71 protein-coding genes, 1 tRNA gene and 1 pseudogene are annotated in these 93,818 nt (G+C 42.9%); 37 read left to right on the top strand and 36 right to left on the bottom strand.

The window, feature by feature from the left end:
• Positions 1 to 219 precede the first annotated feature (219 nt).
• Positions 220 to 1,848: a YadA-like family protein gene (locus Q0895_RS12320; RefSeq protein ID WP_299189373.1), complete on the top strand. Its 1,629-nt coding sequence runs from the start codon at positions 220 to 222 to the stop codon at positions 1,846 to 1,848.
• 226 nt (positions 1,849 to 2,074) lie between these two features.
• Here the strand turns inward: Q0895_RS12320 and Q0895_RS12315 are convergent, their stop codons facing one another.
• Both Q0895_RS12315 and Q0895_RS12310 read right to left on the bottom strand, forming a co-directional pair.
• Entirely contained in the window at positions 2,075 to 3,022 is a 948-nt protein-coding gene (locus Q0895_RS12315) for an AEC family transporter (RefSeq protein ID WP_299189371.1), read from the bottom strand.
• A gap of 102 nt (positions 3,023 to 3,124) precedes the next feature.
• Positions 3,125 to 3,943, bottom strand: a complete 819-nt coding sequence (locus Q0895_RS12310) for a crotonase/enoyl-CoA hydratase family protein (RefSeq protein ID WP_299189368.1) — start codon at positions 3,941 to 3,943, stop codon at positions 3,125 to 3,127.
• Between the two features lie 164 nt (positions 3,944 to 4,107).
• On the opposite strand from Q0895_RS12310, the gene Q0895_RS12305 reads away from it, so the two are divergent.
• A complete protein-coding gene (locus tag Q0895_RS12305) occupies positions 4,108 to 4,764 on the top strand; it encodes a LysE family transporter (RefSeq protein ID WP_299189365.1) in 657 nt (218 codons plus the stop codon).
• Positions 4,765 to 4,829: 65 nt separating this feature from the next.
• On the top strand, positions 4,830 to 5,852 hold the full coding sequence (gene rlmF / locus Q0895_RS12300) for a 23S rRNA (adenine(1618)-N(6))-methyltransferase RlmF (protein ID WP_299189363.1): 1,023 nt from the start codon (positions 4,830 to 4,832) through the stop codon (positions 5,850 to 5,852).
• Between the two features lie 100 nt (positions 5,853 to 5,952).
• Here the strand turns inward: rlmF and Q0895_RS12295 are convergent, their stop codons facing one another.
• From Q0895_RS12295 to dnaA, 5 genes are all read right to left on the bottom strand, one after another.
• A complete protein-coding gene (locus Q0895_RS12295) occupies positions 5,953 to 6,582 on the bottom strand; it encodes a manganese efflux pump MntP family protein (RefSeq protein WP_299189361.1) in 630 nt (209 codons plus the stop codon).
• 152 nt (positions 6,583 to 6,734) lie between these two features.
• Positions 6,735 to 9,314, bottom strand: coding sequence for a DNA topoisomerase (ATP-hydrolyzing) subunit B (gene gyrB, locus Q0895_RS12290; protein WP_299189384.1), 2,580 nt, complete (start codon positions 9,312 to 9,314; stop codon positions 6,735 to 6,737).
• A gap of 527 nt (positions 9,315 to 9,841) precedes the next feature.
• Positions 9,842 to 11,053, bottom strand: a complete 1,212-nt coding sequence (gene recF, locus Q0895_RS12285) for a DNA replication and repair protein RecF (protein WP_299189359.1) — start codon at positions 11,051 to 11,053, stop codon at positions 9,842 to 9,844.
• 197 nt (positions 11,054 to 11,250) lie between these two features.
• Complete coding sequence (gene dnaN, locus Q0895_RS12280) at positions 11,251 to 12,426, bottom strand: DNA polymerase III subunit beta (RefSeq protein WP_299189356.1); 1,176 nt, start codon at positions 12,424 to 12,426, stop codon at positions 11,251 to 11,253.
• A gap of 316 nt (positions 12,427 to 12,742) precedes the next feature.
• Positions 12,743 to 14,188, bottom strand: coding sequence for a chromosomal replication initiator protein DnaA (gene dnaA / locus Q0895_RS12275; protein ID WP_299189354.1), 1,446 nt, complete (start codon positions 14,186 to 14,188; stop codon positions 12,743 to 12,745).
• Positions 14,189 to 14,771: 583 nt separating this feature from the next.
• Between dnaA and rpmH the strand changes: the two genes are divergently transcribed.
• The 8 genes from rpmH (at position 14,772) to Q0895_RS12235 (ending at position 22,152) form a co-directional block, all read left to right on the top strand.
• Positions 14,772 to 14,906, top strand: a complete 135-nt coding sequence (gene rpmH, locus Q0895_RS12270; RefSeq protein ID WP_007394757.1) for a 50S ribosomal protein L34 — start codon at positions 14,772 to 14,774, stop codon at positions 14,904 to 14,906.
• A 186-nt stretch (positions 14,907 to 15,092) separates the two neighbouring features.
• Entirely contained in the window at positions 15,093 to 15,470 is a 378-nt protein-coding gene (gene rnpA / locus Q0895_RS12265; RefSeq protein WP_299189351.1) for a ribonuclease P protein component, read from the top strand.
• Positions 15,467 to 15,841, top strand: coding sequence for a membrane protein insertion efficiency factor YidD (yidD, locus tag Q0895_RS12260; RefSeq protein WP_299189349.1), 375 nt, complete (start codon positions 15,467 to 15,469; stop codon positions 15,839 to 15,841). The genes rnpA and yidD overlap by 4 nt, the downstream gene beginning before the upstream one ends.
• Positions 15,842 to 16,050: 209 nt before the next feature.
• Positions 16,051 to 17,730 (top strand): membrane protein insertase YidC, encoded by a 1,680-nt coding sequence (gene yidC, locus Q0895_RS12255; protein WP_299189347.1) that lies wholly within the window; start codon positions 16,051 to 16,053, stop codon positions 17,728 to 17,730.
• A gap of 197 nt (positions 17,731 to 17,927) precedes the next feature.
• Positions 17,928 to 19,391: a tRNA uridine-5-carboxymethylaminomethyl(34) synthesis GTPase MnmE gene (gene mnmE / locus Q0895_RS12250; protein ID WP_299189345.1), complete on the top strand. Its 1,464-nt coding sequence runs from the start codon at positions 17,928 to 17,930 to the stop codon at positions 19,389 to 19,391.
• A gap of 113 nt (positions 19,392 to 19,504) precedes the next feature.
• Positions 19,505 to 19,963 (top strand): transcriptional regulator NrdR, encoded by a 459-nt coding sequence (gene nrdR / locus Q0895_RS12245; protein WP_058369796.1) that lies wholly within the window; start codon positions 19,505 to 19,507, stop codon positions 19,961 to 19,963.
• 39 nt (positions 19,964 to 20,002) lie between these two features.
• Positions 20,003 to 21,058, top strand: coding sequence for a bifunctional diaminohydroxyphosphoribosylaminopyrimidine deaminase/5-amino-6-(5-phosphoribosylamino)uracil reductase RibD (ribD, locus tag Q0895_RS12240; protein WP_299189336.1), 1,056 nt, complete (start codon positions 20,003 to 20,005; stop codon positions 21,056 to 21,058).
• A gap of 419 nt (positions 21,059 to 21,477) precedes the next feature.
• Entirely contained in the window at positions 21,478 to 22,152 is a 675-nt protein-coding gene (locus Q0895_RS12235) for a riboflavin synthase (protein ID WP_299189334.1), read from the top strand.
• Between the two features lie 75 nt (positions 22,153 to 22,227).
• Here Q0895_RS12235 and Q0895_RS12230 read toward each other — a convergent pair whose 3' ends face one another.
• Positions 22,228 to 25,074 (bottom strand): response regulator, encoded by a 2,847-nt coding sequence (locus tag Q0895_RS12230; RefSeq protein WP_299189332.1) that lies wholly within the window; start codon positions 25,072 to 25,074, stop codon positions 22,228 to 22,230.
• A gap of 476 nt (positions 25,075 to 25,550) precedes the next feature.
• Here Q0895_RS12230 and fmt point away from each other — a divergent pair, with 476 nt between their 5' ends.
• The 9 genes from fmt to Q0895_RS12185 all read left to right on the top strand — a co-directional run bounded on the left by fmt (position 25,551) and on the right by Q0895_RS12185 (position 37,120).
• On the top strand, positions 25,551 to 26,606 hold the full coding sequence (gene fmt / locus Q0895_RS12225; protein WP_299189330.1) for a methionyl-tRNA formyltransferase: 1,056 nt from the start codon (positions 25,551 to 25,553) through the stop codon (positions 26,604 to 26,606).
• Between the two features lie 40 nt (positions 26,607 to 26,646).
• Complete coding sequence (locus tag Q0895_RS12220) at positions 26,647 to 28,248, top strand: transcription antitermination factor NusB (protein WP_299189327.1); 1,602 nt, start codon at positions 26,647 to 26,649, stop codon at positions 28,246 to 28,248.
• 184 nt (positions 28,249 to 28,432) lie between these two features.
• Entirely contained in the window at positions 28,433 to 29,854 is a 1,422-nt protein-coding gene (gene thrC / locus Q0895_RS12215) for a threonine synthase (RefSeq protein WP_299189325.1), read from the top strand.
• A 353-nt stretch (positions 29,855 to 30,207) separates the two neighbouring features.
• Positions 30,208 to 31,305, top strand: a complete 1,098-nt coding sequence (locus Q0895_RS12210; protein WP_299189323.1) for a LysM peptidoglycan-binding domain-containing protein — start codon at positions 30,208 to 30,210, stop codon at positions 31,303 to 31,305.
• A gap of 32 nt (positions 31,306 to 31,337) precedes the next feature.
• A complete protein-coding gene (dprA, locus tag Q0895_RS12205; RefSeq protein WP_299189321.1) occupies positions 31,338 to 32,573 on the top strand; it encodes a DNA-processing protein DprA in 1,236 nt (411 codons plus the stop codon).
• A 158-nt stretch (positions 32,574 to 32,731) separates the two neighbouring features.
• Positions 32,732 to 33,379, top strand: a complete 648-nt coding sequence (locus Q0895_RS12200) for a Sua5/YciO/YrdC/YwlC family protein (protein ID WP_299189319.1) — start codon at positions 32,732 to 32,734, stop codon at positions 33,377 to 33,379.
• A gap of 229 nt (positions 33,380 to 33,608) precedes the next feature.
• Complete coding sequence (locus Q0895_RS12195; protein WP_299189317.1) at positions 33,609 to 34,571, top strand: TIGR01777 family oxidoreductase; 963 nt, start codon at positions 33,609 to 33,611, stop codon at positions 34,569 to 34,571.
• Positions 34,572 to 34,768: 197 nt separating this feature from the next.
• The gene (locus Q0895_RS12190) at positions 34,769 to 35,845 is read left to right on the top strand and encodes a metallophosphoesterase (protein ID WP_299189311.1); all 1,077 of its coding nucleotides are present in this window, start codon (positions 34,769 to 34,771) and stop codon (positions 35,843 to 35,845) included.
• 147 nt (positions 35,846 to 35,992) lie between these two features.
• Positions 35,993 to 37,120, top strand: a complete 1,128-nt coding sequence (locus Q0895_RS12185; protein ID WP_299189308.1) for a metallophosphoesterase — start codon at positions 35,993 to 35,995, stop codon at positions 37,118 to 37,120.
• Here Q0895_RS12185 and Q0895_RS12180 read toward each other — a convergent pair.
• A complete protein-coding gene (locus tag Q0895_RS12180) occupies positions 37,097 to 38,479 on the bottom strand; it encodes an alpha/beta hydrolase (protein ID WP_299189306.1) in 1,383 nt (460 codons plus the stop codon). The two genes, Q0895_RS12185 and Q0895_RS12180, sit on opposite strands and share 24 nt — an antisense overlap.
• A gap of 325 nt (positions 38,480 to 38,804) precedes the next feature.
• Between Q0895_RS12180 and grpE the strand changes: the two genes are divergently transcribed.
• Positions 38,805 to 39,410 (top strand): nucleotide exchange factor GrpE, encoded by a 606-nt coding sequence (gene grpE / locus Q0895_RS12175; RefSeq protein WP_299189304.1) that lies wholly within the window; start codon positions 38,805 to 38,807, stop codon positions 39,408 to 39,410.
• Positions 39,411 to 39,693: 283 nt separating this feature from the next.
• Positions 39,694 to 41,634: a molecular chaperone DnaK gene (dnaK, locus tag Q0895_RS12170; RefSeq protein WP_299189303.1), complete on the top strand. Its 1,941-nt coding sequence runs from the start codon at positions 39,694 to 39,696 to the stop codon at positions 41,632 to 41,634.
• A 202-nt stretch (positions 41,635 to 41,836) separates the two neighbouring features.
• Here dnaK and Q0895_RS12165 read toward each other — a convergent pair whose 3' ends face one another.
• The gene (locus Q0895_RS12165) at positions 41,837 to 42,646 is read right to left on the bottom strand and encodes a methyltransferase domain-containing protein (RefSeq protein ID WP_299189301.1); all 810 of its coding nucleotides are present in this window, start codon (positions 42,644 to 42,646) and stop codon (positions 41,837 to 41,839) included.
• Positions 42,647 to 42,811: 165 nt separating this feature from the next.
• Entirely contained in the window at positions 42,812 to 44,044 is a 1,233-nt protein-coding gene (locus Q0895_RS12160) for an 8-amino-7-oxononanoate synthase (RefSeq protein WP_299189300.1), read from the bottom strand.
• A 292-nt stretch (positions 44,045 to 44,336) separates the two neighbouring features.
• Between Q0895_RS12160 and Q0895_RS12155 the strand changes: the two genes are divergently transcribed.
• From Q0895_RS12155 to Q0895_RS12145, 3 genes and pseudogenes are all read left to right on the top strand, one after another.
• On the top strand, positions 44,337 to 44,876 hold the full coding sequence (locus Q0895_RS12155) for a porin family protein (protein ID WP_299189299.1): 540 nt from the start codon (positions 44,337 to 44,339) through the stop codon (positions 44,874 to 44,876).
• 224 nt (positions 44,877 to 45,100) lie between these two features.
• Positions 45,101 to 45,556 (top strand): annotated as a pseudogene (locus Q0895_RS12150) (NfeD family protein); the annotation flags it as partial.
• 341 nt (positions 45,557 to 45,897) lie between these two features.
• Entirely contained in the window at positions 45,898 to 46,758 is an 861-nt protein-coding gene (locus Q0895_RS12145; protein ID WP_299189382.1) for an SPFH domain-containing protein, read from the top strand.
• A 101-nt stretch (positions 46,759 to 46,859) separates the two neighbouring features.
• Here Q0895_RS12145 and hemN read toward each other — a convergent pair whose 3' ends face one another.
• Positions 46,860 to 48,401 carry an oxygen-independent coproporphyrinogen III oxidase gene (gene hemN / locus Q0895_RS12140; protein ID WP_299189298.1) on the bottom strand — a complete coding sequence of 514 codons (1,542 nt, stop codon included), beginning with the start codon at positions 48,399 to 48,401 and terminating at the stop codon, positions 46,860 to 46,862.
• Between the two features lie 288 nt (positions 48,402 to 48,689).
• Entirely contained in the window at positions 48,690 to 51,140 is a 2,451-nt protein-coding gene (locus Q0895_RS12135; protein WP_299189296.1) for a penicillin acylase family protein, read from the bottom strand.
• A gap of 322 nt (positions 51,141 to 51,462) precedes the next feature.
• Between Q0895_RS12135 and Q0895_RS12130 the strand changes: the two genes are divergently transcribed.
• Positions 51,463 to 53,031, top strand: coding sequence for a YifB family Mg chelatase-like AAA ATPase (locus Q0895_RS12130; RefSeq protein WP_299189294.1), 1,569 nt, complete (start codon positions 51,463 to 51,465; stop codon positions 53,029 to 53,031).
• Positions 53,032 to 53,043: 12 nt separating this feature from the next.
• Here the strand turns inward: Q0895_RS12130 and Q0895_RS12125 are convergent, their stop codons facing one another.
• The 3 genes from Q0895_RS12125 to Q0895_RS12115 form a co-directional block, all read right to left on the bottom strand.
• Positions 53,044 to 54,753 carry a formate--tetrahydrofolate ligase gene (locus Q0895_RS12125; RefSeq protein ID WP_299189292.1) on the bottom strand — a complete coding sequence of 570 codons (1,710 nt, stop codon included), beginning with the start codon at positions 54,751 to 54,753 and terminating at the stop codon, positions 53,044 to 53,046.
• 52 nt (positions 54,754 to 54,805) lie between these two features.
• Entirely contained in the window at positions 54,806 to 55,489 is a 684-nt protein-coding gene (locus Q0895_RS12120; protein ID WP_299189289.1) for a phosphoglycolate phosphatase, read from the bottom strand.
• Between the two features lie 110 nt (positions 55,490 to 55,599).
• A complete protein-coding gene (locus tag Q0895_RS12115) occupies positions 55,600 to 56,100 on the bottom strand; it encodes a DUF4385 domain-containing protein (protein WP_299189287.1) in 501 nt (166 codons plus the stop codon).
• A 194-nt stretch (positions 56,101 to 56,294) separates the two neighbouring features.
• Here Q0895_RS12115 and Q0895_RS12110 point away from each other — a divergent pair, with 194 nt between their 5' ends.
• The gene (locus tag Q0895_RS12110; protein ID WP_299189283.1) at positions 56,295 to 56,669 is read left to right on the top strand and encodes a hypothetical protein; all 375 of its coding nucleotides are present in this window, start codon (positions 56,295 to 56,297) and stop codon (positions 56,667 to 56,669) included.
• 74 nt (positions 56,670 to 56,743) lie between these two features.
• On the opposite strand, the gene Q0895_RS12105 is transcribed toward Q0895_RS12110, so the two are convergent.
• Positions 56,744 to 56,819: transfer RNA gene (locus Q0895_RS12105), tRNA-Phe, on the bottom strand.
• Positions 56,820 to 56,944: 125 nt separating this feature from the next.
• The gene (locus Q0895_RS12100) at positions 56,945 to 57,367 is read right to left on the bottom strand and encodes a hypothetical protein (RefSeq protein ID WP_299189281.1); all 423 of its coding nucleotides are present in this window, start codon (positions 57,365 to 57,367) and stop codon (positions 56,945 to 56,947) included.
• A 294-nt stretch (positions 57,368 to 57,661) separates the two neighbouring features.
• Here Q0895_RS12100 and hisB point away from each other — a divergent pair, with 294 nt between their 5' ends.
• The 4 genes from hisB to Q0895_RS12080 all read left to right on the top strand — a co-directional run bounded on the left by hisB (position 57,662) and on the right by Q0895_RS12080 (position 60,800).
• Positions 57,662 to 58,288, top strand: coding sequence for an imidazoleglycerol-phosphate dehydratase HisB (gene hisB, locus Q0895_RS12095; RefSeq protein ID WP_058369767.1), 627 nt, complete (start codon positions 57,662 to 57,664; stop codon positions 58,286 to 58,288).
• A gap of 79 nt (positions 58,289 to 58,367) precedes the next feature.
• Positions 58,368 to 59,003: an imidazole glycerol phosphate synthase subunit HisH gene (gene hisH / locus Q0895_RS12090; RefSeq protein ID WP_299189279.1), complete on the top strand. Its 636-nt coding sequence runs from the start codon at positions 58,368 to 58,370 to the stop codon at positions 59,001 to 59,003.
• 104 nt (positions 59,004 to 59,107) lie between these two features.
• On the top strand, positions 59,108 to 59,485 hold the full coding sequence (locus tag Q0895_RS12085; RefSeq protein WP_299189276.1) for a hypothetical protein: 378 nt from the start codon (positions 59,108 to 59,110) through the stop codon (positions 59,483 to 59,485).
• 388 nt (positions 59,486 to 59,873) lie between these two features.
• Positions 59,874 to 60,800: a DJ-1/PfpI family protein gene (locus Q0895_RS12080; RefSeq protein ID WP_299189274.1), complete on the top strand. Its 927-nt coding sequence runs from the start codon at positions 59,874 to 59,876 to the stop codon at positions 60,798 to 60,800.
• Between the two features lie 76 nt (positions 60,801 to 60,876).
• Here the strand turns inward: Q0895_RS12080 and Q0895_RS12075 are convergent, their stop codons facing one another.
• Positions 60,877 to 62,244: a valine--pyruvate transaminase gene (locus Q0895_RS12075; protein WP_299189273.1), complete on the bottom strand. Its 1,368-nt coding sequence runs from the start codon at positions 62,242 to 62,244 to the stop codon at positions 60,877 to 60,879.
• A gap of 386 nt (positions 62,245 to 62,630) precedes the next feature.
• On the opposite strand from Q0895_RS12075, the gene Q0895_RS12070 reads away from it, so the two are divergent.
• From Q0895_RS12070 to Q0895_RS12055, 4 genes are all read left to right on the top strand, one after another.
• Entirely contained in the window at positions 62,631 to 63,578 is a 948-nt protein-coding gene (locus Q0895_RS12070) for an NAD(P)-dependent oxidoreductase (protein ID WP_299189271.1), read from the top strand.
• A 640-nt stretch (positions 63,579 to 64,218) separates the two neighbouring features.
• The gene (drt3a, locus tag Q0895_RS12065) at positions 64,219 to 65,454 is read left to right on the top strand and encodes an antiviral reverse transcriptase Drt3a (protein WP_299189270.1); all 1,236 of its coding nucleotides are present in this window, start codon (positions 64,219 to 64,221) and stop codon (positions 65,452 to 65,454) included.
• Complete coding sequence (gene drt3b, locus Q0895_RS12060) at positions 65,455 to 67,473, top strand: antiviral reverse transcriptase Drt3b (protein WP_299189268.1); 2,019 nt, start codon at positions 65,455 to 65,457, stop codon at positions 67,471 to 67,473.
• 314 nt (positions 67,474 to 67,787) lie between these two features.
• On the top strand, positions 67,788 to 67,979 hold the full coding sequence (locus tag Q0895_RS12055; protein WP_299189265.1) for a hypothetical protein: 192 nt from the start codon (positions 67,788 to 67,790) through the stop codon (positions 67,977 to 67,979).
• A gap of 21 nt (positions 67,980 to 68,000) precedes the next feature.
• Here Q0895_RS12055 and Q0895_RS12050 read toward each other — a convergent pair whose 3' ends face one another.
• The 13 genes from Q0895_RS12050 to Q0895_RS11990 all read right to left on the bottom strand — a co-directional run bounded on the left by Q0895_RS12050 (position 68,001) and on the right by Q0895_RS11990 (position 82,907).
• The gene (locus Q0895_RS12050) at positions 68,001 to 70,619 is read right to left on the bottom strand and encodes an FtsX-like permease family protein (RefSeq protein WP_299189262.1); all 2,619 of its coding nucleotides are present in this window, start codon (positions 70,617 to 70,619) and stop codon (positions 68,001 to 68,003) included.
• On the bottom strand, positions 70,597 to 71,343 hold the full coding sequence (locus Q0895_RS12045) for an ABC transporter ATP-binding protein (RefSeq protein WP_299189259.1): 747 nt from the start codon (positions 71,341 to 71,343) through the stop codon (positions 70,597 to 70,599). Before Q0895_RS12045 ends, Q0895_RS12050 begins: the two co-directional genes overlap by 23 nt.
• Before the next feature lie 68 nt (positions 71,344 to 71,411).
• Positions 71,412 to 72,233 carry an arylesterase gene (locus Q0895_RS12040; RefSeq protein ID WP_299189257.1) on the bottom strand — a complete coding sequence of 274 codons (822 nt, stop codon included), beginning with the start codon at positions 72,231 to 72,233 and terminating at the stop codon, positions 71,412 to 71,414.
• 86 nt (positions 72,234 to 72,319) lie between these two features.
• Positions 72,320 to 73,381, bottom strand: coding sequence for an alpha/beta hydrolase (locus Q0895_RS12035; protein ID WP_299189255.1), 1,062 nt, complete (start codon positions 73,379 to 73,381; stop codon positions 72,320 to 72,322).
• A gap of 107 nt (positions 73,382 to 73,488) precedes the next feature.
• Positions 73,489 to 74,745: an MFS transporter gene (locus Q0895_RS12030; protein WP_299189254.1), complete on the bottom strand. Its 1,257-nt coding sequence runs from the start codon at positions 74,743 to 74,745 to the stop codon at positions 73,489 to 73,491.
• Positions 74,746 to 75,108: 363 nt separating this feature from the next.
• Positions 75,109 to 75,354, bottom strand: a complete 246-nt coding sequence (gene nqrM / locus Q0895_RS12025) for a (Na+)-NQR maturation NqrM (RefSeq protein WP_075103267.1) — start codon at positions 75,352 to 75,354, stop codon at positions 75,109 to 75,111.
• 119 nt (positions 75,355 to 75,473) lie between these two features.
• Positions 75,474 to 76,568 carry an FAD:protein FMN transferase gene (locus tag Q0895_RS12020; RefSeq protein WP_299189251.1) on the bottom strand — a complete coding sequence of 365 codons (1,095 nt, stop codon included), beginning with the start codon at positions 76,566 to 76,568 and terminating at the stop codon, positions 75,474 to 75,476.
• A 209-nt stretch (positions 76,569 to 76,777) separates the two neighbouring features.
• Positions 76,778 to 78,013 (bottom strand): NADH:ubiquinone reductase (Na(+)-transporting) subunit F, encoded by a 1,236-nt coding sequence (gene nqrF / locus Q0895_RS12015; RefSeq protein ID WP_075103265.1) that lies wholly within the window; start codon positions 78,011 to 78,013, stop codon positions 76,778 to 76,780.
• A gap of 124 nt (positions 78,014 to 78,137) precedes the next feature.
• A complete protein-coding gene (gene nqrE, locus Q0895_RS12010) occupies positions 78,138 to 78,746 on the bottom strand; it encodes an NADH:ubiquinone reductase (Na(+)-transporting) subunit E (RefSeq protein WP_058369755.1) in 609 nt (202 codons plus the stop codon).
• On the bottom strand, positions 78,746 to 79,417 hold the full coding sequence (locus Q0895_RS12005; RefSeq protein WP_075103264.1) for an NADH:ubiquinone reductase (Na(+)-transporting) subunit D: 672 nt from the start codon (positions 79,415 to 79,417) through the stop codon (positions 78,746 to 78,748). Before Q0895_RS12005 ends, nqrE begins: the two co-directional genes overlap by 1 nt.
• A gap of 1 nt (position 79,418) precedes the next feature.
• Positions 79,419 to 80,333, bottom strand: a complete 915-nt coding sequence (locus tag Q0895_RS12000; protein WP_299189242.1) for a Na(+)-translocating NADH-quinone reductase subunit C — start codon at positions 80,331 to 80,333, stop codon at positions 79,419 to 79,421.
• Positions 80,314 to 81,549, bottom strand: a complete 1,236-nt coding sequence (locus tag Q0895_RS11995; protein ID WP_075103262.1) for an NADH:ubiquinone reductase (Na(+)-transporting) subunit B — start codon at positions 81,547 to 81,549, stop codon at positions 80,314 to 80,316. Before Q0895_RS11995 ends, Q0895_RS12000 begins: the two co-directional genes overlap by 20 nt.
• Before the next feature lie 5 nt (positions 81,550 to 81,554).
• On the bottom strand, positions 81,555 to 82,907 hold the full coding sequence (locus Q0895_RS11990) for a Na(+)-translocating NADH-quinone reductase subunit A (RefSeq protein WP_075103261.1): 1,353 nt from the start codon (positions 82,905 to 82,907) through the stop codon (positions 81,555 to 81,557).
• Between the two features lie 927 nt (positions 82,908 to 83,834).
• On the opposite strand from Q0895_RS11990, the gene hisA reads away from it, so the two are divergent.
• Both hisA and Q0895_RS11980 read left to right on the top strand, forming a co-directional pair.
• Positions 83,835 to 84,572, top strand: coding sequence for a 1-(5-phosphoribosyl)-5-[(5-phosphoribosylamino)methylideneamino]imidazole-4-carboxamide isomerase (gene hisA / locus Q0895_RS11985; RefSeq protein ID WP_299189236.1), 738 nt, complete (start codon positions 83,835 to 83,837; stop codon positions 84,570 to 84,572).
• Positions 84,573 to 84,644: 72 nt separating this feature from the next.
• On the top strand, positions 84,645 to 86,270 hold the full coding sequence (locus Q0895_RS11980; RefSeq protein ID WP_299189235.1) for a mechanosensitive ion channel domain-containing protein: 1,626 nt from the start codon (positions 84,645 to 84,647) through the stop codon (positions 86,268 to 86,270).
• 106 nt (positions 86,271 to 86,376) lie between these two features.
• Here the strand turns inward: Q0895_RS11980 and rnr are convergent, their stop codons facing one another.
• From rnr to thrS, 4 genes are all read right to left on the bottom strand, one after another.
• A complete protein-coding gene (gene rnr, locus Q0895_RS11975; protein WP_299189232.1) occupies positions 86,377 to 88,644 on the bottom strand; it encodes a ribonuclease R in 2,268 nt (755 codons plus the stop codon).
• A gap of 124 nt (positions 88,645 to 88,768) precedes the next feature.
• Positions 88,769 to 90,013 carry a toxic anion resistance protein gene (locus Q0895_RS11970; protein ID WP_299189230.1) on the bottom strand — a complete coding sequence of 415 codons (1,245 nt, stop codon included), beginning with the start codon at positions 90,011 to 90,013 and terminating at the stop codon, positions 88,769 to 88,771.
• A gap of 335 nt (positions 90,014 to 90,348) precedes the next feature.
• Positions 90,349 to 90,876 (bottom strand): translation initiation factor IF-3, encoded by a 528-nt coding sequence (gene infC, locus Q0895_RS11965; RefSeq protein WP_299189377.1) that lies wholly within the window; start codon positions 90,874 to 90,876, stop codon positions 90,349 to 90,351.
• Positions 90,876 to 92,810: a threonine--tRNA ligase gene (thrS, locus tag Q0895_RS11960; RefSeq protein WP_299189375.1), complete on the bottom strand. Its 1,935-nt coding sequence runs from the start codon at positions 92,808 to 92,810 to the stop codon at positions 90,876 to 90,878. Before thrS ends, infC begins: the two co-directional genes overlap by 1 nt.
• Between the last annotated feature and the right edge of the window lie 1,008 nt (positions 92,811 to 93,818).

The following is a 93,818-nucleotide window of genomic DNA, read 5'->3' as shown; positions in this document are numbered from 1 at the left end:
TGTACTTTTTTACTTAGTTTACAACGGGTTATCTTCATAAAAGTAGTCTAGCATAGTGCTTATCTACTACAGCCCCTATATTTATATGGAAAAATATGAATATATTATTCTTATCTTTATTATCGGAGTGATTCAGTACCGCGAGCAGTACAACTTTTGTTACTACCTAACCAAACCACCTAATAAGCCAAGATGGCTTTTTTAAAAGGATATAGCATTATGAAAACGGATTTTCTACCATGCTCAGCACTTAAAATCAGCACCCTCACCCTAGCTATTGCCGCGGCAACACTGATATCAGTTTCTGCCTCAGCTGATGCAACTGCAGATTGTAATCAAAATGCTGGTGACCCAACTGCTCTAGAGTGCGGTGTTAATGCTACTGCAACGGGCGTAGATGCTCTCGCTGTCGGTACAGACTCGACTGCAACTGGCAATTCCACTACTGCTGTGGGCGGTGAATCAGCTGCTACCGGTCCTGGTGCAACTGCCGTCGGTTGGCAGGCTATCACTCAAGGAAATCGCTCAACAGCGCTAGGACACCAGACCTCCGCAATCGGTGTTCAATCAGTCGCTGTCGGTGAAGATGCAACTGCTACAGGTAATGGTGCAATCGCTATTGGCGGTAACAACGACGTAAATGATGACGGAACCTTGGACGAAGACGGTGTCGGCTCAAATGCCAATGGTAATGACGCTGTAGCAATTGGTGCTGGCGCCAGTGCTCAGGGTAACTCAACCACAGCAGTTGGTGGCGAATCAGTGGCTACCGGTCCTGGTGCAACTGCTATTGGTTGGCAGTCGGGAGCAAACGCTGAGCGCGCTCAAGCATTCGGTCATTTGGCTCAGGCAAACGGCGTACGCTCTACGGCAGTTGGTGAAGCGGCAACCGCTGGTGGTGATAACGATACGGTCGCCGTCGGTAACCAAGCCAACGCAGGTAATAACTCCGCTACTGCTGTCGGTGGTCAAGCAAACTCAGCAGGATTAGGTTCTACCTCAGTAGGTTGGCAATCTGAAGCGACTGGTGAACGTGCCCAAGCATTCGGTCATTTAGCATCTGCGACTGGTCTACGTTCAACTGCGGTTGGTGAAGCGGCTAGCGCTGAGTCAGACAACGCTATCGCTATCGGTAATAACTCAGTAGCTTCAGGTCTTGACGGGGTTGCAATTGGCGGAGACAGAAGTGGTGTACGTCAGACGACTGCTTCTGGCACATCTTCAACTGCCCTCGGTGCTCAAGCTCAGGCAACTCAAGCAGGTGCTACCGCGGTAGGTTGGCAGTCAACTGCAAGCGCTGAACGCGCTCAAGCATTTGGTCACTTAGCTTCAGCAACGGGTGTTCGCTCTACAGCAGTTGGTGAAGCGGCAACCGCAGGCGGCTTAAACAGTATCGCTATCGGTAACCAAGCCTCCGCGGTAAACGACAATCAGATCACGCTGGGCGGCGCAGGTCAGCTGCAAGCAAGTACAGCCTCACAAACAGGCAATACCAACATCGTCACCACCGATGCCAACGGCACTTTAGGCACTAGTAGTGTCAGCGTAGATTCACTAGCAACGTCTAGACAACTTAACGATTTGCGCAGCGAGTACAATCGTCATGAAGATCGCTTAGATGAAGCGGAAGACGGTATCGCTATGGCACTGTCGTTTGAGACGCCAGTCATTCCTTCGGATAAGCGCTACGCGATGACAATTGGCACGGGTTATTATAGCGGTGGCTCAGCACTAAGTACGTCTTTTGCAGGCAGACTCAATGACAGCACGACCATCTCAGCTGGTGCTGGTGTTGGTCTTGATACAGGCAAAGTCGGTGCACGTGGCGGGGTCACTTTTGCTTGGTAGGATATGATTAACCTTAATTAAATTAACTAAAATTAAGAAAGCCTCGCGATTGCGAGGTTTTTGTATAGCTAAAAAGGCTCAATTAGTACCCAATTTCATTTAGGATTGGCTCTATACCTTATAGCTTTAAACTTTTTAAATAATACTTAGTTACTGCTGTAAGTATAAAGATTCAACACCTTAAATTCAGTTTCCTTCTCTCATTACCGCTATCAAGTCCTAGACTCTAAAACCCAACCGTCATCTTCCAATAAATAAGCACCGCGCTCATACTAAAGAACGAGCCAATCGTAGAGACGATGACGATAGCCGACATGCGATTGACCAAGCCATAATATTGCCCGATGATAGCAATGGTAGAGAACACTGGCGCTGAGGCGAACAGCATAGCCACATATTTATCTTCTAGCGTCCCGCCCGGGATTAGGGTTATGGCGAGTAGTATCATAAGCGGATGTACTATGAGCTTACCCAAGCCGACAGTGGTGATTTTGAGTAGATCGCCCTTTAGCTCCAGTCCGTACAGGCTCATACCGATGACGAACAGGGCCACGGGTGCTGCCGCGCCAGTAAGCATCTGCGCGGTGCCAGCGATCATTTGCGGTATAGGAATACTAAAGATAGAGAAAATCACACTGACCACGATGGCGATGATAAGCGGATTACGGGTGAAGTTTTTGCCAATATCAAATAGGATACTGGTCAAAGACTTACCTGAAGCGGGGTTCATATCGGCCATGATAAACAGCATCGGCAGGATTATCAGGTTTTCGATGAGGACGCCCATAGACAAGTAGCTGGCAGCTTTGTCAGATCCGACCACCATGACGACGACTGCATAGCCGATAAAGGCGCTGTTAGAGAACGATAGCGCCGTAGAGTTGAGCGCCGCAGAGACATTATCTTGTCGCCAGATCATTTTGGTCAGCACGATACCGATCACAAAAGCCATGACCGAGCCCAAAGCGTAGGTAAATAGATAATACGGCCGTATAACTTGTTGAAAAGGCATGTCTGCGATGGCATTAAACATCAGTGCAGGTAGCGCGACATTCATTACCAGACTACCCATGCCCTTAGCATGCTTAGGATTAACGACCTTGAGGCGGACACTCAAGTAGCCAAGAGCAATGAGAATAAAAATAGGGGCAGTAATGTTAATGATGTCTAACATAGTAATGATTGCCCCTTATAGGCATTGATACAGGTAAGCATTGATATTGATATAGTCGATTATTTTTAGGATGAAAATAAACTTAAACTCTAACCTTTTTCTTTAGCGCCCTTTAAACTCAGCATCCCTTCTCTCGACCATCGCCATTGCACCCTCGCGAGCATCTTCTGAATGGAACAAATCCGGCAGATAACTATGAATATTGGCTAGTGCCGCAGCGGCGCCACTTCGACTGGCATCTTGCGCTGAGGACAACAGACCTTGTACACCAAGTGGTGCGGCTTTGCATATCTCTTGGGCGATAGTGAACGCCCGCTGGTATTCTTCACCATTTGTCACCACTTCGCTAACTAAATTTAGTCTATCGGCAGTTTGCGCGTCAAAGTTTTTACCCGTCAGTAGATACGGCATAGCCTTCTGCCAGCCTGCCGCTGCGACAAATCTTACGGTTGCCCCGCCAAACGGCATGATACCGCGCTGCACTTCCATTTGTGCAAAGTTGCAGTTATCACTTGCGATAACCACATCACTGTTTAGCATTAGCTCAATGCCAGCGGTAAAGCAAGTACCTTGTACTGCGACGACGACGGGCTTGCTGCGCAGTTTACCACCGATACCCCACGGGTCGATCTCATCGTCATTAAACTCAAACGCGCCTTTGTCCCATTTATCTTGCAATTCCATCAAATCAAGGCCTGCGGTAAAGTGCTCACCATGCGCGAATATCAACGCACAGCGTAGATTATCGTCATTTTCGTAATGAGTGAGCGCTTGGGAGAGCTGTTTGATCATATGACTGTCAAAGGCATTGCGCTTATCCGCACGATTGAGTCCGATAAGACAGATAGTGTCGTCGATTTTGTAAGTAATGCGATTGCTTGTGTGGTGATTGTTTGTACGGTGATTATGTTCCGTCGTCATAGTCTTATCCTTTTTTATTAATCCGGCACGTGTGCTTTTAATATAGACATCTCTGCACTCTTACACAAGTGACAACGCGTAGCGTCCTACGTATTGATAATGGTTGACCTGATTTACGATTAATGCAACCATTATCCAAACTAGGACGTTAATCAGAGCATTTTATGGAATTTTGGCATGGATTTTTGCTTATCACTAGCGTACATCTGCTGGCAGCCGCCTCACCAGGGCCTGACTTTGTCTTAGTTTCACGTGAAACCTTAACCAAAGGACGGCGTACTGGACTGTTTTGCAGTTTAGGCATTACAATCGGTCTTGCGGTGCACATCATCTATTCGGTGCTAGGACTGGCGGCAGTGATAGCGCACTCGCAGCCGTTATTGACCGCTATCAAATGGTTGGGCGGTGGTTATCTGATTTATCTTGGTTGGCAAGGAATTGGCGCTAAACCCAAACAACAAGTAGAAACGACCACTTTTACTAATAATGATAATAGCAATAGCAATGTTACAGATAAAACTGAATCTAGCTTTGCTACTCTGCGCCGTGGCTTTTTTTGTAATGTGTTTAACCCCAAAGCGCCGGTGTATTTCGTCGCAATATTTACCTTGGTATTGTCGCCTGATATCCCGCTATGGCAACTATCGATTTATGGCGTTTGGATGATGGTGCTGCAGATGGCGTGGTTTAGCACCGTAGTGATGCTACTCTCTATTCCTGCAATTCTGCAACGTTTTGGGCGTATTGAGCATTGGATAGATCGTATCTTAGGTAGCGCGATGATCGTCTTAGGACTTAACCTGATTTTCCGCAGCCGATAAACCATTCGTCACCCGCGAAATCTGCTAAACTGATCGGTTATACTCAAACATCAAAGCCCCATACTATGACCAGTACCCGTCCAAACCCTAAACACCGAAACCGCTCACCTGAGACTACCAAAAAACTGGGTAAGCTGCATCCGCGCAACCCGCACCAAGGTCGCTACGACTTTGCGCTATTGACCCGCGCCTTACCTGAGCTTGCCGAGCATACCATTACCAATCCCAAGGGCGAGCCGACGATTAATTTCTCGGACCATCAAGCGGTACGAGTGCTCAATCAAGCGCTATTAGCCCATTATTATGGCGTGAAGTTTTGGGACATTCCGGAGGGTTATTTATGTCCACCTATTCCTGGGCGCGCCGATTATATTCACTATATCGCAGACCTACTAGCGCAAACCAGTCATATCAATGCAGATAATACGCCGCCAATAGGTAAAGAGGTTCATGCGCTCGATATCGGCACCGGGGCCAGCGCCATCTACCCTATCATCGGCAGTCAAAGCTATGGCTGGCGCTTTACCGCAAGCGATATTGACCCAGTTTCTGTCAACACCGCCAGCGTGATTTGTCAGGCGAACCCAAAGCTAAAAGGCGCGATCAAGGTCAAACTACAACCCGAGCCTAAGTATATTTTTAAAAACATTATTGGTCGTCGAGACTACTTTGATGTGGTGGTTTGTAACCCACCGTTTCATGCTTCAATGGACGAGGCTATGCAAGCCAATAGCCGCAAGCAGCACAACCTACAAAGACACCGCGGCAAAAACGAAAGCGCGCAAATCAGTCGTCACTCTACAAAGTCAGGCAATGCAGCGCAAAACCTCAACTTCGGCGGTCAGCATAAAGAGTTATGGTCTGAAGGCGGTGAGATTGCTTTTTTGAGTAATATGATTAAAGAGAGCCAAAACTACGCTGCACATGTGGGCTGGTTTACCAGCTTGGTTTCAAAGTCCGAAAACGTAAAGCCACTGCAGATGCTATTGAAACAATTAAATGTCGCGCAAATGCGCATTATTGAGATGAGTCAGGGTCAAAAAAACACCCGTGTCTTAGCATGGCGTTTTGATACTGACGAAGCGTAATTATTGCTAAAGCGTACCTTTAGCGTTTCACGTGAAACAATGAAAGCCGCTATAATTCTTTATAGCGGCTTTTTATTTGAGCATCAAATAACATACTTATTTAGCTAAAAAACATGACTTTGAGCCCAATCAAAAACAATACGATGCCGCCGAGCGCTTCTGCTTTATCTTCAAGATACGTACCTGATTTTTTGCCCAAGTAGATGCCAATAGCGCTAAAAACAGCTGTGACAATCGCGATGATCACACAAGCAAGCCATGCATTAAGAGCGAGTAAGTTTAAGGTAAAACCAGCGGCCATCGCATCGATACTGGTGGCAATGGCGAGGGTAAACATAGTGCGGTGATTGATTTTTTTATGGCCATTATTACTCATCGCTATAGTAGCATCGTCAGTATTCATCTCGTTAACTTCGATGTTGAGTGTACCATCTACCTCCTCTTCTTCATCGGCAATAAACACCTCATAAAGCATCTTGCCGCCCAGCCCGATAAGAATAAAGCCACCGATCCAAGGAGCAGTAGCGGCAAGCCAGCCTAACAACGAGGCACCCAGCAAATAACCAATAAGCGGCATCACTCCCTGCGCCACGCCAAAATATAAGGCAGCGTAGACAGCCAATCGCCTTATATATCGGTAGCTTTGTTTTTGCGATTTAGCACCCAGTCCTATAGAGACCGCGAACGCATCCATCGCCAACGCAATAGCCAGTAGTACCACTTCAATCATTTTATTATCCAGTTACCTGTTAGCTCAAAATATAGCAAAGCATTAAAAAACGTTAGATAAAGTTTCACGTGAAACAAGCTTATTATTAAAAAAATACCGCCTTGGAAACCAAAACGGTATTTTATAGTTAACGTAAAAGCTAAACCTCAACTTTAGATATCAAGGTTAGAGACCGTTAATGCGTTTTCTTCGATAAACACACGGCGCGGCTCGACATGATCGCCCATCAAGCAGGTAAACATGTGATCCGCTGCGATGGCATCTTCGATAGTGACGCGTAGCATACGGCGGTTTTCAGGATCCATCGTCGTATCCCACAACTGGTCGGCGTTCATCTCGCCCAGTCCTTTATAGCGCTGAATTGCCAAACCACGGCGAGCATCTAGCATCATCTGTTGCCAGAGATAGTCAAAGTCGCGCACTGGAATATCTTTAGCTGTACCCGAGCTTGCTTCGCGGCGGATAAAGGCATCGTCTTCAAGCAACGTATTCCACTCGCTTGATAAGCGGAGCAGCTTGCTATACTCGCTCGAATTGATAAAGCTAGCATCAAGCAAGTAATGATGCGCCAGCTGATGCACATACACCGTAATACGTGGTAACCACTGTGCTTTGGTAGATAAGGCATCGCTATCAGCCGCCTCACTCTCATCAGCAGTCAATGCGGGGGTCATACCCAGCAGATCAGCTGCAGCAGCGTCCGTATTTTCTGGCTGCGGCTCATGGATATTGACCAGCTCAATCTCAGGGCTTAACTCACTACCGAACTGCTCAAGCTGTACCTGCATGGCATCTTTCCATGCCTGCATAGCTGACTTATCATACGTCATATCCGTGCTTAGCTTGGGCGTGTGTGTCAAAGCATCCAAAATCACTGCAGGGAAGCGTATCTGCAAACGTGCTTTGATCAGCTGCGTTTGGTTATAGTCATTTAGCAATGTCTCAAGCGCTTGACCAGTAATCGCAGGCGCATCGGCACTGATATGCAGCTTGGTGTTATCGATCGTCGATGACAATAGATAAGCTTTGAGCGCTTCATCGTCTTTTAGATACAGCTCTTGGCGACCTTTTTTGACTTTATACAGTGGTGGCTGCGCGATATAAATATAACCACGTTCGATCAGCTCCGGCGTTTGACGGAAAAAGAACGTCAGCAGTAGGGTGCGTATGTGTGAGCCATCGACGTCGGCATCGGTCATGATGATGATTTTATGATAGCGCACCTTGTCAGGATTGTATTCATCAGGGCCAATTCCGCAGCCAAGCGCGGTAATTAGGTTGCCTACTTCTGCAGACGATAGCATTTTATCAAAACGCGCACGCTCGACGTTTAGAATCTTACCTTTTAGTGGCAAAATCGCTTGCGTTTTACGGCTACGCCCTTGTTTTGCTGAGCCGCCAGCAGAGTCACCCTCCACGATGTATAGTTCTGATAAGGATGGATCTTTTTCTTGGCAATCAGCCAATTTACCCGGCAAACCTGCGATATCCAAAGTAGTCTTGCGTCGCGTCATCTCACGCGCTTTACGGGCCGCGTCACGAGCTCTTGCCGCATCAATAATCTTACTGGCAATACCTTTAGCAGCACTCGGATTTTCAAGCAAATAATCATTAAACTTATCATGCATTGCTGACTCAACAGCAGACTTGACTTCGCTTGATACCAGCTTATCTTTGGTCTGACTAGAGAACTTTGGATCAGGTACTTTCACTGAGACAATCGCACTCAAGCCTTCTCGGGCATCATCACCGCTGACCGCGACTTTTTCTTTTTTAAACAGGTTTTCGCGATCCATATAGCTGTTTAGACCGCGAGTGAGCGCTGAGCGAAACCCTGATAAGTGCGTACCGCCGTCGCGCTGCGGGATGTTATTGGTGAAACAAAGCACCTTTTCGTTATAGGTATCCGTCCATTGCAAAGCAACTTCGACCGCGATGCCATCATCTTGCTCACTGGTAAAATGAAAAACATCGTTGATGCCCTCTTTACCCGCATTGATATAGCTGACAAACTCAGACAAGCCGCCTTTGTGCTCAAACTCATGACGATTATCAATACGCTCGTCAGTTAAGACAATGCGCACCCCTGAGTTCAAAAATGACAGCTCGCGCAGACGCTTGGCTAAGACATCGTACTCAAAGATAGTACCGGTAAATACATCACTGCTAGGATAAAAACGGATTTGCGTACCCGTTTTATCGGTGGCTTCTAGTTGCTCGATATCGGCATCAGGCACACCATCGGTATATGTCTGATGGTAATGATAGCCTTCACGCCAGATATTCATCTCAAGCTTTTTCGATAACGCATTTACAACTGAGACACCAACGCCATGTAGGCCGCCTGAGACTTTATAACTGTTGTCATCGAACTTACCACCAGCGTGCAATACAGTCATAATGACCTGCGCAGCAGATACCCCTTCCTCTGGATGAATATCAACAGGGACACCGCGGCCATTGTCCATGACACTAACCGACTCATCTTCATGGATAATAATATCGATCTGATCACAATGCCCAGCCAGCGCCTCATCGATAGAGTTATCCACTACCTCAAAGACCATATGATGCAAACCTGTGCCATCATCAGTATCACCGATATACATACCGGGACGCACGCGTACTGCTTCTAAGCCGCGCAATACACGAATATCTTTGGAGCTGTATTCAGATGGAAGTCCTTCAGAAATAGTCGCTGAAGCAGTAGTCTCAACGATAGTATCTGACATCATATTGTCTGATGTCAGTTGCTCGTAATCGGTAGGTAATGAATCACTCATGTGCATTCCTTAATCTAGCCATAATCAGCCATATATCATCAGCTCACCTCTTTGGTAAGACTGTACAATATTATCTTAGTGTTAACGTGTTACTGTGAGAACCGTGGATATGTACCACTAGCTAAAGCCACATAAAACATGATATTGACTATAAGCTGATACTTTATGTCTACCTCTAGTTTTTACTTTGCATCAAAACCATTGGTAACCAAATAAAAGCTCAAACTTATCAACTACTTAAATGCTTATATATAATAATAAACACTTAAATAAAGTCATAAGATAACTTGCTGAGAATAGGGCAAAAATAAAGCCTCATTTTAGCATTTTTTTAGCTGTAAGTCACTGTTTACTGGCTGTTTTGTGCCTTTTAAACGGGTATCTAAGAACAGTGGACAATGTACAAAAAATAGATGGCGAACGGTCACAAATGTGAAAATAGCGAGGTGGTAAAGAGACACAAAATATAGATTTTATTAGATAAGTTGTATTTGACCTTGTTTCACATGAAACATATTAGGTTTTGACCACAACTCTTGAACTAATGGCACAATATCATCCGTTAAGCTGGTCATAAATACCTGACAAGGCAATTGCGCTAAAGTAGACAATAAAATCTTTATTGCCCTATCATCTAACTCAGCAGTAATATCGTCAAGTAAGACCACGGGAGTGGCATTTAACGTCTTTTCACTAGCGGCTGTCTCTGCGTTTGAGGTAGTATTAAGGAGCAAGGGTAATTGCGATAAACGCAGCGCTGTAATTAAGAGTTTTTTCTCACCGCGAGACAATACATTAGCTGCTTGTTCTTTTAAAATCGGTAACTTATAGTTGGTCTCATTTTCTGATATGTCACCTACCTTTTTATCGGTATTTTTAGACCCTGTAGAATCACTAGAGCGCCAATGTACATGAATATCTGCACGGTGATTGCCGATACGAGTATATCCTAACTGTAGATCCTGCTCTAGACGCTCATTAAGCTGCATCTCTAATGCCACATCGGTGTCATAACCAGCATTGTAGCTTAGACTTAGTTGCTCAGCATAGGCAGGTAGTAGTTGCGCGATAGTTTTGGCAAAGTAAGGCTGCCATTCGGTAAATACTTGTTCACGGTAATGATGAATGAGCGCTGCATGGTTGCCAAGTCCTTTGTCCCATGATTTTAACTCAGCGAGCTGAACATGTGACAGATGGGTTGTCTGTTTTAGCAAACTATTGCGCTGTTTTAATAGTCTTTGATAAGCAACCCACTGCGGATGAAAGCCCTGTTTCATGTGAAACACTAACCAGTCTAGTAATTGCCGACGACTGGCACTACCCTGCTCTAACATATCCATACTCGAGGGATCGATTAGGAGTGTCGGTAACTGCTCAGTGAGGATACTTTGATTATAAACAGTGGTTTGATTAAGCCGCAGTAGTGTTGTGGCATCGGCTTTCTTTTGGATAGCTAAGGTGCTGCCATCATTAAGCTTGGCATGTACAGTCGCTGTACTTTGATGATGCTGGATATAGCGCTTAGGCTGGTGATGACGAAAGCTTTTGCCTCTTGATAACAAGAATATCGCTTCAAGTAACGAGGTTTTGCCACTACCATTTGCGCCGATAATGACATTACAGGCAGCAGAAGAAAAATCGACTTGAGCTAAGTTACGCAGATACGAGACTTGTAGACGTTCAATCATAATAGCGACAGCCGCCTATTAAAGCTGCTTATAAAAGCAGATAGAAGTTTGTAAAAGTAAAACTTTAAGAGTCAATATAAGTCAAAAGTTTAGAGTTTACTAAGGCATGTTTTTGATCCATATTGTCAAAAAACAGCCTTAGTAACACCGTCAAAAACCACGTGCACGTCGTTTTCAATATTGGCAAACCACGAACACTATATGCGCATTGGCATAATTACATATTGATGGAAGTCATCATTCAGCTGATTGACCAGTACAGAAGCGTTTGATTGGCTCATATGCATTTGCAAATCACCTTGGATAACACCTAATACATCTTGTAGATAAGCGGCGTTAAATGACAACTCCATAGGCTCACCTTGATACTTAGCTTGTATCATCTCAACAGCTTCATCTTGCTCAGCGTTGTTGGCGCGGACTTCTACCATACCGTCACTGGCAAAGTTGAACACCACACCGCGAGATTTTTCATTACTTAAGATTGCAACACGGCGCAGTACTTCAGTCATTTTTTCTTGATTAAACAAGGCCAGTTTGTCAGTGTTACTTGGCATAACGCGGCGATAGTCAGGAAACTTACCATCAATCAAACGCGCGGTAAAAGTCACCATCAAATCTTGACTGACCTGCCCTGTACTATCCACCTCACCAAAAGGCAAACTGACTTGCAAAAATTCACGACCAAAACTTAAGGTCACCGGATTGTCTTTATCACCCAGCATTTTACCAAGCTCAGAAGCCAAGCGCTCAAGCTCAATGACCGCTTTACGCGGCAAAATGGCTTGCATATTTAAGTCGCTACTCACATCAATCACACTACGAGCTAAAGCCAATCTATGCCCATCTGTCGCAACCGTCGTCAACTGCTGCTGTGAAACATCAAATAACATGCCAGTTAGATAATAGCGTACGTCTTGGATTGCCATCGCAAACTGAGTCTTATGGATCAAATCAGTCAGACGGCTGCGACTGATCGTTAACGGTGTGATGTTCTCTGGATTACCTAGGCTGGGATAATCTTCACTAGGCAGGGTCCCTAAAGTAAAACGACTCTTGCCACTAGTCAGTAAGCAGCGCTCATTTTCTTGGGTAGTAAGGTTCACTTGGGCTTGAGTAGGCAAAGACTTGCAGATCTCTTTTAATTTGGTTGCAGGTAAGGTCGTTGATCCTGCTTCAATACAAGCACCAGTAGGCAATCTCAATGTCGATGTCAGCTCTACTTCTAAATCGGACGCGGTCAAAACAAGCTCAGACTCAGACAACTGCAGTTTTATATTACCTAAGATCACCATGTTATGACGCTTGTCAGCAGCCTTGGCGATTAAATTAATAGCTTTTAGTAACGACTCTCGATTAATCGATAATTGCATGCTTAGTTACTCTTATTTAAGTTACTATAGTCGATTCTAAATAAAACAGATACATTATATGTCAACGCGTAACTGGTATAAGTTTTTTGGCATGATGTGCCTGCGCAGACAAAGGCTGCATAAAATTCATCCCAGTCTCACTGTATCGTTTTTATACTGAACTCACTATATTTAAATGACTCTATTTTTATAAAATTCAAACGATGGCTTAATGATACATTGTCTACTGTCTATAATCCATCAACTATCTGTGCGCGTATACGCTCAATATTATAAACCATATCATCCCACTAAAATATAGCGTCCCGAGGCTGGTTTATGCCGCCTGTAACATTAGTGCAAGCGTTTTATAGTCCTTATCAAAAGCAGGATCAGCCGCTCGCAATTGATTGACCTTATCACAAGCATGCATGACTGTTGTATGGTCACGTCCGCCAAACGACTGTCCAATCTCAGGAAAGCTATCACCCGTCAGCTCACGAGCTAGCGCCATAGCTATTTGACGTGGCCTTGCGATACTACGCGTACGTTTGCGTCCCATGATATCTTTCACTGTTACGTCATAATACTCCGCGACAACTTTACGAATATTGTCCATATTGACAGATTGCACTCGCATTGCAACGATATCTTTTAGTGCATATTGCACCATCTCAAGAGTAATCGGTGCACCGGTTAGGTTGGCATTAGCGAACACTTGATTTAATGCTCCTTCTAGGCGCCTAACATTAGAAACCACATTTTGAGCGATAAACAATGCACACTCTTTAGGCAGCGTCATTCCATAAGATGCTGCTTTTTTTTGTAAAATTTGCATACGAGTATCAATCTCGGGCGGATCAACAGCCACAGTTAATCCCCAAGAAAAACGTGATCTAAAACGTTCATCAAATTCTGTCATTTGTGATGGATGCCGATCAGAAGCCAAAATCAACTGTTTATCACCACTGGTAAAATCAGCAAATAACGTTAAAAACTCATTACTACTTTTTGTTTTTCCAGCCAATACATGAATATCATCTACAATTAATAAATCAACCTTTTTTATTTTCTTTTTAAAATCTTCTATTTTACTATTTCTTAATGAATAAACTAATTGATTAATAAATTTTTCAGAAGTGAAATAATAAAAACTTCGATTATTTTTTAAATAGCGATGAGCAACAGAATGCATTAAATGAGTTTTTCCTAATCCCGAAGGGCCATAAATAAATAAGGGGTTATGACGATTTTTCGATTGACGTTTGCTAAGCTCATAACATGCTTTGTAGGCTAAATTATTAGATTTACCAGTCACAAAAGTCTCAAAGGTAAAATCTGGGTTAAGGTAACTTAGCGACTTGGCGTCAGCAGAATGAACCAATTCAGTATGACGCATATTGGCGTCAATATCTGCTTTAGCAATACGATGATGTGTGGTTTCAGAATCATAACTTGGTAGGGTAGGGGAGGGACTGTCTGCTACCAACAAGGAGTCTGCTTGCGCTTGATTACTCTCAGCCGACTCACGACCAGCATTATCCACACGTACAATAACTTCTTCGATACTACCTTGGCTATGTTTGGCCACTAGCTGCTGAATATCGTGCAAATGGTTTTTTTTGATGTATGTGACAAAATAATCATTCGGCGCGAGAATAATAAGGGTTTGTGCTTCTTGATGCGCTGATAATGGTCTCAACCACATAGTAAAAACGTTATCTTTGACATGATAACGTAAGTCGTTTAGACACTTATCCCAAATAGCTGCTGTATCTATCATGAAAAGTAAAAGCCCCATATTCTAAATATAACAAGTATTCTGCAACATATTGACTTGTTGATAATAAAAACAACCTGTAGTTATTGCCTAAAAATTGATGATAAAAAATCACTCATCGAACTGGGGCATAATCTAACATAAATAGCCTGTGGATAACATCATGTTTTTTGTGGATAAGACTGTGGATAGTATTGGGGATAAGTTTATAATTGAAGTTATCCATAATTCACCCACAGGTTATCCACAGGCTTACCCATAAGCTACTGCCTTGATAAAAAACAACAAATACTAGTTAACCACAGAAAATTGTGGTCCCAATAACAACAATACTAATATATATTAATAGTTAATTATTATAGAGTTCGCCAAAAACTGTGGATAACTCAAGAGATAATCAATCTTTTCTAGACAACTAAAGCTAGATTTAACAGTGCTAACATATAAAATTAACTGAAAAAACAGCTACTACAGCATGATCACAAATAACTTTGAGAAGCTAAATTAGTTCATTGACCAAAATAATTGAGAATGGTATAATCCTCCGCTATTACGAATTTAGTCCCATTATTTTGATAGGTGAGTTATGAAACGTACATTCCAACCAAGCGTGATCAAACGTAAACGTACTCACGGTTTCCGTGCACGTATGGCAACTAAAAAAGGCCGTCAGGTCTTAGCCCGTCGCCGCGCTAAAGGACGTCATCGTCTTACTGTATAGTCAGTAGATAGCGATAAGCATGGCTAATTGTGCTTGTTGTGTTTCTATTAATTATAGATTGCGATAGTCAATCATCACAACTGACACTTAGCCATATATTAAAAGCGCCCATATCGGCGCTTTTTTTGTCTCTATACTTTGTTGTTATTTCTGTTAACGTTATTAGCTCTTATACTGGGTTGTACTATGTCCAATACTGTTTCAACGACACCTAACGCTTGCTTCACTAAAGACCAGCGTCTCCTTGCGCCTGCAGCCTTTCGTGAGGTGTTTGATGCACCAGAGCGTAAGCTTCATCAAAGCCATCTGATGGCGTTTGTACGTACTAATACACATGGACGTGCACGCGTAGGTATGGCGATTACCAAGCGCAAAGTACCCACTGCAGTGATGCGCAATCTAATCAAACGTCACATTCGTGAGCAATTTCGATTAAAATCTTCAAAATTAGAGGATAAGGACATTGTATTTATTGTTAAAAAATCTATTAAAGGTCTAGATAATAAAGATTTGAAAATAGAAATAAATAATATTTTTAAAAAAATAGAAAAAAAAATAAAATGAATTTTTTATTAAAAAAAATAAGTAATGTTTTTTATAATTTTATTTATTACTTTATTATATTTTACCAGAAAATAATAAGTCCTATATTGCCAGCGCGTTGTCGTTATTATCCAACATGCTCAAATTATGGCAAACATGCTTTAGCATGGCATGGGGTTCGATCAGGTAGTTGGTTACTATTTAAAAGACTCAGTCGCTGTCATCCATTAGGAGGGCATGGTATTGATTTTGTGCCGCTACCTTTAGCTTCTTATCACTATCAATATGTGTCTCCTATCACCTTAGCTACTATTAGATCTCAAGGTACTTATGTTTATAAAGATAGTAAGAGTTACGTTTCTCGTTTAAACCATATGATGAAGTTGATGTAGTTTTTATTGCTAAGCTGGATAACTTGTGGATATCTATTTAGTTACCCACAAGTTATCCACACTCTTGGTATCATTTAGAATGGTTTTTTAGTAAAATGATGAACATTTTATGTGATTGACTGCTGCTTAAGGTATGAGTTAATACTATGTAGCGGTCATGACACATGCCTGATTTTTCATTCCCTAATTTTTTAATCTAGGAAAGGTTTATGCAAAAGATATTTCGGGTGATGATCATCATTGCGATGTTAATCACCGCTTATCTGCTGATTTTGGCATGGCGAGATGATTATGCCGATGCGCCAGCTGTAGACACTGCGCCAGAAACGGCAACTTCAGTAGGTGCGGATATTCCATCTACGAGTGGGGCAGCAGGTGACATACCAGTACAGACATTACCTGTTGGTGCTGATGCTGCGACTACGGCACCTGCCAAAAATGCAGGATTAATCACAGTTACGACTGATCGCTATGACATCAAAATCAATCCAGAAGGTGGCGATATTGTCTATGCTGCTTTAAAGCAGTATGATGCCACGCTTGATAGTGATGAGCCTTTTGTATTATTAGAGAATAACGGCAATCGTGTGTATGTCGCGCAGTCTGGTCTGATTGGTCAAGATGGTATTGATACAGCTGAAGGACGTGCAACTTACAGCCACGCTGCCAATAATTATGTGATGGAAGCAGGGCAACAAACCTTGTCAGTACCGCTTACGTATAAAAAAGATGGCGTGACAATCACTAAGACCTTTACTTTCACGCAAGACAAATATCCGATCGATATCAGCTACCAGATTCAAAACGCTTCTACTAATGCATGGCAAGGGCAAATGTTTGCGCAGCTAAAGCGTGATGACAGTAAAGATCCTGGTATGTCAGATAAGGGTGCGCTAAGTATGGCAACTTATCTAGGCGGAGCTTGGGGCACACCGGATGACCCTTATAACAAACTAAAATTCAAAAACTTCAGCGATGAGTTGTCAGTAACGAGTGATGATGGCTGGGTCGCTATCGTACAGCATTACTTTGTCTCTGCGTGGACGCCTGAAAACTTCACTGGTAAGTTCTTTAGCCGTGAAAGTGGCAACGATTACTTTATCGGTTTTAACAGTCAGCCGGTTAATGTAGGACCAAACAAGCAAGCTACATTAAATGCAACCCTTTATGCAGGACCAAAAGTCCAATCTGAGCTAAAAGAAGTTGCCGTAGGTCTCAATCAAACTGTCGACTATGGTCTGTTATGGCCAATATCGAAGATATTATTTGCAATTCTTGACGGTATTCACAAAATTATTGGCAACTGGGGTTGGTCAATTATTGTCCTAACTATTTTGGTTAAGTTTGCTCTGATGTGGTTCTCAAATAAGAGCTACTACTCAATGGCGAAGATGCGAGCTATTGCACCAAGACTTGCGACGCTTAAAGAAGAACATGGCGACGATCGCATGAAGATGTCGCAAGAAATGATGGCGATCTATAAAGAAGAAAAAGTCAATCCAATGGCAGGTTGTTTGCCGATCCTTATGCAAATGCCGATTTTCTTAGCTTTATATTGGGTGTTGGTCGAAAGCGTTGAGTTACGTCATGCGCCATGGATCTTGTGGATTCAAGATCTTTCAGCGATGGATCCTTGGTTTATCTTACCGCTGCTAATGGGTGCTTCTATGTTTATACAGCAGCAGCTAAATCCACAACCAGCTGACCCAATGCAAGCGAAGGTAATGAAATTCTTACCAATTATTTTTACGGCTTTCATGTTGTTCTTCCCAGCAGGTCTAGTATTATATTGGACAGTGAATAACTTATTTAGTATGACGCATCAATATATTGTGAATAAAAAAGTAGAAGAAGAACAAAAACACCGTACTGTTAGAGTGCTAGATTAACACTAGTGATCTTTTGAACAAAAAACCATCGCCTAAGCGGTGGTTTTTTTATAGGTAATACTCTCATATTATCTATCTTGAATGGTCAAAACCATGCTGACAGTGAGTCATATAAGATGAAAACTATGCCTTACATCAAGGTATAAAGTTTGCTTTGTCAGTCTGTGTCTAGGCGTCTATAATGGAGCTTTTATTCAATGAGAATGATTGTGGATTCTTTAGAGCTGGCGCAAGCCGTACCTGCTACATCTAATACGTCTAATTCATTAGGATTGGCTACGATTGCCGCCATTGCGACACCACTTGGGCGCGGCGGCGTCGGCGTGATACGGCTATCAGGTGCGCGTGCCTACGATATTGCTTGTCAGCTAACGGGCAAGACAGCGTTTACTCCGCGCATGGCCAGTTTTTGCCGGTTTTATCAAGCAGATGGTACTATCATTGATGAAGGCTTGGTGCTGTACTTTAAAGGCCCGCAATCGTTTACAGGCGAAGATGTGATTGAGCTGCAAGGGCATGGCGGCATGATTTTACAAAACCAGCTGCTCGCTCGCGTGTTTGAGCTGGGTGCCAAGCAAGCGAGTGCAGGCGAGTTCTCCTACCGTGCTTTTGATAATGATAAATTAGATCTGGTGCAAGCAGAAGCAATCGCCGATGCCATTGATGCCACAAGCGCGGCAGCGGCCAGTAGTGCTATTCGCTCCCTAAGCGGGGAGTTTTCGCAAAAGATCAATCAGCTATTAGAGCAGCTTATTCATCTGCGCTTACACGTTGAGGCTGCCATCGATTTCCCTGATGAAGAGGATGTTGATTTTTTATCAGATGGCGTAATTCAAGACAAGCTTGAGCAAACCCAAAATAAAATACAGCAAGTGCTGACAACGGCAAAACAAGGTCAGCTGTTACGCGATGGGATTCATGTGGTGTTGGCAGGGCGGCCTAATGCGGGCAAATCAAGCTTGCTTAATCGTCTGGCCGGACAAGAGCGCGCTATCGTGACCAATGTGGCAGGCACTACGCGAGATACGCTACAAGAGACCGTCGTACTCAATGGCCTGACATTGCATCTCACCGATACTGCTGGGCTACGCGATACCGAAGATACCGTGGAGCGCATCGGAATTGAGCGTGCACGTACTGCTATCATGCAAGCTGATATGCTGCTGATGGTCTACGATGTTACCCGTGATCTTGAAGAAGACACCACACCGCTACAGCTTGCTGAGCAGCTATTTGGCGAATTGCCAGAGGCTAAACGCTTATTAATTATTGCCAATAAAAGCGACTTATTAAACGATGATGGCGATGAGAAAATAACTTCTGTATCACAAGTCGAAATAAAAGATCGAGGTTACGAACAAGTCCACGTTTCATGTGAAACAGGCGCTGGTATCGAAACATTGATCGAAACATTATGTGCTAAAGTTGGTTTTCATCCACCAGAGAATAGCCTCATCGCCCGTACGCGTCATATAGATGCGCTTAGACGGACAGCTGGATACTTAACAGAAGCACATGAGCAGCTAACGGTCTTTCAGGCAGGTGAGCTGGTGGCTGAGAGCCTGCGTCAAGCGCAATTAAGCCTAGGTGAGATTACCGGTGAGTTTAGTGCTGATGACTTGCTAGGTAAGATATTTGGCAGTTTTTGTATTGGCAAATAATGCTACTGATGGGCTGTTTAAGGTCACGTGTCAACTTCTAAAAGTACGTCAGCTATCAAACTTAGTCTTATAAATGACGCCATTTATTCTTAATAGCAAAATAAGGAAACGCTATGCATTGCCCGTATTGTAATGCGTCAGATACCAAGGTGATTGACTCACGTCTGGCAGCAGAAGGCGCACAAGTGCGTCGCCGCCGCTCGTGCAATAGCTGCCAAGAGCGATTTACCACCTTTGAGATGGTCGAGGTAGTGATGCCGCGTATCATCAAATCGAGTGGCAAGATTGAGCCTTATGATAATGAAAAGCTGCGCCGCTCTATTTTGTTGCCGCTACAAAAGCGCCCCATCACCATTGACGAGCAAGAGGCGATGATCAGCCGAATCGAAAAGCGCGTCAGACAGATGGGAGAGCGCGAGATTAGCAGTAAGGTGCTGGGCGAGATCATCATGAGTGAGCTTAAAACGTTAGACGATGTCGCTTATGTACGCTTTGCCAGTGTGTATCGCGATTTTCAGGATATCGATGCGTTTCATCAAGAGATTGCTAACATCCGCCCCAATGAAAAATAGTTTTATCGCCACATATTCTTTATAAATTAAGCCAATTTTATGTTTACTTCTAACCACGCACAAGATGCACAAGACCGCTACTTTATGATGCTTGCAATTGAGCAAGCCAAGCAAGGACTATATACCGCAAGACCCAATCCTGCTGTAGGCTGCGTGATTGTTCAGGCAGGGATGGTGGTCGGGCAAGGGTTTCATCCCAAGGCAGGTGAGCCTCATGCAGAGGTGTTTGCACTTAAAGACGCGGGTGCGCAAGCGGTCGGTGCCACTGCTTATGTGACTTTGGAGCCTTGTAGTCATACAGGGCGTACACCGCCTTGTGCTTTAGGTTTGATAAAAGCAGGCGTACAGCGGGTGGTGATTGCTGGCCTTGACCCAAACCCGCAAGTAGCGGGACGCGGTGTACAGCTGTTAGAGCAGGCCGGTATCGCCGTGACAGTGGGCGTCCTGACAGAGCAAGCAGAAGCATTAAATCGCGGATTTTTAAAGGCGATGCGCACTCAAATGCCTTACGTTCGGCTTAAGATTGCCACCAGTCTCGATGGCCGTACTGCGATGGCGACAGGCGAGTCAAAATGGATCACCTCTACCGCGGCTCGTGAGGATGTACAAAAGCTTCGCGCCCTAAGTGGGGCAATTATCACTGGCAGTGAGACCATCGTTACTGATGATCCACAGCTCAACGTGCGCTCTACTCAGTTGGGCGTGCCAGCTGAGCAAGTCCCCACGCCTAAAGTGGTCGTACTCGATAGGCGTCAGCGCTTAGCGCACAGTATGCAATCAGAATACCAACTATGCCGCCGCGTAGATACGCTTTATTGGCACAAGGACGATTTAACCGAGCTGCTAGGGCATCTGGTCAGTGAGCATCAATGCTACGATGTATTGGTAGAGGCGGGCGCTAGCGTCGCGGGTAGTTTTTTACGTCAACAACTGGTAGACGAGCTGATTGTCTATCAAGCGCCTTGTCTATTGGGTGCAGCGGCGCGGCCGATGGTGAGTTTTCATCCGCTGTCTTTGTCTGAACAATTACGTTTTAAGGTAAGCGGCCACGAGCAACTTGGCCCTGATCTTAAACTGACGTTATATCCTTTATAGACCATAAGTTGTAAACATCTTATCCACAGCGATTAGTCATTGTGATTAAAGACATATCACCTGTAAATAACTGTTTGGATGATGGGTTGTTTCACATGAAACTGTGTATAACTCTGTTTCATGTGAAACAAGGAAGTAGAATCCTTTACTGTGCTATTATAAATAACCTATAAAAATCAGTAGTTTATATTTAAGAAACCAAATAATGTATAAGGTTAAGGGAAAAGGACGTCTTTGTGGATAACTTAGTCTAAAGAAGGTTTTTATTGACACGTGACTTGATTTATCTTTACTTATCCACAACTTATCCCCTTATAAGCTTAAAAATCATTACTCTTAAGGTTAGTGTAGAGCAGTCTACCATCGTTGAGTGAGTGCCACGTTAGATAACAGCGAAACAATTCAGATATGAGGGTCATATGTTTACCGGAATTATAGAAAGTGTTGGAAAGGTCACGTCCATGCAGCCTACAGGCGGTGACATACGCCTGACCATAGCGTCGGATGACTTGGATTTTAGTGATGTGAAGTTGGGCGACTCTATTGCCTCAAATGGTATCTGCCTAACTGTGGTAGAGATTGGCGATAAGTCTTACTCTGTCGATGTTTCACGTGAAACAATAGCTCGAACTGCTTTAGAAGAGCTAAAAGCGGGTCACATTGTCAATTTAGAAAAAGCGATGTTACCGACCACGCGCTTTGGTGGTCATATCGTCGCAGGTCATGTCGATGGGGTCGGGCGCGTCAGCAAATTACAACAAGATGCGCGCTCTATCTATATCGAGATTGAGATACCCAAGGAGCTCGCCCATTATACCGCGACCAAAGGCTCTATCACCGTCGATGGCATCAGTCTGACCACCAACTTGGTGCGTGACAATATCGTTTGTCTCAATATTATTCCGCATACGGCAAAGGTGACCAATATTGCCAAGCATTGGCTGGTTGGCAGTAAGGTCAATATCGAGGTGGATATTGTGGCTCGCTATTTGGAACGCTTGCTAAATAAGTCGCAAACAGGCAGCATGAACGCACCAAGCCCGCAAAGCCAAATTACTGAGGATTTTTTAGCCGATAATGGCTTTATGAAATGACCAGTGTCGGTGTATCTGATAGAACGATATAAAACAATAAAACTTAATGACAGCTTCTCACGGAACCTGAGTGATTTATTCAGTTGTCATTAAGCTTTGCAAAACGGTTTGCAATTTATCTTTATTGATAGGTTTTGCTAAAAAATCATCCATTCCCGCTAGGCGGCAAGCTTCGCGATCTTCCTCTGTATTATTTGCAGTTAATGCCACAATAGGAATACTACTCCCTTGCGAGCGTATGGCTTGAGTGGCTTGCAAACCATCCATGACTGGCATTCGGCAATCCATAAGAATTAAAGAGATTTGTTGTCGCTGCGCATCAAGTCGTTCTAAAGCTTGTCGGCCATTGTCTGCCACTAGGCTAGGATAGCCCAACTTATCTAACATCTTACAAGTAATTTTTTGGTTGGTGAGATTGTCATCGACAACTAATATTGTAGGAGCGATCGAACCCTCTGTTGTATTACTATCTATCGTTGGTTTTTCTACACTTTTAGAATTACTACTGGTATCTTCGTGTTTGGAAGTAACTCTCGTAGTCTGTGATAGGCGTATTAGCTCAGATAGCAACAAGGCCACATCTAACGGTTTATTCAAAAATCCATTAAACTTACCTAACAATGAGGATGTAATACTGCGTTCTGGTTTCATGCTTAATAACAATTTTGGCAAAGAGGTATCTTTCAATAATTTATGAATAACCTGACTTTGTTCATTGTTAGTAATTCTTTGCTGGCTATCTATGCGTGAGCCATTAGTAGCGACTGTAGAAGGAACTAGGCGAGTATGGGTTTCATAGTACTCATAATCTAACAACAATATTGGCTGTAGGGTCTTTGCTTCAAGCTCTAGCTGCTTATATAGCTTTTGGGCAGCCGTATTGTCCAAGTTTGTATAGATATTAACTGGCAGGGACAAATGTGAGCATAATTGCTGCAAAAAGGTCGCGCAGATGTCTTGCTCTACAACAACGATAAAACGGATATGTGTCAGGCTACTATGAAAGTGATAGATGGGCTGGTAAGTTGCCTGATGACAAGGTAAATAAAGAGTAAAATTGCTACCTACCCCAAGCTCGCTATCTAATTGGATAAACCCGCCTAATAACTGCGCAAAGCTATTAGAGATCGCAAGCCCCAGTCCTGTTCCACCAAAATTTTGGCTGATTTGTCTGTTTGCTTGATTAAAGTAAGAAAACAGTTTGTCTTGTTCCGAATCTGCAATACCAATGCCAGTATCTTTAACACTAAAGCGCATCCATTGATGATCGGCGACAGTATGGGGTAAGCGATTGTCAGGGGCTAAACTTTGATTACGTGCAATAGTGGTTAGGGTGCGCTTACTATCAAGGCTAGTGATAGACTGCATCTGCTCATAAGTAATAGGCTCGATAACCAATGCCACATAACCTGATGGGGTAAATTTGATGGCGTTATCTAGTAAATTGAGAAGGATTTGACGTAAGCGGTTGCCATCAGTGCTGATATAACGCGGGCTATTGGGCGTAAAAAAATACAATAGATTGATACCTTGCCGACGCGCACTACCAACCATTAAATCACTAACATGCTGCCCAAGCTTAAAGATATCAGTAGGCTCATTCACAATATCAGCCTTCCCTGCTTTTATTTTTGCCATATCGAGCATATCGTTTAGCATCGCCAACATTGACTGGCTAGACTGGGTCAACATAGACAGCACCTCTTGCTGCCTTGGCGTTAGTCGATGCGCCTCTATCAGCTCTAAGGTCCCGATAATAGCGTTCAAAGGTGTGCGTAACTCATGGCCAATAATAGATCTAAGCTTGGTAAACTCTTTTATCTGCAGCTGTAATTGTTGGTTTTGTAGGTGCAAGTCATCAACTTGCGTGATGAGATTATCGATATTATTAAGTATCACCGTAAACCCATGAACTTGTCCATGAGTCCCAAACCACGGAGTGATGTGTAGCTGATAGGCCTGCTTATCTTCTAGTCCATAAACCAATAGGTTACGAGTAACGCGTAGAGTAGAGAGCTTTTGTAACAGCTGCTGAGTCGCTTTGTCACTGCCGGTCAAAAAGTCCGTTAAGCTGTAATTGTTATCACGCTGAAATGCTGTGGTAAAAACTTGCTCAAAGCGCTGATTAAAAAAACTTATATGTCCTTGGCGCATGACCATTAGCATGGGTAATGGAGCCTGATTGACCAAATGCTCTAAACGCTGATTGAGGGTTTTAATGCGGCGATGATGGTCATGTAGCTGATAGCTAACACGGCTAAGGGCATGACCTATGCGTAAAAACTCAGGGGTAGTTTTTTCTGTCACAAATGGGGGCGGTATATAAGCCTCTTTGGAGTCTATCGTTAAATTGTCCGTATACTGTACTAATTGCTCCCAATTAGTACGGCGTTTAAGCGCATAAAGTAACGCCAAACTAAATAACATAATCGCTGTCATCAACGGCAGCCAGAAGCGATAAGATATCCAGTTTATATCAAGAGGTTGATGGCGTAGTACGACATAGATTTGATGTCCGTTTTCAAGCTTGATTCTACCTGTTAGCGTATCGTTATTTATCTGATACAAGCTGCTACTTGTAGTAGATATTGAGGTAAGCGTAGGAAAAGTCACATTAGTAAACTTGGCTTCTTGAGGCTGTATATGACGATATACATAGGTTTGTCCAGACGGCAACATAAAGATTAACTGATAGCTGATGTCTTGGAAAAAAGGCTTGGTAAGTATTCTTTCGATTTCAGTTTCTGTCGGTACGGCATGATCCATAGTCTCATGCTCTAACGCTGCAAAGACAACTTGGCTGTGCATCTGACTTCGAGTTTTGAGTGCTGAAAACATCATAGCGTAGTACAAAGCTAGCATTATCAGCAGGGACAAAACATAAAAGAAAAGCAGACGTTTTAATGTCTGAAACTGTTGCATGTGGGTATGTTCCTATACCTACGCGACAATGCAGTGCGATGGTAAGCTAAAATAAAATAAACTATTTTTTGGATAGTACGTGTTGATGGCTCTTTTATCTACAAACCTTTAGTTGTATGTTGGAGGGTTAAGTTATTAATAAAACAGTCACGTAGAATCTTATAGTAACAAATTAACCACCAATGCGGTTATGACAATGATACTAATTTCAATGTTTACTTGAGCTTTAAGTTATGCACGATATAGCTATTCGTTAAATCATCTAAACATACTAAACTAACTAACGACTAGACAAGTACCGAGCCATAGCGAATAGTACTAACATTATGTCAATACAGACTAAATGGAGATAGTCGTTATGAACTAGTTACCTCAATAACCAGCGATAGATGAATAACACAGCTCGCAATTATGGCGCAACACTGTAAACTCACCTATAATGTGACGATCAATCACATAATATATAATATGGTGCTATGACCACAACTAATGCTGTTTTTAATAATATGGTACAAACCAATCGATTGCGCGTGGTGTTTGCAGGCACACCTGAATTTGCTGCTGCTAGCCTTGAGGCACTCATTGCTCAGCAAGAGCAACTTAATATAGACATTGTTGCAGTATATACGCAGCCAGATCGCAAAGCAGGACGCGGTCAAAAGCTATCTGCATCTGTTGTCAAACAAGTAGCACTTGCACATGATATTGCCATCGAACAGCCTGTCACTTTCAAAAAATCTAACACTGAAGGATTGGCTGCTAGACAGACATTGGCAAGCTATCAGCCTGATGTCATGATTGTCGCAGCATATGGACTGATTTTACCTGTAGGTGTGTTGAATATCCCTACTTATGGTTGTCTCAATATTCATGCCTCCTTATTACCGCGCTGGCGAGGCGCTGCACCTATTCATCGCGCACTATTGGCAGGAGATACCGAGACCGGTATTACTATTATGCAGATGGATAAGGGTCTAGATACTGGCGATATGCTCTATAAAGTCAGCGCTCCTATCGAGACTCATGATACGGCCTCCAGCCTACATGATAAAATGGCTGAACTAGGCGCGGCGGCGATTAGCACCGTACTAAAAGACTTAGCACACTATCAAGCGCAGGCGGTTGCCCAAGATGACAGTCAAGCCAACTATGCCGAAAAGCTGGTAAAGACTGAGGGCGAGATTGATTGGACGCAATCAGCTAGCGCTATTGAGCGCCAAATTCGAGGTTTAACGCCTTGGCCTGGTGCTTATACTTTTTTGAATGGTGCGCGCGTCAAGATATTAAATAGCTTGCCGGTAAACCCAACACAGCAAACCAATGAGCCTGCTGGCACGGTTATTAGTGTCGGACGTAAAGCCATTTTGGTAGCTTGTGGTAAAGGCGAGCCTACAGACGATAAAACACCAGCAGCTAGCGCGCTTGCAATAACCAAATTACAGCTTGCAGGTGGCAAACCTGTCACCGCTGAGCAAATCTGTCATGGCAATCAGCTCGATGATGGTGACCAGTTCGGCCCCGAATCCCATTAATTAATGCAGACGCTCCAATGCGTACAGGATATCAATACTAATGAGACATAACGCAACTGCGTCTAAAAGTGCTAACACTAGAAACAACCAGAACAAGCCGTCCAGTAACCTTAAAATGACGGGTAGCGTGCGCGTACGCGTCATCCGAACCTTACTTGCCATTCAACAAGGTCAGTCACTCTCAAGCGTACTTGATCCCTTGCTAAATAGTCTGCATGAAGGAGATAAAGGCTTTGCACATGCATTGTTGTTGACCACTTTACGTCAATGGCACGCACTTGCAAGACTGCTTGATAGCTTAGCTGACAAACCTGTTGATGAGATAGAAGTGCGCACCACCATCCAAGTGGGCCTAGTGCAGCTGCTTTATTTAGAAGTGGCTGACCATGCCGCCATTCACGAAACGGTAGAAGCAGCCAAAGAGATTGAATTTGCGCGGGCCTCTGGTCTTGTCAATGCAATCTTGCGTAAAGTTGCCAAAAACACCAATAAATTCCGTAAAAAATGCGACAAAAACCATAGTTTGCCTAATTGGCTAGCACACCAGCTTAAACAAGATTGGAGTGATGAGTATGCAGCATTAACTCAAGGCCTACGCCAGCCTGCACCGATGTTTTTACGCGTAAATACAGCCGTGAAATCAACCAATGAATATCAGCAAATACTTACCGATGCCGATATTAGTACTGAATTGGTTGAGTTATCTAGTGGTTTGCAATTAACTGATACCGTCAAAACTGCTACGCTATTGACTCAAGCATTACGCTTAGAACAAAGCACAGCGGTCAGTTTTTTACCTCAATTTGCAGAAGGTGTGGCGAGTGTGCAAGATATGCATGCCCAGCTTGCTGCTCCGCTGATAGAGCTTGCGCTAACTAATAAGCTGGCTAAAGACACTCAGATAACTGATAAAGACAGTCGAAATGAAGAGACTTCTACAATCCAATTGTTGGATGCTTGTGCCGCTCCAGGCGGTAAGCTTGCCCATTGGTTAGAGCTATTAACAGCAGACAATAAGTCATCATTGTTTCATGTGAAACCTGATGATAGTGTAAATAAAGCGAATAGTATCAGGCTCACTGCTATAGATAATGAAGCTCCGCGTATTAAACGGATTCATGAAAACTTAGAACGCCTGAATTTACAGCAACAAAATTTAGAAAACTCAGCCAATACTGATATCAAGCTTGATATCGTCTGCGCTGATGCGACAACATGGCAAGGCAACTCTGAACCCAAAAAGCAAAAATCAAATCAAGACCGAGCAATCTTTGATGCTGTGTTACTTGATTCGCCATGTACTGCGACGGGAGTGATTCGTCGTCATCCAGATATCAGCTTGTTACGTCACGAAGAAGATATCGCCCAAACCGTACAGTTACAAGCGCAAATCTTAGACAACTTATGGCCACAAATAAAAGTAGGCGGCTATCTACTATATGTGACTTGCTCAATCTTAAAACAAGAAAACGTTGAGCAAATGCAAGACTTTACCGCACGCCACCCCGATGCAACTGCTATCGAATTTACGAAAGAGTGTAACTGGGGTATCGAGCAGGCGATCGGTCGCCAATGTTTACCGATTGATAGCGCAAGCGGTGATGGCTTTTATTATGCACTGCTGCAAAAGACTGCTCAATAAAATACAATGACAGAACCTTATTCTCAGCCTTCTAAACGTATCGCGGTAGGCTATGTTTTTAGCTAAATATAAACCTTTGCAAAAGCAATATGCTAAGCCAATTATATTGGCCTATGACAGCTCGTACGATTTTGAGATTTGAGTACTGAAGACTAACTTTAGACGTTTTAAGTAGGGATGCACTATGAAATATATCAGTACCCGTGGTCAGACAGCACCAATGGATTTTAGTGATGTGCTATTGATGGGTCTTGCGCCAGATGGTGGTTTGATGCTGCCTGAGCACTATCCAAGTATTGATAGCGCTGTACTTGATGAGTGGCGTACGCTTAGCTATACAGAGCTTGCGCTAGCCATTATGCAGCGCTTTGCTACCGATATTCCTTATGCTGATTTAAAAGATATTATTGAGCGTACTTATACGACTAAGGTATTTGGCAGTGCGGAAATTACCCCAGTACGCAAGCTTGAGGACAATCTTTATATCTTAGGGCTGTCCAATGGCCCAACACTCGCGTTTAAAGATGTGGCGATGCAGTTTTTGGGCAATGCTTTTGAGTATGTGCTTAAAAGAAAAGATGCCCGTATTACCATCATCGGTGCGACCAGCGGTGACACAGGTAGTGCGGCAGAATATGCGCTGCGCGGTAAAGAAAATATCGAAGTCTTTATGCTGTCACCTCATGGCAAAATGAGCGAATTCCAGCGTGCGCAGATGTATAGCTTAACCGATGATAATATTCATAATATCGCTATCGATGGGATGTTTGATGATTGCCAAGACATCGTCAAAGCCTTACAACAAGATGCGGAATTTAAAGCCGCTTACAGTTTAGGCACGGTCAACTCCATCAACTGGGGGCGCATCTTGGCGCAGATTGTGTATTACTTTAAAGCGTATTTTGCGGTGACAAATAGCAACGATGAGCAAGTTAGCTTTAGCGTACCGTCTGGCAACTTTGGTAATATTTGCGCAGGACATATTGCGCGTGAAATGGGTCTGCCAATTAACCGCCTTATCGTTGCAACCAATGAAAATGACGTGCTAAATGACTTCTTTAATCAAGGTGCTTACCAACCACGTGCGACCGATAAAACTTATGTGACCTCAAGCCCTTCAATGGACATCTCTAAAGCGTCAAACTTTGAGCGCTTTGTTTATTTGTTACTAGAAAGGGACAGCGCGCGCGTCCATGAGCTATTTGAAGGCGTAAAGTCTGGTCAAGGTTTTGATCTATCGGATGTGTTAGATGCTGTTAATACTCGTTATGGCTTTGCTGCTGGTAAGTCTACCCACGCTGATCGTTTACAAACGATCAAATCTTTATACGAAAAATATGGTGAATTGGTTGACCCGCATACCGCTGATGGTATCAAAGTTGCCAAAGAGCTACAGCAAGATGGCGAAGTTATCATCTGTGCTGAGACTGCTTTGCCAGTCAAATTCGCAGATACGATCATTGAAGCTGTTGGTCAAATAGACATTAAGCGTCCTGTTCATACTGAAGGACTAGAAGACTTACCACAGCATGTCGTAGTGTTGGATAATAAAGCAGAGTTGGTCGCTGAGCAGATTCGTCAACATGTAACGGCTGATTTGTCGTAATTTATAAACATAAGCTTAGATGTTTGGTTTCACGTGAAACTTCGTATATATTAAGAAAAGCCTTACTCTCCGTACATCGGATAGTGAGGCTTTTTTTTATCTTCTTAAATAGGACTTGTTAACCCATATCCTTTGGACTATATGAGATTTGAACTGCATAACTATACCGTTTGAAGTAGCTTGAATTTTTGTAAATAGATGTCTAGTTATATGCTATTGTGTATATAATTGTAATCATAACTGTCTTATTACTTAATAAGCTATTCTGACAACTTGTTGGATTCAATCTTGCAAGGATAAGTAGTAAAACACAATCCTATTTACGCTGTACTTTAAAACTTGTGGATACAACCATGAAAACGAGCCTAAACTCTATAGCAAAAGCGCTGATTGCTACTGCTTTTAGTAGTGCAATGTTAATAAATACTGCTCACGCTAATAACCCACTGCCAACTATCAAAGCCGATGCACCTAATCGCTACATCGTCAAAAAAGGCGATACGCTATGGGATATCTCAGGTCGCTATTTAGATAGTCCATGGCGCTGGAAAGAGATTTGGGCCACCAATAAACAAATTAAAAACCCCAACCTAATCTATCCCAATGATGTACTTATCTTATGTGTGATTCAAGGTAAGACGCTGATCGGTGTTGATACCGGTGAGGGCTGCGCAGGTGTCGAAAAACAAGTAACAGGCAATGTGGTAGCCAGTACAGTCACAGTCACTTCAGTCGCTAATAGTATTCCGGCGATTCCACGTGCAGCGATTCAGCATTGGTTAGACAAGACAATTATCGTTAATCCAAAAGACTTTAATACTACTCCTTATGTGTTGGCGTCCAAAAATCGTAACTTGATCACTGCTAGTGGCGATAAGATTTATACCAAAGGAATACCACTTATCGTTGGACAACGCTACGGCGTTTATCGTGAAGGTGAGATGTATGTCGAACCTAGAACCCAAGAGGTCATTGGTCTTGAAGTGACGCAAGTGGCCACCGGCTTGGTAACGAATGTCGAAGAGAACGGTGTGAGCAGTCTGCAATTGACGGATTCTTATGGCAAAGAAGTACGGGAGGGTGACCGTGTATTTGTCGAGTTAGATGATTCTATTCCACCTGTATTCTATCCCGCGCCTGCCACTGTGAGCCGCGGCGGATTGATCGTTCGAGTAATGGATTCAATCAACTCTGCGGCGAAGGGTAGTGTGGTGGCTATAAACTTGGGTAGCAACCAAGGTGCCAAACCTGGTGATGTATTGACGGTCTATCGAAAAGGACCTTTAGTACGCGATACCATGGACAATGATATGCCTGTACGCTTGCCAAGCGAGCCTGCTGGTATGGCAATGGTATTTAATACTTTTGATGATATCAGCTATGCTTATATTTTAAGCTCAGAGCTGCCTTTAAATGTCGGCGATCAACTGTTACCACCGCCTTACCTGTAGTCCTTTATATCATTATATTGAGTAAAACCGTCATGTCAGTATATCTACCTCCTCTATCAATCGAACAGCGTGCAATCTTGGCGTTATGGTATGAGGTCAATGCGTCATTGTCTGCTTATCATAAGCTTGTCACGTCCTTTGGTGATGCGCAGCGTGCTTGGCAGGCGACAGTAGAAGCATGGCGGCAGTTGGGTATTCATCATACTCATCTCAAACGTCACGAGCAGCCAAAGCAAACCCTCACCAGTATCGACAGCATCCAGCAAGCGCTGATAGAGAAACGCTATGGTCTACTATTCGCCGACCAGCCCGATTATCCTACCCAACTTTTACAGATATATGATCCGCCGCCATTGCTATTTTATCGTGGTAATAGCGCACGCTTGCATCAAGCCCAAATCGCTATCGTCGGTAGCCGAAAGCCAACAGCACATGCCCAAAAGATTACTTTTGACATCGCGCAGTACTTAGCGCAAGCAGGTTACGTCGTGACAAGCGGTCTTGCCATGGGTGTGGATAAGCGCGCTCATCTAGGCGCACTGTCCCAAACAGACATTGAGCTTCAAGGCAGTACGATAGGGGTCATGGGTACAGGGATTGATGTGCATTATCCCAATCATCATGATAAGTTATTTGCTCAAATTGTCGAGCAAGGTGGTTGTATTATCAGTGAGCTGTTACCGCATACGCCGCCGCATAAACATACTTTTCCGCGTCGTAACCGCCTAGTCGCTGGACTGAGCTTGGCGACGATTGTGACCGAAGCGACTATTCAAAGTGGCTCTTTGATTACCGCGCGTCTAACCTCTGAACTAGGCAAGCAAGTCTTTGCGATTCCAAGTCATATTGATAACAGTAATGCTGAAGGCTGCCATCACCTTATACGAGAAGGCGCGACGTTGATCTACCATCCCAAACAAGTTATAGAAGATGTCAATAGTCAGCTAGATTATGGCAGTCGCGCGCTCAAAATGACACAGAAAGACGCATCAAATATTAGTCCTATTTCTCACTCTTCGGATATAAACAGCCGTCCCGTTATCGCTACTCATCACTCACCACCATCTACCCTTAAGCCTTCTAGTAGCACTATAGACATCGCTGAACATTTACAGACGGTCTATGATCAACTCGACTGGCATGGACAAGATTTAGATGCGTTGCTAGTGACCACCAAGTTAGCCCCACCGCAGCTAATCGGACAGTTGATGGAGCTTGAATTATTAGGTGTCATCAGTGTACAAGGCGGACGCTATCTACGCGTTTAGAGGGGGTTTTTAAGCGCTTATATTTTCAATAAAGTACAAAGCAAAGCATGTCGAGATCAGCACGCTCTTAGGAACTTTTAAATTCTGTCGCCCTAGGTTTTCTTTCTTCTGTGTTATTATTAATGTCTCATCTTCTATTATTCTGAAATATTCAAGCCATGAAACAATCTGCCTCCATTACTACTGATTCTGTCGTTCAAGCTGCTGGTTGGCTAAAAGAAGGTCAGCTACTCGCTTATCCAACCGAAAGCGTCTGGGGTATCGGTTGTGATCCATTTAACCAAATGGCAGTGCAGCGATTACTGGCTATGAAACAGCGTCCAATACATAAAGGTATGATTGTAGTTACTGATGATATTCAGCGTATAGCGCCGTTATTAGATGACCTAAACGATAGTCAACGACGAACGGTCCTTGAGAGTTGGCATATGCACTCAGAAACTATCTCAAAGCAGGCTCATACTTGGTTATTGCCTCTATCCAAACAGCTGACGGTACCTATTCCGTCATGGATTACAGGAGACCATAATAGTGTAGCCGTACGTATTATCGCCCACCCTTTGGTCCAGCAGCTATGCACGCAGATGGTTTCACCAGATAATCCTTATGGCTTTGTTGTATCGACGAGCTGTAACCCTTCAGGAAAACCCCCAGCACTAACGTTAAATCAAGCACAGGCCTATTTTCTTGATGACAATAAACACAGCGATCTGGACAAGCAAGTGCATTATCTGATAGGAGATACACTAGGCTATAAGTTGCCAAGTCAGATCGGAGATGCCTTAACGGGGGCAATAATCAGATAGTATTTAAATAAACTACTGCTTTTTTTTCGACATGTTTCTACCGACCTATTACCTAAGACTTAATTACCTAAATGAAGTCTGTCTTATCCTATGCTTCTTACTCTGCATCTGCCAAACTCCATATTTTAAATCTGTACTTAAATAGTTACTTCTACAATTATGCTATTGTTTTTGTAGCTTATTTTTTGCAACACTGATTGCTATGTGATAAACATTTAGGGAGTCGGGTATGAATATTATAATCAGTGGGGGCTCAGGGTTTTTGGGTAGTGCATTTAGTCGTGAGTTGATGACACGTTACCGCGCACAAAATAAAGAGGTACATATTACTTGGCTGACCCGCGATAGCAGCCAAACACACCCTGACGGTGTCACTATGATGACTTATGATGAGCTTGCAAATACTGACAAAAGCTTTGATGTGGTCCTCAATCTAGCAGGCGCTGGGATTGCAGATTCGCGCTGGAGTGATGAGCGCAAAGAGCAATTGCTAGCCAGCCGTGTGAAGCCTACCGAGTCACTATTAGCATTTATTGCACGTAGTAGCACTAAGCCCAAACTCTTGGTTAGCGGCTCAGCCATTGGCTGGTATGGCACGCAAGGCGATAAACCATTAACTGAAAATAGTGGTTTTGAGACAGATTTTGCTCATAAATTATGTGATGATTGGGAGCAGTTGGCGCTCAAAGCCACTCAATATGGTGTACCAGTCGCTATTGTACGTACAGGGATAGTCATTCATCCTGATGGCGGTATGCTGGGCAAACTTCTAACGCCATTTAAAATGGGCGTCGGTGGACAACTGGGTGATGGTAGGCAAGTCATGAGCTGGATAAGTCGTGAAGACTGGGTGGGGGCTGCGATATTTATTATTGAAAAGCATCTTACTGATAACATGACCAGCCAAGATACGCAGGACAATACGTTAAAAACTACAAGCGATACGCCAGCGCTGGTATATAACTTTACGGCGCCCAATCCAGTGACCAATCATACTTTTACCAAGACGCTTGGGTCATGGTTAAATCGTCCAACGTTTTTTACGTTACCAGAGTTTTTACTTAAGCTCATGTTTGGTGAGATGTCGACACTACTGATTGATGGACAGAAGGTATTGCCGCAAGCTCTACAGAATGCGGGCTATACGTTTAAACAGCCAACGCTAAAGCAGGCGTTAGAAGAGCAAAATTAATTAAAATAGCAAAAGTTATAAAAGATAATAATGTTTCATGTGAAACATAGGGGGTTAAGAGGACAATTATCTAAATAGTATGGCTAACCCAAATAAACATGTAAAACCTATGAGATTTAATGAAATAAAATATCTGTATCTAGCGCGTAAGAATACTGGCGTAAGATAGCCACATCTTTATTTGAACAGATATTACTATGTGGTTTTTCTTTGTTGTTCTCACCCAACTATTAGCGTTAACGACTAGTGTCATCTTATGGTGGCTCATTAAACCAAAACGTTCAATAGTAAAAAAGGCAATTATAGCATCTGTTTTTATTATTAATAATGTGGTGCTTATTTATGGACTGAGTGATTTTTGGCTTGCCCCTTTTCATGTCTATCTAGTCGTGGGTATTTTGCAAGGATTTATGATCTATGCTGCGCTGATTACCGTATTTATTGCTCTGATATATGATAAGTTATTGAAAGCTCAGCGCAGGCCTACGCTTATACATAGCGTTGGAATAATGATATATATTGGCATTGTAAGCTTAGCCGTATTTAATGCCTACTCGCCAGTGGTTCATCAACTGACGGTTACGACGACCAAACCATTAGATAAGCCGATAGATATTGCTTTAGTATCCGACACACACTTAGGTAGATGGTTTGGCAATCGACAGATAGACAAATTGGTCAGTCTGATCGACGCTCAGGATGCTGACATGGTGGTGCTGGCAGGCGACGTTATGAATGATACTACTATCTATTATGACAAAACCAACATGCATGAGCATTTATCAAAACTACATGCACCGCTTGGCGTGTACGCAGTTTTAGGCAATCATGATTATTTGGGATACGAAGAAGCAATCGCAGAAGCGGTAACAGATGCAGGTATCACCGTACTTGATAATGAGAGTGTGCTGCTTGATGACTCGGTATGGTTAGTCGGACGCTCGGACGATGTAGATTCGACGCGCTTATCAGCATCTGAATTACTGTCGAAGGTCGATACCGATAAGCCGACTGTGTTTTTAGAGCATCGTCCTACAGCGCTAGAAGAGATCAGCGATTTACCCGTAGATTTGCACTTATCGGGGCATACGCATGGCGGACAGATATTTCCGTTGACGCTGTTAAAGCAGTGGTTTCAACCGCTAATGCACGGCACCAAAAATATAGGGAACACACAGTTTTTGGTGTCTTCAGGCTATGGGTTTGGGCCAGTACCATTTAGGTTAGGCACGCGTGCTGAGATATGGATGATTAGGTTACAATCTGCGCTATAAACTGCTTCAATAAATGACCTAACGTACATACTAAAAGCCTCTACTATATAAAAATAGTAGGGGTTTTTTATACGTTACCAAACTTTCGCTTAAATTTTTTTGTCTGGTCTAAATTTTTTAAATACCAACATCATTCTGGAATCACCCATGCGCAATGCGTTTTTTATCACCATTTTTGTACTGTTGCAGCTTTTTAGCGTAGGGGCTGCCCTAAGTTTACAATGGTGGTTACAGCCGTGGGGTAATACCACGCTACAAATTTCCATATGGATTGCTATATTTGCTATTACCAATGGCTTACTAGTACTAAGTGTCAAAAGAGTTTTTGCCAATAGCTATCGCTGGATCAGTGGTTGGATGTTGTTCATGCACTTTCTTGTACTTACTGCGTTATTGACCAGCTTATTATACGGTGGTTATTGGTTAATAGTAACCTTTACTGACTACCCTGTTCTTAATCCTTCGGTAGTGGTAACGGGGCTGCGAGTGCTCGATCTGCTTATCTTTATTGGTCTATTTATTTATGCTCTATATAGCGCCTACGTACCTGTTGTGCGTAGAAAAACGATTCATATTAATAAACCGATGGTAGGGCAACTGCGTATTGCGGTGGCCAGTGATTTACATATCGGACGACTGTTTGGTAGTGGTGCGATAGACAGGCTGCGTCGTCTCGTCATCCAATCTAAAGCGGATATACTATTGATGCCGGGCGATATTATGGATGACAATACCGAAGCATTTATTGCCTACGATATGCAGGCAAACTTAACTGAACTATGTGCCAGCCTACCTTATGGGGTTTATGCGACATTAGGCAATCATGATTTGTACGGGCACGAGCAGCCTATTAGTCATTCGCTGCGTAGTGCTGGCGTGCATTTATTGAACGATGATGTGTACTGCCTGACGCACCAAGGGCAGCCGATTTGGTTGGTTGGTCGTTTTGATAATCACAAACGTGAGCGCGTAGCGACGACAGAGCTACTGGCGCAAGTAAATGTAGATGAGCCTATCATATTACTAGACCATCGCCCTAGCGATATCGTTGAACATAGCCAGCTGCCCGTTGATTTACAAGTGTCAGGACATACTCATAATGGACAGGTATTTCCCGCTAACTTTATCGTCAGTGCGATTAACCGTCTAGGTTACGGTTATGAAGCCATCGGTCATGGACACTTTGTGGTGTCATCCGGCTATGGTTTTTGGGGTATTCCGTTTCGCTTGGGTTCGCGCTCAGAGATTTGGTTAATCACTCTTAGCGGTAAGTAGTTGGCGGACAAAGCTGGCAAACTTGTCAATAATATCAGCCGTTTCATGACCAACACTTTTATGGATACTCATTAAATGTATGAAACCGTGCGGCGCGCCCAGCACAGTACGTGTCTGAGTCTCTATACCATTCTCTTGTAGTTGTTCAGCGTATGCCAGCGCCTCGTCACGCAAAATATCTAATTCAGCCACCACAATATAGCTTGGACACATGTGTGCGTTGTGACCATGCATAGGCGATGTAAGCGGGTGTGAGCCCGTCAAAGTACTATGTTGCATATAAGCGCTATCAAACACTTCGACGTCATTATAATCAAGTAGCAAGCCTTTACCATATAAGGCCCAGCTAGGGTAATTTGTCTCAATATCGGTGACAGGATAAAGAGGTAGCTGAGCAAGTGGACGGGGCAAACGTTGCAACTTATCAATGATATCTTCTGCATCCAGCTCTAGATTAAGCCATTGCTTAACGTCCGGCGCAGTGATCTGCTGGGCGACCAAGAGGGCCAAGCAACCACCAGCGCTGTCACCTGATAATACAATGCGCGATGGCAGTGCACCCAAAGTATGGCAGTGCTCAGCTAGCCATTCATAAGCAGCCAGACAGTCTCTAAGGGCGGTTGGGGCAGCGTGCTCTGGCGCCAATCGATAGTCGACACTGACCACAGGCCAGCCTGTTTGTCTGCAGACTGCATGACAAAATTCATGATGAGTATCAAGATCGCCAATACAAAATCCGCCGCCATGAAAGTACAGCATGACTGTTTTATCGCGGTTAGTTTCATCATCACCTTGCTTATGCTGTTGATAGCAGCGCACTGTCATATCACCACCGTCAGCGTTAGCTACTATGTTATCTTGCCAGCGAACCGTCGCGCTATTTTCTGCATTAGCTTTAGTCAGCGGCTTTGACTGTTTATCTATCTGTTGCCAGACGTCCGGCGCTTGCATAGCGACCGTATCAGCTACAAATTTGTGACGCAGTGTTGGCAAGCTATCGAGACTTAACGGGCGTTTAAGCTTATTACTTAGCGCCATAATCAAACGCATGTGAGCATCAGCATGGGGATATTGCTGAGTATCTGCACCATGAAAAAGAGTGTTTAATCTTTCAAGCAAAGGCGTAGGTAGTGCCTCGAGGTTTTTTAATACATGATGGAGATGATGCTTTTTATAAGGTGCTGTTACATGACGAAACTCATTATGGTAACGTTTATTTAGCTGATTAGTGAACAGTCGGTTATCGTTTAATAAATGGTGTTCTGTTGTGTCACAGCTTGTCCGTTTACACAAAGTCTTGATAGCATTGACTGCTTTATCTGCCACTACATTCTTAGATAATTTTGGTAGAACAGGCATGGTATTCCTTATTAAATTTAATAAAAGAAAGACAGCTTATAGAAAGTGGATTGATACAGGATAGCGGATAATAAAATCATAGTGCTACGTGCTACTTATCGTTGGTTTTTGATGTCCTTTATGCTTGTCATTATCTATGAAAACTCATTATTTCATCAAAAGCCAAAAATTCATCTCATTTAGGCTTGAAATTTACGCCTAGGGTCTTTATCAAGCAGCTATCAGAACATAATTATACTGAGCGTTTATTTGTAAGAAATCCAAGATTCACGGGTTTATCTTATATTAAGTTTAAGACTCATTACTAAAATCATAAGGAGCTATTATGACTGAACAGGCACCCAATCACGAATTTGATACAAATGATCCAAAAGCAGCTCAGAGTAATATTGAGCGTGAAGAAAGTCTTTTAGAGGAAACCATGAACGAGTTTGATCCAGAAAATAACTCAGGTGCAGATAATACGGTTAAAAATGATATTGATATCGATGCTTTTCATGCGCGTATTGCTGAGCTTGAAGGTGAAGTAAAACAAGCCAAAGAAGGTACGGCTCGTGCCAACGCTGAAGCTTATAATGCACAAAAGCGTATGGAGCAAGAAACCGATAAAAGTAAAAAATTCGCTCTGCAAAAATTTGCCAAAGATCTACTAGAGATCGTCGATAATTTAGAGCGCGCTATCGAGAGCGCTACTGATAACGATCCGGTGACTGAAGGTGTGCAGTTGACTCATAAAGCGCTACTTGCGGTGCTTAATAGACATGGCGTAGAGGTGGTCGATCCACAAGGCGAAAAATTCAATGCAGACTTTCATGAAGCAGTCGGTATAGATGCTGACGCTGAAGCGGATACTGTTGGCACAGTACTACAAAAAGGTTATAGCTTAAATGGCCGTTTATTACGTCCAGCTATGGTACGTGTTGGTCAATAAATAAAGCCGATATACGAATAAGCCTTATTAAAAGTAGGGATATTCACAAAACTTCACACAAAACCAAGTTATTGTAGTATCACTGACTTGAAAAAACACAAACATAAACCGATATAAAGCAACAAGTGACCAGTTAAGGTCTGATACCCCAAAACTAGTGGCTTATGTGAGTAACTTGGACTAGTACTCAAACCGGTAATATAGTCTCGTTATTTAAACGGCTAGTGTGGGTGAGTAACAATCTTATAATCAGTAATTTAGAATAAATTTGGAGTAATTAATTATGGGTAAAGTAATTGGTATTGATTTAGGTACAACTAACTCATGTGTAGCCGTAATGGAAGGCGATTCAGTTAAAATTATCGAAAACGCTGAGGGTACACGTACAACGCCATCTATCGTCGCTTATAAAGATGACGAAACGCTTGTTGGCCAATCAGCCAAGCGTCAGGCAGTTACCAATCCAAGCAACACTTTGTTTGCAATCAAGCGTTTGATTGGTCGTCGTTTCGATGACAAAGTGGTGCAAAAAGACATCGGTATGGTGCCATACAAAATCGCTAAAGCAGATAACGGTGATGCTTGGGTCGAAGTTAACGGTAAAAAACTAGCTCCGCCACAGGTTTCTGCTGAAATCTTGAAAAAAATGAAAAAAACAGCAGAAGACTATCTTGGTGAGAGTGTGAGTGAAGCAGTTATTACTGTTCCAGCTTACTTTAATGACTCACAGCGCCAAGCAACCAAAGATGCTGGTAAAATCGCTGGTCTTGACGTAAAACGTATTATCAACGAGCCAACCGCAGCTGCACTTGCTTATGGTATGGATAAAAAACAAGGCGATAGCACAGTTGCTGTTTATGACTTGGGCGGTGGTACCTTTGACGTATCAATCATCGAAATCGCTGATGTCGACGGCGAGCAGCAGTTTGAAGTACTAGCGACCAATGGTGATACATTCCTTGGTGGTGAAGACTTTGACTCAGCCTTGATTGAATACCTAGTTGCTGAATTCAAAAAAGAGCAAGATGTTAACCTAAAAGGCGATTCTCTTGCGATGCAGCGTCTAAAAGAAGCGGCAGAGAAAGCAAAAATTGAACTATCAAGCGCGCAAAGCACTGAAGTAAACTTACCATATATTACTGCTGATAGCAGTGGTCCTAAGCATTTGGTAGTGACTATCAGTCGCTCAAAACTTGAGAGCCTAACTGAAGATTTGGTTCAGCGTACCATGGGTCCTTGTAAGATTTCTCTTGAAGATGCTGGTATCAAAGTTGGCGATATCGACGATGTAATCTTAGTCGGTGGTCAGACTCGTATGCCACTAGTACAGAAAAAAGTGGAAGAGTTCTTTGGTCAAGAGCCACGTAAAGATGTAAACCCTGATGAAGCGGTAGCTGCAGGTGCTGCTATTCAAGGTGCCGTATTGTCTGGTGACAAAACTGACGTCCTACTACTTGACGTAACGCCATTGACACTCGGTATTGAAACGATGGGCGGTGTCATGACCCCAATCATTGAGAAGAACACGATGATTCCGACCAAGAAATCACAAGTATTCTCAACAGCCGAAGACAATCAGCCAGCAGTAACGATTCAGGTCTATCAAGGTGAGCGTAAAATCGCTAACCAAAACAAACAGCTTGGCCGTTTCGATCTGACAGACATTCCACCAGCACCACGTGGTCTGCCACAAATCGAAGTAACCTTTGACATCAACGCTGACGGTATCATGAATATTTCAGCGACTGACAAAGGTACTGGTAAAGCACAAAGCATCCAAATCAAAGCGGACTCTGGTTTGTCGGATGAAGAAGTCGAACAAATGGTGCGTGACGCTGAAGCAAACGCTGCTGAAGATGAGAAGTTTGCCAACTTAGCACAAGTTCGTAACGAAGCTGATGGTCGTATCCATGCTGTTCAAAAAGCATTGAAAGAAGCAGGAGATAAAGTGACTGACGAAGAAAAATCATCAGTAGAAGCTGCTATCTCTGAGCTTGAAACAGCGACCAAAGAAGATGATCATGATGACATCAAAGCCAAGCTTGAAGCACTAGACAATGCGTTCTTGCCAATCAGCCAAAAGATCTACGCAAATAGTGGCGCAGGCGCAGAAGGTATGGACCCAGGTCAATTCCAACAAGAGACTGAATCAGCTGATGCTAGCCAAGCGAATGATGATGTAGTCGATGCTGAGTTTACTGAAGTAGACGAAGACAAAAAATAATACCAAACCTAAAAACGCGATTAGCTGTGGCAAGCTCGCTTAGTCTACTCTATGTAGTACTTATACTTGTTTTCCTTGCTACTCAAGTTTTTGAGAAAGGTAGAAACGATACAAATCGATAAGTAGTTAAATAAAAAACGCATCCTTCGGGGTGCGTTTTTTTGTGGCCATAGTTTTATCATTAATACTGTAGATTATAAGATTAAGGTCTAAAAGCGTTCACTGTCAGTACTTCATAAGACAAGCTGACACAAGCATGACCTTCTTCATCGGTGGCTGAAAAATGTTGCCAATAGTCTCGCTCAAATTTTTGTAAACGCGCTTTTGTCCATATAAAGGGCTGGTCACTATATGATTGCGTTTGGGTTCGATTGGTTGACACTCCTGTGAGCTTCATATGTTTTAATACTGCATAAGGGGTTGCAAACAACAAATCAAAACGCTGAACTGAAAGCTCAATATTTTCAAAGCCAGCACTATCCAATGCCAACTGCCATTTATCATTATCTGGATAATTAAGTCCTTGACCAGTAAGTGTCTTAATTTGCAAAAAGTTATTGGCGGTAAAAGTGCTAAACAGTAACTGGCCGCCACCTTTTAATCGAGGTGCCGATTGCGTGACAAAGCTCAATGGATTATCAAACCATTGCACCGCATTGGCACTAACTATCAAGCTATGAGCTCCTTCAAAGTCTAGGGTTTCGGCATCGCCAATGACAATCTGAGCGGTGGGTAGGATTGATTGCAAGGTCGCTGTCTGCTCAGTACATAACTCGTTGATCAGCCAATGCCTGCTTTGAATGTGGGCAGCTAGTAGGCGTGTCATTTGACCAGTACCTGCCCCAATCTCTAATACACTGTCTTGCTTATCATAAGCAATATTAGCCAGTAAAGCTCGGCACGCTTGCTGTTGAATATGAGCATGCTGATCATAGTCACATGCGTTGGCAAAATGGCGAGCGATGGTTTGTTTTCTGCTGCTAAATCGTGAAGGGGTGGCAAGTATTTCCATATGGCTTAGTACATCCAAGTCAGTCAATTATTGCTTGATATAGTCGGTCTTATAAAAATTAGATACGGTTTGAGCATACTTTTACTCGCCTCTCTTGTCATCAAATTATTTTGAACCGACTGGAGTAGAGTGTCTGTCAAACCTTAGTCCTCAGTATCTTCTAACTCATAATTGCTGTATCAGTCGTTCACAGTCCTCACTTGTCAGCTTGGCGTTCATAACCAGACGGATACGAGCGGTGTTGGCAGGAACAGTAGGCGGTCTGATAGGCAATGCGTAGAAGCCAGCTGTTTGTAGCTGTTGTGCTTTAGCAATCGTGCGCGCATTGTCTCCTAATATGTAAGGCACAATGGGCGACTTATAGCTTAAGTTTTGTTGGATTGGCGCGGTGTGCTGTAACTGACTGATGGCTTGGCTAAGTCTTGTAGACAACTGGGCTAAGTGGTTGCGTTGGTCACTAAGTGTTGGCATTTTTGCTAAAATAAAGCGTGTCCATGCATGGTTGATCGGGGGTAGGGCGGTGCTAAATATCAAAGGACGCATATAGTTGATCAGCCACTGTTTGACGATATCATCACACATAATATAAGCGCCAACTGAGGCAAAGGCTTTGCCAAATGTGCCAACCAAGTAATCGATGTCTGCTAAAGTCTGCGTCTCTTCCGCCAGCCCTAAGCCCGTCTCACCTAATACACCGATCGCGTGCGCCTCATCGACATATAACTCAATGCGAGCATCTTTGGCTTTTAGTTTTACCAACTGAGGTAAGTCCGCGCGGTCACCATCCATACTAAAAACGCTTTCGGTGACGATAATGATGCGCTTAACAGTAGGCCCTGCCTGCTCAATAAACTTAGCCAAATGCTCATAATCATTGTGACGGTAGCGGCGATAGCTGACAAGCTTGCTTTGGCTTAGGCGTAGACCATCAATGATACTGGCATGCACCAGTTTGTCTGCCAAAATAAGGGTATTGACAGGAAGGGTAGTCAGGGCAGGTAAAATACCAATATTGGCATGATAACCACTGTTCAATAATAGTACCGACTTTGAGGCAGACATACCTTGCTGACATACGGCATGTTGATACCACTCTTGCATTTCAGACTCTAACGCTTGTAACTGGATATCGTTTCCTGTGAGTAGCCTTGACGAGGTCGCACTCATCTTAGGCAGTTGTGCCGCTGGCAATTGTGCTAACTGCTCAAAAAATTCAGCTTGTAGTTCGTTATCACTGCCCAAACCAAGATAGTCGTTGCTGGCGATATTGAGTAGAGTATGACCATTATGCACAACGTAGCGTCCCTGATGTTCTAGGTTTGGCAGATGTCGATATTGCTGCTGAGACTTTAGATGCGCTAGTGTTTCGTGCAGTTGCCCTACGATAGAACTTGTCATATATAGATATTCCTTTACCTTGCCGTTGGTTTTTTGACTTTAGTTGTCTGATTAATAAGTGAGAAGTATTGCACAAAATCGCTACTTGTAACAAAAAATTTCATATCATGTGGTTTGTAACCCATGCAATGACAAACACTTTCAAATCTTAACTCTCACACCATTAAACTCTGACAGAGTGTTCGAAATAGTTTGTTACTATATATTCATCGTTAGCAAACAAGGCGATATGGCTATAACAGCCAACACTAATAACTAACTTGTTTGTCAATTTTGTTTGAAGGAGATAACAATGAAAACTCTACAAAAAACGTTACTTGCACTAGCAGCTGGTTCTTTATTAAGCGTAAGTGCACAAGCCGCTGTATCATATGGTAATGGCTATACTGGTCAACCGTACGTCGGTGTGAAAGTTGGCCAATTTGATTTAGATGTTAATGGTGCTGATGATCCTACCGCATATGGTGTCTACGGTGGTTACAACTTTGATCCTAACTTCGGTATCGAAGCTGAGTATGTAGGTTCAGATGATGCGGACTATAGAAACGGTGACATCGATGCCAAAACCTATGGCGCCTACGGTACTTACCGTTATGCTTTCCCAAATACTGCCTTATATGCCAAAGGTAAAGTAGGTATTGCTAAAACAGAAGTAGAAGGCGACTATACAACTGCAGGAGTACGTCGTTCTTTCTCAGATGATGACACCAGTCTTGCAGGCGGCGTAGGTCTAGGCTATGCAGTCAACCAAGATTTCAATGTTGAAGCTGAATATGCGGTAACTGGTAGCGATGCTGACCTTATGACAGTAGGTGCACACATAAAATTCTAAGCTTTTCAAGAAATAAGTTTAGAAAACTAGTTACTAAATCTTAGTAGAATGAAAAAACGATCACTTTATGTGGTCGTTTTTTTTTGGTTATAGTTTTTAATATAAAATTATGTTTGGTACATCATTGATAATGAAAACTAATGGTATCATATTGATTTTTAAGAGATTATTTATCGTTAAAATGTGCTACATTAAAAGTTAGAACTGCAAAGGAGGATATGCTGATGATTGAGACTATTTGGATGATTGAACCTTGGCACTGGCTGGTATTGGGTTTTTTATTAATGATTGCTGAGATATTTATTCCTACCTTTGCAAGTCTTTGGTTTGGTGCTGCTGCTGTTATCGTTGCTGCCTTGTCATGGCTACTACCTGTCCCATTAGTAGGGCAAGTCGTTATCTGGTTAGCGTTGTCAGTATTGTTCATGTTTGCTTGGATTAAGTATATCAAGCCACTATCGGTAGACCGTACCAAAGCTGGATTGGGCGGCGGGGTAATCATTGGTGAAACTGGTATGATTATAGTCAAGCCGCAAGCAGGCAAGTTGGGGGTAGTACGATTCAATGTACCAATTGTGGGTGCAGATGAATGGTCGTGCCGGACGAATGAGGAAGTGGTTGAAGTGGGTGATCGGGTGGTGGTGACAGATATAAGCGGTAATGAGCTGATTGTTGCACCAACTAAGCGCATAGAAGCCAAAACGGTCAATCGCCCCAACATCGCTCCTACTGTTGAGAGCCGTTCTGTTGCAGCTAAAGCAAAGTCCAGCAGACTAAACCTTAATAAGCCTGGTCTTGATAGAGATCGCTTGAAAAAAAAGTTTATGGATAAATAATTTATCGGACGGTTTGATTATTCACATTTAATTAGTAGCATAGAATATTATCTCCTTTTTATCATAGTCATTACTTGCCATACCATACGATACATCGGAGTTGTAAATATTAAATAAATAGGACGTTGCTGCTCCATTTATAGCAATGGTTCAAGGAGAGCGTTATGAATAACATCATAAATAGTATGAATGGGCTTAGTATTGTGATGGTGGTATTGATTGCCCTAGTCATTTTTACCGTTTTTAAAAGCGTGTGTATCGTACCGCAGGGGTACAAATGGGTGGTGCAGCGTTTGGGTAAATACCAGCAAACGCTAGAGCCTGGCTTTAGTGTCATTATTCCCTTTGTGGACAGGATTGCTTATAAAGTTACGACCAAAGACATTGTGCTCGATATTCCCTCACAAGAAGTCATTACTCGCGATAACGTGGTCATCATCGCCAATGCGGTGGCCTATATCAATATCATGCGTCCAGACAAGGCAGTCTACGGTATCGAAGATTATGAGCATGGTATCCGTAACTTGGTACAGACTTCCTTGCGTTCGATCATTGGTGAGATGGATTTAGATAATGCGTTATCTAGTCGCGATGAGATCAAAGCACTACTCAAGCAAGCGATCTCAGAAGACATTGCCGACTGGGGTATTACCCTCAAGACAGTTGAGATCCAAGACATCAATCCCTCCTCGACCATGCAAGCATCAATGGAAGAGCAAGCAGCGGCAGAGCGTCTACGCCGTGCAACAGTGACCCGTGCTGATGGTCAAAAGCAAGCAGCTATCTTAGAAGCCGATGGCCGTCTAGAAGCGTCACGCCGTGATGCAGAAGCGCAAGTGGTACTTGCTAAGGGTTCAGAGGAGTCCATTCGCCTTATTACTGCTGCGATGGGGGACGAAGAGATGCCCATCGTCTACTTACTTGGCGAGCAGTATATCAAGTCGATTCGTCAGCTGGCTGAGTCTGACAACTCAAAAATGGTGGTATTACCAGCTGATATTTTGAATACAGTAAAAGGTATGGTCGGTGATAAGTTAAAGGTTTAACTGTACAAAGACTCTACCTGCGCAGAAACTCTAACATCATAAAAAGACCTCAAGTGAGGTCTTTTTTTTATAACTAATAATTGCCCCAATGTCTCATGAGCCTAGATGACTTTTGAAAAGCGATCTTTATGTTTTGTCTCAAGATATTCATCAAACACCATCGCCACGTTGCGGCCAAGTAAGCGGCCTTTTGGTAAGACACGAATACCAGCAGCGTCCATATCGACGAGCCTATCTTTTTGCATCTCGCCTAATTGTCTAATCTCATCAATAAAATAAGTAATCGCATCAATACCGAACTTCTGATTGACATCTTTAAAGTCGATATAGTCATGACAGAGCAGGTTCATAATGACATATTCACGCAAGCGATCTTTGATAGAAGTCTTGATATATTTTACCGCAGGCATGACAGTCGGGTCGCTTTTTGCAGCATTAATATTGTCTTGATAGGATTGAAGATCCGTGTCGTTTTGTAGGATATAGCGGGTATTGGCATTGGCAATTTGACTGATCGATGAGACACCAAAACCTAATAAATCGCAGTCGCCCATAATGGTGTACCCTTGGAAGTTACGATGCAATTTGCCCTCGCGCTGTGCAACAGCCAGCTCGTCATTAGGCTTGGCAAAGTGGTCAATACCAATATATTGATAGCCAGCCTCGGTGAGTGTATTGATGGTATTACCAAGCATAGTGAGCTTAGTCGCTGGCTCTGGTAGGTCTTCATCTTTAATTTGACGCTGGGCCTTAAAGCGCTCTGGCAGATGCGCGTAATTAAACACCGATAAACGATCGGGTGCCATCTCAATAATACGGTGGACAGTTTTCTCGAAAGTCTCAGGGGTTTGATGCGGCAAGCCATAGATCAGATCAATATTGATAGAGTGAAAGCCCAATTCACGCGCCTCATTTAGCACATTTGCAATCAATTCTGCTGAATGCACGCGATTGACTGCGATTTGTACGGCCTCATCTAAATCTTGGACGCCAAGGCTTATGCGATTAAAGCCAAGGTTGCGCAATACTTTTAAGGTGTCGTCACTTAACTCACGTGGATCAATCTCAATAGAGTAATCGCCCTCGTCTTCAGGCAAAAACTCAAACTGGGTCTGCAAAAACTCCCACAGCTGTATTATTTCTTCGTCACGTAAAAACGTTGGCGTACCGCCGCCTAGGTGCAACTGTTTGACAAGTGGCTTGCTGCCATCATCTGGCGCAGATAATAAGCGACGTTTATGTTTGATTTCAGCCATCAAATACTGCAAGTAGTCGCCTGAGTCGCTGTTTTTTTTGGTGATAATTTTATTACAAGCGCAGTAATAGCAAAGATGGCGACAAAATGGAATATGAAAATACAAAGATAGAGGGGCACAGGCTTCACGGTTTTGCAGGATTTTTGTCTCAAGATTCTCTGGGATTGGCGTGAACTCTAACGCGGTCGGGTAAGAGGTATAACGCGGCCCTGAGCGATTGTATTTATAGATCATCGCTTCATCGAATGTTGGTAGCTGTTTACTAGTAATACTACCGCGCGTACTGGCATACGGGTTGTCAGGTTGCATGACAGGGCGTGTGGTCGTTGGCTGCTCTTCAGCGCGGTTGTAAGGCTGCTGGGTGTTTTGTTTTGAATAGTCCGTCATGCGACACTCCTCGTTTTGACCATAATATTGCTGGCTGTTACATGGTTAACCGCTAACTATGTACCTATTTTATGCAAGTTTGACGACAGTTAAGATGGTAGTTATTTATCGCAACGTTTGCATATAAATAGACAGACGTTAGTATAACAAGTCCTTACTCATAGTGGGGACTCGTTAAGTTTTTTAATCACCTAAAGGTTGCCTATTTTGTTTAATAAAAAAGACCCCAGCATTTATCTGAGGTCTTATGTATGTCTTTATCAATACTTACTTCAATTTATCTAAGGATTATTCTCTTAATTGAATCTTATTACCAACCGCTTGAGTGGAGATTTCACTAGCGCTAAAAGGCAAACGAATCCAATCTTTGTTTGAGTAGCAACGTGTTTGATCACGGTGATAAGGTCGCGTGCTATCTGAAGCTTGTGAATAAGCTAGTAACGCTTCTACGACTGGCCCTTTATCATCAAAGGTAACTGTCTGCATGTACGTAGGACCATGAGTGATTGGCCCATATGTGCCATCGTCGTTTTGGCTTGAGCTTGCGACATTGAATATGCCTTCACGGCCAGGTCCACCATGCATAGGAATCTTTTCACCGTTATTACCAGCGTCGATGACATATTGTAAATCTGCCAATGATGCATCAAGGGCTATGTTTTTGTCATTGAAAAAGACAATAGCATTTCCCAATGCTGTACGTGTATTTTCATCAATAATAAGGCCACGAGGGGTATTGATAGGGTCGTTAATATCAAATTTTACCCTAAATGCATCATCAGTGGTTTCATCGAAGTTGACGTTACGCCAAAACTCTCTAAACACATGAGCGCCTTTACTATCAAGATTGTCACGGCGATCCCAGCTGCTTAGGATAGTACAAGCTTCTGTGCCGTTGATGGTACTTCCATTGGACAGTGGCAGTACTGGGTTGGCTGTACAATCTGCCAATACATCATCAAGCACCAGCTCAGCTGCATAGCTGCGATTACCATAGACGACGTCTTGCATATTATCTAAGGTAAAGGTATTGCCGCCTAGACCGTCTGAATTGTCAAGGCGATCTAATATCTGTGTCAGACCCATACGAGAGCGCAGCAGCAGTGGTACGCCATCTACCGCGTTGGCACCTAAGAATGGAGCTAGGCGGCGACGTAGGAGTGGTGAAAACCCTGTCAATGGCTGCTCAGGATTGCTGAGCCAGTAGCTATCGTTTGAGTTGGCAACGTAGTCATCACGAATCAAATAAGGTAGGTTTGAGCGTCCAAAAATACCTGCCTGCGGCGAGTCGGCATCATTGCCCCATTCGCAAGCGGCTGTGCTACCATTAAGAGCTGGTAAGTCTGCTGCAATCAGAGCACCAAGGACTGGGCCAAAATTAGCACTGCTACAGGCCTCTAGCTTATCTTTAGTGACATGCGGTACGGTCGATATATCTGCATATAATGCCTTGCCATGGCGGTCAGTGGCGATGGTATTGACAAACCCAAGACCTAGTGTGTCCTGCATTCTATCCTTTAGGTCTTCCACGCTACTCGCTTGGTTCATACTACGCCATTGATTTAGTGCACGCGGATTCTCAGAAGCTGCATCACGAATGGTAAAAGCTAGGTTGTTTGCGCCCCATGCTGGCAGTTTGTCGTTCAGTAAGTTCACAGCTAGCATCGGTCCATAATGTGATAAATAGATAGGACGTACCAATGTCTGATCGTCAGGCAACTGAATGGCCACATCGACTTGCTCGATATCACGCTGCTCAAACACACCGTCACTGTTTTGATAGTGGTACTTCATTGGGTTGCCATTTACCAAACTGAGCTGATAAAGGGTAAAGCGTTTGGCGGTAGAGACAGTATGACTCCAAGCCACATCTTTATTGAAACCAATATTGATGAACGGTTGTCCTTGTTGAGCGGCCCCCATCACATCAAGCTTGCCTGGCATGGTTAAATGAAACTCATAAAAACGTTGCACCCCTTCCCAAGGCTCGTGTGGGTTGCCATACAAGATACCACTGTCTGTACCGGTGACCTCACTACCAAATGCATAAGCATTACTGCCGCCTTTCATCGCATTGATCGTAGACGTATCGAACTCAACGTCAGACTCTGGACTGACAGTACGCATTCTGCTACTGCTCATCACTGTATTTGGATCAGGAGGCGCTGCTGCTACGATTGGACCCACGAAGTTAGACAATCCACCTCGTAAGTTGGCTTTGCCATAGAGCGCTACTAGATCATCGATTGTGATCTCACGCACCCATTCTGCACCAGCACAGTCAGGGTCGATATTGTCTATACCCGTATCGCGTAGATAACGGCTATAGCCAGCGGCATAACCAGTCACTGCGTCGATAACCTCTGGGTCTTGCGCAGCCAAAAAGTTGGCACGCCTATCTGAAGCATTGTACCAAGTATAAAAAACATCGCTTGCTATATCACCTTCTTCACCTAGATACCGCATGCTTTGACCACTAGCCACGACGATCTCACGCGCCAGTGAGCAAATATTGTCTTCTGCAAAAGCATAGCCGACCCCGTAACCTAAGCCTTTATAGTCTTTGGCAGTGATGTGGGGAATACCAAATTCAGTTCGCTGAATATCGGCTGAGTAAGTAAGTTGAGAGTTGACTGAATCATTGTCATTGTCTTTAAAACAACCAGACAGTGCAAGAGAGATGACCACTGCAAGTAGCGCAAGCTTGGGCGTACGCTGATTGAACACATCATTGCTCATAAGCTTATCCATCCATGGTTAACGGGTCTAGTAGAAAACCTTAATATAAAGTCTCAGTAACAAGCTTTAGTACAAAATTTCAGAAAAAAGCCATCAACGAGCTTTATATGATCAATAAAATCCTTTTATTGCCAATACTCTTTACTGTTGATAGATGTCTTGTACCAATCAGACAAAACCAAGTATAAGAGCATCTGTTCATCATATAACAGTATTGGTTGTATATACCAGTATTGGTTATCTATAATAATGATAAAACACAACATTTGCGCGTTGATTAATAATACTTTATTATCAATATTCCCTCTATTAGGAAACGCCGATGTCATTTTCCCAAGTCTATACCCGTTCGGTCGTGGGCTTACATGCCCCCAAGGTCATCATTGAAGTGCATTTGTCACAAGGCCTGCCAGCATTGACTATCGTAGGTTTGCCAGAAGCCGCTGTACGCGAGAGTAAAGATAGAGTGCGCTCTGCCATTCTAAATTCAGGCTTTCAATTTCCCAATCGCCGTTTAACTATTAATCTTGCCCCAGCAGACCTACCAAAAGAAGGTGCTAGGCTAGATTTACCGATTGCCATCGGTATCTTGGCTGCCAGTGATCAAATTGATCCAGCGTCACTGACAGGGTTTGAGTTTATCGGCGAGCTTGCGCTCAATGGGGAGCTTCGGCAGGTGACAGGCAGCTTAGCAGTAGCACGCGCAATAAAAGCGGAAGCGTTGGCCTTAAAATCGTCAAAAAGTAATGAGCTACCACTGAATGGACAACGGCAAGAGCCACAAACCGTAGAGTTAATAGTACCGATGGATAATGGAGCTGAGGCTAGCCGTGTCGATGGTGTCACGATATTGGCCGCCCAAAACTTAAAGGCTGTCTGTGATCATCTGCAATCGCTAACAGACCCCAGTGCTACAGATAGGCGTTTAGAGGTGGTCCAGTCCAGTCTGGCACAGCAGCACATTGGCTATTCGGTAGACTTGGCGGATGTCAAAGGTCAGCATCATGCTCGGCGCGCGCTAGAGATTGCCGCGGCTGGTGGTCACTCGCTGTTATTTACAGGGCCACCTGGCTCAGGTAAGACGTTGATGGCATCACGGCTGCCGACTATCATGCCTGATTTGAGTGATGAAGATGCGCTAGAAGTGGCGAGTACCTATTCAGTTGCAGACAGTGACTACGATTATGGTACACGGCCGTTTAGACAAGTGCATCACACCATATCAGCGGTAGCGTTGGTCGGCGGAGGTTCGCGTCCCAAACCTGGTGAGATTACGCTTGCCAATAAAGGTGTATTATTCCTTGATGAATTACCAGAATTTGATCGTACCGTGTTAGAAGTATTGCGCCAGCCGCTAGAAGCCAAGCAAATCACCATTAGCCGTGCCAACTCACAAATGACCTTTCCGGCAAACTTTCAATTGGTGGCGGCGATGAACCCTTGTCCATGCGGTTACGATGGTGATGGAACAGGCCGTTGTCGTTGTCGACCTGAACAGATTAAACGCTATCAAGACAAACTATCAGGCCCGCTACTAGATAGGATCGATCTACATATTACCGTGCCAGCGTTACCGATTGCAGACTTGCAAAACGCTCAGGCTGGCGAAGCCTCCGAACAAGTACGCACGCGAGTAGTAGCTGCGCATAAGCAGCAATTACAGCGGCAGCAAAAAGTAAATAATGAGCTGAGCCCTAGCGAGATTGATAAATACATCCAGCTAGGAGAGGGCGAGCAGCAGCTATTACAGATGGCGCAGCAACGCTTAAATCTATCTGCTCGTGGCTATCATCGGGTATTGCGGGTCGCGCGTACCATTGCCGATCTTGCCGATAGTATTGATATTACCAGTGCTCACGTATCTGAGGCACTAAGCTATCGTGGTAAGTGATTTATGTTTCAGTTAAAACAGCCCAATAATATTACCAGCATTATCCAAGTCGATAAGTTCAGCTGAAGGGGTTTTGGGCAGGCCAGGCATTTTCATAATAGGGCCACAGATCACCACGATAAAGCCTGCGCCAGCAGAGATGCTAATATCACGTACATGGAGTTTAAAACCAGTAGGCCGACCCAGTAGTTTGGCATTATCACTAAGTGAATACTGGGTTTTGGCGATACAAATCGGCAACTTATCGAGATTGAGTGCTTCTAGGCGGCGTATTTTGGCCTCGGCCAGACTGCTAATATCAATATCATCTGCTCCATAGATTCGCTGTGCTATCGTGCGAATCTTCTTTGCAATACTATGGTCACTGTCATAAGCCAAACGAAATTGGCTGGGTTTTTGACAGTTATTACTGAGAAAATTTAGCAAAGTGTTTGCTAAATCTTCCCCGCCAGCGCCGCCTCTCTCCCATACTTGTGTTAGCGCAACTTTTACGCCTTTGGCTAGGCAAGCTTGCCTCACCAGCTCAATCTCAGCGTCGGTATCACTGACAAACTGATTAATGGCGACGACTACGGGCAGCCCATAGACTTCTTGCATATTTTCGATATGCTTCATAAGATTGGGCAGACCTTGCTCAAGTGCGATTAAGTTTTGATCGGTGAGCTTGTCTTTAGTCACGCCACCGTTATATTTTAATGCGCGAATGGTGGCGACGATAACGGCTGCGTCTGGTGTCAATCCTGATAAACGACACTTAATATCACAAAACTTTTGCGCCCCAAGGTCAGCGCCAAAGCCTGCTTCGGTGAGTGTATAGTCTGCCAAATGCATGGCAACTCGGGTTGCGATAACGGAGCTACAACCGTGGGCAATATTGGCAAATGGGCCACCGTGGACGATGGCAGGCGTACCCTCAATCGTTTGTACAAGGTTGGGTTTTATGGCTTCTTTTAGGAGTACTGCCATTGCCCCATGAGCGTTGAGGTCTTTAGCATAGATTGGCTGTTTGGCTTTATTATAGGCTATTAGAATGTTGCCTAGGCGCTGTTTTAAATCATTCAAATCTGTCGCCAAACAAAAGATAGCCATGACTTCAGAAGCGACAGTAATATCAAAACCATCTTCACGCATTACGCCATCAGTGGTTTTGCCAATACCGCTGATAATATGGCGCAGTTGACGGTCGTTCATATCTATTGCACGACGCCAAAATACTTGTTTTGGATCGATATCTAGCTCGTTACCTTGATAAATATGGTTGTCTAATAGTGCTGCCAATAGATTATTTGCCGCCCCAATCGCATGAAAGTCACCGGTAAAGTGTAAATTAATATCCTCCATCGGCAGTACTTGTGCATAACCACCGCCAGCTGCGCCGCCTTTAATCCCAAACACGGGACCGATGGATGGCTCACGTATAGCAACTGCCGTTCTCTCACCGCTGTTTTGTTGCTTATGAATGCGGTTCATAGCATCAGCCAAACCGATAGTGACCGTGGTTTTGCCTTCGCCAGCGGGTGTTGGGTTAATAGCAGTAACCAGTATTAATTTACTCTGCTGATTTTTAGCTGGCATGGCAAACACATCGGCTGGATTTATTTTTGCCTTATAGTGTCCATATGGTTCGATATTAGCGGCGGTTAAACCAAGTTTTTGTGCGATGTCGTTGATAGGGTGTAAGGTAGCATTTTGGGCGATGGCAATATCGCTGGGTACGATCATATCAAAGGTCTCGTCACAATTTTAAAGGGTAGTGTAGGATAAAGAGAGCTATTTACTTATTTTTTAAAAGGTAATCAACCAAAGCGGCAAAATCATCAAATGCTTGAGTAGGATTTAGCTCCCGAATATCTTGTCCATAGTTATAACCATAAGACAGGCCAAGGGTGTCCATATTGGCTTTTTGTCCAGCCAATATATCGTTTCTTGAGTCGCCAATCATAATCGCTTGTTCTGGAGTAGCATTTAGGGCCTCACAGACGTGTAATAGTGGCGCAGGATCCGGCTTTTTGAGAGTTAAGCTATCCCCACCGAGCACGGCACTAAATAAGTCCTGCCAGCCAAAGGTTTGCAGGATTTTCGGTACAAAACGTACAGGTTTATTGGTCACTAATGCCAACGTATAGCCTGCTGCCTTTAGCTTTTTTAGTCCATTGTCTACATCTGGGTAGGCGACGGTTTTGCTACCGCTAATATCTTTGTAAACGGCAAAAAATACTTCCTCTGCATGATCGGCTTCATCAATCTTCAATTCACCTTCTAACACTTCGATCTTCCCTACTAACGCGCGTTCAACCAACATTCTTGAGCCATTACCGACCCAATTACGTATGGTGTCGAGAGGATAGGTCTCTTTGCCAAGCGTGGTCAGCATGGCATTGGTCGCATCAGCCAAATCGGGCACACTATCAATTAAGGTGCCATCGAAATCAAAAATTAGCAGTTGTTTGTCTTGCATAAAATTTTTACTCATCAGTGTGTATATAAAATGTCTTTGAATGCGCCTTATCTAGGTCCTAGCCACTAAGCATAGCAAAGATTTAAGATTAGAATATATATTACGCTGACTTATTCAACCTCTTTATAGCGCGCGTGGTGTTCCTTTTTCATCTTTAGATAGGTTTCATTTTTGCGGCATTCATCCCATTTTTGTTTAAAAATACGGGCAGATTCTGCTTTAATTGGATCTTCCTCTTGCCGTGGTAGCTCTTCTCGACCATGGGCCCCGCTTTGACCTTTTTTATCATCAGGTACCGCCCCTTTATACTTTTTGCCGCCTTTATGATTGGCATAGCGGCGGGCGCGGGTATAGCCCATCTGAATAAATTTGCGCGCCATATCTGCACCGACAAAGTCATCATCCGCCAGATAATCTAAAAACATCTGATAAATAGTCTCGCTGCTTTCTGTCGCAATATCAGGCGTGGCAAAGCGCCAGTGCGGTAGGATTTCGGACTTATAAGGCTCTACCAGTAATACGCCTTGTTCACCGCGACCGACGCGATACAGCTCAGGCTGTGCGCGCAAATCTAAGTTTTTATAATCCAAATCATAATCAAACTCTCTCATCGTTTTTTCCTATTCGTAGTCATCTTTTTAGTATTTAGCTATCAAATTTATCATTATCAAGACTATCGAGTATACTGAGCACCCCTGTCTAAAAAACAGCACAAAAATGTTATGTAACCGTGACAGTAAGCGTTTAGCATGAGAAGCGTCGTTAGTAGAAACAATCATTGGGCAGGCCTCAGCAGGTAGATGTCATGACAGTTAGTAAAAATATCGTAAATAAAAGCAGTCTAGCTAGCTCGACTTTTACGATGTCATTAAAGCGCGCATTCATACTATCAGCGCTGATGCTTGTAAGTGTGCTAAGCACTAATGCCGCTCATAGCGCGTGGTTTGAGCGTTTGATACCGCAAGGCGAGAGTTATACCGTGAGCGAGATAGATCGTGATTTGGCATTCGTGATTGATGGTTTTATCTATGATGCCCGTACGTCTTGTTTTTTAGCAGTGAGCGATCGGGTGATATTTTTTGAAGGGCGTCACGGTATTGATTACCGTGCCACGATTTATGACCTAGACTCGCGTGAGCGCTGTCAGCTGCTCTTACGCGGCCGGTTGTATCAAGAATAGATCGAACCAAAAATTAAACATAAAAAAAGCCCCAAACATTGCTGTTCGGGGCTTTTTAGAATTCGTCAAACGAATGGTGGCTCGAGGCAGGATCGAACTGCCGACACACGGATTTTCAATCCGTTGCTCTACCTACTGAGCTATCGAGCCGTCTCGTTGAGGTCGCTATTAAACTAAATATACGCGTTGCTGTCAAGCTATTTTTGCATAATTATGAGAAAAGCTTAAAAATGGGTGGGTATAAGCAGTCAAAATAAAGACAATGTTACTTTTGCTCACTCTTTAACACGCAGTAGCTCATACTCGCTCATAATACGATGAATGTCTGTATCAACAGGGACAAACTCACGAACACCTTTTTTAACCTCAGCATCATAGACCAATTTAATAAACTTGGCATCAATGGCGCGGCCTTTATTTTGCGGGTGTACGGTCAAATACTGCAAGCGCTTGGCATTGGTTTGCCCGTCATCGAAGCAGGCAACAGCGGCGATGGGTTTATCATTAAACATACCGACGTATAAATATTGCCCACGTTTAAAACCTTGCGCAACGATATTTAATACTTCTACGCCACTAGGCTGCGTATCATCGCTATCGTATAAGGCATGCAAGCGCTCAGACAGCTCATTGTCGCGGGCAGGCTTTTTGATAAGGGGCGCGTCCAAACTATTGATAGCGATGGCTTCTAAAGGCATGACAAATTCCTATTGCTATTATTTGATATAGCATTGCTTGATGGGGCGTGGGTAATCATGATTGATAAAACTTGATACAGTATTTTAGCAGAATAGGATGATTTTGTACGTGGTTTAACGCGTGGTCATGGCGGTAAATGGTAGGGTTTGCTATGATAAGGTTATTATTTTTTAACGTTATTAATGATAACTAGCTTTTTTGACTATTTGTGTTTTATCGTTCTCACATTTGGACCCCGTCGGGCTTTTTTAGGCCTGTTTTTATTGTTTGCTTTTCATTGATAGAGAGTAGCCATGACAACTGATTCAAACTTAAATCTACACGGCCGCCCAGCACGCACGGCCACCGTTGAGCGCAATACTGCTGAGACGCAAATCACTTGCACAGTCAATCTTGATGGAACCGGTCAAGGGGTTGTCGATACTGGTGTGCCATTCTTGGATCACATGATTGATCAAATCAAGCGTCACGGTTTGTTTGACTTAGATATTAAATGTACGGGCGATACCTTTATCGATGATCACCACAGTGTTGAAGATACTGGCATTACCCTTGGACAAGCCTTTAATAAAGCCCTAGGCGATAAAAAAGGCATCCGTCGTTATGGGCATTTTTATGCGCCACTTGATGAAGCTTTAACGCGCGCAGTCGTTGATCTCTCAGGTCGTCCGGGTTTGCATATGGACATTCCTTTTACCCGTTCACACGTAGGTAAGTTCGATGTCGATTTGTTTAGCGAGTTTTTCTACGGCTTCGTTAACCATTCGTGGATGACCGTGCATTTAGACAATCTCAAAGGCAAAAACAGCCATCACCAAATTGAATCTACCTTTAAAGCCTTTGCGCGTGCACTGCGTATGGCGTGTGAATATGATGAGCGTGCGCTTAATACCTTACCGTCGACCAAAGAGGCGTTCTAAAGCGCACTTAAGGCTTTTCTATAGAGTGTCAGCCAAGCTGAGCGTACTATTAAAGCGATTCAAAAATGAGAACCAATTAATGACCAAAGTAGCATTATTAGATTATGGCATGGGCAATTTGCACTCAGCTGGCAAAGCACTATCAGCGGTAGGTGCAGACGTCTCTATCACCAATGACCCAAAAGTCGTCGCTGCTGCCGACAAGATTGTTTTCCCTGGTGTCGGCGCCATGCGCGACTGTATGATTGGTATGCGTGAAGCTGGTATCGATGACGTCGTGCGTGACGCCATCTTTAACAAGCCTGTCATGGCCATCTGTGTGGGTATGCAAGCATTGTTTGAGCAGTCCGCGGAGAATGGCGGTACCAAATGTTTGAGCATCTTAAATGGCAACGTAGAAGCCTTTGACCCATCGTGGACGGATGAGCAAGGCGCGACGATTAAAGTGCCGCATATGGGATGGAATACTATTACCGAAATGAATAATCGTCATCCATTGTGGCAAGGCATCGAGGATAACGCGCACTTTTACTTTGTACACAGCTACTACTGCGCGCCTGCCGATAGCTCACAAGTGGCGGCCGTTTGCGACTATGGTCAGCCGTTTTGCGCCAGCATTATTCAAGACAATCTGTTCGCCACCCAATTCCATCCGGAAAAGAGTCACACTGCTGGCTTGCAACTGCTAAAGAACTTCGTTGAGTGGGATGTGTAGTCGGACAAAACAGTATATAAGTTTGAGAGGTGAGTTAACGTCAACGTAGCTCACCTTTTATTATTGGCCTCAGCTATTGTTAGCTATTATGCGCGGAAAACTCAGTGGACTTTACGACCTTTAAACTAAACATCGTTGATATGACAGGCCTCGCTAAAGACGCCCTACATATCTATATCGGTGTCGGCGTCTATCTGCTTTGCTTGTTTATATTGCGCCCTATCATTAAAAGTCAGAATATCAGAGCCTTTCTCGCTCTTATTGTCGTGATCGGTGTTGCCATAGCAGGTGAGTATTTAGACAACCGCCATATTATTAGGCCAAGAGGGTTTTTTGCATTAGGAATGATAGACATAAAGGCAAGCCTGCATGATTTGGTCAATACCTGCTTGCTACCTTTTGTGCTGTTTGCGCTTAGTAAATGGACGACCATCTTTCAGGCTACCAATTCACCGAGTAAACTGTTAAAGAAAACCCGTTAAAAATAGCTAATACTTAACTATAGTCAGTTCGAAATAAAATCGATACGCTCATACTAACGTGCAACTGGTATAAATTTTCCTTGCTTGCTGTGTCTACGCTGACAGAGGCTTCGCAAAATTCATACCAGCTGCACTGTATCGGTTTTAAAGTAAATTAACTAAAGCCCTCACTATTTAGCCGATTAGCATTCAACCGCTTAGCATTTTCGCAACCCGCGCTTTACAAAGTTTACGAAAGTTAAAAAGTCTTATCTGTTTAACGCTTCTTCAGTTTGTTACCTTAAAATTAAAGGGTAACGTTATTTACTTGTCTCTTTGATTTGTAGATTTTGACTATTAATCAATTCGTTATCCGTACAGTATAACCAATAATAAAATAGGAAAAGCTATGAATATTAAAGACTTGAATATCCAAGAAATATTAGACAAAGCCAAAGACACGTTAGGATTAGAGCCACAAGAGACCGAAGCAGGAATTTATATACCCTCGACATCATCGCTAAAACTAGCAGCACCGAACAAAACCAACTACGACAATACTGAATACGATACACCGTACACAGGCAATAAAAAAATTCTCATGGTCTGCACTGAAGAGCAATACATGACTATGGAAAACGGCAATAAGTTCGATACTGGTAACCACCCCGTTGAGATGATGGTACCTTTGTTGCATTTTAAAAAAGCAGGTTTTGATGTGGACGTTTTTACGCCAACAGGAGAGTCTGTCAAAGTCGAACAGTGGGCGATGCCAGAAGAAGATGATGACGTCAACCAAATCTACGCTGAGTATGAGTCAAAGCTGCAAAATCCAAAAAGTATTGCCGACTTTGTCGAAAACGACATGGCAGATAGCAAAGACTATGCAGCGATCTTTATTCCGGGTGGTCATGGTGCAATGCTAGGCTTACCTGAAGACAAAAATCTTGGTGAACTGCTTCGTTGGGGCTATGATAAGGATTTATTTACCTTAGCGATTTGCCATGGACCTGCAGCTTTACTGGCTGCTAATTTGCAAAGTCCTGATGGCTCCGATGAAGTCAGCAACTCTGAGCGCGACTTTATTTTTAGTGGCTATAAGATAGTGGCGTTCCCAACGGGAATGGACAAGCAAATGCCAAAGTTAGGTTATCTGCCCGGTACGATGCCGTGGTACTTTGGGGAGAAACTAGAGGAATTAGGCGTCACTATTGATAATAAACTCGCCTCAGGACAGACACATCAAGATAGGAAGCTCATTTCAGGTGATGGCCCGCTAGCGGCTAATGACTTTGGGAAGATGAGTGCTAAAGCGTTGTTAAAAGAGCTTAGCTAAAGAGTTTGTAAATATACATAGCAAAAAAAGACGGACTATTAGCTAGTCCGTTTTTTACGTTTAAGGCTAGGGCTTTTTATTTAGCCTTATCATACAGCTCACGCACCACTTCACCAATCACTGCAATACCATCAGTGAGCGTCTGCTCATCCGCGGCGATACTCATACGAATACATTCATGCGCGTGCTGATAGTCGCTGACATCGACACCGGGGAAGAAGAACTGACTTGGTACAATGAGCGTGCCTTTGTCTTTAAGACGCTCGTACAGCTCAAGGGTGGTAATCGGCAAGTCTTTAAACCACAGCCAAAAGAATATTGCGCCTTCAGGCTTATGAATCATCAATGGATAATCACCCAGCGCTTCTTTTAAAAGTCTTACAGCCAGTTTTGCTTGCTGCTGATAAAACGGCTTGATGTCGTTATCAGATAGCTGCTTGATACGGTCATTTTCTACCAATGGCTTGGCAATAGCAGCACCAAAGCGGGTAGGGGCTAGGTTAACCACTGCATTCATGGCACTGACCGCTGCGATCACTTCAGGAGCTGCCACGATGACACCTGTACGCACCCCCGGCAGGCCAATCTTGGAGAGACTAAAGCAAAGAATGGTATTGTCATCCCAGCTTAGCTGCACGTCAGAATAAATGATATTAGGGAAGGGCATACCATAAGCGTTATCGATGATTAGCGGTACATCATAGCGTTTGGCAATCTCGGCTAAGTGCTCCATTTCTTCATCAGTCAAGACGTTGCCCGTTGGGTTGGTCGGACGTGAGCAGCAAATCGCCCCAATACGACCTTCTTTGAGCGCTGGTAAGTTCTCTAACGCCTCAAAATCCACACGATATTTAAAGAAGCCTTCTTCGCCATCATGGCTGACTTCGTCAATATGCGGCAACACCGACATAAAGTGCTGACCATCGACGTGTACATCACTATAGCCAATATATTCAGGGGCGAGTGGTAGCAGGATAGACTTATCAACCGTTTGTTCATCCGAGTTGTGCTCATCAAGCTTATTATCACTAAAGGCTCCGCCAAATAAATTGAACAAATAAAAGAAAGCGTTCTGGGAACCATTGGTCAGTGCAATATTGTCCGCGCTCAAGTTCCAATCATAATGACGATTAAAGAACTCGACCAACGCATCAATAAACGCCGCATCACCTTGAGGGTTTGAGTAGTTACTCATACTATTAAGCGCAGTGTTGTCCGAATGCTTCTCTTTTATGCTGGCATCTCGTTCGGCATTGAGGATATCTTGCCCAAGCGCTTGGTAGGTCTGCAAAAACACTTCATTGACCGCATCGATCCGCGCCGGATTACCACCGCCGAGCATATTGACTGGCTGATCGCTTTTGAGCGCATCGCCTAGATCATCCATAAGCTGAGAGATGCCCGTCGGCTGGGTAAATTTCTGACCAAACTTGGAGAATTTCATAAGGTTACCGTGCTGTTTTAAAGAAGTGTAAGGGAGGATTTAATCGATAAATTTAGGCTAGTATAACAAATGTCGAAGGTAAGGGGAGTAAACAACCTGGCTTGATACAGCGCTTACTATATAGTCGATACTAAATAAAATAGATACACTGCATTAACACGCTAGACTGGGATAAATTTTTCTTGCGTGCTGTGCCTGCGCAGATAGAGGCTGCAAAAAATTTATCCCAGTCTAACTGTATTCTTTTTATACTGACCTGACTATACAAGAGCTTGTCCGATACCCAACAAACGCTAACACACCATCAGCCGCAATCCTTATATAGTACTTGCTAAATAATGGACCACTACTAAATGGATTACTACGATTAAAAAAAGGAGTCCCTCATGAAAGCCGTATTACTCGATGAAAAAAGATTTGTCGCCGACCTTGCGCGACCTACCCCCGAAAAAATAACCGACTACGTCACCTTTGAAGAAACCCCACAAGACAACCAAACCATCATTGAGCGCTGTCAAGATGCCGACATCATGATGAATGGCTCCCTACGTATCGAGCGTGAAGTGATTGAGGCGCTACCCAATCTTAAACTCATCCAGCTCCTCTCTGTCGGCTCCAACCATATCGACAAACAAGCCTGCGAAGACAATGGCGTCACGCTCCTTAACGCACCAGGTTTTGCCAGCGCCACCGTCGCCGAGCACACCATGATGCTACTACTTAGCGCCATGCGTGCCAGTATCAATTACCACAACAAAGTGAAAAGTGGCGAATGGAAGCAGAAGGGGCGAGCCGATATCATCGATGCTGAGGCCATTGATCTTGAGGGCTTAACCATCGGTATGATAGGTATCGGTGACATTGGCAAGCGGATTACCAAGCTTGCCAAAGCCTATGACATGAATGTCCTGTGGGCAGAGCGCCAAGGTCGCAAGCCTCGTAATGACGACTACACCGATTTTGAAACCGTTCTGAGCAACTCCGATGTCATCACCATACATTGTCCGCTCACCGAGGAAACCAAACATCTCATTAACCAAGATACCCTCAGCAAAATGAGCAAAAAACCGTTACTGGTCAACGTCGCCCGTGGCAAGATTGTCGATAGCGAGGCCCTAGCTAGCGCAGTCAGACAAGAGCAAATACTCGGCTATGCTACTGACGTATTTGAACAAGAACCTGCTGGCGAAAATGACCCGATTGTCCAGCTTGCCAATGAAGGTCATCCTCGCGTCATTCTAACCCCGCATATGGGTGCAGGCAGCCGAGCCTCGCAAGTCAAACTATGGAAGATAATCACTCGGCAAATCAATGACTTTATTGAAAATAGTTAGGATTAAAATAACTGAGATGTGAATTGAGAGGGTTTGATACTTGGGGTTTTAAGGGCTTAATGTTTTGGAGCTAATCCTGCTTTTCGCTTGTAGTTGGCAGTCTGCGGCGCACAGCACCTAGGCACAGTAGCGTTCCAACGTCCGAGCGATCATTCCTGTGCAAGGTGCTGTAAGCGCCACAGTCCACCAAGCTACCGCTACAATCAGGGCTAAAAAACCTTACTATGGCTAAGTTCACTATGATAATTAAAACCTTAACTCGAGTTTGGACGGTAGGGTGCGTTAAGCTTGTCAAATTCTCGTAGAGAATGAAGGTAAGGTGTAACTCACCGAATAATCTCCACTATTATGTTCAGTAAACTTAGATATAATTTGGTGAGTCGTATGTTTGCTATCGTAATTAACTCTACCAGTGGCTCGTTCTTTAGCATGAGTGCCGGGCTTATTTATTGAAAAATGACGATTGGATTTTAGGGAGTAGTTACGGTGTATGAGCTCAGGTCTTAGGGGAAAGTAGAATATAAATTTTTCATATCAATAATAACAAATACTTCATATAATTAGATTAATTTAGGGTAAAACCTAAATTATGTAGGTAAATAGATATAATCTAAAAAACACGAGAAAAATTGAGTTTAATATGACAAGACAGGCAATTACACACAAGACACTCGATAAGCATATCTATAGTAGTGATATGTCTAAACATACTAACTCAATAAAATCGAAAGAGAAAAAGAAAATTCTAGATAAGTCTTTTAACTGTTCCAACTCATTAACTGAATGTTTTGAAATCCAAAAAATAATTAAAAACAACAAACCTTATTATAGTTTGAAGAGCTTTCATCAAGTAACACTAGCTCGCAATTTAACATCAAATATAAGGTTACCATTAAAGAAAAATAAAAGTAGAAATGAAATATCTCGTCAGCTTTTACAACATCTAAAAGAAGGTACTAGCTACAGAATATATCGCCTAGACATCAAATCGTTCTTTGAAAGCATTAATATTGATACTATCAGAAAGGCTTTGACTCACAAAAATATTAGTAATCAGACTAAGATATTAACTGAAAGAATTATAGACGATGTACAAAATTCTGGAGGAATTGGGTTACCGAGAGGACTTGAGTTCAGTCCATCACTTGCAGAACTAGTTCTTCAAGACTTCGATAATAAGGTTCGTGTTCAAAATGACGTTTTTTTCTACTCAAGATATGTAGACGATATAATAATTATCTCATCGGGATTTGAGGATAAGAAAAAGTTTCTAAGGCTTATAAAGTCTTTCCTACCTAACGAGCTTTCTTTTAACTACAATAAGCAAAAAATAATAGATGTACCAAAAAGGAAACAAATATATTCTGAAGTAGCAGTTTTCGAATATTTAGGGTATGAGTATAAAGTAGAAGATAATCAATTACAGAGTAAGAGCGCTAATCAGTCGATATTTAGGGAGGTTCGAGTTTGTCTGTCTCAATCCAAAATAAAAAAAATAAAAACTAGAATTTATAGAACTATTTACTGTTATCTAAAGACCGGTGATTATAAGTTACTAGAAGACAGGCTAGCTTTTTTAACTTCGAATAGATTAATGAAAGATAAGAAAACAACAAAAGTGTTTGCAACAGGTCTTTACTATAGCAATGTCAATATAGATAGTAGTTCTGAAAGCCTTAAAAAAATAGATGTTTATTTAAGAAGGTTGATACTTAAAGCGCCTATGAGTAGTAGAGTTGCAAACAGTCATACTCTGAGTAATAGTCAAAAAAGATTACTACTCAACTATTCTTTTGAAAAAGGATTTCTGAATAACAACTATAAAAGATTTTCTCCAGACAGACTTCGACTTATCAAAGACGCTTGGAGATACTAAATGAAACCAATAAAGTTGGATAAAAAAGATTATTTTAGAGCTTTGCTGACAGATACGATTCCATCCGATGTACCTATAATATTTAGTAATGCTGGACTATATATTAATAGTCATATAGTCAAAAATGATAAAGACAGCCAAAGAACAAAAGTTGTTAAGTACTTATACGATCTGCTGATTAGACCCGAATTAGATGAGAATTTATCAGTTAAAAAAAGAAACGAACTTCAAAAGAGTAAGTCTGAACCATTTAAATATAAGATAATCAAGAATGAGCTTAGACTTAGAACATTGTCTTTAGTACATCCAAGATCACAAATGAATTACCTCGAAGTGTATAGAGAGAATTCTGACATGTTATTATCATTATGTGATAAAAATAATTTCTCAATTAGAAGTCCTATAAGAATTTGTAATTCCTTTTATCTGAATAAAAAAGAGCCAGAAGTATTACAAAGGTCTTATAAAGAGGTTCGAATAGATACTATTGAGGAAGAAATTTTTAAAAAACATTCTTCTTCATTCTATTCTTATAAAGGGTACGATCGTATATACAAGTTCTACACGTCTCCTCTCTATAGAGAGATGGAGGCTAAGTTCTCACACATGTATATGCTAGATGTTGCTAATTGTTTTGACAGTATATATACACATACAATCTCTTGGGCTTCTAAAAATAAAGACTATATAAAAGGTAGTTATGTCAGATGGAGTAATCAGTTTTCTCAAAAACTAGATACTATAATGCAGAGAAGTAACGCTAATGAAACTAACGGTATTCCAGTTGGATCAGAATTTAGCCGTATTTTCGCAGAAATAATATTTCAAGATATTGATACGAATATCGAGAAAGAGCTGGATACTGTTTACTCACTTTATAATAAAGAAGATTATCAGGTACTGAGATATGTAGATGATTATATTGTTTTTGGGATGACGGATGAAATCTGTAAAACAGTTTCTGCTGTTATCAGTGACCGCTTATCGGATTATAATCTTTATATTAATAACGAAAAATTATCTAAGTTTGAAAGACCTTTTTTTACTGAAAAATCTAAAACGATAGTAGCTTTAACAAGGTGTTTAAATTATTTTGAAAGTAAAGTATTTCAGGAAAATTACTTAAAAAAACGTGAGTATTTGCATAGTAAAATCTATAGAAAAGATAGGTTCATGAACAAATTTATGGATGAAGTAAGACTGGTTGTCAAATCAAACAGTAATAGCGGCTATGCTCAAGTTTCATCTTATTTAGTATCCTTTTTTACAAACCGGATAAGCTATTCTATTGAATTTTATGATAAATATATTACTAATGAAGGCTCGAATGAAGTTTTTATTAGTAACATAGAATTAATGATAGAACTGATATTTTTTTATTACAAAGTTTATCCTACTATCAACGCTTCAAGTAAAGTAGCCAAAGTAATAATATCTTTACTAGATTTTCTTGAATCTAATATTAATCTTAAAATCTACTCGCCAAGAATAAAGAGTCTTGTTGTTAATACAATAAAAGAAATTAGCTTTGATAGATATAAAAGTGAGAGGCGCAAAGGGTATATATCTATTGAAAAGCTAAATGTAGTGCTAATAACTAGTAACTTTGGAGATCACTTTAGACTTCCACCTAATTATTTTGAAGGCTTAATTAATAGTAGTGATGACCTTAATTATTTTGAGATTATTTCTTTGCTTTATTATTTCAACAACCATAGTGAATATATCGAAATTAAGAATAAAGTTATCAGTATAGCTATGAGTAGACTTAGCTCATATAATGTAATTAAGGATGATTCTGAGTTAGTTCACTTATTACTAGATTTACTATGTTGTCCATACATTCCTTTTGATGTAAGAGTAAGAGCTTTGAAGTTAGCTAATGATGATATAAAGCAACTACCCCATACGATTGAATCTTGTGTCAACGTGCTTGAAGATAGCTACTGGTTTGTAAATTGGAGAGATTTTAATATTAAACGACTTATAGAGCGTAATGAGTTGAAATTACAATATTAATGGGTTATCTTTCTAGGTAGAAGGGGATCATGCCAATATTACTTTCCCTCTGAAACAGCTTCGTCTATAGTGTTTTAGATTGAGCTTTCGAGCAAATCGGATAGTTGTAAACAGAAATAAATCGTTATAATAAGGTTTATGTGGGTTTGCCGACCTTTCATGAGCAACTTCCTGAGCGCATATAATAGCAGTATTGTGTGCCACACACCTGATGTTGAGGCATCCTCCTTCCACTTAACGTTTCTGTAACGCTCTTAAAGATCATTCTTTCTTAAATGAACTGTCTGGATACTCTATATCTTCTTTAAAGTTGTTTGAATAGTCGCCTTGGGGTGCGGTTTAACCCTGACAGTAGCGGCTATCCTGCTGACGATAATGGCGATGCGGACTTGGCTGGAGGTGGTGTCGAGGTAACAGCAACGCTACCAGCTACTGTAGTCCGCATGTTATTGGCTAAGCAGATAATAGCGGATAGTAGGTTTCCGCTACAAATAATCCCGCATTAAAATTTACTAAACTTCCGACCTCTAAATCATAGCCCTAACCCTTGCCATAATCCCACGTCCAATCACCAAGCGCACATAAATAATAGCAATGCCAAATAACAAGGCAACTAATGCTGCACCGCCAATGCCTAAGCTTGTCCACGGCACACTAAAGCGTAGGTTAAACCATTGGGTAATCGCAGCCCATGCGCCAACGCTGGCGATAACCACCGCAAATGTCGCCGCACTAATACCAAGCACGCTTAATTCTAGGATATTGAGCATATACAAGTCGCGCTTTTGCATCCCTAATAGCCTAAACGAGGCGCTCTCCGTCATGCGATCTTGCGAGGTGGACAGGAGCGAGCTAATCAACACCATGACGCCCGTCAGCAATGCTAGCAGCGTAAAGACATAGACCAAGCGGCTCATTTGTACCACCAGCTCTTGGACTTGCTCAGCGATTGCCGTACCGTCAATGGTAGTGACGGCAGGGAATTCGCGTACCAGTTTGCCTTGCAGCTCTGGGATAGCATCTTCTGCCACATGCGCGGTGGCAAATTGGATTTGCGGGGCAGCAGATAGCACCGATGGCTCAAACAAGAAATAAAAATAAGGACTTGGGCCACGCTCGTAACGTGAGCGAATACTGGTAATCTGCCCGACGATTTCGATACCTTGAATATTAAAGACCACCCGATCACCCATGCCGACATTGAGCATACCTGCCGCGGTATCTAAAATAGACAGTGGTGCAATCTGTGGCGTTTGGCCTTGTTGACCATCAGCTTCGATAGCCTCGATAGGCGAGTACAGCTCATTGTCTTCTACCGCATCAGTGATAAACTCAGTGTCCATCACCGTATCTGCGTAGCTTAAGTTAAAGACACGGGTGGGCTCATCAAAGCCATCAGCAGGCTCGATATCTTGTGCGGGTACATCATTCGCGGTGACCACACGTGCGCGAATGACCGGATAGTAGCTCACTGGCGCACCGATTAAGTCATTAATATCTTCATGTTGATCGCTTTGTACATCTAGCAAAAATAAATTGGGCGCATCTTCAGGATACGCATTAATAAACTGGGCATTGATACTATGATTGAGTGTGGTGATGAGCGTGAGGACAGCGACTGATAGCGATAGGGTGACAAAGAACAGCGCAGACTGGTTACCTTTACGCGCAAGGTTATGAATAGCAATGCGCTTCATCCAACTGATATCAGTATTCATCGCCAATTTGGTCAGCAGCCATAGCCAAGCGCGTGCCAATAGCCAAAATATCGCCACAAAGGCAATTAAACCAGCAAGTAGCTGCGCGCCGAATGTTAATGAGCCAACTTCATAAGCAAAAAACACATACAGTCCTACCAGCATCAGCCCGTACCATAGTAGGGGTAGGCGTCGATACCAAGGCAGGTTTTGTGATTGCTGACTAGCACCTTGATTGAGTAAGGTTGCAGGCTTAGTAATGCTAAGAGTGCTTAAGCCGCGCTGGGCAATCAGTAAGGTCAGTACGAGAGCGATTATGATGGTTTTGATTATACTGACAGGGTTGATGGCTAAGCCAACGTCTGCTGGCAGGATGGCAATAAGGTACGGCTGATCAATTTGCAGTAAGCCGAAACTCAGTATACTCGCTGCGATACAAGCGATAACAGTGGTCGCTATCAGTAGCTGATAGTAGCTACGTTTGAGAGAATTGAGCGGCTCACCTAAGGCCAAGCGAATCGCATTATTAGACTGCTGCTTGGTCACAAAAGCCGTGATGACCCCATACATTGCCACTGCAGATAATAGCAATACCGCGATGACCAGTAGTTTTAAAAACATCAATACATTGTCAGAGATACGCGATATTTGCGTGTCCTCTGAATCGATATCAGATAGTCTAATATCAGGGTAGCTGGTCAGGGTTTGCTCTAACTTCTCACGTAGTGGCTCTATGGTTTCAGCGTCTCCTGCCATCTCAATGCGATAACGCACGCGGCTACGTTGACCGAGTAAGTTGGTTGCTTCCAGTGCGTCCGCTTGCATGAGTACATGCCCGCCAAAGTCAAAGGCACTGAGCGGACGGTCCGGCTCTTTGGTCAGTACATCGCTGATGGTAAATTGCCCTTCGCCAATAGTAATGCTATCGCCAATACTGGCATTGATACCTTGCAGGACTTCTGGCGCGACGACCACGGTGTCAGGCTTGAGCTGTTGCCATAACGGTTTGTTTGATGCCGTTTCTGCTGTTCCGTATAGCGGATAAGCAGGCGTGATACCTTTGACGCGCACCAGTAAGGTTTGCTCGTCGGTGACGACCATAGAGCTGAACTGATGATCGTAGACGATTTGGTCGTCAGGTAGGGTTTGGACTTGCTTTAAAATGTCCGCTGGCCAGTCTTGATTGCTCTCAAGTATCAGGTCGCCACCGATTAGCGCGCGCTGATTGTCAGTGATGTAGCTATCAACAGACTGCTGGATAGAGTCAAGAGTGAGGTAGGTGGCAAGCGATAGTGTGAGCGTTAATAAATACAGCACTGGATATACCCAGCGCCGCCACCAGCTGCGACTTAACGCTTGCGAGCCTAGATCGCGAGTAAAAAGCTGGCTTATCATACCACCGGAATAATTTGACTCTTTATCCATATTATCCATTAAGTGTCGATCCATCTATCATACCGTCATGCATGGTAATAACGCGATCCGCCATGTCAGCAAGCGCAGGATCATGAGTCACAACGACGAGTGCTGAACCCGTCTGCTGGCGTAAATCTAATAGCAGGTTCATTACTTGATCAGCATTTTGCTCATCTAGATTACCTGTTGGCTCATCAGCAAATACAATCTTTGGCTGCGATACCAGTGATCGAGCCACCGCCGTGCGCTGTTGCTCACCGCCTGATAGTTGATTGGGTAAGCTGTTACGTCGATGACCCAAATCGACAGCTTCAATCAATTCGTTGACGCGTGCTTTATTCGGACGTCGAGCGATATCAAGTGGGAAGGCAATATTTTCCGCCACCGTCAAAGTTGGTAATAGGTGAAACGATTGAAAGACGAAGCCCATATCACGTTGACGAATCACAGCGAGAGCATCTTCATCAAGACTGCTTAATGTCTGTCCAGCCAGCTCAACCGAGCCACTATCTGGATAATCTAGCGCTGCTAGCAAACCAAGCAAAGTTGATTTACCTGAGCCTGACTTACCCATAATGACCACGAACTCGCCAGCATCGACATGAATACTAACGTCCTTGATAATAGACAGCGATTGCTCACCGACTTGTACGGTTTTAGTGAGATGCGAGGCAGTAAGTAAGGCTTGCTGTGCAGAATTTGATATAGATTCTGATGTTGGTGTTGATGATGGTACAGTCGAATTTGATAAGGTCATTACAGGGTCTCAGTTGACGTATTGTCTGTTACTTGCGCTGGCTTGCTAAGTGTTGTTAATCAGTCAAATCAATTGCTTTCATTCTCTATAAGTGCTTCTTCTACAAGGGCTTCAAGCTTAGGCGCTAAGATTGGCAGGATATTATCATTAACGATAATCGTGTAGCCATCTTTGGTTGGATGAATGGCATCGGTTTGGTTGAGCTCAGGGTCACCGCCCACACCGTCTAAAAAGAACGGAATCAGCGTGACGTTCATATCTTTAGCGACGCGTGGATAAATCGCGGCAAACGAGTCTACGTAGTCAGAGCCAAGATTGTCATAAATTTGCATGCCGCCCAAGATGACTTCACTACCATTATCTTGTAAGCGTTTGACGGCGGTACGGATATTATCCTCAACCGTTGCCACATCGATACCGCGAATAGCGTCATTAGCACCGATGGTCAAAATGGTAATGTCAGGCTTGGTTTGGGCCACCCAGTCTAAACGATTGACAAGACCCGTACTGGTCTCACCGCTAAGTCCTGAATTGACGACTTTGACGTTCTTGTAGCCCATGTCCTTTAGCGTTGCTTCCAATTGGGCAGGGTAATTGTCATTAGAATTTACACCTAAGCCTTCGGTCAGAGAATCGCCAAGTGCCAAGATAGTAATAGGTTGCTCAATCGGCGCTACGTCATTTTGCTCAGCCGTTGTTTCACGTGAAACCTCATTAGTAGCATTGTTAATGGCTTCCGTTTGAGGCGCATCTGTCACAGGGTCTTCAGCATTGGTATCAGCATCATCGGCTGGACTACAAGCCACCAATGCTAAGCTAGTCAGTAGCGCCAAGCTAAGTTTCTTTGATAAAAATTTAGATAAATAAGGCTTTATTAAAGGTAACGGCATAGTAATCCCATCGCATGACTATTTTTGTATTATGACGCTTATAGTAGCAATTTTGCTGGTAGCTGGCTGTCTAAGATTGGTTAGTGTTATGCAGAACTTTTGCTAGCCAAAAACGCATTTATTGCCTGATAGGTTTGCTTGCAAATATCAGGATTAAGATTTTCCATATTAAGGTAAGCATGAATGACTTTATCATAAGTGATGTGCTGCGTATTGACGCCAGCTTTGTTAAGTTTGGCAGCATAAGCGACACCTTCATCGTATAAAGGATCTACCGCTGCATTGATAATAAGGGCGGGCGGCTGATGCGCTAGCTCGTCCAAACTAGCGAACAGAGCAGATTTTGACTTTCTGTCTTCACCGTGCTGAAAGTATTGGTCAAAATACCAGTCAATGCGTGCTTGACCAAGCAAATAACCATTGGCGTATTTCTCAATAGAGGGACAGCTCGTGGTAAAGTCGACGCTTGGATATATCAGTACTTGAGCGCTGATGTCATTTATTACGCCTGACTCTATTGTTCTAAGATCACGTAGCAGATTGGTGACTAATGCACCGCCATGACTGTCACCTGCCACCACGATATTGTCAGCATGGATTTGCTGGCGAGCGAGTAGTTTATTCAAGCCAAGTAAAGCGGTACAAGCATCGTTTTGAGCACAAGGGTAAGGGTTTTCTGGCGCAAGACGGTATTCTGGGGCAACAATAATGTGCCCTGTATACTTCGCTAAACGGCATAAAATTTGATGATAAACAGAGACACTACCTGCTGTACCACCGCCACCATGAAAGTACAGCATCACAGGTAATGGCGTTGACTCAGTTTGGTCTGTTGAAGCATTTGGTAAGCTGGGATAAAAAAGGCGCACCGGTACATGATAGGCCAGCACCTCACAAGCGTCGTTAGTTGACGCTTCACATTCGATGATGTCATCGACTATTAGCGCCACATTCACGGCCTCGGTGACAAAGGTATGGGTTAAATTTGCCAGACCGTCTCTCGCGTTAATAGCGTTAGGGACACTGCCTGTTTGCACAAAGGCAGGCAGCAGCTGTTCATTTAATACTTTTAAATAATCAGTAACAGCGGGTAGCAGTTCGACTTGGTTTTTAGCATCAGCCTTGTTGTACTTAATAGAGTCGCTCATCTTCATTCCTTTGAGTTTATCAGTAGTAAAGTGCATCTAATAATAAATGACAAGCTGGCATTGCTAATGGTTGCTAATAGCTAAAAATACATCAAATAGGTTTTAAGCTAAACCGGACGACCATCGACCATCACCGGACGACTCACCGTCCAAGCAAGCACAACGTTGATAATCATTAAAATTAGCATAATAAGCAACGATAAATCCCAGTCACCAGTTGCTTCATGTAACCAACCAGTCCCTAATGGACCAAAAAACGCTATCAAGTACCCAACGAATTGTGCCATACCAGACAGCTCGCTAGATTGATTGGTTGTATAAGTTCGTAGCGAGAACAACATCATGCTCAAAGTAAAAATAGCAGAGCAGCCGATACCCATCATCCCTGACCATAACCAAGCAAGATCAGTAGAAAAATAACTAACCCCTAAAATGCCAACGACGTTGAGCGCAGCAGCAAGTACAGCCAGCGCCTGAATAGGACGGCCACGGTTGACTAGCCACGTCAAACTTAAGATAGAAATAGGTGCCATAAATTGAAACACCGAACCCATCTGTCCCGCTTTAACGGCTGATAGTCCCTGACTTACCCAAATAGACGGTAAAAAACTGGCAACGGTATAAAACAGCAATGACTGTAAGCCCATAAAGACAGCGATTTGCCAAGCAAAAGACGTCCGCCACATAGAGATCTCTGAAGATCCTGACGTGGGTAGGGCGGCCGTTTGATGGCTAGATGAGCCAAGGCGCAAGCGTAAAAATATCCAAATAACAATCGCAAAGATACCTAATAGCGACCAACCGCCAAGCGCCCATTGCCAGCCTACCTGCTCAGATAGTGGTAATACAACTCCTGCTACAATACCCGCCGACACCGTCATCGTCAGGCTAAATAGACCAGTAATCAGTGGAATATGATTGGGTGTACGCTGTTTTATCACTGGTGCCGCTAGCGTATTGGCAAAGCCGATGGCTAACGTTAATAATAACGTACCACTTAAAAACCCAATCCAAGTGGGTATAACAGTACGAATAATCATACCCGCTGTTAATAGTGCAATCATCGCAATCAATGTATTTTCAAGTCCAAAACGCTTACCAATCGCTGGCGAGATAAGCGCGCCCACTGCAAAAGTTAGCATAGGCACAGCGCCCAACCAACCAATCTGAGTTTCAGAAATATTTAAGGCATCCTGTACCACTGGCGCAACAGAACCAAGTGCCACGATTGGTGCACGCATATTGGTGGCGAGCAAAACCATGGCACATAGTACGAGCCAAAAGGTAAAACGTGAGGAGGGCAACTTAGATGCGGGCGAAGTATCTAAATGAGACTTTGATTGCAAATTGGATGAAGTAGACATAGCAGCACGACTATCATTAGAATAAGAAAAAAGACACGTCATTGAACAGCGTCGATAGAGTCGTCGCTTGCACATAACACCGAAGAAAACGCACCTTGAGGGTGGCTAAAATCGTCAATCAGAACTTAAGAAATACTTGCAGAATGCAAGACACGCGAGCTTACTACCCTGATAGACAGGATAAGTACAATATGCGAGTAATGAACTCGAAAAGTTAATGATAAGTCATTCTTATACAAAATGACTCATAAAAATTTGATAGCACAACTAAAAATAGCGTTCGATCATATTTAAATGACCGAACGCTATTATAGGAACAAATGATGAGTAAATACTACCAGCGTATGGTAACAAGCTTATAATTTATACCGATTTACCCAATTGAGCCGCTTTTAGTGCATTTTCTTGTTGTTCCGCGATAATGGAGTCACACTTGTTAGGATCATTGCCACAAAACGAGCAGTTTTCATCACCCATTAATTTAGCAACGCCACCGCAAGAGCCTCTGAGTGGTTTTTTCTTGACCATATAACCAATACCCATAAATACAAAAAACAGTATAAATACAGTAAAGGTAATAGCGAGCATAGGAAGCAGTTGGCTAAGCATAGAGGAGACCTCAAGTTTAGAAAATAGAGTCATCTTTAGTGATAACTATCTAATAGTATAGCAAATTTTTACGCTTTGCGTTTGTTGTTAATACATTCTCAAAACACTACAAACAAAACTTAAGGTTGCTTATCAGCACGTAATGCTTGCATCGCAGGAGTCTGGACTACTTGCCAATCATCGACATTGTCTAGAGAGTCATTGATCTGTACACCATCGGCCAATACGACAAACAATGCTGCTAAATTTTGCTTTTCAGCAAGTTTTAATGCTTTTTGATAAGGCATGGCAGTCAGCGCAGTTGCCCATGCATCTGCTAGTGCTACCGAGTCTGCTGCTACTGTCACCGAAGGGGCGCCACCGATAATAGGTTTGCCGGTCGTAGGGTCAATAGTATGACTATAGTGCTTACCATCAAATATGACAGAGTTACGATAATTTCCTGAAGTTGCTAGATGCATTTGATTATCAGTTTTTATCGGTTGACGAATAGCTGTAACTGTCTGACGTTCGCTAACAGTGCTGCCTTCAATAGGCGCATCAATGGCAATCTGCCACGGCTGCTGCTTATTATTAACTCCCGAGGTCGCAATCTCACCGCCGATCTCAACCATATAGTTACGAATGTTGTAACGATCTTTGAGGACATCAGCGATGACATCGACACCGTAGCCTTTCGCTACTGCCGAAAAATCCAGACCAATACCATCTTTGGTCTTATAGAGAGTTTGGTCTTGCTTTACGACGCTATCAAAATCTACCAATGCTTGCGCTTTTGCAATTTCAGTTGCACTTGGTGGGCTTTGTAAGCGTTCGACAGTCATGGTACTACCAAACCCCCAAGTATTAATAAGCGGTATGACAGTTGGATCAAAGGCTCCACCAGACTGTGCATAGACTTGTCTTGAGATATCGAGTACGTGACTAAAGTCAGCATCGATCGTAATAGGTGTGTCTTTGCCCAACTGATTAAACTTGGAAATAGTAGAATCACTTTGATAAGTCGACATGCTGTCATTGATTTGCTGTAAACGCTCATCAATTGCAGCTTGGACATCTGCCTCAGTTACCTTTTCTGGTAATTGATAACTGATATGATAGCTGGTACCCATCGTCTCACCGATCAAATAATTATAATCAGGCGGCTGTTGACAGGCGGTTAAACCAGCTAAACTAAATGCTGATACCGTAAATAATAGAGTGTTACCTGCCATCTTTCGTCTATCTTGAGACTTAATAGCAAAAAAACGTGTTTGAAGTTTATTTTTATTAAACATTATGAATTTATCCAACAGCGAAAATGGATTAAAAAAAAAGAGCGCCACTGTTGACGCTCTTTTTTATGTTTTCATGTTGACCGTCAAAATAAACGTTAGTCAAAATAAAAAATTATTTGTTCAACTAACTATGGTTGCTAACCAATTTAACCACCGAAATCATCAAGCATGATGTTCTCATCTTCCACGCCAAGGCTATGTAGCATGTCGATAACCGCCGCGTTCATCATCGGTGGCCCGCACATATAATATTCACAGTCTTCTGGGTTTGGATGGTCTTTTAAGTAATTCTCTAGTAGCACGTTATGGATAAAGCCGGTCGGACCGTCCCAGTTATCTTCTGGTAATGGATCAGACAGCGCCACATGCCACTCAAAGTTATCAAACTCTTCTTCGAGCTGGTCGTAATCTTCGACATAGAACATCTCACGAATCGAGCGCGCACCGTACCAAAAGCTAATCTTACGCTTAGAGTTTAGACGTTTAAGCTGATCGAAGATGTGCGAGCGCATTGGTGCCATACCAGCACCGCCCCCAACAAAGATCATCTCGGCTTCGGTATCTTTGGCAAAGAATTCACCATACGGGCCTGATACGGTCACCTTATCACCTGGTTTTAGGCTAAACACCCAAGACGACATCTTACCCGGTGGTATACCTTCAGGGCCACGCGGTGGTGGACTTGCGATACGGATGTTAAACTTGATGATACCTTTTTCTTCTGGGTAGTTGGCCATCGAGTACGCACGAATGACAGGCTCATCGACTTTTGAGACGTATTTGAAGACGCCGAATTTTTCCCAGTCTTCGCGGTACTCTTCATCGATATCGAAGTCTTTGTAATGTACTTCATGCGGCGGTGCTTCTAGCTGCACATAACCACCAGCACGGAAATTGACTTCCTCACCTTCTGGAATTTTAAGCACCAGCTCTTTAATAAAGGTTGCGACGTTATCGTTAGAGACAACTTCACATTCCCACTTTTGCACATCAAAAAACTCAGGATCAATCTCGATTTGCATGTCTTGCTTAACAGATACCTGACAAGCCAAGCGCATATGATTACGGATTTCACCTTGAGTAAAGTAGCCTTCTTCGGTGGGCAGGATAGAACCGCCACCTTCAATAACACGGCAGCGACATTGAGCACACGTACCACCACCACCACATGCAGAAGATAAAAATATACCTTCACTAGCAAGGGTTTGCAGTAGTTTTCCGCCTGCTGGAGTCACCACATCATTATCGGGATTATCATTGATATGAATAGTAACATCGCCTGAACTGACCAGTCTTGAGCGTGCTGCCAAAATAATGGCAACAAGACCCATGATGATCAAGGTAAACATAGCAACGCCACCAATCGCCGTAGCATAATCCATGATATGTATCCTTAATCTATGGGGTAGGGGTGCGGGCGCATAAATTTATTGCTGTACCCGAACACCTACCGAATAAATGAATTAAATATGTCAAATCGCTAAATAAGTGTCTAAGCTTAGCGGTTTAAATGGACATGCCACCGAACGACATAAAGCCGAGAGACATAAGGCCAACCGTAATAAAGGTAATACCAAGACCACGTAGCGGTCCTGGAATATCTGAATACTTAAGCTTTTCGCGAATACCTGCTAGCGCAGTGATCGCAACTGCCCAACCAAAACCTGCACCAACGCCATATACTACTGACTCGCTAAAGTTGTAGTCACGCTCAACCATGAACAAGACGCCACCTAAGATTGCGCAGTTTACCGTAATTAGCGGTAAGAATACGCCAAGCGCGTTATATAGAGCTGGGACAAACTTGTCCAAAAACATCTCTAGAATCTGTACAGTCGCAGCAATAAGACCGATATAGCTTAGTAGACCTAGGAAACTAAGGTCGATATTAGGAAAGCCTGCCCATGCTAGTGCACCATTTTTCAGAATGAACTGGAACAGCAGGTTGTTGAGTGGCACAGTAATCGCCATCACGACAATAACAGCAACCCCAAGACCTATGGCAGTTGAGACTTTTTTGGACACAGCCAAAAAGGTACACATACCTAAGAAATAGGCAAGCGCCATATTCTCAATAAAGACTGAGGTTATAAATAAACTAATATAATGTCCCATTAGTGACCGCCTCCATGTGCCATGCCTTTAGACTGCGGCTTCATTACAAACTCGGCTTCTTCAATCTGTTCTGGCTTCCAAAGACGAACGATGGCGATAAATAAACCAATAATGAAGAACGCTGATGGTGGCAACAACAATAGACCATTTGGTAGATACCAACCGCCATCAGTGACTGGTTGTAAGATAGTGATACCAAACCACGTACCTGAACCTAGTAATTCACGAATAGTCGCAACGAACAGTAATACTGCAGAGTAACCAAGACCATTACCAATACCATCTAAAAAGCTTGGTACTGGTGGATTGCTCATAGCAAATGCCTCAGCACGACCCATAACGATACAGTTGGTAATAATCAAACCAACGAATACTGATAAGCCTTTACTCACATCATAAGCGACGGCTTTTAGCACCTGGTCGACCAAAATAACCAACGAAGCAATAATTGTCATCTGTACAATAATACGAATACTTGATGGAATTTGCTTACGAATAATTGAAATAAAGAAACTAGAAAAAGCGGTTACCAATGTCAATGCCACACACATTACCAAGGCATTCGACATACTCGTCGTTACCGCTAACGCCGAGCAGATACCTAATATCTGTAAGGCGATAGGGTTATTATCAAAAATAGGCGAGGTTAAAATACTTTTTGTGTCAGCCATGTTATGCCTCCTTGCCGTTTGCTACTGGTAGCGCTGCTGCCAGTTCGGTTGTAGGTTGAGCTGTCTGGTTGTCTGGTTGTGTTAACTGACTAGCCTGTGTATCAGTATTATCAATCGTTTTACCGCTCTCTTCACGTAGCGCGTCTAAGTAAGGTTTATAGCCTTGCTCACCCAACCAAAACTGAATCATATTGCTTACACCGCGACCAGTAAGCGTCGCACCACTGATACCATCGACCCAGTTTTCTTTTGGGTTACCAGCTTTGGTCACACCAGTAGCAACATCACCATTTTCATCATAAGAATGGATACCGCTCCACTTTGCGCGCCACTCTGGCTCTTCGATACGAGCGCCAAGACCTGGGGTCTCTTTGTGCTCATAAAAACTGATACCTTTAATGGTATTCATATCACTTTCAAGCGTCAAGAAACCGTAGATAGTACCCCATAATCCATAACCTTGAATCGGTAGGACCACCATCTCAGGCTGTCCGGCGTCATCACTTTTAACATAGACCTTTGCGTACTTAGGCACACGACCAATACCAGCAGGATCGTTATCACCTAAATCCTCACTCAATGCTTGATTCTTAGTTGCTTGACTGGCGTCATAAGCATTGCGATCAGGAATACCAGCCTCGTTTAAGGCATCATCATCAAGATAGTTACCTTTGCTTAAGTCAACAATTTTTACTTCAAAATCTTTAAAACGTTCGGCAACATCTTTAGGAGTATCAGACTCAGCATCATACATGCCAGCTGCTACTAGGATGTTTTTATTACGATCTAAGCGTGCATTTTCAATTTGTGATGGTTTAAGACCGACCGCAACTGCTGATACCAATACGGAACACACCAAGCATAGCGTCAATGCCACACTGATGGTTTTTGTATTATTACTTTTGGGCTTGGACATAACGAACCCTCCGAGCTGTTTGGCGTTTGATATTTGCTTGAGTCACAAAATAATCAAACAATGGAGCGAATAAGTTGGCAAATAAAATAGCGAGCATGATGCCTTCTGGGAAAGCTGGGTTGACTACTCGAATCAGTACTGTCATAAAGCCAATCAAAATACCATAAGCCCAGCGGCCTTTATTAGTATGCGCAGCTGAGACTGGATCGGTCGCCATAAAGACGGCACCAAAAGCAAAACCGCCGATCACTAAATGCCAATAAAACGGCAAGTTCATCATGAGGTTATCGTCAGAGCCAATCATATTAAAGATAAGAGACGTAGCAATCAGACCAACCACACAACCTGCCATGATGCGCCAAGATGCAATACGCGTCCATAATAGAACTGCTGCACCCATTAAAATGGCAAGCGTAGAGACTTCACCGATACTGCCTTGCATGTTGCCTAAGAATGCATCACTCCACGTAATGGCATTGCCGTAGACATCGACGAAGTCCTGTGGAACCACGCCAAGTGCTGCAAGGCCAAGTGGTGTTGCACCTGAAAAACCATCAACTGCCGTCCATACTGAGTCACCAGACATATACGCTGGATAAGCAAAGTATAAGAACGCACGGCCAGATAGGGCAGGGTTAAGGAAGTTTTTACCAGTACCGCCAAAGACTTCTTTTGCAACGACCACCCCAAAGATAATACCTAAAGCAACTTGCCATAAAGGAATATCAGGCGGTAGACATAGTGCATAAAGAACGGAGGTCACAAAGAAACCTTCGTTGACTTCGTGGCCACGCACGACTGCAAAGATAATTTCACAGAGAATACCCACGGCGAAGGTGACTATATAAATCGGTAAAAACTGCATCGCTCCATAGACAAAGCTTGCCCAGATACTATCTGGATTATAGCCTACCATACTAGTGATAATCGTACGCCAGCCTTCTGGTTGTAGGCCAAGTTGAGCAATAGCAGTTAAAGCTTGATGGCCGATATTGTACATACCCCAAAACATCGCTGGGAACGTACACATCCATACTGTGATCATGATGCGTTTGAGGTCAATACCGTCACGTACATGCGATGACGCATAAGTCGTCGTACCTGGCTGACGTAAAAACGTATCAAACATCTCAAAAATGGCGTAATACTTTTCGTGTTTGCCACCCTTGGTAAAAGACGGCTCCATACGATCGAACATATTGTGTAAAAATTTCATCGTGGTTAGCCCTCCAGCTCAATGCGCGTTAAGTTATCACGCAAGATATCACCAAATTCATATTTGCCAGGAGATACGAAGGTGCATAATGCAACATCTTCTTCATCCAGTTCAAGCACGCCCAAATCCACCGCAGAGACAATGTCTTCAACGATTAAAGCGCGTAATAACTGTGTTGGCAAATAGTCTTGTGGCATGACCTCTTCATACACCCCGATAGGTACCATAGCTCGCGGTGAACCATTACTGGTAGTGGTGAAGTTGTATTTTTTACCACCAAAAAACTGTGAAATATAGATAGGCAGTTTAGAAAAGCGGTTTTTACCTAGTGTAAAGAAGTGGAACGCTGGACGTTCACGGCCTTCAGGTAATACACTAACTTGATTGTGAAAGCGACCAAGATAAGCCACATTATCAAACAATTTACGTCCAGAAAGTACCGATCCTGAAATGATACGATTCTCGCCTGCGACCAATTGACCTTTTGTCAGTGCTGTCATATCGGCACCGCGTTCAGTCGCCACCAAGTGTGGGTCCTTAACTCCAGGACCTGCAAGGCTTAACAGACGACGCGTGTATAAGCGTCCAGTCGTAAAGAGCTTACCAATCGCAATCACGTCTTGATAACCAATCGTCCACACAGTCACGCCGCGGCTGATCGGGTGTAAAAAGTGAATATGCGTACCAGCAAGACCAGCTGGATGCTTGCCTGCAAAGCTATGATATTCAGTGACATTGTTAGCCGCAGTCTTTGCAACTGGTGACAGCTTAGCGTCACCATGATGACAGACAAAGGTTTTTGGGCTGAGTGTAGACAATACAGCCAGTCCGTCATTGAACGCTTGCAGCTCTTTATTGATCAGCAGCATTGGGTCGAACGCTAATGGATTGGTATCCATTGCAGTAACAAAGATAGCGTGCGGACGTGCACCGATTTCTGGAGCACGGCTATAGGGACGTGTGCGAAATGCAGTCCATTCACCAGAAGCAAGCAATTGGGTTTCAACAGCTTCAGAGTCTAAGTCAGCAAGTTGCTGGGAGTCATAGCGCTGAAACTCTACTTCTTCACCGTTTGGGTCAACCTCAATGACAAGACTTTCAAAGACACGACGTTCGCCACGTTTAATGGCAATAACTTTACCAGCTGCAGGGGCCGTGTATATAACACCAACTCGTTTTTTATCTTCAAAAACAGGTTGACCTTTAGCTACAACGTCACCTTCTGTGACGTTCATCGTAGGTTTCATACCTACGTAATCGTAACCAATAAGTGCCACATGTGCTGGTCTGTGCTCTGATATCTCGCGGGAGGGCTCACCTGTGATGGGCAAATCCAAACCTTTCTTGATGGTAATCATAAGCGAAAACTTAGTCCATAGTCTAAAACGATACCAGACGTCCTGTTTGGTACGACAGCAGTATTCCAAAAGCATTATGAAAGACCATCAAGCAGCAGCAGCCTAGGGCAGAGCTGTGATTAATTGCCTTAAACATAATGCTTAAGTATTACTGCAAGTAAGAGTATTAACGCTGACCTTAGACTCCTTAACAACACGTTAACGTCTTATTCGAATTACCAAAGTGGCGACCGGCTACCAAGATGCATAATAAGCCTACCAAACCAAAGTGAGTCTCTAAAACCAACCGCTTAGAGTGAACACTTTAAGTCATAGATGGGCCTACAATACGTTTTATTGAAATTTATAACATTGTCATACTAGTATCATGTAAATGGGTTCTGCGACAATCAAAAGACTGTCAGACGCAATATATGATAATTTGATTAAAGACAAACCAATTAATTAAATAGGGTACAATTTTAAATCATACCAATCTATTTATGATCAATCTGTCAAAATGATAGACAAGGGTTACGGTGCATACTCTACCGTCCTGTTGTCTGTTTTTTTGTCATACCTTTATAACTGAGCAGTATTATAGCCAAACATGATCAATCTATGTAAAAGCTTAATGTGCATTGCTAAGATATAGAAACAAATACAAATTTACCTAGGATTATACGCTAAATTAACCTAAAATTGCCAGTTAGTAATTGAATTTATCTAATTGTAGTACCTAACTTAGAGGCTGAAACTTATAGTTATCAATCATCAAAACAGCTCGGATGGTTATAATGTCTCTGATCCAAAAGATAAACTTAAGTTGTTCTTAAATACTAATATTTAGTTAAGTGCATACTCTATAGTATTTTCTTCCCATTTTTCAATTATTGATGTTTCTGTTGTATTTTCGCTATTCATAAAACGTTTTATAAGGAGTGCTATATGTGTGCTGCGCCTGTGATTATTCCCGCTATCGATCTAAAAGATGGCAAATGTGTACGCTTAAAACAAGGCCGTATGGAGGATGATACTGTATTCTCTAATGATCCTGTCGCAGTAGCAGGACGCTGGGTGAAAGAGGGAGCGAGGCGTTTGCATTTGGTTGATCTCAATGGTGCATTTGACGGGGTGCCAGTCCATAGATCGGTAGTCAATGATATTGCCAAAGCCTATCCAAACTTGCCTATCCAATTAGGCGGCGGCGTGCGTAATATGAACACCATCGAGCAATATATTACCGCAGGTCTCACCTATATTATCATTGGCACCAAAGCGGTCGAAGATCCCAATTTTGTCACTGAAGCTTGCCGCGAGTTTGCGGGACACATCATCGTTGGTATTGATGCCAAAGACGGTATGGTAGCCACCCATGGCTGGGCGAATGTCACGGACACCAAAGCGACTGAGCTTGCCAAGCGCTTCGCTGATGTCGGAGTGTCGTCCATCGTTTATACCGATATCGCCCGTGATGGCATGATGCAAGGCGTCAACATCGAGCAAACGGTCAATCTTGCACGTGAAGGCGGTTTGCCCGTCATAGCCTCGGGCGGGGTGACTGATATGCAAGATATCGAGCTTCTAAAGCCTTATGGTGATTGTATTGAAGGTATCATTACAGGACGTGCGATTTACGAGGGCACGCTAGATCTTGGAGAAGCACAAAGTTACCTAGACAGTTAACTGGTTGTATATAAGGTTGTCTGGATTTTTTATAAAGACAATGATTGCTCATTACCTTAATCAAGGATACTTATGATAGCTATTTTTGACTATCTACCTTTACGCAAATATTTGCCAGTTCTAGGTCAGCTATTTTTATCAATAAGTATCTTTTATGGTTTGCCTGCTTACGCTGCTGGCGAAGAGTTGACAAGTATTGCAGCTGCAACGGATATAAATAGTGGTGTCTTAACGAGTTCAGAAGCAGAATCAGGTACAGAGCCTGGGGTGGAAGCCGAAGGTGGTACGCTACCGACAGCGCCAACACCGATAGAGGCGCCGCCAGTTATCAGTGGTGAAAGTACCAACAATGCTCAAATTGAAACCAAGCCTACTTTGCAAAAAGACAATGATATCCGTCAACGCATTAGCGGTATTTTCTCCGAGATTGATGGCTTACAGGCGGTCAATGTAACGGTTACTCAAGGCGTCGTTACGCTAAGCGGAGAGACACCAAACGAAAAAAAAGCGCAGCAGGCGATTAATCTAACCAATCGCTTAACAGATGTAGTAACAGTTGAAGATAACATTAATCGAACGCTTGATGTGCAAGACAATGTCTCAACAGTATATCAAGGACTTAAGGCCCAAGGTACAAATCTAATCAAAGCCATGCCACTATTGTTAGTCGGCATTGTTTTGTTTGGCTTGGTAGCTTGGTTTGGTAGCTGGTTATCCAAACGTCAGGGCATATGGCAACGTCTAACTCCCAATCCTTTTGTAGCCGAGCTGTTATCGCAAACGATCAAAGTGATCTTTATTATCTTTGGTCTAATTTTAGCGTTAAGTTTAATAGGTGCAGAAACTATTTTGGGTACATTGCTTGGCGGTGCAGGGGTGATTGGTATTGCTGTTGGTTTTGCCGTAAAAGACTCTATCGAAAACTATATAGCGTCACTTATGCTTAGTATTCGTCAGCCATTTCGTGCCCGCGATCAGGTAAAAATCAATGAGCATGAAGGCATTGTAGTACGCTTGACCTCACGGGCGACGATTTTGATGACGTTGGATGGCAATCAATTACGTATCCCTAATGCTGAGGTTTTTAAAGGTATTATCTTGAACTACACAAAAAATCCTGAGCGCCGTTTTACATTTGAATTGGGTGTCGATGCCAATGATGATCCGTTAGCGGCAATCAAAGTCGGTTTAGACGCGATAGGTACGTTAGATTTTGTTTTAGATGAACCCAAGGCCATCGCTATCATTACTCATGTTGGCGATTCCAACATCGTGCTTGAGTTTCAAGTATGGGTAGATCAATCAGAGACTGATTTTGCCAAAGCACGCAGTATCGCCATTCGCGCAACTAAACATGCGTTAGAAAACCAAGGCTTTAGCTTGCCTGAGCCTATTTATCGTTTACGCTTCAACGATAAGTTAGAAACCGCTTTTGAGCATATGCAAGAAGGTAAGGGTAATACTAGTTCTGAAATGACGGTCACACCGATGACTCCTAGCGCAGAAAATAAGCAGACCACAGATGATAAGGATAAACAGCAAGCGAAGGCACGAGCAAAGCAAATTTTGAATGCAAATAACAGTGAGGATATATTTGATGCCCGACCTGATGAGAAGCTGATGGAAAAGGTTGAACAGGAGATTGCAGAGAATTCTGATGAGACTGACTTATTAGATAGAAATAGTCCACAAGAATAAGCTTTTTTTATGTAAACCTATCTTAGAACGGAACATAAATATAAGTATAAACATAAAAAAAGGCTAAAGTTAACTTTAGCCTTTTTTATTATTTCTAACGTCTTATTTAGCTCTTCTTGCTTGAACCTTTATTGCTTCGGCCACTATTTTTTTTAGCCGAGCTCTTTTTTGTCTGATCTTTCTTTGTTTGGTTCATTTGACTGGCTTGCAACTTTGCTTTTAAGTCAAAATCAATCTGAAGCAAATCCATATTCACGCCAGCAACTTGCACTTTAACCAAGTCGCCAAGTCCAAACAAAGTCCCTTTGTCTTTACCAATGAGCTGCTGCTGATTCTCATCATAAACAAAGAAATCATCACCGACGTTTGAGATATGGACCAGACCATCAATATATAGGTCAGTCAACGTCACAAATAATCCAAAGTTCGTTACTGTCGTGACCACGCCATTAAACTCTTCGCCAACGTGATCTTTCATATAGTGACACTTCAGCCAAGACTCGACAAAACGTGAAGCCTTTTCAGCACGGCGTTCGGTATCTGAGGTTTGGGTACCTGCCTCATCCAAAGAAAAGTCCATAACAGGCTGCTTACTATTGGTCACCTTAGCTTTAATCGCGCGATGTAACATAAGATCAGGGTAACGACGAATCGGTGAGGTAAAGTGACTATACTCATCGTAAGCTAAACCAAAGTGACCGATATTGTCAGGTGCATAGTTAGCCTGCATCATGGAGCGCAGCAGCATACTATGGATGCTGATTGCATCTGGACGATCTTTTGTCGCATCAATAATACGCTGATAATCGGCTTGCGTAGGGTTCTCTTCAGGGAAGCTTAAACCGAAATTCTTCGCATATTCGTGAATACGCATTGATTTTTCGCTATCAGGCTTATCATGATTACGGTACAAAACTGGCAGCTCATGTTTTAGCGCAAAGTTTGCTGCACAAGTATTGGCAAGCAGCATACACTCTTCAATGAGCTTATGAGCATCACCGCGTGTACGTGGTAATATGTCCGCAATACCGCCTTCTTCATTGAACTTTATATAAGTCTCAACCGTTTCAAACTCCATTGCGTGGCGATCTTCACGCTTTTTGATAAGCAGTTCATATAGTTGATGAAGTGTATCGACAGACTTTTTGACATCTTTATTACCTGTTAAAGATTCTGGCACGCTTTTATCTTTAGGATTAGCAAAGTAGTCATTTACTTGGTTATAGGTTAAGCGTGCTTGTGAATGCATAACACCAGGATAAAACTCGTAACCTGTTACCTTGCCTGCACGTGATATTTTAATATCAGCAACCATACATAGGCGATCAACTGAAGGGTTTAATGAACACAAGCCATTTGACAACACTTCAGGTAGCATTGGAATTACACGATGTGGAAAATAAACAGACGTGCCACGCTCATAAGCGTCTTGATCAAGTGGAGAGTTTGGCGTGACATAGTGACTGACATCAGCAATAGCAACCAACACTCGATAGTTACCACCAGAGCGTTTTTCAGCAAACACAGCATCATCGAAGTCGCGCGCATCTTCCCCATCAATAGTAATTAACGGCAAGTCACGTAAGTCCGTACGACCTTTAAAGTCTTTTTTGCTAGGTTCCCTATAATCGTTGGCTTGTTTAAGGGCTGCTGCACTAAATTCAGACGGTATATCGTAATTGAGCAGGGTAGTCTCAATAATAAGTTCACGGTCATTGTCGTCGTTTAGTACTTCTGTAATCTTACCAGTAGCAAACTCATGCTGATTAGGCCAGTCGATCACATCGACTTTGACTGGATCACCCAGCTTAGCACTTACCGCTTGTACATTATCATCAGTGACTGTAATCGGTTGATGGTTATTAGGACTACTAAGCTCAACACAGTAGCCATCTTCATCGCGAGCAAGCGTACCAATAAACTGGTTTTGATGACGTTCAGTCACATCAACAATACGACCTTCTGTACGCCCACGATTATCGGTCGTAGTACCCACAGCATTGACCATATCACCATTAAACACCCAGCGCATTTGTTTTTCATGCAAAAACAGGTCTGGCATATCTTCTAATACGACAAAGCCAAAGCCTTTAGGATGGGCGGATACTGTGCCAGTGACCACATCTTGTTGCGTGACTGCACGAAAGCGATAAGGGCGACCTTCGCGGTTTACTTGTCCATCACGAGCCATAGCTTTTAGGCGGTTACCCAAGGCATCAAATTGCTCTGGATCTTCAATCTTAAAGATCTGCGCCAACTGTTTATGGGTGACTTCGCCATGCTCATTAATCGTGGCAAGTATCAGCTCACGACTCGGGATAGGATTCTCATATTTTTGTGCCTCACTTGAGGCGTTTGGATCATTCCAACTCATAAATTACCGTATCTATTTTTAAAATTATTAATAATGGCTATCTTAACACGAACGACGCTTCAATACCCGACGTCAATGAGGTTATATATATTCGATAGCTGACTGTTTTGGATAGACTGTTTAATCAAATGTCGATATCAGTGGTGCTAGATTTGTCTGTAATCTTTTTACTATCTAACTCTTTTGATACTTCAAGGACAGTCGTTTGGTTAGATTTGTCTAAATACTTTTGTGCTTTATCTACTTCGCTCGTTAGAGTATTGACTGTTTGCTTCATATTTTCTAAGGCTTCAACTTTGTAATTACTAATCATATCCATCGTATCATAGACATTATTGAAGGCGTTTTGTAGTTTATCAAGCTCAATAGTACTACTGGTTGCTTGTTCATGAATTTCACCAGATTGACGTTTGAGCATCGCAGAGGTTGATTCAATCAAGCTACTAGTGGTTTTATTTAATGCAGTAATCTGATCTAGAACCAGTTTTTGATTTGTCATGGCCTGTGCAACCACTACTGCTGTCCGTAATGCTGAGATGGTAGTCGTGGTCGCACGATCCACACCTTTGATAAGTTCCAAATTATTTTTGCGAATGGTATCTAATGCTAAATAACCCTGTACGTTGACAGCCAACTGCGTCAAAAAGTCAGTGTTTTTTTGGCGTACATAAAACAGCATCTCTTCTTTAATAATACGCGCCTTTTCAGGATCGGTCGCTTCTAAAGAGTAGACTTTTTGCTCAAGTTGCTCATCAATCTTTTTGCCGACATATATATACTGGCGAATGGATTGCATCAAATCCCACATGTTGACTTTTTCTTGCTCAATCATCGCGTTGTCTTTAAGCAGCTCATCCTTACCATTATAAAGACTGGTCACCACCGCGTTGATATGCGACTGCGCAGATTCATATTGACGAAAATAATCTTGGACTTTGTTGCCAAACGGTATGATGCCAAACAACTTACGTGAGTTAGTCAGCTCTTTTTTGCTTGGATCCAAATCTTCTACGATACCGCGCAATTCTGTTAGTGATTTGGCAATTGGAGAATTATCAAACAAGCTATCATTGATGCTTTTAGCAGGAAGTTCTAGCATCCGGTTAGATACCTGAGCTGACTCTCGGATCTCTTTGGTACCTAGGTTATGAATCGACTGTAGGTTTTCTTGAAAGTCAGGACTATTTACTGGATTGGTAATGACATGATCCACAAAAGCATCGACTTTGGCGTCGAGCTCTGGGATCTGACTTTTATCCAGTTTAACCATCTGATCCGCTTCGCTTTTTTCTATCTCTTTTACAGGGTCGGGCGGAGTCAGAGAGATACTCGGTGTATTTGTATTTTCTGGCGGTGTAAGTTCTTGCATAATTATTCCTGTCGATAAATGATAGATTAAAATGTTTGGGTTATTCAATAATGTTAGTTAACGTCCAGTCTGCTAGTTTAAGCAAGTGTCATAATCGCTAAAAATCTATTAATTGACTTACGGTTATTAAATTATCATTAATAGGAAATGCAAAGTAGATTTTAAGATTACCGTGTAATCAGGAGGTTATAAAGACTGACTCTGTAAAACTATATGGAGGTTGGTATCGTAAAATTACAATAACTAATAGTAAAAAACCATCAATACCCCGCAGCATATTGATGGTCAAAAACAAAAATAAGTAAATATGACAAACTTAAAGGTTTACTGTCCAATTATTTTTTCTTAGTAGGACCAAGCAACATACCCATTTGTCGACCTTCCATCTTTGGAGGCTGCTCGACATTGGATATTTCAGCCGTATCTTCTATGATACGCTCAAGTTGCTTACGACCAATTTCTTGGTGCGCCATTTCACGACCACGAAAACGGATGCTAACTTTAACTTTGTCTTGATCTTCTAAGAAGCTGATGATTTTTTTCAGTTTTACCTGATAGTCGGCTTCTTCAGTACTAGGACGTAGTTTCATCTCTTTAAGCTGGGTTTGCTTTTGGTTCTTCTTAGCCTCTTTCGCCTTTTGCTTTTGATCATAAAGGAAATGCTTGTAATCCATGATCTTACATACTGGCGGCTTGGCATCGGGCACTAATTCAACTAAGTCTAGGTTTTCATCACGTGCCGCTTTCATCGCGGTATCGATATCGACCACGCCCATTTGTTCGCCGTCCTCTCTGACAAGACGAACTTCTTTAACACTGATATCTTCATTGGTGTTTAGACGGTTTGACTGTTTAATAGGTATTACTCCTGATCTGTTTTTTGATTCTGACGGCCTTTTTTGGCAACGGCAGTCTGTACTAAGGTAATAAATTCAGAGACAGTCATCACGCCTAGGTTTTCACCTTCACGGGTTCGGACGTTGACACTGCCTGTTTCAACTTCTTTATCCCCTAATACTAGCATATAGGGAATACGTTCTAATGTTTTCTCTCGTATCTTAAATCCAATCTTTTCGTTACGCAAGTCACTAACCGCACGTAAACCTGCATTTTTTAGCTCGCTGACGACGTTTTGGCAGTTTTCTGCTTGTTTATCGGTGATATTCATGACTGCCACTTGTTGCGGCGCAAGCCAAACAGGCATCCAACCAGCATAGTGCTCAATCAATATACCTATAAAACGCTCAAACGATCCTAAGATTGCACGGTGAAGCATAATAGGTATGTCACGCTCGTTTTGTTCATTGACAAACTCAGCGTCGAGACGCTCAGGCATATTCGGGTCAACCTGAATGGTGCCGCACTGCCAAATGCGTCCTAACGAGTCTTTAAGACTAAATTCAATTTTAGGGCCATAAAATGCACCTTCGCCTGGCAAGTAATCCCAGTCAAGACCTGAGCTATCAAGTGCATCAGCCAAAGCTTTTTCTGCAAAATCCCATGATTCATCACTACCGACACGCTTTTCAGGGCGAGTCGAGAGCTTCATAATGATATTATCAAAACCAAAGTCTTCATAAACAGCCAAAGTCAGCTTGATAAAGTCGGCGACTTCCTGCTGAATCTGTGCGGGCGTACAAAAGATATGTGCGTCATCTTGAGTAAAGCCACGGACACGCATCAAGCCATGTAGCGATCCTGAAGGCTCATTTCGATGACATGAGCCAAACTCTGCCATACGCAGTGGCAGGTCACGGTAAGATTTTAAACCCTGATTAAATACTTGCACATGACACGGGCAGTTCATTGGTTTTACCGCATAGTCGCGATTCTCGCTCGATGTGGTAAACATATTAGTTGCATAGTTACCCCAATGACCTGAACGCTCCCATAAGCTACGATCGACGATTTGGGGCGTTTTAATTTCTTCGTAACCGTTATCATATTGTACTTTACGCATATACTGCTCAAGCACTTGATAAATCGTCCAACCATTGGCATGCCAAAACACCATACCTGGCGCTTGCTCTTGCATATGAAATAGATTGAGCGCTTTACCAATCTTACGGTGGTCGCGTTTTTCAGCTTCCTCGATACGCTGAATATAAGCTTTTAGGTCTTTTTTATCCGCCCAAGCTGTGCCATAGATACGCTGTAGCTGCTCATTCTTGGCATCACCGCGCCAGTATGCACCCGACATTTTAGTCAGTTTAAATACTTTTAAGAAGCGCGTATTTGGCACATGCGGACCACGGCACATATCGACGTATTCTTGATGATGATACAGGCCAAAAGCCTCTTCGCCTGGCATGTCATTGATCAGTTTGAGCTTATAATCTTCACCGCGTTCTTCAAATATCTTGATGACTTCATCGCGTGGCGTCATTTTTTTGATAACGTCATAATCTTGCTTAATCAGCTGCATCATACGTTTTTCGATAGCTTCCATATGCTCAGGTGTAAATGGCGTCTCACTATAGATATCATAATAAAAACCATCATCAATGACAGGCCCAATAACCATTTTTACATCAGGATAAAGTTGTTTGACCGCATGACCAAGTAGATGTGCGCATGAGTGACGAATAATATCAACACCATCATCGTCCTTTGGAGTAACAATCTCGACCTTTGCATCATGAGTGATAGGATCAGAAGCATCAACCAAATGGCCATCTACACGTCCAGCGACCGTAGCCTTAGCAAGACCTGCCCCAATGCTTTGCGCCACTTCCATGACTGTAGTATTGCCTTCGAAGTCTTTTATGCTTCCATCGGGCAAAGTAATCGCTACCATAATCTGTTCACCTGTTTTAGGTCCGCTAGCAGTGATGATTGCAACTATCAATCATATGACCGTAAGACCAAATAAGTTATATACGTTAGATGTGATACATCAAAAGAGATAGGCATTAATCAAACGTACTTAGCATATGACCGATCATCTAATTATTCAATCTACTACTTATATTGGAAGTAGATCTATAATACATCACCGAACATAGCAAAGTACCTCTTATATAGCGTTGGCTAACAACGTAAGATAAGTAATGCCATAAGGGCAACTACTATAACAAAAACCATCTACAAACACTAGATAGCGGGGGAGTAACAGCATATCTTACATAGACGTATATTCAAAAAAAGTATCCAACTGCATCAAAGGCTATAAGTCATTCATGTTCTCTGATAATAGACTTTTGATCTAAATGGCTTCATGAATGATGCCTACTATAATAGTGCTACTATATTATAAGCAGTATCCATATATAAGGACTACTTGTATCAATATCAATAGTGCAGTCTTAAGAGTGAATAGGCAGACAAAGAGACTTAGAGACACTAAAAACAGGAAAGGCTTAAAGCTTTAAACAGAGTAATTTGACTATCCTTTGAGAACTACCAACGTTTTCTTATGTTATATAAAAACTATAAAACCTCCCTAGTTGTCTAAACTATTGAAAAATATACCTTATTTTCTACCCTCTTTATTTAATTTAAAAACATCTAGAAAAACAGTTGACACTGAATATAAAGAGTCTATAATACGCCCCACAGCAAAGGAAGCGCGGCGTAAATAGTGGAAATATTCACTGATAACGAAGCAGCTAACTTACTGAAATATTAGCAAATAAAAGCTTGACATGGTATCAACTAATGATACAATAGGTAGCTTACCAATTAGAAGAAGCAAATTAACTTGTTAATAGTTGGTTAAAGATTTGCAAAACCTACTACTGGACGACAGTATAGGGCATTATTTAAAAGCAGAACTAAAGAACAACTTGTGTGGATTTTTGCTGAG

It is taken from the genome of uncultured Psychrobacter sp. (assembly GCF_947495825.1).
In the GTDB taxonomy this organism is placed as follows: Bacteria; Pseudomonadota; Gammaproteobacteria; order Pseudomonadales; family Moraxellaceae; genus Psychrobacter.
The sequence above is the reverse complement of the archived record's forward strand: the minus strand, read 5'-3'. Positions and strand labels throughout refer to the sequence as shown.

Excerpts from the sequence above, each read along its gene's own strand:
- Q0895_RS12320 (WP_299189373.1), top strand. The coding sequence starts at position 220 with ATGAAAACGGATTTTCTACCATGCTCAGCACTTAAAATCAGCACCCTC.
- Q0895_RS12315 (WP_299189371.1), bottom strand. The coding sequence starts at position 3,022 with ATGTTAGACATCATTAACATTACTGCCCCTATTTTTATTCTCATTGCT.
- Q0895_RS12310 (WP_299189368.1), bottom strand. The coding sequence starts at position 3,943 with ATGACGACGGAACATAATCACCGTACAAACAATCACCACACAAGCAAT.
- Q0895_RS12305 (WP_299189365.1), top strand. The coding sequence starts at position 4,108 with ATGGAATTTTGGCATGGATTTTTGCTTATCACTAGCGTACATCTGCTG.
- rlmF (WP_299189363.1), top strand. The coding sequence starts at position 4,830 with ATGACCAGTACCCGTCCAAACCCTAAACACCGAAACCGCTCACCTGAG.
- Q0895_RS12295 (WP_299189361.1), bottom strand. The coding sequence starts at position 6,582 with ATGATTGAAGTGGTACTACTGGCTATTGCGTTGGCGATGGATGCGTTC.
- gyrB (WP_299189384.1), bottom strand. The coding sequence starts at position 9,314 with ATGTCAGATACTATCGTTGAGACTACTGCTTCAGCGACTATTTCTGAA.
- recF (WP_299189359.1), bottom strand. The coding sequence starts at position 11,053 with ATGATTGAACGTCTACAAGTCTCGTATCTGCGTAACTTAGCTCAAGTC.
- dnaN (WP_299189356.1), bottom strand. The coding sequence starts at position 12,426 with ATGCAATTATCGATTAATCGAGAGTCGTTACTAAAAGCTATTAATTTA.
- dnaA (WP_299189354.1), bottom strand. The coding sequence starts at position 14,188 with ATGATAGATACAGCAGCTATTTGGGATAAGTGTCTAAACGACTTACGT.
- rpmH (WP_007394757.1), top strand. The coding sequence starts at position 14,772 with ATGAAACGTACATTCCAACCAAGCGTGATCAAACGTAAACGTACTCAC.
- rnpA (WP_299189351.1), top strand. The coding sequence starts at position 15,093 with ATGTCCAATACTGTTTCAACGACACCTAACGCTTGCTTCACTAAAGAC.
- yidD (WP_299189349.1), top strand. The coding sequence starts at position 15,467 with ATGAATTTTTTATTAAAAAAAATAAGTAATGTTTTTTATAATTTTATT.
- yidC (WP_299189347.1), top strand. The coding sequence starts at position 16,051 with ATGCAAAAGATATTTCGGGTGATGATCATCATTGCGATGTTAATCACC.
- mnmE (WP_299189345.1), top strand. The coding sequence starts at position 17,928 with ATGAGAATGATTGTGGATTCTTTAGAGCTGGCGCAAGCCGTACCTGCT.
- nrdR (WP_058369796.1), top strand. The coding sequence starts at position 19,505 with ATGCATTGCCCGTATTGTAATGCGTCAGATACCAAGGTGATTGACTCA.
- ribD (WP_299189336.1), top strand. The coding sequence starts at position 20,003 with ATGTTTACTTCTAACCACGCACAAGATGCACAAGACCGCTACTTTATG.
- Q0895_RS12235 (WP_299189334.1), top strand. The coding sequence starts at position 21,478 with ATGTTTACCGGAATTATAGAAAGTGTTGGAAAGGTCACGTCCATGCAG.
- Q0895_RS12230 (WP_299189332.1), bottom strand. The coding sequence starts at position 25,074 with ATGCAACAGTTTCAGACATTAAAACGTCTGCTTTTCTTTTATGTTTTG.
- fmt (WP_299189330.1), top strand. The coding sequence starts at position 25,551 with ATGACCACAACTAATGCTGTTTTTAATAATATGGTACAAACCAATCGA.
- Q0895_RS12220 (WP_299189327.1), top strand. The coding sequence starts at position 26,647 with ATGAGACATAACGCAACTGCGTCTAAAAGTGCTAACACTAGAAACAAC.
- thrC (WP_299189325.1), top strand. The coding sequence starts at position 28,433 with ATGAAATATATCAGTACCCGTGGTCAGACAGCACCAATGGATTTTAGT.
- Q0895_RS12210 (WP_299189323.1), top strand. The coding sequence starts at position 30,208 with ATGAAAACGAGCCTAAACTCTATAGCAAAAGCGCTGATTGCTACTGCT.
- dprA (WP_299189321.1), top strand. The coding sequence starts at position 31,338 with ATGTCAGTATATCTACCTCCTCTATCAATCGAACAGCGTGCAATCTTG.
- Q0895_RS12200 (WP_299189319.1), top strand. The coding sequence starts at position 32,732 with ATGAAACAATCTGCCTCCATTACTACTGATTCTGTCGTTCAAGCTGCT.
- Q0895_RS12195 (WP_299189317.1), top strand. The coding sequence starts at position 33,609 with ATGAATATTATAATCAGTGGGGGCTCAGGGTTTTTGGGTAGTGCATTT.
- Q0895_RS12190 (WP_299189311.1), top strand. The coding sequence starts at position 34,769 with ATGTGGTTTTTCTTTGTTGTTCTCACCCAACTATTAGCGTTAACGACT.
- Q0895_RS12185 (WP_299189308.1), top strand. The coding sequence starts at position 35,993 with ATGCGCAATGCGTTTTTTATCACCATTTTTGTACTGTTGCAGCTTTTT.
- Q0895_RS12180 (WP_299189306.1), bottom strand. The coding sequence starts at position 38,479 with ATGCCTGTTCTACCAAAATTATCTAAGAATGTAGTGGCAGATAAAGCA.
- grpE (WP_299189304.1), top strand. The coding sequence starts at position 38,805 with ATGACTGAACAGGCACCCAATCACGAATTTGATACAAATGATCCAAAA.
- dnaK (WP_299189303.1), top strand. The coding sequence starts at position 39,694 with ATGGGTAAAGTAATTGGTATTGATTTAGGTACAACTAACTCATGTGTA.
- Q0895_RS12165 (WP_299189301.1), bottom strand. The coding sequence starts at position 42,646 with ATGGAAATACTTGCCACCCCTTCACGATTTAGCAGCAGAAAACAAACC.
- Q0895_RS12160 (WP_299189300.1), bottom strand. The coding sequence starts at position 44,044 with ATGACAAGTTCTATCGTAGGGCAACTGCACGAAACACTAGCGCATCTA.
- Q0895_RS12155 (WP_299189299.1), top strand. The coding sequence starts at position 44,337 with ATGAAAACTCTACAAAAAACGTTACTTGCACTAGCAGCTGGTTCTTTA.
- Q0895_RS12145 (WP_299189382.1), top strand. The coding sequence starts at position 45,898 with ATGAATGGGCTTAGTATTGTGATGGTGGTATTGATTGCCCTAGTCATT.
- hemN (WP_299189298.1), bottom strand. The coding sequence starts at position 48,401 with ATGACGGACTATTCAAAACAAAACACCCAGCAGCCTTACAACCGCGCT.
- Q0895_RS12135 (WP_299189296.1), bottom strand. The coding sequence starts at position 51,140 with ATGAGCAATGATGTGTTCAATCAGCGTACGCCCAAGCTTGCGCTACTT.
- Q0895_RS12130 (WP_299189294.1), top strand. The coding sequence starts at position 51,463 with ATGTCATTTTCCCAAGTCTATACCCGTTCGGTCGTGGGCTTACATGCC.
- Q0895_RS12125 (WP_299189292.1), bottom strand. The coding sequence starts at position 54,753 with ATGATCGTACCCAGCGATATTGCCATCGCCCAAAATGCTACCTTACAC.
- Q0895_RS12120 (WP_299189289.1), bottom strand. The coding sequence starts at position 55,489 with ATGCAAGACAAACAACTGCTAATTTTTGATTTCGATGGCACCTTAATT.
- Q0895_RS12115 (WP_299189287.1), bottom strand. The coding sequence starts at position 56,100 with ATGAGAGAGTTTGATTATGATTTGGATTATAAAAACTTAGATTTGCGC.
- Q0895_RS12110 (WP_299189283.1), top strand. The coding sequence starts at position 56,295 with ATGACAGTTAGTAAAAATATCGTAAATAAAAGCAGTCTAGCTAGCTCG.
- Q0895_RS12100 (WP_299189281.1), bottom strand. The coding sequence starts at position 57,367 with ATGCCTTTAGAAGCCATCGCTATCAATAGTTTGGACGCGCCCCTTATC.
- hisB (WP_058369767.1), top strand. The coding sequence starts at position 57,662 with ATGACAACTGATTCAAACTTAAATCTACACGGCCGCCCAGCACGCACG.
- hisH (WP_299189279.1), top strand. The coding sequence starts at position 58,368 with ATGACCAAAGTAGCATTATTAGATTATGGCATGGGCAATTTGCACTCA.
- Q0895_RS12080 (WP_299189274.1), top strand. The coding sequence starts at position 59,874 with ATGAATATTAAAGACTTGAATATCCAAGAAATATTAGACAAAGCCAAA.
- Q0895_RS12075 (WP_299189273.1), bottom strand. The coding sequence starts at position 62,244 with ATGAAATTCTCCAAGTTTGGTCAGAAATTTACCCAGCCGACGGGCATC.
- Q0895_RS12070 (WP_299189271.1), top strand. The coding sequence starts at position 62,631 with ATGAAAGCCGTATTACTCGATGAAAAAAGATTTGTCGCCGACCTTGCG.
- drt3a (WP_299189270.1), top strand. The coding sequence starts at position 64,219 with ATGACAAGACAGGCAATTACACACAAGACACTCGATAAGCATATCTAT.
- drt3b (WP_299189268.1), top strand. The coding sequence starts at position 65,455 with ATGAAACCAATAAAGTTGGATAAAAAAGATTATTTTAGAGCTTTGCTG.
- Q0895_RS12050 (WP_299189262.1), bottom strand. The coding sequence starts at position 70,619 with ATGGATCGACACTTAATGGATAATATGGATAAAGAGTCAAATTATTCC.
- Q0895_RS12045 (WP_299189259.1), bottom strand. The coding sequence starts at position 71,343 with ATGACCTTATCAAATTCGACTGTACCATCATCAACACCAACATCAGAA.
- Q0895_RS12040 (WP_299189257.1), bottom strand. The coding sequence starts at position 72,233 with ATGCCGTTACCTTTAATAAAGCCTTATTTATCTAAATTTTTATCAAAG.
- Q0895_RS12035 (WP_299189255.1), bottom strand. The coding sequence starts at position 73,381 with ATGAGCGACTCTATTAAGTACAACAAGGCTGATGCTAAAAACCAAGTC.
- Q0895_RS12030 (WP_299189254.1), bottom strand. The coding sequence starts at position 74,745 with ATGTCTACTTCATCCAATTTGCAATCAAAGTCTCATTTAGATACTTCG.
- nqrM (WP_075103267.1), bottom strand. The coding sequence starts at position 75,354 with ATGCTTAGCCAACTGCTTCCTATGCTCGCTATTACCTTTACTGTATTT.
- Q0895_RS12020 (WP_299189251.1), bottom strand. The coding sequence starts at position 76,568 with ATGGCAGGTAACACTCTATTATTTACGGTATCAGCATTTAGTTTAGCT.
- nqrF (WP_075103265.1), bottom strand. The coding sequence starts at position 78,013 with ATGGATTATGCTACGGCGATTGGTGGCGTTGCTATGTTTACCTTGATC.
- nqrE (WP_058369755.1), bottom strand. The coding sequence starts at position 78,746 with ATGGGACATTATATTAGTTTATTTATAACCTCAGTCTTTATTGAGAAT.
- Q0895_RS12005 (WP_075103264.1), bottom strand. The coding sequence starts at position 79,417 with ATGGCTGACACAAAAAGTATTTTAACCTCGCCTATTTTTGATAATAAC.
- Q0895_RS12000 (WP_299189242.1), bottom strand. The coding sequence starts at position 80,333 with ATGTCCAAGCCCAAAAGTAATAATACAAAAACCATCAGTGTGGCATTG.
- Q0895_RS11995 (WP_075103262.1), bottom strand. The coding sequence starts at position 81,549 with ATGAAATTTTTACACAATATGTTCGATCGTATGGAGCCGTCTTTTACC.
- Q0895_RS11990 (WP_075103261.1), bottom strand. The coding sequence starts at position 82,907 with ATGATTACCATCAAGAAAGGTTTGGATTTGCCCATCACAGGTGAGCCC.
- hisA (WP_299189236.1), top strand. The coding sequence starts at position 83,835 with ATGTGTGCTGCGCCTGTGATTATTCCCGCTATCGATCTAAAAGATGGC.
- Q0895_RS11980 (WP_299189235.1), top strand. The coding sequence starts at position 84,645 with ATGATAGCTATTTTTGACTATCTACCTTTACGCAAATATTTGCCAGTT.
- rnr (WP_299189232.1), bottom strand. The coding sequence starts at position 88,644 with ATGAGTTGGAATGATCCAAACGCCTCAAGTGAGGCACAAAAATATGAG.
- Q0895_RS11970 (WP_299189230.1), bottom strand. The coding sequence starts at position 90,013 with ATGCAAGAACTTACACCGCCAGAAAATACAAATACACCGAGTATCTCT.
- thrS (WP_299189375.1), bottom strand. The coding sequence starts at position 92,810 with ATGGTAGCGATTACTTTGCCCGATGGAAGCATAAAAGACTTCGAAGGC.